Annotated in this window: 99 protein-coding genes, 4 tRNA genes and 1 pseudogene (1 of these 104 cut by a window edge); 29 read left to right on the top strand and 75 right to left on the bottom strand. The window is 71.9% G+C overall.

The genetic code is table 11. From position 1 onward, the window contains the following. Positions 1–1,271, bottom strand: the 5' portion of a protein-coding gene (gene lepA / locus AC4F3Q_RS11730) for a translation elongation factor 4 (RefSeq protein ID WP_168447145.1). Its footprint begins 625 nt before the window's first position; 1,271 of the gene's 1,896 nt are visible here — the first part of the coding sequence; the start codon lies at positions 1,269–1,271; its stop codon lies beyond the left edge, outside the window. 90 nt (positions 1,272–1,361) lie between these two features. Here lepA and AC4F3Q_RS11725 point away from each other — a divergent pair, with 90 nt between their 5' ends. Beyond that, complete coding sequence (locus tag AC4F3Q_RS11725) at positions 1,362–1,949, top strand: type II toxin-antitoxin system PemK/MazF family toxin (protein WP_491040120.1); 588 nt, start codon at positions 1,362–1,364, stop codon at positions 1,947–1,949. A 227-nt stretch (positions 1,950–2,176) separates the two neighbouring features. Next, the gene (gene rpsT / locus AC4F3Q_RS11720) at positions 2,177–2,437 is read left to right on the top strand and encodes a 30S ribosomal protein S20 (RefSeq protein ID WP_168447143.1); all 261 of its coding nucleotides are present in this window, start codon (positions 2,177–2,179) and stop codon (positions 2,435–2,437) included. 87 nt (positions 2,438–2,524) lie between these two features. Here the strand turns inward: rpsT and holA are convergent, their stop codons facing one another. The 4 genes from holA to AC4F3Q_RS11700 form a co-directional block, all read right to left on the bottom strand. Continuing rightward, positions 2,525–3,535: a DNA polymerase III subunit delta gene (gene holA / locus AC4F3Q_RS11715; RefSeq protein WP_491040119.1), complete on the bottom strand. Its 1,011-nt coding sequence runs from the start codon at positions 3,533–3,535 to the stop codon at positions 2,525–2,527. 19 nt (positions 3,536–3,554) lie between these two features. After that, entirely contained in the window at positions 3,555–5,144 is a 1,590-nt protein-coding gene (locus tag AC4F3Q_RS11710; RefSeq protein ID WP_491040118.1) for a ComEC/Rec2 family competence protein, read from the bottom strand. After that, positions 5,141–5,971, bottom strand: coding sequence for a ComEA family DNA-binding protein (locus tag AC4F3Q_RS11705; RefSeq protein ID WP_491040117.1), 831 nt, complete (start codon positions 5,969–5,971; stop codon positions 5,141–5,143). The genes AC4F3Q_RS11710 and AC4F3Q_RS11705 overlap by 4 nt, the downstream gene beginning before the upstream one ends. Positions 5,972–6,081: 110 nt before the next feature. Then, positions 6,082–6,945: a DegV family protein gene (locus AC4F3Q_RS11700; RefSeq protein WP_491040116.1), complete on the bottom strand. Its 864-nt coding sequence runs from the start codon at positions 6,943–6,945 to the stop codon at positions 6,082–6,084. Positions 6,946–6,999: 54 nt separating this feature from the next. Between AC4F3Q_RS11700 and AC4F3Q_RS11695 the strand changes: the two genes are divergently transcribed. Next, complete coding sequence (locus tag AC4F3Q_RS11695; RefSeq protein WP_491040115.1) at positions 7,000–8,835, top strand: helicase HerA-like domain-containing protein; 1,836 nt, start codon at positions 7,000–7,002, stop codon at positions 8,833–8,835. A gap of 6 nt (positions 8,836–8,841) precedes the next feature. Here AC4F3Q_RS11695 and AC4F3Q_RS11690 read toward each other — a convergent pair whose 3' ends face one another. Genes AC4F3Q_RS11690 through leuS form a run of 4 tightly spaced genes read right to left on the bottom strand, consistent with a single transcriptional unit; the run spans position 8,842 to position 17,455 of the window. Next, complete coding sequence (locus tag AC4F3Q_RS11690; protein ID WP_491040246.1) at positions 8,842–12,180, bottom strand: ATP-binding protein; 3,339 nt, start codon at positions 12,178–12,180, stop codon at positions 8,842–8,844. 5 nt (positions 12,181–12,185) lie between these two features. Continuing rightward, a complete protein-coding gene (locus AC4F3Q_RS11685; protein ID WP_491040114.1) occupies positions 12,186–12,959 on the bottom strand; it encodes a DUF4194 domain-containing protein in 774 nt (257 codons plus the stop codon). Beyond that, positions 12,956–14,485 carry a DUF3375 domain-containing protein gene (locus AC4F3Q_RS11680; RefSeq protein ID WP_491040113.1) on the bottom strand — a complete coding sequence of 510 codons (1,530 nt, stop codon included), beginning with the start codon at positions 14,483–14,485 and terminating at the stop codon, positions 12,956–12,958. Before AC4F3Q_RS11680 ends, AC4F3Q_RS11685 begins: the two co-directional genes overlap by 4 nt. Positions 14,486–14,488: 3 nt before the next feature. Further along, the gene (gene leuS / locus AC4F3Q_RS11675) at positions 14,489–17,455 is read right to left on the bottom strand and encodes a leucine--tRNA ligase (RefSeq protein WP_491040112.1); all 2,967 of its coding nucleotides are present in this window, start codon (positions 17,453–17,455) and stop codon (positions 14,489–14,491) included. An 89-nt stretch (positions 17,456–17,544) separates the two neighbouring features. Here leuS and AC4F3Q_RS11670 point away from each other — a divergent pair. Continuing rightward, a pseudogene (locus AC4F3Q_RS11670) lies at positions 17,545–17,691 on the top strand (ISL3 family transposase); the annotation flags it as partial. A gap of 1,623 nt (positions 17,692–19,314) precedes the next feature. Here the strand turns inward: AC4F3Q_RS11670 and AC4F3Q_RS11665 are convergent. The 9 genes from AC4F3Q_RS11665 to AC4F3Q_RS11625 all read right to left on the bottom strand — a co-directional run bounded on the left by AC4F3Q_RS11665 (position 19,315) and on the right by AC4F3Q_RS11625 (position 29,138). Beyond that, entirely contained in the window at positions 19,315–21,075 is a 1,761-nt protein-coding gene (locus AC4F3Q_RS11665; RefSeq protein WP_491040111.1) for an RHS repeat-associated core domain-containing protein, read from the bottom strand. A 153-nt stretch (positions 21,076–21,228) separates the two neighbouring features. Beyond that, entirely contained in the window at positions 21,229–21,891 is a 663-nt protein-coding gene (locus AC4F3Q_RS11660) for a vitamin K epoxide reductase family protein (RefSeq protein ID WP_491040110.1), read from the bottom strand. A 79-nt stretch (positions 21,892–21,970) separates the two neighbouring features. Then, entirely contained in the window at positions 21,971–23,212 is a 1,242-nt protein-coding gene (locus AC4F3Q_RS11655) for an MFS transporter (protein WP_491040109.1), read from the bottom strand. After that, positions 23,209–23,916, bottom strand: coding sequence for a metal-dependent transcriptional regulator (locus AC4F3Q_RS11650; protein WP_491040108.1), 708 nt, complete (start codon positions 23,914–23,916; stop codon positions 23,209–23,211). The genes AC4F3Q_RS11655 and AC4F3Q_RS11650 overlap by 4 nt, the downstream gene beginning before the upstream one ends. 4 nt (positions 23,917–23,920) lie before the next feature. Then, positions 23,921–24,754 carry a metal ABC transporter permease gene (locus AC4F3Q_RS11645; RefSeq protein WP_491040107.1) on the bottom strand — a complete coding sequence of 278 codons (834 nt, stop codon included), beginning with the start codon at positions 24,752–24,754 and terminating at the stop codon, positions 23,921–23,923. Continuing rightward, a complete protein-coding gene (locus AC4F3Q_RS11640; protein WP_491040106.1) occupies positions 24,751–25,560 on the bottom strand; it encodes a metal ABC transporter ATP-binding protein in 810 nt (269 codons plus the stop codon). The genes AC4F3Q_RS11645 and AC4F3Q_RS11640 overlap by 4 nt, the downstream gene beginning before the upstream one ends. Then, the gene (locus AC4F3Q_RS11635) at positions 25,557–26,495 is read right to left on the bottom strand and encodes a metal ABC transporter substrate-binding protein (protein WP_491040105.1); all 939 of its coding nucleotides are present in this window, start codon (positions 26,493–26,495) and stop codon (positions 25,557–25,559) included. Before AC4F3Q_RS11635 ends, AC4F3Q_RS11640 begins: the two co-directional genes overlap by 4 nt. 69 nt (positions 26,496–26,564) lie before the next feature. Continuing rightward, positions 26,565–27,239: a YceI family protein gene (locus tag AC4F3Q_RS11630; RefSeq protein ID WP_491040104.1), complete on the bottom strand. Its 675-nt coding sequence runs from the start codon at positions 27,237–27,239 to the stop codon at positions 26,565–26,567. A 72-nt stretch (positions 27,240–27,311) separates the two neighbouring features. Beyond that, a complete protein-coding gene (locus tag AC4F3Q_RS11625; RefSeq protein WP_491040103.1) occupies positions 27,312–29,138 on the bottom strand; it encodes a metallophosphoesterase family protein in 1,827 nt (608 codons plus the stop codon). 84 nt (positions 29,139–29,222) lie between these two features. Between AC4F3Q_RS11625 and AC4F3Q_RS11620 the strand changes: the two genes are divergently transcribed. Beyond that, entirely contained in the window at positions 29,223–30,212 is a 990-nt protein-coding gene (locus AC4F3Q_RS11620) for a glutathione S-transferase family protein (RefSeq protein ID WP_491040102.1), read from the top strand. A gap of 59 nt (positions 30,213–30,271) precedes the next feature. Here AC4F3Q_RS11620 and AC4F3Q_RS11615 read toward each other — a convergent pair whose 3' ends face one another. Continuing rightward, positions 30,272–32,734 carry an ATP-dependent DNA ligase gene (locus AC4F3Q_RS11615; RefSeq protein ID WP_491040101.1) on the bottom strand — a complete coding sequence of 821 codons (2,463 nt, stop codon included), beginning with the start codon at positions 32,732–32,734 and terminating at the stop codon, positions 30,272–30,274. 44 nt (positions 32,735–32,778) lie between these two features. Here AC4F3Q_RS11615 and ku point away from each other — a divergent pair, with 44 nt between their 5' ends. After that, on the top strand, positions 32,779–33,582 hold the full coding sequence (gene ku / locus AC4F3Q_RS11610; RefSeq protein ID WP_491040100.1) for a non-homologous end joining protein Ku: 804 nt from the start codon (positions 32,779–32,781) through the stop codon (positions 33,580–33,582). A gap of 39 nt (positions 33,583–33,621) precedes the next feature. Here ku and pip read toward each other — a convergent pair whose 3' ends face one another. Then, the gene (pip, locus tag AC4F3Q_RS11605; RefSeq protein WP_491040099.1) at positions 33,622–34,602 is read right to left on the bottom strand and encodes a prolyl aminopeptidase; all 981 of its coding nucleotides are present in this window, start codon (positions 34,600–34,602) and stop codon (positions 33,622–33,624) included. Positions 34,603–34,737: 135 nt separating this feature from the next. Here pip and AC4F3Q_RS11600 point away from each other — a divergent pair, with 135 nt between their 5' ends. Both AC4F3Q_RS11600 and mqo read left to right on the top strand, forming a co-directional pair. Continuing rightward, complete coding sequence (locus AC4F3Q_RS11600; RefSeq protein WP_491040098.1) at positions 34,738–36,360, top strand: methyl-accepting chemotaxis protein; 1,623 nt, start codon at positions 34,738–34,740, stop codon at positions 36,358–36,360. Between the two features lie 126 nt (positions 36,361–36,486). Continuing rightward, positions 36,487–37,974: a malate dehydrogenase (quinone) gene (mqo, locus tag AC4F3Q_RS11595; RefSeq protein ID WP_491040097.1), complete on the top strand. Its 1,488-nt coding sequence runs from the start codon at positions 36,487–36,489 to the stop codon at positions 37,972–37,974. A gap of 9 nt (positions 37,975–37,983) precedes the next feature. Here mqo and AC4F3Q_RS11590 read toward each other — a convergent pair whose 3' ends face one another. Next, positions 37,984–38,472, bottom strand: coding sequence for a flavodoxin domain-containing protein (locus AC4F3Q_RS11590; protein ID WP_491040096.1), 489 nt, complete (start codon positions 38,470–38,472; stop codon positions 37,984–37,986). A 162-nt stretch (positions 38,473–38,634) separates the two neighbouring features. Further along, positions 38,635–39,123, bottom strand: a complete 489-nt coding sequence (rnhA, locus tag AC4F3Q_RS11585; RefSeq protein ID WP_491040095.1) for a ribonuclease HI — start codon at positions 39,121–39,123, stop codon at positions 38,635–38,637. A gap of 97 nt (positions 39,124–39,220) precedes the next feature. On the opposite strand from rnhA, the gene AC4F3Q_RS11580 reads away from it, so the two are divergent. After that, positions 39,221–39,883: a hypothetical protein gene (locus AC4F3Q_RS11580; RefSeq protein WP_491040094.1), complete on the top strand. Its 663-nt coding sequence runs from the start codon at positions 39,221–39,223 to the stop codon at positions 39,881–39,883. A gap of 60 nt (positions 39,884–39,943) precedes the next feature. Here the strand turns inward: AC4F3Q_RS11580 and AC4F3Q_RS11575 are convergent, their stop codons facing one another. From AC4F3Q_RS11575 to AC4F3Q_RS11565, 3 genes are all read right to left on the bottom strand, one after another. Further along, entirely contained in the window at positions 39,944–42,703 is a 2,760-nt protein-coding gene (locus tag AC4F3Q_RS11575; RefSeq protein WP_491040093.1) for an alpha/beta hydrolase, read from the bottom strand. Positions 42,704–42,902: 199 nt separating this feature from the next. Further along, complete coding sequence (locus AC4F3Q_RS11570) at positions 42,903–44,981, bottom strand: Ig-like domain-containing protein (protein WP_491040092.1); 2,079 nt, start codon at positions 44,979–44,981, stop codon at positions 42,903–42,905. Between the two features lie 187 nt (positions 44,982–45,168). Beyond that, entirely contained in the window at positions 45,169–46,221 is a 1,053-nt protein-coding gene (locus tag AC4F3Q_RS11565; RefSeq protein WP_491040091.1) for a DUF2804 domain-containing protein, read from the bottom strand. Between the two features lie 114 nt (positions 46,222–46,335). On the opposite strand from AC4F3Q_RS11565, the gene AC4F3Q_RS11560 reads away from it, so the two are divergent. Continuing rightward, on the top strand, positions 46,336–46,473 hold the full coding sequence (locus AC4F3Q_RS11560) for a hypothetical protein (RefSeq protein WP_168447114.1): 138 nt from the start codon (positions 46,336–46,338) through the stop codon (positions 46,471–46,473). Between the two features lie 67 nt (positions 46,474–46,540). Here AC4F3Q_RS11560 and AC4F3Q_RS11555 read toward each other — a convergent pair whose 3' ends face one another. Continuing rightward, positions 46,541–47,404 (bottom strand): SDR family oxidoreductase, encoded by an 864-nt coding sequence (locus tag AC4F3Q_RS11555; RefSeq protein WP_491040090.1) that lies wholly within the window; start codon positions 47,402–47,404, stop codon positions 46,541–46,543. A gap of 121 nt (positions 47,405–47,525) precedes the next feature. Here AC4F3Q_RS11555 and AC4F3Q_RS11550 point away from each other — a divergent pair, with 121 nt between their 5' ends. After that, positions 47,526–48,518, top strand: coding sequence for a Gfo/Idh/MocA family protein (locus AC4F3Q_RS11550; protein ID WP_491040089.1), 993 nt, complete (start codon positions 47,526–47,528; stop codon positions 48,516–48,518). Between the two features lie 57 nt (positions 48,519–48,575). On the opposite strand, the gene AC4F3Q_RS11545 is transcribed toward AC4F3Q_RS11550, so the two are convergent. Beyond that, the gene (locus tag AC4F3Q_RS11545) at positions 48,576–49,868 is read right to left on the bottom strand and encodes a multidrug effflux MFS transporter (RefSeq protein ID WP_491040088.1); all 1,293 of its coding nucleotides are present in this window, start codon (positions 49,866–49,868) and stop codon (positions 48,576–48,578) included. A gap of 85 nt (positions 49,869–49,953) precedes the next feature. Here AC4F3Q_RS11545 and AC4F3Q_RS11540 point away from each other — a divergent pair, with 85 nt between their 5' ends. Beyond that, positions 49,954–50,430, top strand: a complete 477-nt coding sequence (locus tag AC4F3Q_RS11540; RefSeq protein WP_491040087.1) for a MarR family winged helix-turn-helix transcriptional regulator — start codon at positions 49,954–49,956, stop codon at positions 50,428–50,430. A gap of 21 nt (positions 50,431–50,451) precedes the next feature. On the opposite strand, the gene AC4F3Q_RS11535 is transcribed toward AC4F3Q_RS11540, so the two are convergent. Genes AC4F3Q_RS11535 through AC4F3Q_RS11525 form a run of 3 tightly spaced genes read right to left on the bottom strand, consistent with a single transcriptional unit; the run spans position 50,452 to position 53,599 of the window. Next, complete coding sequence (locus tag AC4F3Q_RS11535; protein WP_491040086.1) at positions 50,452–51,168, bottom strand: glycosyltransferase family 2 protein; 717 nt, start codon at positions 51,166–51,168, stop codon at positions 50,452–50,454. Next, the gene (locus AC4F3Q_RS11530; protein WP_491040085.1) at positions 51,165–52,538 is read right to left on the bottom strand and encodes a PIG-L family deacetylase; all 1,374 of its coding nucleotides are present in this window, start codon (positions 52,536–52,538) and stop codon (positions 51,165–51,167) included. The genes AC4F3Q_RS11535 and AC4F3Q_RS11530 overlap by 4 nt, the downstream gene beginning before the upstream one ends. Further along, complete coding sequence (locus tag AC4F3Q_RS11525; protein WP_491040084.1) at positions 52,535–53,599, bottom strand: acyl-CoA dehydrogenase; 1,065 nt, start codon at positions 53,597–53,599, stop codon at positions 52,535–52,537. The genes AC4F3Q_RS11530 and AC4F3Q_RS11525 overlap by 4 nt, the downstream gene beginning before the upstream one ends. A 180-nt stretch (positions 53,600–53,779) precedes the next feature. Here AC4F3Q_RS11525 and AC4F3Q_RS11520 point away from each other — a divergent pair, with 180 nt between their 5' ends. Next, the gene (locus AC4F3Q_RS11520; protein ID WP_491040083.1) at positions 53,780–54,103 is read left to right on the top strand and encodes a YtxH domain-containing protein; all 324 of its coding nucleotides are present in this window, start codon (positions 53,780–53,782) and stop codon (positions 54,101–54,103) included. A 39-nt stretch (positions 54,104–54,142) separates the two neighbouring features. Here the strand turns inward: AC4F3Q_RS11520 and AC4F3Q_RS11515 are convergent, their stop codons facing one another. From AC4F3Q_RS11515 to AC4F3Q_RS11505, 3 genes are all read right to left on the bottom strand, one after another. Continuing rightward, a complete protein-coding gene (locus AC4F3Q_RS11515; protein WP_491040082.1) occupies positions 54,143–56,296 on the bottom strand; it encodes an acyltransferase family protein in 2,154 nt (717 codons plus the stop codon). A 102-nt stretch (positions 56,297–56,398) separates the two neighbouring features. Continuing rightward, positions 56,399–58,192, bottom strand: a complete 1,794-nt coding sequence (locus tag AC4F3Q_RS11510) for a lipase family protein (RefSeq protein WP_491040081.1) — start codon at positions 58,190–58,192, stop codon at positions 56,399–56,401. Positions 58,193–58,299: 107 nt separating this feature from the next. Further along, positions 58,300–58,725, bottom strand: a complete 426-nt coding sequence (locus AC4F3Q_RS11505; protein WP_491040080.1) for a DUF4260 domain-containing protein — start codon at positions 58,723–58,725, stop codon at positions 58,300–58,302. Between the two features lie 124 nt (positions 58,726–58,849). On the opposite strand from AC4F3Q_RS11505, the gene AC4F3Q_RS11500 reads away from it, so the two are divergent. Further along, entirely contained in the window at positions 58,850–59,677 is an 828-nt protein-coding gene (locus tag AC4F3Q_RS11500) for a MerR family transcriptional regulator (RefSeq protein WP_491040079.1), read from the top strand. A 53-nt stretch (positions 59,678–59,730) separates the two neighbouring features. Here AC4F3Q_RS11500 and AC4F3Q_RS11495 read toward each other — a convergent pair whose 3' ends face one another. From AC4F3Q_RS11495 to AC4F3Q_RS11485, 3 genes are read right to left on the bottom strand one after another with little or no spacing between them, the layout of a single operon-like run. Then, complete coding sequence (locus AC4F3Q_RS11495; RefSeq protein WP_491040078.1) at positions 59,731–60,345, bottom strand: M23 family metallopeptidase; 615 nt, start codon at positions 60,343–60,345, stop codon at positions 59,731–59,733. Between the two features lie 10 nt (positions 60,346–60,355). Next, on the bottom strand, positions 60,356–60,790 hold the full coding sequence (arr, locus tag AC4F3Q_RS11490) for an NAD(+)--rifampin ADP-ribosyltransferase (RefSeq protein ID WP_491040077.1): 435 nt from the start codon (positions 60,788–60,790) through the stop codon (positions 60,356–60,358). Positions 60,791–60,839: 49 nt separating this feature from the next. Then, positions 60,840–61,427, bottom strand: coding sequence for a transglutaminase-like domain-containing protein (locus AC4F3Q_RS11485; RefSeq protein ID WP_491040076.1), 588 nt, complete (start codon positions 61,425–61,427; stop codon positions 60,840–60,842). Positions 61,428–61,470: 43 nt separating this feature from the next. Between AC4F3Q_RS11485 and AC4F3Q_RS11480 the strand changes: the two genes are divergently transcribed. Continuing rightward, positions 61,471–61,893 (top strand): OsmC family protein, encoded by a 423-nt coding sequence (locus AC4F3Q_RS11480; protein ID WP_491040075.1) that lies wholly within the window; start codon positions 61,471–61,473, stop codon positions 61,891–61,893. 2 nt (positions 61,894–61,895) lie between these two features. Here AC4F3Q_RS11480 and AC4F3Q_RS11475 read toward each other — a convergent pair whose 3' ends face one another. The 14 genes from AC4F3Q_RS11475 to AC4F3Q_RS11410 form a co-directional block, all read right to left on the bottom strand. Beyond that, positions 61,896–62,519 carry a CueP family metal-binding protein gene (locus AC4F3Q_RS11475; RefSeq protein WP_491040074.1) on the bottom strand — a complete coding sequence of 208 codons (624 nt, stop codon included), beginning with the start codon at positions 62,517–62,519 and terminating at the stop codon, positions 61,896–61,898. 135 nt (positions 62,520–62,654) lie between these two features. Further along, positions 62,655–63,110, bottom strand: a complete 456-nt coding sequence (locus tag AC4F3Q_RS11470; protein ID WP_491040073.1) for a DUF6153 family protein — start codon at positions 63,108–63,110, stop codon at positions 62,655–62,657. 127 nt (positions 63,111–63,237) lie between these two features. Continuing rightward, positions 63,238–63,310: transfer RNA gene (locus AC4F3Q_RS11465), tRNA-Ala, on the bottom strand. 65 nt (positions 63,311–63,375) lie between these two features. After that, positions 63,376–64,056, bottom strand: coding sequence for a histidine phosphatase family protein (locus AC4F3Q_RS11460; RefSeq protein WP_491040072.1), 681 nt, complete (start codon positions 64,054–64,056; stop codon positions 63,376–63,378). Further along, positions 64,053–64,469, bottom strand: a complete 417-nt coding sequence (gene rsfS, locus AC4F3Q_RS11455) for a ribosome silencing factor (protein WP_491040071.1) — start codon at positions 64,467–64,469, stop codon at positions 64,053–64,055. The genes AC4F3Q_RS11460 and rsfS overlap by 4 nt, the downstream gene beginning before the upstream one ends. A 59-nt stretch (positions 64,470–64,528) precedes the next feature. Further along, complete coding sequence (locus AC4F3Q_RS11450; RefSeq protein ID WP_491040070.1) at positions 64,529–66,016, bottom strand: hypothetical protein; 1,488 nt, start codon at positions 66,014–66,016, stop codon at positions 64,529–64,531. Next, positions 66,003–66,635 (bottom strand): nicotinate-nucleotide adenylyltransferase, encoded by a 633-nt coding sequence (gene nadD, locus AC4F3Q_RS11445; protein ID WP_350308769.1) that lies wholly within the window; start codon positions 66,633–66,635, stop codon positions 66,003–66,005. The genes AC4F3Q_RS11450 and nadD overlap by 14 nt, the downstream gene beginning before the upstream one ends. Before the next feature lie 30 nt (positions 66,636–66,665). Continuing rightward, positions 66,666–66,815 carry a hypothetical protein gene (locus AC4F3Q_RS11440; RefSeq protein WP_168447096.1) on the bottom strand — a complete coding sequence of 50 codons (150 nt, stop codon included), beginning with the start codon at positions 66,813–66,815 and terminating at the stop codon, positions 66,666–66,668. A gap of 120 nt (positions 66,816–66,935) precedes the next feature. Next, positions 66,936–68,249, bottom strand: coding sequence for a glutamate-5-semialdehyde dehydrogenase (locus AC4F3Q_RS11435; protein WP_491040069.1), 1,314 nt, complete (start codon positions 68,247–68,249; stop codon positions 66,936–66,938). 76 nt (positions 68,250–68,325) lie between these two features. Then, positions 68,326–69,459 carry a glutamate 5-kinase gene (gene proB / locus AC4F3Q_RS11430; protein WP_491040245.1) on the bottom strand — a complete coding sequence of 378 codons (1,134 nt, stop codon included), beginning with the start codon at positions 69,457–69,459 and terminating at the stop codon, positions 68,326–68,328. Positions 69,460–69,670: 211 nt separating this feature from the next. After that, positions 69,671–71,191: a GTPase ObgE gene (gene obgE / locus AC4F3Q_RS11425; protein ID WP_491040068.1), complete on the bottom strand. Its 1,521-nt coding sequence runs from the start codon at positions 71,189–71,191 to the stop codon at positions 69,671–69,673. 81 nt (positions 71,192–71,272) lie between these two features. Then, positions 71,273–71,527 (bottom strand): 50S ribosomal protein L27, encoded by a 255-nt coding sequence (gene rpmA, locus AC4F3Q_RS11420; RefSeq protein WP_098458801.1) that lies wholly within the window; start codon positions 71,525–71,527, stop codon positions 71,273–71,275. 71 nt (positions 71,528–71,598) lie between these two features. Next, a complete protein-coding gene (rplU, locus tag AC4F3Q_RS11415; RefSeq protein WP_219810427.1) occupies positions 71,599–71,907 on the bottom strand; it encodes a 50S ribosomal protein L21 in 309 nt (102 codons plus the stop codon). 272 nt (positions 71,908–72,179) lie between these two features. Beyond that, positions 72,180–75,608 carry an Rne/Rng family ribonuclease gene (locus tag AC4F3Q_RS11410; RefSeq protein WP_491040067.1) on the bottom strand — a complete coding sequence of 1,143 codons (3,429 nt, stop codon included), beginning with the start codon at positions 75,606–75,608 and terminating at the stop codon, positions 72,180–72,182. A 453-nt stretch (positions 75,609–76,061) separates the two neighbouring features. Between AC4F3Q_RS11410 and AC4F3Q_RS11405 the strand changes: the two genes are divergently transcribed. Genes AC4F3Q_RS11405 through AC4F3Q_RS11385 form a run of 5 tightly spaced genes read left to right on the top strand, consistent with a single transcriptional unit; the run spans position 76,062 to position 83,908 of the window. Continuing rightward, the gene (locus tag AC4F3Q_RS11405; protein ID WP_491040066.1) at positions 76,062–77,603 is read left to right on the top strand and encodes a cytochrome ubiquinol oxidase subunit I; all 1,542 of its coding nucleotides are present in this window, start codon (positions 76,062–76,064) and stop codon (positions 77,601–77,603) included. A gap of 30 nt (positions 77,604–77,633) precedes the next feature. Continuing rightward, positions 77,634–78,671, top strand: a complete 1,038-nt coding sequence (gene cydB, locus AC4F3Q_RS11400; RefSeq protein WP_491040065.1) for a cytochrome d ubiquinol oxidase subunit II — start codon at positions 77,634–77,636, stop codon at positions 78,669–78,671. A 13-nt stretch (positions 78,672–78,684) separates the two neighbouring features. Next, entirely contained in the window at positions 78,685–80,421 is a 1,737-nt protein-coding gene (gene cydD, locus AC4F3Q_RS11395; RefSeq protein ID WP_491040064.1) for a thiol reductant ABC exporter subunit CydD, read from the top strand. After that, positions 80,418–82,205 (top strand): thiol reductant ABC exporter subunit CydC, encoded by a 1,788-nt coding sequence (gene cydC, locus AC4F3Q_RS11390; protein WP_491040063.1) that lies wholly within the window; start codon positions 80,418–80,420, stop codon positions 82,203–82,205. The genes cydD and cydC overlap by 4 nt, the downstream gene beginning before the upstream one ends. Further along, positions 82,202–83,908, top strand: a complete 1,707-nt coding sequence (locus AC4F3Q_RS11385; RefSeq protein WP_491040062.1) for a sensor histidine kinase — start codon at positions 82,202–82,204, stop codon at positions 83,906–83,908. The genes cydC and AC4F3Q_RS11385 overlap by 4 nt, the downstream gene beginning before the upstream one ends. Before the next feature lie 12 nt (positions 83,909–83,920). Here AC4F3Q_RS11385 and AC4F3Q_RS11380 read toward each other — a convergent pair whose 3' ends face one another. The 11 genes from AC4F3Q_RS11380 to AC4F3Q_RS11330 form a co-directional block, all read right to left on the bottom strand. Continuing rightward, complete coding sequence (locus AC4F3Q_RS11380; RefSeq protein ID WP_491040061.1) at positions 83,921–84,295, bottom strand: hypothetical protein; 375 nt, start codon at positions 84,293–84,295, stop codon at positions 83,921–83,923. A 140-nt stretch (positions 84,296–84,435) separates the two neighbouring features. Continuing rightward, positions 84,436–85,857, bottom strand: coding sequence for a dipeptidase (locus AC4F3Q_RS11375; RefSeq protein ID WP_491040060.1), 1,422 nt, complete (start codon positions 85,855–85,857; stop codon positions 84,436–84,438). A gap of 29 nt (positions 85,858–85,886) precedes the next feature. Next, the gene (locus AC4F3Q_RS11370) at positions 85,887–86,558 is read right to left on the bottom strand and encodes a response regulator (protein ID WP_491040059.1); all 672 of its coding nucleotides are present in this window, start codon (positions 86,556–86,558) and stop codon (positions 85,887–85,889) included. A 63-nt stretch (positions 86,559–86,621) separates the two neighbouring features. After that, a complete protein-coding gene (gene mutM / locus AC4F3Q_RS11365) occupies positions 86,622–87,560 on the bottom strand; it encodes a bifunctional DNA-formamidopyrimidine glycosylase/DNA-(apurinic or apyrimidinic site) lyase (RefSeq protein ID WP_491040058.1) in 939 nt (312 codons plus the stop codon). Continuing rightward, entirely contained in the window at positions 87,553–88,254 is a 702-nt protein-coding gene (gene rnc, locus AC4F3Q_RS11360) for a ribonuclease III (protein WP_491040057.1), read from the bottom strand. The genes mutM and rnc overlap by 8 nt, the downstream gene beginning before the upstream one ends. Beyond that, complete coding sequence (locus tag AC4F3Q_RS11355) at positions 88,251–88,784, bottom strand: YceD family protein (protein WP_491040056.1); 534 nt, start codon at positions 88,782–88,784, stop codon at positions 88,251–88,253. Before AC4F3Q_RS11355 ends, rnc begins: the two co-directional genes overlap by 4 nt. Positions 88,785–88,972: 188 nt before the next feature. Continuing rightward, complete coding sequence (locus AC4F3Q_RS11350) at positions 88,973–89,458, bottom strand: hypothetical protein (protein ID WP_491040055.1); 486 nt, start codon at positions 89,456–89,458, stop codon at positions 88,973–88,975. Continuing rightward, positions 89,455–89,952: a pantetheine-phosphate adenylyltransferase gene (gene coaD, locus AC4F3Q_RS11345; RefSeq protein ID WP_491040054.1), complete on the bottom strand. Its 498-nt coding sequence runs from the start codon at positions 89,950–89,952 to the stop codon at positions 89,455–89,457. The genes AC4F3Q_RS11350 and coaD overlap by 4 nt, the downstream gene beginning before the upstream one ends. Before the next feature lie 63 nt (positions 89,953–90,015). Next, positions 90,016–90,588 (bottom strand): 16S rRNA (guanine(966)-N(2))-methyltransferase RsmD, encoded by a 573-nt coding sequence (gene rsmD / locus AC4F3Q_RS11340; protein ID WP_491040053.1) that lies wholly within the window; start codon positions 90,586–90,588, stop codon positions 90,016–90,018. 31 nt (positions 90,589–90,619) lie between these two features. Further along, complete coding sequence (locus tag AC4F3Q_RS11335) at positions 90,620–92,836, bottom strand: ATP-dependent DNA helicase RecG (RefSeq protein ID WP_491040052.1); 2,217 nt, start codon at positions 92,834–92,836, stop codon at positions 90,620–90,622. Then, positions 92,833–94,404, bottom strand: a complete 1,572-nt coding sequence (locus tag AC4F3Q_RS11330; protein WP_491040051.1) for a DAK2 domain-containing protein — start codon at positions 94,402–94,404, stop codon at positions 92,833–92,835. Before AC4F3Q_RS11330 ends, AC4F3Q_RS11335 begins: the two co-directional genes overlap by 4 nt. 298 nt (positions 94,405–94,702) lie before the next feature. On the opposite strand from AC4F3Q_RS11330, the gene rpmB reads away from it, so the two are divergent. After that, the gene (rpmB, locus tag AC4F3Q_RS11325) at positions 94,703–94,894 is read left to right on the top strand and encodes a 50S ribosomal protein L28 (RefSeq protein WP_098458786.1); all 192 of its coding nucleotides are present in this window, start codon (positions 94,703–94,705) and stop codon (positions 94,892–94,894) included. A gap of 153 nt (positions 94,895–95,047) precedes the next feature. After that, positions 95,048–95,569, top strand: a complete 522-nt coding sequence (locus AC4F3Q_RS11320; RefSeq protein ID WP_168447079.1) for a GNAT family N-acetyltransferase — start codon at positions 95,048–95,050, stop codon at positions 95,567–95,569. Between the two features lie 19 nt (positions 95,570–95,588). Here the strand turns inward: AC4F3Q_RS11320 and AC4F3Q_RS11315 are convergent, their stop codons facing one another. Beyond that, the gene (locus AC4F3Q_RS11315) at positions 95,589–96,608 is read right to left on the bottom strand and encodes a thiamine-phosphate kinase (RefSeq protein ID WP_491040050.1); all 1,020 of its coding nucleotides are present in this window, start codon (positions 96,606–96,608) and stop codon (positions 95,589–95,591) included. Between the two features lie 40 nt (positions 96,609–96,648). Here AC4F3Q_RS11315 and AC4F3Q_RS11310 point away from each other — a divergent pair, with 40 nt between their 5' ends. Then, a complete protein-coding gene (locus AC4F3Q_RS11310) occupies positions 96,649–97,146 on the top strand; it encodes a DUF3515 domain-containing protein (protein ID WP_491040049.1) in 498 nt (165 codons plus the stop codon). 36 nt (positions 97,147–97,182) lie between these two features. Here AC4F3Q_RS11310 and AC4F3Q_RS11305 read toward each other — a convergent pair whose 3' ends face one another. After that, positions 97,183–98,361 (bottom strand): D-alanine--D-alanine ligase family protein, encoded by a 1,179-nt coding sequence (locus AC4F3Q_RS11305; protein ID WP_491040048.1) that lies wholly within the window; start codon positions 98,359–98,361, stop codon positions 97,183–97,185. Between the two features lie 76 nt (positions 98,362–98,437). On the opposite strand from AC4F3Q_RS11305, the gene AC4F3Q_RS11300 reads away from it, so the two are divergent. Then, positions 98,438–99,598, top strand: a complete 1,161-nt coding sequence (locus AC4F3Q_RS11300; RefSeq protein WP_491040047.1) for a trans-sulfuration enzyme family protein — start codon at positions 98,438–98,440, stop codon at positions 99,596–99,598. Positions 99,599–99,661: 63 nt separating this feature from the next. On the opposite strand, the gene AC4F3Q_RS11295 is transcribed toward AC4F3Q_RS11300, so the two are convergent. The 5 genes from AC4F3Q_RS11295 to leuC form a co-directional block, all read right to left on the bottom strand. Then, positions 99,662–100,708: an NAD(P)H-dependent glycerol-3-phosphate dehydrogenase gene (locus tag AC4F3Q_RS11295; protein WP_168447074.1), complete on the bottom strand. Its 1,047-nt coding sequence runs from the start codon at positions 100,706–100,708 to the stop codon at positions 99,662–99,664. Then, positions 100,701–101,510: a lysophospholipid acyltransferase family protein gene (locus AC4F3Q_RS11290; protein WP_491040046.1), complete on the bottom strand. Its 810-nt coding sequence runs from the start codon at positions 101,508–101,510 to the stop codon at positions 100,701–100,703. Before AC4F3Q_RS11290 ends, AC4F3Q_RS11295 begins: the two co-directional genes overlap by 8 nt. A 42-nt stretch (positions 101,511–101,552) precedes the next feature. Then, on the bottom strand, positions 101,553–102,869 hold the full coding sequence (gene murA, locus AC4F3Q_RS11285; RefSeq protein ID WP_168447072.1) for a UDP-N-acetylglucosamine 1-carboxyvinyltransferase: 1,317 nt from the start codon (positions 102,867–102,869) through the stop codon (positions 101,553–101,555). Positions 102,870–103,041: 172 nt separating this feature from the next. Continuing rightward, on the bottom strand, positions 103,042–103,683 hold the full coding sequence (leuD, locus tag AC4F3Q_RS11280) for a 3-isopropylmalate dehydratase small subunit (RefSeq protein ID WP_491040045.1): 642 nt from the start codon (positions 103,681–103,683) through the stop codon (positions 103,042–103,044). Positions 103,684–103,717: 34 nt separating this feature from the next. Continuing rightward, positions 103,718–105,199 (bottom strand): 3-isopropylmalate dehydratase large subunit, encoded by a 1,482-nt coding sequence (gene leuC / locus AC4F3Q_RS11275; protein ID WP_491040044.1) that lies wholly within the window; start codon positions 105,197–105,199, stop codon positions 103,718–103,720. Between the two features lie 116 nt (positions 105,200–105,315). Here leuC and AC4F3Q_RS11270 point away from each other — a divergent pair, with 116 nt between their 5' ends. Continuing rightward, positions 105,316–106,035: an IclR family transcriptional regulator gene (locus AC4F3Q_RS11270; RefSeq protein ID WP_098458778.1), complete on the top strand. Its 720-nt coding sequence runs from the start codon at positions 105,316–105,318 to the stop codon at positions 106,033–106,035. A gap of 69 nt (positions 106,036–106,104) precedes the next feature. Here the strand turns inward: AC4F3Q_RS11270 and AC4F3Q_RS11265 are convergent. From AC4F3Q_RS11265 to AC4F3Q_RS11255, 3 genes are all read right to left on the bottom strand, one after another. Next, positions 106,105–106,177 (bottom strand) — tRNA-Glu (locus tag AC4F3Q_RS11265). 171 nt (positions 106,178–106,348) lie between these two features. Further along, positions 106,349–106,421, bottom strand: a tRNA-Glu gene (locus AC4F3Q_RS11260). A gap of 76 nt (positions 106,422–106,497) precedes the next feature. Further along, positions 106,498–106,569, bottom strand: a tRNA-Gln gene (locus AC4F3Q_RS11255). 267 nt (positions 106,570–106,836) lie between these two features. On the opposite strand from AC4F3Q_RS11255, the gene AC4F3Q_RS11250 reads away from it, so the two are divergent. Then, positions 106,837–107,496: a hypothetical protein gene (locus AC4F3Q_RS11250; protein ID WP_491040043.1), complete on the top strand. Its 660-nt coding sequence runs from the start codon at positions 106,837–106,839 to the stop codon at positions 107,494–107,496. Positions 107,497–107,499: 3 nt separating this feature from the next. Here AC4F3Q_RS11250 and AC4F3Q_RS11245 read toward each other — a convergent pair whose 3' ends face one another. Genes AC4F3Q_RS11245 through AC4F3Q_RS11230 form a run of 4 tightly spaced genes read right to left on the bottom strand, consistent with a single transcriptional unit; the run spans position 107,500 to position 111,598 of the window. Then, a complete protein-coding gene (locus AC4F3Q_RS11245) occupies positions 107,500–108,270 on the bottom strand; it encodes an HAD family hydrolase (RefSeq protein ID WP_491040042.1) in 771 nt (256 codons plus the stop codon). Further along, positions 108,267–109,901 (bottom strand): glutamate--tRNA ligase, encoded by a 1,635-nt coding sequence (gene gltX, locus AC4F3Q_RS11240; protein WP_491040041.1) that lies wholly within the window; start codon positions 109,899–109,901, stop codon positions 108,267–108,269. Before gltX ends, AC4F3Q_RS11245 begins: the two co-directional genes overlap by 4 nt. 58 nt (positions 109,902–109,959) lie before the next feature. Next, positions 109,960–110,742 carry a fumarylacetoacetate hydrolase family protein gene (locus AC4F3Q_RS11235; protein WP_491040040.1) on the bottom strand — a complete coding sequence of 261 codons (783 nt, stop codon included), beginning with the start codon at positions 110,740–110,742 and terminating at the stop codon, positions 109,960–109,962. 10 nt (positions 110,743–110,752) lie between these two features. After that, positions 110,753–111,598: a class I SAM-dependent methyltransferase gene (locus AC4F3Q_RS11230; protein ID WP_168447065.1), complete on the bottom strand. Its 846-nt coding sequence runs from the start codon at positions 111,596–111,598 to the stop codon at positions 110,753–110,755. Between the two features lie 80 nt (positions 111,599–111,678). On the opposite strand from AC4F3Q_RS11230, the gene AC4F3Q_RS11225 reads away from it, so the two are divergent. From AC4F3Q_RS11225 to AC4F3Q_RS11215, 3 genes are all read left to right on the top strand, one after another. Beyond that, positions 111,679–112,278 (top strand): sugar O-acetyltransferase, encoded by a 600-nt coding sequence (locus tag AC4F3Q_RS11225; RefSeq protein WP_286189376.1) that lies wholly within the window; start codon positions 111,679–111,681, stop codon positions 112,276–112,278. A gap of 24 nt (positions 112,279–112,302) precedes the next feature. Continuing rightward, complete coding sequence (locus tag AC4F3Q_RS11220) at positions 112,303–113,337, top strand: aldo/keto reductase (protein WP_491040039.1); 1,035 nt, start codon at positions 112,303–112,305, stop codon at positions 113,335–113,337. 221 nt (positions 113,338–113,558) lie between these two features. Beyond that, positions 113,559–114,577, top strand: a 1,019-nt coding sequence (locus AC4F3Q_RS11215) for a HAMP domain-containing protein (protein WP_491040038.1), incomplete at its 3' end; no start/stop codon positions are given.

Genomic DNA, 114,577 nt, shown 5'->3' with positions numbered 1-114,577 from the left:
ACCTCGCCGATCTTGCCGCCCGGGAACTCGCTCGGGTTCGTCACCGTGACGACGGACTTGTCCTCCATCGTCACCTCGTAGATGACGTTGGGGGCGGTCGAGATGAGGTCGAGGTCGAACTCGCGCTCGAGGCGCTCGCGCACGATCTCGAGGTGCAGCAGACCCAGGTAGCCGACGCGGAAGCCGAAACCGAGCGCGACCGACGTCTCCGGTTCGTAGACGAGCGCAGCGTCGTTGAGCTTGAGCTTGTCGAGCGCGTCCCGCAGCACCGGGTAGTCGGAACCGTCGATCGGGTACAGCCCCGAGAAGACCATCGGCTTCGGGTCGCTGTAGCCGCCGAGCGCCTCGGACGCGGGCTTGCCCGCGTTCGTGACCGTGTCGCCGACCTTCGACTGCCGCACGTCCTTGACGCCCGTGATGAGGTAGCCGACCTCGCCGACCCCCAGCCCCTGTGTGGGGTGCGGCTCGGGCGCCGAGACGCCGATCTCGAGCAGGTCGTGCGTCGCCTTCGTCGACATCATGACGATGCGCTCGCGCGGGTTGAGCTTGCCGTCGACGACGCGGACGTAGGTCACGACACCGCGGTACGTGTCGTACACGGAGTCGAAGATCATCGCGCGCGCCGGGGCGTCCGGGTCGCCGACAGGCGCGGGGACGGTCTCGACGATGCGGTCGAGGAGCTCGGTGACACCCACGCCCGTCTTGCCGGACACCTTGAGGACCGTCTCCGGGTCGACACCGACGAGGCCGGCGATCTCCTCCGCGTACTTCTCCGGCTGCGCGGCCGGGAGGTCGATCTTGTTGAGCACGGGGATGATCGCGAGCTCGTTCTCCATCGCGAGATAGAGGTTGGCGAGCGTCTGCGCCTCGATGCCCTGCGCGGCGTCGACGAGGAGCACCGCGCCCTCGCACGCGGCGAGCGAGCGCGACACCTCGTAGGTGAAGTCGACGTGGCCCGGGGTGTCGATCATGTTGAGCGCGTACGGTGTCGAGACGCCGTCCGCGTCGCTGTGCGCCCACGGCATGCGCACCGCCTGCGACTTGATCGTGATGCCACGCTCGCGCTCGATGTCCATACGGTCGAGGTACTGCGCACGCATCGCGCGCTGCTCGACGACGCCGGTGAGCTGGAGCATGCGGTCGGCGAGGGTCGACTTGCCGTGGTCGATGTGGGCGATGATGCAGAAGTTGCGCAGCAGCTCGGGCGCGGTGGCGGCGGGCTTGATGCGGGCCGTCTGGGCTGCTGTGGGAATCGGGGTCACGGGTCCCATTGTCCCATGACCGCCACGGCCGTCGAACTCGCCGTCCACACCCTCTCGCCCGCCCGTCGAGGGAGCGCCGACCGCCGTATCCTGGCGCGCATGCCGACTCGTCCCTGGTCCGACCTCCTCGCCGGAGCCGCCCGCGCCGCCGCTGCCCTGCTCACGCCGTCGCGCAGCAGCGGGCGCACGACGACAGGGACCACCACCCGGTCTCCTCGTCCAGCACGCAAGGACCGTGCGATACCGCGTCCCGCGCCCTCGCGCTCGACGTCGACGCCGCCGGCCGGCCGTGACGTCTACCCCGGCGACTTCACAGGGCCGATCGAACCGGTCTACGCACCCGCGATCGACGGCGACGCCGACCCCGGCGAGATCGTGTGGACCTGGGTGCCCTACGAGGAGGACCACACGCAGGGCAAGGACCGTCCCGTGCTCGTCGTCGGGCACGACGGACCGTGGCTCCTCGCGCTCATGCTCACGAGCAAGGACCACACGCGCGACGCCGCGTCCGAGGCGCAGCGGGGACGCCGCTGGCTCGACATCGGCTCAGGCCCCTGGGACACGCGCGGACGCGACTCGGAAGTGCGGCTCGACCGTGTGCTGCGGATCGACCCCGAGCGGGTACGACGCGAGGGCGCGATCATGGACCGGGCGACGTTCTCCCTGGTCACCGCGCAGATCGGCTGACACAGAGGGCAACGCACCGACGCGGCCGGCGGCGTGACGCCCGTCGCGTCGCGGAGGGTCGACCCGGTCCGGGGCGGCTGGTAGCATTGATCCCTGCGTGTCCGCCCAGGTCGGCGGGCACAGGTCCAGCGCCTCTCCACGGGTTCCCCACCCCAAGTCCCGGCGTTGGAGCAGTCCTCTACGACCTGTCAGCTCGCCTTCGGGCGAACACACCAGAAAGTCCACACGTGGCGAACATCAAGTCTCAGATCAAGCGCATCCGCACCAACGAGAAGGCGCGCCTGCGTAACAAGGCCGTGAAGACGGAGCTCAAGAGCAACGTCCGCAAGGTCCGCGAGGCCGTGGCCACCGGCGACAAGGACGCGGCGACCGCTGCGCTCCTGGTTGCGTCCAGGAAGCTGGACAAGGCCGTGTCGAAGGGCGTCATCCACGCCAACCAGGCTGCGAACCGCAAGTCCGCGCTGGCGAAGGCCGTCAACGGCCTGTGATGTGCCTCCCGGCCTCCACGCCGGGAACGTGAGTTGCTGAAGGCGCCGCCCCTCGGGGGTCGGCGCCTTCGGCATGTCCGGGACGGGTCAGTCCTGGGTCGCGGCACAGATGCGGAGCACGGCACGCTCGACTGCATAGACGGGGTCCCGGCCCGCGCCCTTGACCTCGGCGTCCGCCTCGGCGACGGCCGTGATCGCTTGCGCCAGCCCCTCGGGCGTCCAGCGCTGAAGGTCCTTGCGCGCCTTGTCGATCTGCCACGGAGCCATACCGAGCTGACCGGCGGTCGCTCCCCCGCGGCCGCGCATCGCAGCAACCTTCGCGAGGGCGCGGAGCTTCATCGCCAGGACGGCAACGATCGGCACGGGGTCGACGCCGGTCGAGAGCGCGTGCCGGAGGAGCGCTACCGCCTCGGCGCGGTTCCCCGCGACGGCGGCATCAGCGACGCGGAAGCCGGTCGCCTCGACGCGCCCGCCGTAGTAGCGGCCGACCACACCTTCGGAGATCGTGCCGGTCGTGTCGGAGCAGAGCTGCGAGCATGCGGACGCGAGCTCCCGCAGGTCGGAGCCGAGAGCCTCGACGAGAGCACGGACCGCGCCGGCATCAGCACGGCGCCCGGCCGCACGGAACTCGGCAGCGGCGAACGCGACCTTGTCGGCATCCTTCTTGATCGGTTCGCACACAGCGACGGGAGCTCCAGACGCCTTGACCGCGTCGAGCAGCTTCTTGCCGCGCTGACCGCCGCGGTGCTCGACGACGAGGAAGACGTCCGGCGCAGGAGCGGCGAGATAGTCGAGCACGTCCTGCGTGAGGTCGTCGCTCATCGCCTCGGCGCCGCGCACGATCACGAGGCGCTCCTCCGCGAACAACGACGGGCTCGTCTCGACTGCGAGCATCCCGCTCTGGTACGTGCTCGCCTCGACGTCGACCACCTCGACCTCGGGCATCGTCTCGCGGGCGAGGGCCGTGAGGCGCTGGACCGCGCGCTCGACGAGCAGCCCTTCGGCGCCGTGGACCAGCACGACGGGAGCGAGGCTCACGGTGTCCCAGGTCGCAGATCCAGCGGCAGGGCGGGAGGACGGACGAGCGCGCGAGACCATGCTCCAAGAATCCCACGGATCACCGACACCGACGCACGGCCGAGCCGTCGCGACGGCTCCTGGCGACCGCGCGATGACGCCGACGTCGCACCCGCGCGTCCTGCCAGACCCACCGGGCGGCTGGCATCGCTCCGACCGCCGCCCACGCTGTGAGGGTCGCGGCCGCGAGCAGCACCGCACCAGGCGCACCTTCAGGCCACGGCAGCGCGGCACCCGGCCAGCCTGCGAGCGTCGTGGACACCCACGCGATCCATCGAGCCGCCCAGCACGCGGGCAGCACGACGACGCCCGCGCCCGCGGGCCACACCGTGCTCAGCAGCGCGGCGAGCACGCCGCTCACCGTCGCCGGCGCGACGACCGGCGCGACGACGACGTTCGCGAGGATCGCGTAGGTGGGCAGCGCGGGCGACAGGAGCACGACGACGGGTCCGCACGCGAGCTGCGCGACGGTCGGCACCGCGACGGCGAGCGCGAGCCAGGACGGCACACGACGTCGCTCGAGCACAGCGGCGAGCGGCGACGCGCCCAGCACGAGCGCCCCCGTCGCCACGACCGACAGCACGAAGCCGAACGATCGCGCGAGCCACGGATCCACGACGAGCAGCACGACCACCGCACCGGCGAGCGCTGGGAGCGCGCTCGCCGGACGCCCGGCCGCGATGCCGAGGAGCGCGACGCCTCCCATCGTGGCAGCACGGAGCACTGAGGCGTCCGGCCGCACGAGGATCACGAACGCGACGAGCGCGACGACGAGGACCGCGACCCTCGCGCGCGGCGGCACCTTGAGCGCGGCCAGCAGGACGAGGAGCGTCCCGATGACGATCACGACGTGCGCGCCCGAGACAGCCGTCAGGTGTGTCAGCCCCGTGGTGCGCATCGCAGCGTCGAGCTCGGGGGCGAGGGCGGCCCGGTCGCCGACGGTCATGCCCCGCACGAGCCCGGCGACGTCGCCGTCCTGGTGTGCGACGGTCGCGGCGAGCCCGGCACGGACGTGCGCGGCAGCCCGGAACAGGGCGCCCGCAGGCGCGACGACGACGGGCTGCGCGGGCCGGGCGAGCTCGAAGCGCTCGGGACGAGAGCCGTCGGTGGGCCGCAACGTGCCCGACGTCGTGACTGTCGACCCGTAGGCCACGTCCGCCCACGCACCGTTCCCGACGACCGACACCGGGAGCCGCACGTCCTGCGCGGTGCGGTGCGAGAGATCGGGGCCCGACTCGAGGCGCATGACGCGCAACGTCACTGCACTGCGCTTCGGCGGGCCGTCCTCCCACGGAGCAGCCATCGGTCGCGGGTCCGACGTGACGACGGCGGTGAGCCAGACGGGAGCGCCGGCCCGGGCGGCGTCGTCCGCGAGGGACGAGGACGCGGTCGCGGTCGCGATCGCGGCTGAGGCCGCGACCGCCGCGACGACGGCGAGCGTCACCGCGGCGAGGGCGCCGAGCCCGCCGTGCTCAGCCCGCACGAGGACAGCCGCCAGGATCGTGCCGAGGACGAGAGCGCCGACTGCGACGACGACCGCAGCTCGCACACCCGCGGGGGCGAGCACCGCCGCGCAGCCCCACGCGGCGAGCGCGGCGGGCACGAGACGGACGTCGAGCCGCTTGTTCACCCCACCCGCACCAGGTCGCGCAGCCGGTCGAACGTCGCCGGCCCGATGCCGCTCACGTCCTGCAGCGCGTCGACCGAGGCGAAGGGCCCGTGCTGGTCGCGGTGGCTCACGATCCGTTCGGCGAGCACAGGACCCACCCCGGGGAGGGTCTCGAGCGTCGCGGCATCGGCGGTGTTGAGATCGAGCGCGCCACCGCCAGCACCACCCGTGCTGCCGGTGGGGTCGCCACCCGACGTCTGCGGGTTCGTGAGCGCCACCTCCCCCGGCTTCGGGACCCGCACCTGCTCCCCGTCCGTGACGGGCGCGGCGAGGTTGAGGGCCGCGAGGTCTGCGGTGCGCTTCGCGCCGCCGGCAGCCTCGATCGCGTCGCCGACGCGCGAGCCGGGCGGCAGCCGGACGACGCCCGGCTCCCGCACCTGCCCGACGACGTGGACGAGGAAGGTGGACGTGCCAGGCGCCTGCGTCGCCTCGCCTGCCTCGCCGCCGGGCGTCGCCTCCTCGGACGACGCGCCGGGCGCTGCGCCGGCAGGCGCGCTCGCGCCGGGTGCTCCCGTCGTGAGACCCGCCGTGTCTGGGAGGACGACGACGTCGCCGGGGCCTCCCCGCCACAGCAGCACGCCGAGCACGGCCACGGCGAGCACCAGGACCACGGCGACGGCGGTCGCGGCGCGTCCCGAGACCTCCCACCGGACGGGACCTGCCTCCCACGGCTCGTCCTCGCCCTCCGGGGCGTCCGCGGTCCGGCGCACGTTCGGAGGCTCGACGTGCCCCCGCAGGCGAGCGCGCAGTGCGGTGACGTCGTCGGTCTCGGGCAGCGGCAGGGACATGACGCCACCGTCCTTCGCGGACGGCCGTCTCGTCAGGGCTCACGCGCGCAGCGTGCGACCGGCGTCGAGAACGCAACCCTGTGGGCAGCCGCGCGCCTGCCCGGGAACCGTCAGCCCCGCGGGTCGGCGTCGGCCACGACGACCGCGAGGAGCCCGGGACCCACGTGCGCACCGAGGACCGCCCCGACAGGCGTCACCCGAGCCGCGACCCCGGTCGCTCCCGTGAGCTCGACGGCCAGCTCGCCGGCGTCGTGCGGGGAGTCGAGGTGGTGCACCGTGACGACGGGCGACGAGCAGCCGCGCACCTGGCCACGTGCGATCTCCGCGAGCCGCTCGATCGCGGCGGCCCGCGTACGCACCTTCGCGAGCACCTCGACGCGACCGTCCACGACCGTCAGGAGCGGCTTCATCGCGAGCATCCCGCCGATCGCGCTCGCCGTCCGGCTCAGGCGTCCGCCGCGGCGCAGGTAGTCGAGGGAGTCGACGAGAAAGGTCGCGTCAGAGGCCTCGGCCGTCCGCCGCGCGCGCTCTGCGACGTCCTCCCCCGTCGCGCCGCCCGCCGCGGCGCGCGCCGCGACCTCCGCGGCCGTGCCGAGCGCACCGGCCACCGTGCGCGAGTCGACGACGTGCACCGGGACGCCGACCTCGCGCGCACCGAGCGCGGCGGCACCGACCGTCCCGGACAGCTCGCCCGACAGGTGCACCGACACGATCTCCTGAGCCCCCTCGCTCGCGAGCCGCGCGTACGCCTCGGCGAACATCGCGGGGGTGGGCTGCGACGTCGTCACACGCTCCGGGCCGGCGACGAGCGTCGCGACCTGATCCGGCGCGAGGTCGACACCTTCCAGGTAGACCGTGTCGCCCACGTGGACGTGCAAGGGCACGACCGTCATCCGCAGGCGCTCGAGCGTCGCGGCAGGCAGGGACGCCGTCGAGTCGGTGACGACGCGCACGGCGCGGGAGAGGTGTGGCATCGCTCGCAGACTACGCCAACCCGCCGCCGCAGCACGTGGTCATAGGATGCCCGCATGAGCGACGACGCCCACGGTCCTGCCGACCTCGCGGCTCTGCGCGCCGCAGCCGCCCACGCTGCCGCGGAGGCCGCGGAGGCCCGCGCGGTCGCCGCGCAGGCCGCGCTTGAGGCGGCCGAGGCTGCTGCCGCTGCTCCCGCCGCCGGGGCTGCCGCCGCGCCTCCCACCTCCCCCGCGCGTCCCGCTCCCCCTGCGCGCGACGAGCACGCCCAGCGTGTCGCGGACGGCTACACGTTCGCCGGCCCCATGCTCCGCCTCGGCGCGCTCCTCTCCACCGACGGCGGCGCCGAGGCAGTCCCGCTCCCCGACGTCCAGGTCGGCCTCCCGCTCGCGATGCTCAACCGGCACGGCCTCGTCGCAGGCGCGACCGGCACCGGCAAGACACGCACGCTCCAGCTCATGGCCGAGGAGCTCTCGACGCACGGCGTCCCCGTGTTCGTCGCGGACATCAAGGGCGACCTGTCTGGCATGGCCGTCCCGGGCGCGGGCGGCGAGAAGCTGCTCGCACGCACGGCGAGCCTCGGCCAGGACTGGACAGCGGCAAGCTTCCCGGTCGAGCCGTTCTCGCTCGGAGGCATGGGCGTCGGCACGCCGGTCCGCACGACCGTCACGGACTTCGGGCCGCTCCTGCTCGCCAAGGTCCTCGGGCTCAACGACACGCAGGAGTCGTGCCTCGGGCTGATCTTCCACTGGGCCGACGCGCAAGGGCTCGCGCTGCTCGACCTCAAGGACCTGAAGGCGGCGATCTCCTACCTCACCTCACCCGAGGGCAAGGCCGAGCTCACGACGCTCGGCGGCGTCTCGGCTGCGACGGCGGGCGTGATCCTGCGCGAGATCGTCGCGCTCCAGGCGCAGGGCGCGGACGCGTTCTTCGGCGAGCCCGCCTTCGACACGGCCGACCTGCTGCGCACCGCGCCGGACGGGCGCGGGGTCGTCTCCGCGCTCCAGCTGCCCGCGGTGCAGGACCGTCCGCAGCTGTTCTCGACGTTCCTCATGTGGCTGCTCGCCGACCTGTTCGGCGAACTTCCCGAGGTGGGCGACGTCGACAAGCCGCGCCTCGTGTTCTTCTTCGACGAGGCGCACCTGCTGTTCACGGGCGCCTCGAAGGACTTCCTCACGCAGGTCGTGCAGACAGTCCGGCTCATCCGGTCCAAGGGCGTGGGCGTGTTCTTCGTGACGCAGAGCCCGAAGGACGTGCCAGCGGACGTGCTGGCGCAGCTCGGCAACCGGGTCCAGCACGCCCTGCGCGCGTTCACGCCCGACGACGCCGCGGCCCTGCGTGCAGCCGCGCGCACCTACCCGACGAGCGACTACGACCTCGAGCGCCTCCTGCAGGAGCTGGGCACGGGCGAGGCCGTCGTGACGGTGCTGAGCGAGAAGGGCGCACCGACGCCCGTCGCATGGACGCGGCTGCGCGCGCCCCAGGGATCGATGAACCCGGCACCGGCCGCGACCCTCGACAGCCTCGTCGCGGCGTCGCCCCTCGCGCCGCGCTACGCGACCGCCGTCGACAACGAGTCCGCGTACGAGCTGCTCGCGCAGCGCGTCGCCGCGCAGGCGGCCGCTGCGGAGGCGCAGCGGCTGGCCGGGGAGCAGGCGAAGGCGGACGAGGCCGCCCGCGCTGCCGCCGAGAAGGAGGCGAAGAAGCAGGCCGCCGAGCTCGAGCGCATGCGCGCGAAGCTCGAGCGCGACGCCGCCCGCCCCGCCCCCCGGTCGCAGAGCAGGTCCCGCAGCGGAGGCGTGAGCGGCGGGCTCGACTCGCTGCTGCGCTCAGCCGGGACACAGCTCGGTCGCGAGATCACGCGCACGATCTTCGGCACGCGCAAGCGCTGAGGCGGGTCAGGACGCCGCGACCCACTGCACGCGCGAGCGCCCGACCTCGTCCTTGACCGCCTGCAGCACCAGGTCCACATGCGGCTCGAGCGCCGACACCTTGTCGAGCGGCGCACCGATGATCAGCTGGAACCCGAGCCCCCGCCACGCACCGACCGCCCGCCCGGCGAACCGCGAGTCCGCCTTGATGAACGCCTCGTCGAGGAACACAGGCGCGTACCGCGGCCGCTCGGCGTCCGCGTCGCCGAGCTGGTAGCGCAGCGCCGCGCCGACGATGAACGCGATGAGCTCCTGCGACTCGCCGCCAGACTTCCCCGCGATGTGGTCGTAGACGCTCACGTGGTTGCCCTCGAGATCGACGCACTCCGCGCTGATCCGCACGTGCTCACGGACGTCGACGAGCCGGCGTCGCTCGGGGCTGTCCGGCCGGATGCGGGCGAGGAGCTTCGCCATCCGGGCGTAGCGCCGCTCGCGCTCGGCGGGCGTCGCGTCGTCGGGCACGTCCTTCGCGAGGGCCCGCAGCTCGCGACGGAACGTCGTGATGTCGTGCGCCTCCGTGACGGTCGCGGTGATGCGCAGGCGGTGCGCGTCGTCGTGGAAGGGCAGGACCGAAAGGATCTCGTTGACGGGCTCCATGCGCGCACGGATGTCCGCGACCGCCTGCTCGATCGCCGTGTCGAGCATGGTCAGGTCGCGGCCTGAGAGGCGTGAGATCGCCCGGCTCCACCGCTCGCGCAGCGAGTACATGCGCTGATGCTCGATCTCGCCGAGGATCCGCCTGAAGTCGTCGTAGGAGTCGTCGGGGTCCGTGCCGAGGTTCGGGTTGGGCCACATCTCGACGAAGCGCTCGAACGTCCGCGCGAGCGTGTCCTGCGCGGACTGCAGGTCGTGCGCGGCGAGCTCGTGCGCGTGCACGAGATCGGCCCGCATGGCCGCGACCGCGGTCGTGAACGCCCGGAGGTCGCCCCTGTCCCAGCCCGACGCCGCGAGGCGGTCGTCGAGCAGCGTCACCTGGACGTCGGTCGCCGCGACGCCCGCGTCCTCGAGCTCGGCGAGACCGTCGGAGAGCTCGTCGACCTCGTCGGTGAGCGTCCCCCACGCAGCCTCGAGGCGCTCCATCTCGACCGCGGCGCGCGACGACTGCGTGCGCAGGTCCTTGAGCTTCGCGGCGAGGCGCTGCTCGTCCTCGCGCAGAGCGCGCAGCACGTCGCTGCCCGCGGCGAGCTCGTCGAACCGTTCGCGACGCTCGGCGACGCGGCGCGTCGCGCCGCGCACGTCAATCTCGTCCCACCCGAACCCGCCGATGGCCTGGTATGCGGCGAACTGGTCGGTGAACGCGCGGGCTGCTGCCTCGGCGTCCTCGACGTCCCGGCGACGCTCGGCGACCGCGACGGTCGCCTCGCGGCGCTCCTCGTCGATCTGCGCGAGGCGCCGCTCGTTGGAGAACCCGAGGACGCTCGGCCGGCCGCGCCCACCGTGCGCTCCCCTGCTGCCGTCGTTCGTCTGGCCGGTGCGCGTGAGCGCCTTCGCGTGCTTGCCGAGGTCGGCGGGGTCGTCGACGCACACGTACGCGAACTGCCGGGCGAGGCGGTCGGTGAGCCAGCCCGTGAACGGGCCGTGCTTGACGTCGAGGCGCCCGTCGAGCCGGGAACGGTCGGTCTGCTCGACGACGGGCAGGCCCGTGCGCACGCCCTCGAACCGGAGGCGACGGCGCAGGTCCACGTCGTTGATCGCGCGGCGGAACGCGGTGAGGTGGTCGGCGTCGACGAGGAGCGTCGTCGCGAAGCCCCCCAGCGCGAGGCCGATCGCCTCGCGCCACGGCTCGTGCTCGGCACGGACGTCGAGCAGCTCCGCGACGAACGGGAGCTCGTCGGGCGTGAGCCCGGCCGCCTGAGCGAGCAGGCACCGGGCCTGGTGGTCCTCGGCGGCGACGTTGCCGCGGCGCACCGCAAGGGACGCCTTCTCACGGTCGAGCGTCTCGAGCGCGCGGACGGCATCGGCGTGCGCGGCACGCGCCTCGTAGACCGCGTCGGCGAGCTCACGCTCACGCGCGTCACGCGAGTCGACGAACGCACCCGCGGCGCGGCGCAGCGCCTCGAACTCGCTCTTCGACGTGACGGGCACGCCGACGACGGCGCGGTGCTGCTCGAAGCGCGCGTGGCGGACCTCGGTGTCGCCGAGGGCATCCTCGAGCGCGGCGATCTCGCGTTCGAGGCGCGCGATCTCGTCACCGCCGTTGCGACGCTGGTTGTCCTTGACCTCCTCGTGCTCACGCTCGGTCACGAGGATCTGCGCGTCGAGCCCGACCTTGCGCTCCTCGGCCTGCGCGTGGGCGCGCCGGTTGGCGACCTCCTGGGCTCGGGCGAGCTCGAGGCGCCGCGAGTCGTGCCAGTGCGCGAACGGCGTCGTCCGCTCGGACGCGCGCTCGACGCCGAGCGTCGAGACGACCTCGAGCTGCTCGCGAGCCGCCTCGACGCGCTGGCGCAGCCCCACGATCGGCGAGAGGACCTCGAGCTGCCGCTGCGCGGTCAGCATCTCCTCGCGGACCTCGCTCAGCTCGTCAAAGTGGTCGATCGCCTCCTGCGCCTTCGCGAGCGTCTCCGGCTCTTCGAGGACCATCGACTTGTAGAGCGCGTCGACCGTCGTGATCTGCTGACCGGCCTGGATACGGGCGAGCAGGCCCATGGCCTTCGCGCCGTCACCAGCGGCGCCGATGCCGAGGGTCGCGTGCAGGCGCGTCGTGAACGCGATGTCCGTGTCGTGCAGCACGAGGCCGAGCCGCTCCTGGAGCGGGCCGCGCGGGAAGCGCCCGGTCGCGAACGGCTCGAGCGAACGCAGGTCGAACGCCGAGTCCGTCGTCGCGCGCACGAGCGTGCACTCGTCGTTGCGGGTCGCGGCGGCGGGGACGTAGTAGGCGCGGACCGCGGTGAACGTCTGCCCGACCTGGTCGGCCCACGTCATCGCGATCGCGGACCACGTGTCGGTGCCGTCCCCGCGCAGGACCGCGTCGCGCGACGAGCTCGTGCCCGCGACACGGGCCTCGTCGAGCTTGCCGCGTGCGTAGGAGAGCACGTTGCGCTGCTCACGGCCGCGCGCCCGGCCCGACGCCGCGCCGTTGGACGCACCGTTGAACGGGGTCGTGTGGCTCATCGTCAGCGCGATGTACGCGTCGAGCAGCGTCGACTTGCCGGTGCCCGACCCGCCCGACAGGAGCGTGGCGGTCGAGGCGAACGCGACCTCGTGGAAGCCGTGGTAGCCGCCCCAGTTGATGAGCTGCATCGAGCGCGCGACCCACTGCTGGCCCGTCGACGCGGTCGGGATCAGCCCGAACAGGGACTGGCTCATGGTCGTCACAGCAGCGCCTCCTCGGCGTCGTCGTCCGCGTCGTCTGCGTCGTCCGCATCGCCCTCGTCGAGGGCGCCGTCCCCACCAGCGGCCCCGTCCCGGCCCCCGGCGCCGTCGGCGTCCGCGCCACCGGGGTTCCGCAGCCACCGCGCAAGCTCGTGGAGGCGGTCGACCGGGAGCAGCACCTCGATCACGGGCAGGATGCGGTAGCGCCCTTCGCCGACCTCGTCGAGGACGTGCTCGCGCACGAGCGTCGCGATCGCGTTGTCCGCCTCGCGGCGGCGCGCAGCAAGGTTCGTCTCGTCCCGCGCGAGGTAGCTCAGCGCGTACTCGACCAGCTCCTCGGCATCGATGAACGCGACCCGCTCGCCCGCACCCTGCTGCTGGCGGAACGCGTTGCGCAGGTGCACCATCATGAGCGTCTCGACGCGCTTGTACGGCTCGTCCTTGAGCAGGATCGGCACGGCGAGCCCGTCCTCGCGGACCTGAGTCTTGTACGCCAGCTCGTAGTCACGGTCGACGACGAGCTGCAGGAACAGGTCGTGGCAGCGGCTCTCGAGGACGTCCTGGTGGGCGAGCAGCGCACGCCACTCCCCCGGGTTGTCCGCAGCGGAGAGGTAGCGCGAGCGCAGGAGCAGCGCGAAGGCGCGCCGCGCCTCGTACGGGAGCTGGCCCTTGTCGCCGTCGAACAGGACGGCCGAGTCCTCCTCCAAGGCGACCGTGTCGACGAACGCGCCGGGGCCCGGCGAGAAGGGCACCGTGGTCAGGTCCTCGGTCATGGTCGTCCTCCGGTGTCGGGCGGGGCAGGGGTCAGGTTCTCGTCGCTGGGGGTCGGTCGCAACGGCACGCGCGGCACGACAAACGTGCGCTGCGTGCCGTCCGGCCTGCGGGCCACGACGCTCTCGACTGGTACCTCGGCGGCCGCAGTCGTCGGCGTCGCGTCGGCGAGCTCGAGGTAGCCGAGCAGGTCGACCGGGCGGCGCAGCTCGTCCGTGCCCGCCGCGAACGCCTCGGCGACGGACACGTCCGCGCCGGCGGCGAGCAGCGCGTGCACGTGCGCGTCGATGTCGGCGTGCCGTGGGCCGCCCATCGAGCGGATCTGCGCGAGCTCGGCCTCGTCGAGCCCGGGCTCGTCGTCGGCCCAGTCGTCGAGGACCGGGGGCGGCGACTCGGGCCGCAGGTCGTGCAGCGAGTCGCGCAGCCTTCCGAGGTGGGCGCGGCCGAGCCACGTGAGCGGCTCGACGCGGGCACCGCGCGCCGTCTGCGGGAACCACTCCGACAGCGCGGAGACGACGTCACGGATCGCGTGGTCGAGCTCGCGGTCGCGCAGCGGGTTGTGCGAGCGGATCTGCGCGGTGAGCGTCCGCGACGCGCGCGCCTGCTCGGCGAGCACGACCTCGATCGACGAGACGATCTGGTGCCGGATGCCGCGCAGAGCGGTGCGCTGGCTGCGCGTGAGCCGGTCGGCGAAGCGGTGCTGGAGGATCGCCGCGAGGTCGGCGTCGAGCCGCGCGAGCAGCCCCGGGTCACCGAGCAGCTCGAGCGCACCGAGGAACGCACGCCCCTCGGGCGTGTTCTCCATGAGGTTCTCGGACGCGGTCAGGTACTCCTCGAGGATCTCGCCCGTAGGCCGGTCGTCCTCGCGGAGCTGCTGGATGATGGTTCGCTGCAGCTCCTTGATCGACTCCGCGACGCGCGTGAAGTCGGTCGGCAGCTCGCGCATGAGCAGCAGGAGGTGGTCGTGCTGCTCCTCCATCCGGGCGTCGGGCACGGGCTCGACAGCGCCGCCGCGGGCGAGCCGGTCGCGCTCTGCGCTCAGCCGGGCGATCTGCTCGTCGAGCGACGCGATCCGTGCGTCGCGGTCGGGGTTGGCGTCCTGCGCGAAGTGGTCGACGGCGTCGAGCAGCGCGCGGATGCGCGACTCCGAGACGAGAGAGCGGGCACCGCCGGCGCGTGCGACGAAGTCGAGCGCCTCCTGAGCGTGCGAGGTGAGCTGGTACTCCTCCTCGTCCGCGTCGTTGACGTTCTTGATGAGCCACCGCTCGCGGACCCAGCGCGCGCACAGGACGCGCGCCGGGTCGTCCGGCACGTCAGGGGTGCCGGCGCGCGTGAGCTCGGCGAGCAGGTCGGAGACCTCGAGGTGCAGCTGCTCGACGCCGATCGACTGCCGCCCCTGGAACGCGGACGCGAAGACGGCGACGACGAGCGGCGCGCTCTGCTTGTGCAGGAGCGTGAGCGTCGGGCGCTCGAAGGCGCGCTGCGCACCGGCGAGCGCACCGCCGATCGCGGTGTGCGGGATCTCCACCCGTCAGATGACGACGTTGACGAGCTTCGGCGCCTTGACGATGACCTTCCGCACGGGACGGCCGTCGAGGAAGCGCACGAGCGCGGGCTCGGCGAGGGCGGCGGCCTCGAGGTCGGCGTCGCTGATCGACGGCGACACCTCGAGACGTGCGCGGACCTTGCCCTGGACCTGGACGACGCACGTCACGGTGTCCTCGACGAGGTACGCCTCGTCGGCGACCGGGAAGGGCTCGTAGGCGAGCGACTCGGTGTGGCCGAGGCGCTCCCACAGCTCTTCGGCGATGTGCGGCGCGACGGGCGCGGTCATGAGCACGATCGCCTCGGCGGCGACGCGCGGGACGGCGGGCAGACTCGTGAGGTGGTTGTTGAGCGTGATGAGCTTGGCGATCGCGGTGTTGGGGCGCATCGCCTCCATCTCGGCGCGCACGTCCGCGATCGCGCGGTGCAGCACGCGCAGCGTCGCGGTGTCGGGCTCGTCGTCTGTCACGGTCACGGCGCCGGTCGTCTCGTCGACGACGTTGCGCCACAGCCGCTGCAGGAAGCGCTGCGAGCCGACGACGGCGCGCGTCTCCCACGGGCGCGACAGGTCGAGCGGACCCATCGACATCTCGTAGACGCGGAACGTGTCGGCGCCGTAGGCGTCGTACATCTCGTCGGGTGTGACGACGTTCTTGAGGGACTTGCCCATCTTGCCGTACTCGCGCTGCACGACCTCGCCCTGGTAGCGGTATTCGGTCTCGCCGTCGGCGCCCGTCGTCTCCGTGACCTCCGCTGCGGAGACGTAGGCGCCGCGCGCGTCCGTGTAGGCGTACGCCTGGACGTAGCCCTGGTTGAAGAGCTTGTGGAACGGCTCCGCACCGGAGACGTGCCCGAGGTCGAAGAGGACCTTGTGCCAGAAGCGTGCGTAGAGCAGGTGCAGCACGGCGTGCTCGACGCCGCCGACGTACAGGTCGACGCCGCCCGCGGCGCCGGCGGTCGCGTTGTGGTCGGGGCCGAGCCAGTACTTCTCGAGCTCGGCGGACACCGCCGCGTCGGCGTTGGTCGGGTCGAGGTAGCGCAGGTAGTACCAGCACGAACCGGCCCAGTTGGGCATCGTGTTCGTGTCGCGGCGGTACTCGCGCGGGCCGTCGCCGAGGTCGAGGGTCACGGTGACCCAGTCCTCGTTGCGGCCGAGCGGGGGCTCGGGCGACGACTGGGCATCCTGCGGGTCGTACGTGCGCGGCGAGTAGTCGGGCACGTCGGGCAGGTCGACGGGCAGCGCGGAGTCCGGGATCGCGATGGGCAGGTCGTTCTCGTCGTACACGATCGGGAACGGCTCGCCCCAGTAGCGCTGACGGCTGAACAGCCAGTCGCGCAGGCGGTACGTGATGGTGCCCTCGCCGATGCCGCGCTCCTCGAGCCAGGCGATCATCGCGGCCTTGGCCTCGGGGACGGACAGGCCTTCGAGCGTGATCGAGTCGTTCGACGAGTTGATGATCGCGCCGTCTGCCGTGCGCGCGCCGTCCGGCGTGCCCTCGGGCGCGTCGACGGTGTAGACGACGGGCACGTCGAAGGCCTGGGCGAACGCGTAGTCGCGCTCGTCGCCGCCCGGGACGGCCATGATCGCGCCGGTGCCGTAGCCCATGAGGACGTAGTCGGCGGTGAAGACGGGGAGCAGCTCACCGTTGACGGGGTTGGTCGCGAGGTGGCCGGTGAACACGCCCGTCTTGCGGCCGGCGTCGGCCTGACGCTCGACGGCGGTCTTCGCGGCGGCCTCGGCGCGGTACGCGGCGACGGCCTCGGCGGGGCTGGCGTGCCCGCCGGTCCAGACGTCGCGCGTGCCGTCAGGCCATGCTGCGGGGACCTCGTCGAGCACCGGGTGCTCGGGCGCGACGACCATGAAGGTCGCGCCGAAGAGGGTGTCGGGGCGGGTCGTGAAGACCTCGACCTCGGTGCCGCCCTGCACGGCGAACCGGACCTTGGCGCCCTGGGAGCGGCCGATCCAGTTGCGCTGCATGGCCTTGACCTTGTCGGGCCAGTCGATGTCCTCGAGGTCGTCTGCGAGGCGGTCGGCGTAGGCGGTGATGCGCATGTTCCACTGGCGCAGGCTGCGCTGGAACACGGGGAAGTTGCCGCGCTCGGAGCGGCCGTCGGCCGTGACCTCCTCGTTCGCAAGGACGGTGCCGAGGCCCGGGCACCAGTTCACGGGCGACTCGGAGACGTAGGCGAGCCGGTAGGAGTCGACGAGGCGGCGGCGCGCGACGGCGTCCATGTCGGCCCACGGCGTGCCGTCGGGCGTCGGGCGGCTGGCGTCCGCGAGCTCTGCCTCGAGCTCGGAGATCGGGCGGGCCATGCCCGTGCCGCCGTCGGGCCGGACGGCCGACTCGTCGTACCAGGAGCTGAAGATCTGCAGGAAGATCCACTGCGTCCAGCGCACGTACTCGCTGTCCGTCGTCGCGAACGAGCGACGCTCGTCGTGGGCGAGGCCGAGGCGGCGCAGCTGGCGCTGCATGTTCGCGATGTTCTGGTCGGTCGTGATGCGAGGGTGCTGACCCGTCTGGACCGCGTACTGCTCGGCGGGGAGGCCGAACGCGTCGAAGCCGAGCGCGTGCAGCACGTTGTCGCCGCACATGCGGCGGAAGCGCCCGACGACGTCGGTCGCGATGTAGCCGAGCGGGTGGCCGACGTGCAGGCCCGCACCCGAGGGGTACGGGAACATGTCCATGACGAAGAAGCTCGACGACGACGGGTCCGCGTGGCGCCCCTTGCCGTCCGTGAGCGCCCCGCTCGGGTTCGCGGCCCAGAACGTGCCGCGCTCCGCCCAGCGGTCCTGCCAGCGCAGCTCGATCTCCTCGGCGAGCTGCGGCGTGTAGCGCAGTCGCGGCTCCTCCGACGACGTGGCGCCAGAGCGCGCGGGAGCAGGCTGGTTCGGGACGTGGGGGTTGTCAGTCACTCTCGCGAGTTTACCGGGCCGAGGGGGCCGCGCGGTCATCGCGTCGCCTGCACGACGTCGACGGCACCACGACAACGATCCCTGCGAACCACACCACGAGGCGAGCGGTCAGCCCCGTCGGCCACTTCGCCGACGGCCCCACCGACGTCAGGCACGGCCGCCTGGAACACCTGCGCCGCTCAGCCCAGCGATTCCGCAACCTCACCAAATACATCGCCAGGAGCTTGCTCGAGTCCGGTGGCTTCAGGGCACGAACACCCCTTGGATTGGGATGAGCCGCCTACCGCGCTGACGCCCAAACTCCCCACCACATCTCCGAAGAGCACACACAGCACCTCGGTCGCTACCCGCGCAGAAATGCGTCGAGAACCCTCACCATCTCTTGCAGTTCAGCATCAGGGTCCGCTCGGAGCCGAGAATCGTCGACTCGTTCGATGAAATCAAGGAGCCTACACAGAAGGCCCTCCCGGTCCTCGACCTGCGTTGGCTCAGCGCCAAACCCCCCGGGAATCACAATCAGCCTCAGGACCCGACCAGAAGAATCCCAAGCATCGTACACATTGTCACGGACATCAATGCCTTCTATTCCAAGCAGAAGCTCGGACGGACTCGCAAAAGTGGCGATATCCCCACCATCATCTAGCACTATAGGATACAAGACAGCAATTTGCCTCAAAAGCGATCCCTCCAACCCCGATCGGTAGAGCGTTTGTCCCAAGGACGATGCCTAGCGATTCCCCCCCCCCGGCTTAGTCTTGCCCGATGTCTTGTCTATTGCGCGGCGATGGTAGTGGGGGAACCGTCCGGTCGGGTGGCTCGTCCTGTTCACCAACGGTGCGATTCTGACGTTCTTCCCGATCCGGATCTCACGCCCACTCGCCTTCACGACGGCCCGACCGGCCCGCGCGGCTCCCCGCATCGCGGGTGCCGCGAGCCGAGATCCTGCGCACCGCCCATCCTGTCGCCGCCACCACTGCTGCTGCTGCTGCTGCTGCTGCTGCTGCTGCTGCTGCTGCGACGCTATATCCGCACCGCACACAACGGGTCCCATTCGACGAGTACTGGCGCCAAGGGTAGTGACGAACACGTGGCGAGGCTCAATTGCTAGAGGACGATAAACCAATTGCGCAGGACCTCCTCCCATTGACCTCGCTCCACGCCCCTCATCTCGTCTATCGCACAGGCCACGTACGAAGCGCGCCCAGCGAACGAGACATTGGAACCTCCGCGAAATCCTGGGCCAGACCGCGCTGCGCACCCAACCGGAATGGCGCACCATTCAAAGGCAAGATCGATCTCAATCGACGCCGGTACAAAGCCTCGCGGACGACTCGCCGCCCCCTTACCGCTACGAAACTCAGGTCGGGCGGCGCCCCGCCAGTCAGCATCCCTCTCGAGCTCACCGCAGTCGAAGATCGTTACCCCGACGATCTCGTGGACATGCCCCTCGACGACCCGCTCACCAATCGGCGCCAAGCCGCCAAGAACCGGCTCGCCTCGGAGCGTGGCCGCGACACCTGGGGCCCAGTCGGCAACGAGCGGCCCGCGCTCTGCCAGCGCCTCCACGCCGGACATGTCCGTGATCCACCAGTAGGATTCAAGACCCTCGATCCAGAAGGCGTCATACCCACCTGACGGCGTCTGAAGTACATCGATACTCGGGTTCGCGCATTCTGAGGAGTCGAACGCGGCAATCCACTCAAAACTCATCCACGCCAAAGGCGACTCTTGGCTGGCTGGGTGTCGAATGGACCGCCAACGAGAGACCGGGGCGCGCTCAACCGCAACTCCGGAGACGCGAAACAAGAATTCCCCGCCGTCGCTGTCGCGACCTCCGCCATAGAATCGACGTTGCCCCATTCGCCACAGACCCTGCGGCACAGACACTCTCAGACGCTTCACCATGCGTCCCCTATCGTATTCTCACGTGTATATTTGTTTTGCCCGATTCGAAGTTTCGAGCATTTGCCCTTGTAGCCCGGATTGTTCTTCATCGTTGGCGTGCGGTACTGGTTCCCTGTGTGAAGCGATCTATAGCGAGTAAAGGGCTGCCCCCATGTCGTCCCGCTATGGGCAGTGCGCTCACCCCTAGTCCAAATGCGCCCCGCGAGATTGCTTTGCCGAGCCGTAGCCGAAAGCCCTTGTTTGCCCGCCTTGACACCACGAAGCAACCGTACTGCCCCCGGGAGAGCCCGAGCAGTCCGCACACCGGTGGCGATGGCTCCGATGCATCCGCCGCCTGAGGCAGCGACACACGCCACAGCCACAATCACTACCGCTGCAACGACGACTTTCCCCCAGTTGCGGGACCACCAGCCCTTACGGCCGTCGAGGTCGAGCTTGTTGACGGGGTCGCTTGGGTAGCCGTAGACGGTCTCATTCCCACCTTCGACCGGGTCGACGGAGGTGAACAGGCCGGTGACGGAGTTGTACAACCGTACGCCCATCAAGACGAGGCCGGAACCGTCGGTGGCCCTCTCCTTGCCGCCCAGCCATCCGTAGCTGAGTGCTCCGGCCGACGGGCCGGAGGTGATGGCGTTGCCGTACTCGTCGTAGACGCCCAGGCCTGCCACCGTGCGCTTGGCCCCGTCGAGAGTCAGCGTGGTGGCGATGGACCCGAGCGGGTCGACAACGTCCAACGTGACCCGCGAACCGGTCACCGTGGCGGCAAGGTCCCCGTTGATGCCCGAGACATAACGCGAGACGACCGGCTGACTACCGTCCGTAGTCGTCGTGGCCCAACGCGGGGTATCGGAGGAGTCAGTGTAGTGACGCTGGACAGTGGTCGTCGAGCCGGACGTGACGGTCGTCTGCGCTGCTCGCCGATGCGCAGCGTCAAGGGCGAACGTCGTCGCAGCATCCCCTTGCGTGATCGATCGCGCCAGGTCGTTGTCGAAGTAGCCGAGGGACAGCGCCCCACCGTCGGCGCCGACCACAGTGTCGACGCCCGGCACGCTCGTCTGGCGTCCGAAGGCGTCGTACACGTACGCGCCCTGACCGTTCGCGCCGGTCTGGACCCGCTCCGCGCCGTCGTAGGTCCACGCGCTCGACTCGACTGCAGCCTCGCCGACGCACGTCTCTCCTTCGAAGGTCTTGACCGTCTTCGACAGACGGTTCCCCCCGTGGTCGAACCCGTAGTCCCGCGTTGTGCACATGCCGTCGAGCACGTCCTTGACGGACACCAGGCGATCAGCCCCGTCATACGTGAAGGACTGCGTGCGACCTTCCGTGCCAGCGCTCGGTCCCTCCTGGACCGTGACTCGCCCTTGGATGTCGTATCCCATGGACCACGAGGCAAGCTCGGCGTCACCCGAGGCGTAGGTCAACGCAGTGCGCTCCCCGGCCCGGTCGTACGTGTTGGTCAAGCTCAACTGGCCTGCCAACGAGCTCGACACGGGGCTACCCGCGGCGTCGTACGTCGAGGTGAACTCACCCACGCCGCTGACGTTCAAGGAGGTGACCAGGCCGCGGCGCTCGTCGGCCCCGTCATAGGCGTAGGTGGTCGTGCCCGTCGGGTCCGCCACCGCGGCGACTCGTCCAGCCGCATCGTAGGAGGTGGTGGTCACCGCACCGTCGGTGTCGGTGTAGGTCGTCTGCCGGCCCCACAGGTCAAAGCCGGTGGAGATCGTGCCAGCCGAAGCTGCGATCGTCCCGGTCACCAACCCGGTCGCCGGGTCGTAGAGCGTCGTGGTTCGTGGGAGCGACCGCCCTCGCCGAGAGTCGTCGAGGTGATCAACCAGTCGCCCGCACCATAGGACGCGGTGTTGATCACGTAGCCGCTGTCGTCGGTGGACCGCCGACGTCGCCGAGTATCAGGCGAAGGCGCCCGCGACGCTCGGGCCGAGGCCGACGACGATCCACGCGAGCAGCGCGACGAACATCGCCGCGAGCAGGAGGCCGCGCTGCCGCACGATGCCGGACGACGCGCTCCCCCCGAACAGGCCGTCCTGGACGTTGCGCACGAGCAGGAACCAGAAGATCGGCAGCGTCGCGAACCACACGACCATGCAGTAGGGGCACAGCGCGACGAGGACCTCGAGGCTCGTGTACACGAGGTATCCGATGAGCCCCATGGCGGCGGTCGTCACAGCGAGGAACGTCCGCCAGAACCAGCGCGGGAGCGCGATACCAGGGACGGCGAGGAGCACGACGCCGATCGTGACGACAACGGGGAACGCCCCGAGGCCGATGTACGGGTTCGGGAACCCGAGGAGGCTGCCCGCGTCGGACGCCATCGCCGGGCTGCACGTGAGCAGCGCGTTGATCGAGCAGGTCGGCTGGTGGTCCGGGTCGACGAGCGACAGGTAGCGCTCGATCGCGAGCGCGAGCGAGCCCGCGAAGCCGACGAGGCCGAGGACCACGAGCAGGCGGCCGAGGGTGCGGTCCGCGAGCGGGCGCGGCGCGAGGACTCCGTCGTCGGTCTCGTCGAGCTGCGACGCGCCGTCGGGCACGTGGGCGGCGGTCCTGTCGGTCACTGGGCGCTCCTCGGTTCCAGGCCGCCCGGCTGCGGCCGGGACCATGGTCCCATGCATGTCTGGACGTCGGCTGGGGGCGTCACGCCTCGTCGGCGGGCTCGTCCTCGAGGCTGCGTCGGACCCGCTCGGCGACCGGGAGGCCGACGCGCTGGCGCCCGGCGACGAGCACGATCACGAGCCCGACGGCGGTCAGCGCCGCCCCGACCCACGCGGTCGAGAGGTAGCCCCAGCCCGCGTCGATCACGAGGCCGCCGACGAACGCCCCCTCCGCGTTGCCCGCATTGAGCGCCGAGTGGCACAGGGCTGCCCCGAGCGACGGTGCGAGCGGAGACAGGTCCATCAGCCGAGCCTGCATCGCGAGCCCGAGCACCTGTGACGTCACGCCGAGCGCGACGAGCCCGACGACGAGCATGACGGGCGCGGAGCCCGTCGCCCCGAGGAGGACGAGAGCGAGCAGCGTCGACACGAAGCCGAGCACGACCGTGCGGAGCACGCCACGGTCGACGAGCCGACCGCCGAAGAACACCCCGACCGTCATCGCGAGCCCGAAGAGCCCCATGACGAGCGGCACGCTCGAGTCAGCCATGCCACCCACCTCGGTGACGAGCGGAGCGACGTACGTGTAGACGGCGAACAGGCCGCCAAAGCCGATCGCGCCGGCCGCGAACGCGAGCCAGAGCGGGCCGTTGCGCAGGGCGCGCACCTCGTCCCGGACCGACGACCCCTCGCCGCCAGCGCCGCGCGGCACGAGACGCCAGAGCGCGAGCATCGTGAGCAGCGCCAGGACGGCGACGATCCAGAACGTCGCACGCCAGCCCCACAGCTGCCCGACGCGCGTCGTCAGCGGTACGCCGATCATGTTCGCGATGGTCAGGCCAGCCATCATCATCCCGATGGCCTTGCCGCGGTTCTGCGGCCCCGCGATCGCAGCCCCGACGACCGCGCCCACGCCGAAGAACGCACCGTGCGGCAGCCCTGCGAGGAACCGCGCCACGATCAGCAGGCCCATCGAGCCCGCGAGCGCCGACAGCACGTGCCCGATCACGAACATGCCCATGAGGATCAGGAGCAGACGGGTCCGCTCGACGCGGGCCGCGAGGACCGTGAGCGTCGGCGCGCCCGCGACGACGCCCACGGCGTACGCGGTCACCGCGTGCCCGGCAGTCGGGACCGAGACCGCGAGGTCGTCGGCGATGAGCGGGACGAGGCCCATGGACGCGAACTCGGTCGTGCCGATCGTGAAGCCTCCGACGGCGAGCGCGAGGAGCGCGGGCATCGCTGCCCGCAGGCCGGGCGTCTGGCCGTCCGTCGCGGCGGTCACTCCCCCGCCTCGGCATCCACCACGTCGACCCACACGGCACGTGCGGCGGGGAGGCCGAGGTCGGCCTCCCGCTCGGGTCCGCCGTCGCCGGGCGTCCAGGCGACCGTGACGACGCCGGCGAACTCGCGCCGGGCGCGGACCTCGACGCGTGCGTCGAGACCGAGGCCAAGGTCCGTGAACCAGCGCAGCATGTCGCCGTCGGCGTCGGAGATGCGGGTGACGACTCCGGCCGTGCCCTGCGGCAGCTCGTCGATCGTGCGGGCGGAGCTCGGTTCGAGCTCGCCCTGCGCCGTGGGGATCGGGTCGCCGTGCGGGTCGCGGCGCGGGTGGCCGAGCGCGGCGTCCATGCGGTCGATGAGCAGGTCGGAGACGGCGTGCTCGAGAACCTCGGCCTCCTCGTGGACCTCGTCCCACTGGTAGCCGAGGCGCTCCACGAGGTAGGTCTCGAGCAGGCGGTGCCTGCGGACCATGGCGACGGCGAGGTCGCGGCCCTCCTCGGTGAGCGAGATCGCGCCGTAGCGCTCGTGCTCGAGGAGGCCCATGCCGCACATGCGACGGACGGTCTCCGAGACGGTCGACGCGCCGACCCCGAGCCGCTCGGCGAGCTGCTTGGTCGTCACAGGGGTGTCGGACCACTCCTGGGCCGACCACACGACCTTGAGGTAGTCCTCGACGACGGGGGTGATGTCGATGTCGCGGCGCACAGGCTCACGATAACCGTCGACGCCTGAGCCACGTGCCGAGGTGCACGCACGTGAACACGACGCCCTGCGCGAGGACGACCATCCCGGCGGGCGACGCGTCGAGCGCGTACGACGCGGTGAAGCCGACGACGGCGCACACGGCCGCGACGAGGGGCGCGACGACGAGCATCCGGTCGATCCGGTCGCTCAGCAGGTAGGCGGTCGCGCCGGGGATGATGAGCATCGCGACGACGAGGATCACGCCGACGGCCTGCAGGGCGACGACGACGGTCACGGCGAGCAGGCCGAGGAGCAGCGCGCCGAGGCGCCGCGGCGAGAGGCCGATCGCGTGGGCGTGCGCGGGGTCGAACGCGTAGAGGGTCAGGTCGCGTCGCTTCGCGAGGAGCGCGACGACGACGATCGCGCCGAGGACGGCGACCTGCACGAGGTCGGCGGGGGCGACGCCGAGGACGTTGCCGAGCAAGATGTGGCTGAGGTCGACCTGGCTCGGGGTGACGGAGACGAGCACGAGGCCGAGCGCGAAGAGGCTCGTGAAGACGACGCCGATCGCGGTGTCCTCCTTGAGCTTCGACGTGTCGCGCACGGCGCCGATGAGGGCGACCGACCCGATCCCGAAGACGAGGGCGCCGACGGCGAACGGCACACCGGCGAGGTAGGACAGCACGACGCCGGGCAGGACGGCGTGCGACACGGCGTCGCCCATGAGGGACCAGCCGACGAGGACGAGCCAGCAGGAGAGCAGCGCGCACACGATCGACGCGACGAGCGTGACAGTGAACGCGCGCTGGAGGAACCCGTACTGGAAGGGCTCGACGAGCGTGGCGATGACGTCGTTCATGAGGCGCTCCTCGGCGTCGTCGGGATGGTGGGGATGGAGCCGGAGGGAGCACGCAGGTCCCCGATCCGCCCGAGGTCGAGGCCGGTGAACGCCTCGACGAGGCGTTCGGGCGCGAGCGCCTCGTCGGGCGGGCCTGTGAACAGGACGCGGCGCTGGAGGAGGACGACCTGGTCGACCAGGCCGGGCAGCGTCGGAAGGTCGTGGGTGGACACGAGCACGGAGGTGCCGTCGGCGGCGAGGTCGCGCAGCAGCGCGAGGATCCCGGCCTCCTGGGTCTTGTCGACACCGGAGAACGGCTCGTCGAGCAGCAGGACGTCCGCTTCCTGGGCGATCGCACGGGCGAGGAACACGCGCTGGCGCTGCCCGCCGGACAGCCGGCCGACCTGGCGGTCGGCGAGATCGGTGAGCCCGACGCGCTCGAGCGCCTCCGCGACAGCCGCGCGGTCGTGCGCGCGGAGCCGGCGCATCGGGCCGAGGTGCGGGTAGCGCCCCGTCTCGACGACGTCGCGCACGACGACGGGGAACGTCCAGTCGACGTCCTGGCTCTGCGGGAGGTGGGCGAGCGCGCCCGCGCGCCGCGCCGTGTCGGCGTGACGTCCGAGGATCGTCACGGTCCCGCTCGTGGGCCGGACGGCGCCGACGACGGCGCGCATGAGCGTCGACTTGCCGGAGCCGTTGACGCCGACGAGGCCCGTGACGGAGCCTCGCGGCAGCGTGAGGCTCACGGAGTCGAGGGCGACGACGTCTCCGTAACGGACGCTGAGGTCGTGGACCTCGAGCGCGGGCGATGTGGCTGCGGGGTTCACAGCTCCTCCTGGGTGAGTCCGGCGACGATCGTGGTCGTCGTGTGGCGGAGCAGGTCGAGGTAGGTGGGTACGGGCCCGTCGGGGCCCGAGAGGGAGTCGACGTAGAGCGGGCCTGCGAGGTGCGTGCCTGTCTCGCGGGCGACCTGGCGCTGCGCGACGTCGGGCACGGTCGACTCGCAGAAGACGGCGCGCGGGCGGCCCCGGCGCACCGCGTCGACGACGCCGACGGCCGAGCGCGGGGTCGCCTGGGACTCGGCGTTGACGGGCCAGAGGTACGCCTCGCGCAGGCCCGCGTCACGGGCGAGATAGGAGAAGGCGCCCTCGCACGTCACGAGGAGGCGTGCGGGCTCGGGGACGGTCGCGACGGCGTCGGCGAGCTCGCGAGCGAGGCCTGCGAGCTGCTCACGGTAGGCCGCAGCGTTGGCCCGGTAGACGGGAGCACCGTCGGGATCGGCCACGGCGAGCGCGTCAGCGATGTTCGTGACGTACGTCTGACCTGCGGTCGGCGACATCCAGGCGTGGGGGTTCGGGTGGCCCGCTGCCTCGCCCGACGTGATCGGCTGCGGGACGATGCCGTCGCTCACCGTGACGTGCGGCGCGTCCACGTCGTCGAGGAAGCGTGCGAACCACGCCTCGAGGCCGAGCCCGTTGTCGACGACGAGGTCGGCGCCCTGCGCGCGGACGAGGTCGGCGGGTGTCGGCTCGTACCCGTGGATCTCGGCGCCAGCCTTGGTGATCGACTCGACGCGGACGCGGTCGCCGCCGACCTCGGCGACCATGTCGGCGAGCACGGTGAACGTGGTGACGACGTGGAGGCGGTCGTCGGCGGACGGCGCCGGGGCAGCCGCAGGCTCCCCGCTGCAGGCTGCGACCGCGGCGGTCGCAAGGGCGACGACCAGGAGTCGTTCGTAGTGGCGAAACCGAAAGTTCGGCATACCGAACTTTTGCACGTCGCGCGGACACCTCGCAACGAGCACGAGCCCCGGCCGCGGCGGCGCGGCAGGTCAGGCGCGCGCGAGCACCAGGAGCATCTCGATCGTCCCGGCGTCCTCGACCTGCACGAACCCCAGGTTCGGCGCCTCGATCTCGAAGTCGGTGAACGTCACGGGGATCGAGCCGCTCACACGTACGCCGTCGCCGGACCGCTGCGCCTGCATGCTCACCGTGACCTCGCGCGCGACGTCGCGGATCGTGAGCGTCCCCGTCACCTCGACCGCGACCGGCTCCCCCGTGAGCTCGGGAAGCGCGACAGGCGCTCCGAGCTCGAACGTCGCGTCCGGGAACGTGCTCGTCTCGAGCGTGTCTCGAAGGAAGCTGTCGCGCGGCCCCACGCCCGTCTCGATCGTCGCGGTCGTGACCGCGACCGTCGCCGTGGTGAGCTGGCCGTCCGCGATCGTGACGTCACCCGTCACGTCCTTGCTGCGCCCGACGACGGTCACGTCCTCGCCGCGCAGCACCTCCTCGACCCGGTACCCGGCCTCAGATCCCGCGCCGACGGTCCACGCACCGTCAGGATCGAACAGCCCCGACGCAGGCGGCTCCGCGGGGGCGCTCGTGAGCGTGATCGGGTCAGGGTTGCGGCTCTCCTGCCAGCGCGAGTACAGCGGCGGACCTGCGAGGACCGCGAGCAGCGCGACCACGACGACGGACACGAGGATGACGACCATGCGGCGGCTCATGCCGCCATCGTCGCACCGCGCTCCCCTCCCGGCCCGCGCCCGCTCACGGCGTCTCGACCCGCGAACGCCGCCTCACTGCGGCTCGTCCTGCTCCTGACCAGGCCCGCCCGACGGCGCGCTCTCGGCGCCCGTGCCCTCCGCCTGCTGCGGCGACGGCGACGGGAACGCGACCGCACCACCGACGGTGACGCTGCCGTCCGGTCGCGCGACGACGACGCGCATGTCGAGCATCCGGTGCGTCGTGCGGTCGAACCGCAGGACGGTCATCTGCGACTCGCCGCGCAGCGGACCCACCGTGAGCTGGCCCTCCGCAGCCCCCGCCGTCGTCGAGCTGACGTACCGCACGCCGAGCCCGACGCGCGTCGGGCCGATCCGACGGTGCACGTGCCCGGAGAGCTGCGTCGCGGCACAGCCGCTGCTGAGCGCAGCCGTCCCGGAGCGCGGCGTGTGGACCATGAGCAGGTCGACCCGCTCGTCCTCGTCGCACGCGACCCGCATCATCCGGTCGGCGAACGCCTCGACGTCCTCCTCGCTGGTCAGCTGCGTGCCGATCCCCGGACGCGTCTCGTTCGGGTCCCCGTCGCCGAGGATCCGCACGCCCTCGACGTCGATCACGCCGCCGTCGAGGACCGTCATGCCCGCGGCGCGGGCCTGCCCGGCCGTCTCGGCCGAGTCGTGGTTGCCCGTGATGAGGACGTACGGCGCACCATCGGGCGCAGCGCCCGCGAAGGTCGTCACGCAGAACCGTTCGACGGCCGTGCCGTTCATCGTGAGGTCGCCCGTGTCGAGGATCGCGTCGGCTCCCGAGAGGTCCGCGATGCGCCGGATCACCGGGGCCATCCCGACGTTGCAGTGCAGGTCGGACACGTGCAGGAACGTGACGACGTCGTCAGGGTCAGGCTCCTCGGTCGGTTCCGGGGAGGCCTCGGTCGTCTCGTCGTCCGACGGCGCGGAGCTCGGCGTGCCTGTCGAGCCGTCACCTGTACCGGACGGGTCCGGCGTCTGCTCCCCGTCCGCCGTGTCGTCCGAACCCACGAGGTCCTCGAACCCGGTGCGGTCGGGCGACGTCGCGCGCGGGAGCCGCAGCGACACCGCGGTCGAGTCCGACTCGGCGCGTTCGACCCATGCCGCCTCCGCAGCGGCAGCGAGCTCCGCGTAGTACATCTCGTTGTCCTCGTACACCTTGACGAGCTGCCCGCCATACGTCTCGACGACGCCCGCGAGGCGCCCGGTGATGCGCGCCCCCTCGAGCGCCGTGCCGGCGAACACGGTCGTCTCCCGCTGGCCCGCGGTGTTGCGCTCGACCGTCGAAGGATTCGTCACGACGAGCGTCGCGACGAGCAGCACGACCGCCCACGACACGGTCGCCGAGTGCGGCGCGAACGCGTGCGCAAGCTCGTAGCGTCGCGGCGATCCCGCGAGCAGCAGCGCGAGCCCGAGCACGAGGGCCGCACCCGCCAGGAGAAGGACGAACCTCGTGGCCGCGTCCCGGAGCAGACCGTCGATCGCGTCGTGGATCGTCGCGGACGGGCCCCCGAAGAACTGCAGGTACGCCTGGAGGTCGTTCGTGAGCGCCTCGAGCGTCGGGCTCTGCTCGAGCGCGGAGAGGTCGGACGGGATCTCCTTGACGGTGACGAGCACGCCGAGCCCCGCCGGGGCCGGCGAGTCGAGCTCGATCGTGCCGAGCGGCCCCAGGTCGACCGTGACCTGACCGTCGATCGTCACCTCGTAGCGCGCCTCGTGCGGCCCCAGGCTCAGGTCGGTGCGAGCGGTCACGAGAGCGACGAGCGCGCTGACGACGACGACCGCGAGCGCGACCGACGACCAGCGGAACCACCGGGGCGGGACCCGGTGCCCTGGCCGCCACCGTGCGCTGCGCGCCGGTCCGCTCTCGTCCATCGGTCCCCTCCCTCGTGCCGCAGCCACGAGCGTAACCGCCAGTCCCGGGCGGCGCGGCCCGGGTCCGCCGTCTAGCCTGCAGAGATGACGTACGCCTCCCCCGAGTACACCCGTGACGCCCGGTACATCGCCACCCGGATCACCGCCGACGGCGCGGACGGCTACCCCGTCGAGGCCGGCCGCTACCGTCTCGTCGCGGCGCGCGCCTGCCCGTGGGCCAACCGGGCGCTCATCGTGCGGCGCCTCCTCGGTCTCGAGGACGCGATCTCGCTCGGCCTGTGCGGCCCGACGCACGACGAGCGGTCGTGGACCTTCGACCTCGACCCGGGAGGGGTGGACCCGGTGCTGGGCATCGAACGCCTCCAGGACGCGTACTTCAAGCGCGTGCCCGGCTACGAGCGCGGCATCACGGTGCCGGCGATCGTCGACACGCGCGACGGCGCGGTCGTGACGAACGACTTCGCGCAGATCACCCTCGACCTGAGCACCGAGTGGAGGGCGCTGCACCGCACGGGAGCGCCCGACCTGTATCCCGAGAACCGCCGTGACGAGATCGACGCGCTCGTCGAGGACATCTACCGCGACGTCAACAACGGCGTGTACCGGTGCGGCTTCTCGACGTCGCAGGCCTCGTACGAGCGCGCGTACGAGCGTCTCTTCGCGCAGCTCGACCGGCTGAGCGACCGGCTCGCGGTGCAGCGGTACCTCGTCGGCGACACGATCACCGAGGCGGACGTGCGGCTGTTCCCGACGCTCGTCCGGTTCGACGCCGTCTACCACGGACACTTCAAGTGCAACCGCACCAAGCTCACCGAGATGCCGGTGCTGTGGGCGTACGCGCGTGACCTGTTCCAGACGCCCGGCTTCGGCGACACGATCGACTTCGGCCAGATCAAGGACCACTACTACAAGGTGCACCGCGACGTGAACCCGTCGGGTGTCGTCCCGGCTGGCCCCGACCTGTCGGGGTGGCTCACGGAGCATGGTCGTGACTCGCTCGGCGGGCGCCCGTTCGGCGACGGCACCGCACCGGCGCCCGTGCGCCGCGAGGAGGCTCCGCCGGCGATCGGCTGAGCCGGGACGGAGCTCGCGGGAGCGGCGGTCCTGGGGCCAGCCGCCGGACAGTCCTGCAGTCAGGCGTCGACAGTCCCGTCGGGGGACGCGGTGAGGTCCGGGCGCAGGCCGCGCCACACCGGGTGGCGCAGCCGCCCGCTCCCCGTCCAGCCGCCGTGCTCGACCTCGGCGAGGAGCCCGCGCGCCAGCCAGCGCGCGTCGCGTGACTCGGCCGCCGGGACGTCGTCGACGATCGGCCGGTCCGCCGCGAGCGGTTCGACCTTCTTCTCGAGCCGCGCGAGATCGCGGTCGGAGAGACCCGCACCGACGCGGCCCGAGTACCGCAGGCCGTCGGGCGTCCGCGTCGCGACGAGGAGCGACCCGATGGACCCGGTGCGCTCCCCGCGCCCGGGACGCCACCCCACGACGACGACGTCCGTGTGCTGCGCGTGCTTGATCTTGCGCCAGTCCGTCGACCGGACGCCGGGCCGGTAGACGGAGTCGCGTCGCTTCGCGAGGACCCCTTCGAGCCCGAGCTTCTCGGAGACTGCGAGCGCGTCCTCGAGCGGGAGTGTGACGGCGTCGGGCACCTGGATCGTCCCGCCGGCGTCGACGACCATCTCGAGAGCCTCGCGCCTCTGCGTGTACGGGAGCGAGGTGAGGTCCTGACCGCTCGCGCGCAGAGCGTCGAACAGCACGAGCTCGACGGGGGCGGTGCGCCGGACGCGCTCGACGTCACGCGGCTCCGTGAGGCCGAGGCGCGTCTGCAACCGTGAGAAGTCGGGCGTCCCGTCAGGGCCAGGCGCGATGATCTCGCCGTCGAGGACGGCCGGGACGTGGACGCGGTCGACGAGCTCGGCAAGCTCGGGGTAGCCCGCCGTGACGTCGTGGCCGCCCCGGGTGCGCACGGACCACGTCCTCGCGTCCGGGTCGACGGTGACGATCGCGCGGATGCCGTCCCACTTCATCTCGAGCGCCCACGGGCTGTCGTCGGCCCCCGCACGGGCCAGGTCGCGGCGCACGACGGCGTCTGCGGGCGAGGCGAGCATCGGACGCAGGTCCCGCGCGGGCTCGGGCGGCGCGCCGTCGTCGGGACCCGCTGCCGGCAGCAGGCCGCGGCGGCGCAACGACTCGCGGTGCTTGCGCTTGTCCATGCGGTGGATGAGCCACTGCTTCTTCTCCGCGTCGGTGCGGATGAGGACGAACGTCGGGGGCTGCGGGCCGCCGTCGTTAGCGAGGCCGCCGTCGGGCCGCCCTGCGAGCTCGACGATGATCTCGTCGTCGCGCATCTTCTCGGCCTGGTAGGTGCCTGCGTCCCAGATCGTCACGGTGCCTGCGCCGTACTCGCCCTTCGGGATGGTGCCCTCGAAGGTGCCGTAGTCGAGCGGGTGGTCCTCGGTCTGCACGGCGAGGTTGTTGCGGCCCGTGCTCGACGGCGTCAGTCGCGGCAGCGCCCAGCTCAGCAGCACCCCGTCGTGCTCGAGGCGGAAGTCGTGGTGGTGGCGGCTCGCGTGGTGGTCCTGGATGACGAAGGTCGGCGGGCCGTCGGCGTCCCTGCCGGACGACGTGAACGGCTCGGGCGTGCGCGACTCGTCGCGCTTGGCGCGGTACTGCGCGAGCCGGTCCTCGGCTCCCTCGCCCGTGCCTGCGACCGCCATCGGGTCGCCGATCTGGGCGACGCGGTCGAGCACCTCCTGCGGCCCGAGCTGCGCGAGGTCGTCGTCGAGCTCGTCCCACGTGCGGGGTGAGGCGACGGCGGGGCGTTCGCGTCCGCGCAGCGAGTAGGGCGCGACGGTCGTCTTGTTGCCGCTGTTCTGGCTCCAGTCGACGAGGACCCGGCCCTCGCGCAGGGACTTCTTCATGTCGCTCACGACGAGATCGGGATGGTCGGCCTCGAGGGACCGTGCGAGCTCGTGCGCGACGGCGGACACGTCGTCGCTCGCGAGCGTCCCGTCGAGGCGCGCGTACAGGTGGATGCCCTTCGAGCCGCTCGTGACGGGGACGAGGTCGAGGCCCATCCCGGAGACGATCTCGCGGCACAGGCGCGCGACGGCGACGCACTCGGCCAGTCCTGCGCCGGGGCCGGGGTCGAGGTCGAGGACCATCCGGTCAGGGTGGTGCACGATCGTGCCGCGCGAGGTCGTGTCGTCGACGAAGCGCCACTGGGGCACGTGCACCTCGAGGGCGGCGAGCTGCGCGAACCAGGCGAGCGTCGCGGCACCGTCCTCCTCCTCGACGAGCGGGTAGGTGTTCGTGTGGTCGCGGTGCGCGAGGTCCTGGCGGTGCACCCACGGCGGCGCGGACGCCTCGAGGTTCTTCTGGAAGAACACCTCCCCGGGCGCGTCCGCCGTCCCCACGCCGTGGACCCATCGCTTGCGCGTCACGGGACGCCCCGCGACGTGCGGGATCATCGTCGGGGCGATCGCGAGGTAGTAGTCGAGCACGTCGCCCTTGGTGGTCCCGGTCGCCGGGTAGATGACCTTGTCGAGGTTCGTGACGCGCAGCGAGCGGCCGTCGACCTCGATCGTCGTCGTGCGCACCATCTGTCCATCCTGCGACCCCGGCGGAAACGTCGCACACTGGGACCGTGCGGTCGGTGTGGAAGGGTGCGATCTCGTTCGGGCTGGTCAACGTGCCGGTCCGGCTCTTCAGCGCGCTCGAGGAGCACGACGTCCCGCTGCACCAGGTGCACGACGCCGACGGCGGGCGGATCCGCTACCAGCGCCGTTGCGAGGTGTGCGGCGAGGTCGTCGACTTCCAGCACATCGACAAGGCGTTCGACGACGGCGAGAAGACGGTCGTCGTGACGAAGGAGGACCTCGCGTCGCTCCCGTCGGAGCACAGCCGCGAGATCGAGGTCGTCGAATTCGTGCCGTCGGACCAGATCGACCCGATCCTCCTCGACCGGACGTACTACCTCGAGGCCGACCCGAAGACGCGCAAGCCGTACGCCCTCCTGCTCAAGACGCTCCAGGCGTCCGAGCTGACCGCGATCACGCGGTTCGCGATGCGGCAGAAGACGCGGCTCGCGGCCCTGCGGGCGCGCGGCGACATCCTCACGCTGCAGACGCTCCTGTGGGCGGACGAGGTGCGCAGTCCGGACGAGCTCGAGGGTGGCGCCGGAGCGAAGGTGACTCCTCAGGAGCTGAAGATGTCGGCGTCGCTCGTCGAGTCGTACGCGGGTGACTTCCACCCCGAGCAGTACACGGACGACTACCAGGCTGAGCTGCGCAAGCTCATCGACGCGAAGCTCGAGAAGGGCGAGTCGCTCGACACCGAGGCGACGTTCGGCACGCCGGCCGAGGGTGACGAGGAAGGCGGCGGCACGGTCGTCAGCCTCATGGACGCGCTCAAGCGGAGCGTCGAGGAGGCGCGGCGCCGGTCGGGCTGATCCTGCACCTCCCTGCCCCGCGTCAAGGCTTCGTGTCCGTCAGCGGTCGGCGAACCTGTCCGTCGCGGCCACGAGCGCGGCGAGGATGCCGGGCTCCTCGAGCGAGTGGCCGGCGTCCGGCACCATGACGAGCTCCGAGCCGGGCCACGCCTGGTGGAGTTCCCACGCGGACACGGCCGGGCAGACGACGTCGTAACGTCCCTGGACGATCACGCCCGGGATCCCGGCGAGCGTCGCGGCGTCGGCGATGAGCTGCCCCTCCTCGAGCCAGCCGCCGTGCATGAAGTAGTGGTTCTCGATGCGCGCGAACGCGGTCGCGTGCTTCGGGTCGGCGGCCTTCGCGACCGCCTCCTCGTCGAGCAGGAGCCTGACGGTCGAGGCCTCCCACGTGGTCCAAGCGACACCTGCGGGCACGTGCACGGCGGGGTCGGGGTCGGTCAGCAGGCGGTGGTACGCGGCGATGAGGTCGCCGCGCTCGCTCTCGGGGACGGGGGCGAGGTACTGCTCCCACAGCTCGGGGAACATCATCGACGTGCCGTGCTGGTAGAACCACTCGAGCTCTGCGCGCCGCAGCGTGAAGATGCCCCGCAGGACGAGCTCGGTGACCCTCTCGGGGTACGTCTGCGCGTACGCGAGGGCGAGCGCGCTCCCCCACGAGCCGCCGAACACCTGCCAGCGCTCGATCCCGAGGTGGGTGCGCAGCGTCTCGAGATCACCGACGAGGTGCCACGTCGTGTTCGTCGACAGGTCGGCGTCGGGCGAGCTCGCGTGCGGCAGGCTGCGGCCGCAGCCGCGCTGGTCGAGGACGACGATCCGGTAGCGCGCGGGGTCGAACACACGTCGGTGGCGCGGCGTCGCGCCACCGCCGGGCCCGCCGTGCAGGAAGACCGCAGGCTTGCCGTCCGGGTTGCCGCACTGCTCGTAGTAGATCTGCTGCCCGTCGCCGACGTCGAGGAGCCCCTGGTCGTAGGGCTCGATCTCGGGGTACAGGGGCGTCGCTCGGTTGACCACGAGCGTCATGATGCCACTGCGCCCAGGGCCGGGCGAGCCAGGCCGCACGCTCGGGGGGTCTTCGTCACGTTGCACGAAAGGTCACGGAAGCACGGACCCGTCCGATCGGGATGGAGTTCCCCCAGACGTGAAGAAGGGCCCCTCATGACCAGCACCACCTCCCGCTCCAGCATGAGCTCCGACACCGGCAGGCGGCGGCGCTTCGGCGACCTCCCGGTGGGTGTCCGGATCGGCAGCGCGGTCGGCGCGCTCGCAGTCGTGGCGACCGGCATGGGCGTGCTCGCGGTGACCACCGCCCAGGCGCTCAGCGACGGTCAGGAGCGGATGTACCTCGAGCACGCCGTGCCGCTCGACCAGCTCGACGAGATCCAGCGGATGATGCAGGGAAACCGCGTGCGCGCGAACCTCTTCGCGTTCGAGTCCCCGGCCGACCGCGCCGCGTTGCGCGCCGAGCTCACGGAACGCACAGCGACGCTCGAGGCGCTCGTCGAGGACTACATGCCCCGCGCTGTCGACCCCGACCGGACGGCCGCGGGCCTGGACTCCGCGCGCGCGTTCGCGGCCGCGTTCGAGTCGGAGTTCGTTCCCGCCGTCGAGAGCGGCGCGACGAACCTGGACGTCGTCTACCACGACAAGATCTACCCGGTGGGCGACGCCGCCCTCAACGCCTTCTCCGAGGAGGCCGAGGCCCACGCGACCGCCACCTCCGTGGCATATGACGAAGGAGAGGCACTCATGTCGTCGCGGCGGACGATCCTCGTCGTCGCGCTGGTGCTGGGGCTGGGCGCAGCCCTCGCGCTCGCCTGGACGGTCGTGCGTGGGATCACGCGCACCGTCACCGACGTGCAGCGGACGGCGGACGCGATGGCGACCGGCGACCTGACGCGCGATCCCGCGGTCACGTCGCGCGACGAGCTCGGCGAGATGGCGGGGGCGCTCGTGCGAGCGCAGGCTTCGCTGCGCGAGACGCTCGCGAAGGCGGGGAGCGCGTCGGGAACGATCGCTGCGAGCTCCGAGCAGATGTCGGCGGCTGGGACGCAGGTCGCGGCCGGAGCCGAGGAGACGTCGGCGCAGGCCTCGGTCGTGGCCGTCGCCGCAGAGCAGGTCTCGCGGAACGTCGAGGCGGTGTCAGCCGGGGCGGAGCAGATGGGCGCGTCGATCCGCGAGATCGCGCTGAACGCGCACGAGGCCGCACGCGTCGCGCAGCAGGCGACCTCGGTCGCCGCGACGACCAACGAGACGGTCAGCCGCCTGGGCAGGTCCAGCCACGAGATCGGCAACGTGGTCAAGCTGATCACGTCGATCGCCGAGCAGACGAACCTGCTCGCCCTGAACGCCACGATCGAGGCAGCGCGCGCCGGTGAGGCCGGCAAGGGCTTCGCGGTCGTCGCGTCCGAGGTGAAGGAGCTCGCGCAGGAGACGGCGCGTGCGACGGAGGACATCGTGCGCAAGGTCCAGGTCATCCAGGACGACAGCGGCGACGCCGTCGCGGCGATCGCCCAGATCACGGACATCATCGCGAGCATCAACAGCTTCCAGATGACGATCGCCTCGGCGGTCGAGGAGCAGACCGCGACCACGGCCGAGATCTCTCGCGGCGTGATCGAGGCCGCGACCGGTTCGAGCGAGATCGCCGCCAACATCACCGGGGTCGCGACTGCCGCCTCGACCACGACGGAGGTCGTCACCCAGATGCAGGAAGCGACCCGCGAGCTCGCGCACATGTCGGTCGACCTGAAGGCCCACCTGGACACGTTCAGGTACTGAGCCCGATGCACCCTGTCCGGCTCCGGGGTCAAGCCCCGGAGCCGGATTCGTCGACGTGGCATTTGTCACGCAACCAACCGTGAGACGCAGGCCTTTCGTCCCAGTCGTCCCACCTAACATCGACGAATGGCCAAGGCGAACAACACCGTGGATGTCGTCCTCATCGGCGGCGGGATCATGAGCGCGACGCTGGGCTCCCTGATCTCCCTGCTCGAGCCCACCTGGAACATCGAGATCTTCGAGCGGCTCGACGACGTCGCGCTCGAGAGCTCGAACCCGTGGAACAACGCGGGCACCGGCCACGCGGCGCACTGCGAGCTCAACTACACGATCGAGCGCCCCGACGGGTCGATCGACATCTCGAAGGCCGTGACGATCAACGAGCAGTTCGAGGTCTCGCGAGAGTTCTGGAACCACCTCGTGACCGCCGGGCTGATCGGCGACCAGAGCACGTTCCTCAGCTCGACCCCCCACATGACCTTCGTGCGCGGTGAGAAGAATGTCGACTTCCTCCGCCGCCGGCACGCGACGCTCGCTGCCCACCCGCTCTTCTCCGACCTCGAGTTCTCCGACGATCCCACGGTCATCGCGCAGTGGGCGCCGCTGCTCATGGAGGACCGCCACGGTGACGAGCCCGTCGCTGCCACACGCGCCGCGTCCGGCACCGACGTCGACTTCGGCTCACTGACCCGTTCCCTCTTCGACCTCCTGACCGCGCAGGGCCACCGCCTCCACCTCCAGCACGAGGTCCGCGACCTGCGCAAGCGCCGCGACGGCAGCTGGGACGTCAAGGTGCGCGACCTCTCGTGGAACGCGTCTCCCGCGCGTCGCACGGTCAACGCGCGCTTCGTCTTCGTCGGCGCGGGCGGCGGCGCCCTCCCGCTCCTGCAGAAGTCCGGTATCAAGGAGATCCGCGGATACGGCGGCTTCCCGATCTCCGGCCAGTTCCTGCGCACGACCAACCCGGAGATCGTCGCGAAGCACCACGCGAAGGTCTACGGGAAGGCCGACGTCGGTGCTCCCCCGATGTCCGTCCCGCACCTCGACACCCGCGTCGTCGACGGGCAGGCCTCGGTCATGTTCGGGCCGTACGCCGGGTTCTCGACGAAGTACCTCAAGCGCGGCTCGCTCCTCGACCTGTTCACGTCCATCCGCCCCGGGAACATCGTCACGATGCTCGGCGCCGGCCTCGACAACGTCGACCTCACCGCCTACCTCGTCAAGGAGGTCGCCAAGACCCCCGAGGCGAAGTTCCGTACGCTGCGGGCGTTCATGCCGACCGCGCACCCCAAGGACTGGGAGCTCATCACGGCGGGCCAGCGCGTCCAGGTGATGAAGCGCGACAAGACCAAGGGTGGACGGCTCGAGTTCGGGACCGACGTGGTCGCGTCGGCCGACGGCACGATCGCCGGCCTGCTCGGCGCCTCACCGGGAGCGTCGACCGCGACGAGCGCCATGATCGACCTGCTCCAGCGCTGCTTCCCGGAGGACAGCGTCCGATGGGCACCGACGATCGCCGCGATCGCGCCGTCGAGCCACGCGGGTGCGTGGGACACGCCGGAGGAGCGCGACGCCCTGACCCCCTTCGAGGTCGCCGCGGAGCCAGGCGCCTGAGCGTTCGCCCTACGAGGCCCTGAGCGCCTCGTCGACGTGATCGGCCCAGGCCCGGATCATGTCCCAGTCGCGAGTGTCGGCATCCGGAGCGCGCAGCGCCCGGGCGACCGCACGCTCGACGAACGACAGGACGGTCTTGTCGAGGCGGCCTCCGAACATGACGTGCTCGCGCGCGTCGAGCGCGGTCATGGTCCCGTCGATCGCGATCGTCGACTCCTCGACGCTCGTCGGCTCGCCGTCGGGCGCGACAGGTCCGCTCGAGAACAACCACACCGGCCGTCCGTCGACCCGGTCCGCCAGGTCGTCGACCAGGTCGTTCGCCTCGTTCGGCCATCGACCGAAGTACACGGCCCCGCCGAGGACGAGCGCCTCCGCCTCGTCGAGGTCCTCCGCGCTCGTCGATGCCATGTCGTGCTCGGTCACGTCATGGCCGAGCTCCCGCAGCCGTTCGACGACCGCGTGTCCGATCTCCTTCGTGGCCCCGTGCTTGCTGGCCACAGCAACCGCGATCCTCATGCGCACGCCTCCCCGTCGAGATGTACGTCCACGATGGCCCGGCGGTGCCGGGTCGTGCCAGTGACCTTCGGCCCTGTTTTCCGCGCCGATCACCGTCTGGAGCGCCGGACCTCGCTGGCGAGACGCCGCGAGGGGGCGTGCGGCTCAGCGCGCGCGCACCTCGTCGACCCCACGGTTCGCGAGCTGGTCCGCCCGCTCGTTGCCCGGGTCGCCCGCGTGCCCCTTGACCCAGACCCAGCGGACGTCGTGCCTCGCGACCTCGGCCTCGAGGTCCTGCCAGAGCTCCTGGTTCTTGACGGGCTTCTTGTCCCCGGTGCGCCAGCCGTTGCGCTTCCACCCAGCGAGCCACTTCGTCATGCCGTTCATGACGTAGGACGAGTCGACGTGGAGCGTGACCTGGCACGCCCTGTTGAGAGCGCGCAGACCTTGGATGACGGCCATGAGCTCCATGCGGTTGTTGGTCGTGTGCGCCTCCCCGCCCCAGAGCTCGCGCTCGTGGCCGCCGGCACGCATCCATGCGCCCCAGCCGCCCGGTCCCGGGTTTCCCTTGCACGCGCCGTCGGTCCACATCTCGACGACCGTGGGGCTCGTCGCGGGGGGCGTGGGCGGGGTCGCGGCGGGGTCGTCGAGCATCCGATCATCCTAGTGGGAGGCGCGCGGATGGTCGGCCGCGGATTTTCCCTTACGAGATGGGATTCCGCATCTTGAAAGCACCGACTATGGTGTGGCCATGAGAGCCGATGACGTCTCCCCGGCCATGACGCCGGGACATGCAGCACCCGTGGCGACCTCGCCGTACGCCCGCCCCACCACGGGCCCTCAGCCGGTCGTGCCGTCCAGCGCGCACCCTGAGCAGGTCCGCGCCGACCTGCTCTACGAGTTCGAGCTCGAGCTGCGCCACACCGCCAAGGCGCTCGCGCGTGGCAAGGCCGCTCCGGCGCCCATCCTCGTCGCGGTCCCGGTTCCTGACGCGAAGCCGGGGGTTCCCGACGTCTCGTGGCGGACGACCGAGGTGCGCGGCTGGATGGTCGGGCCGCGGCTCGCCGTCCTCGAGGACGGCTCGTGGGTGCCGCACACGGTCGGGCGCACGCACAAGCTCGACAAGCCCCGCCACCAGAAGTTCTTCGGTGACGCGAACACGAAGGAGTATGCGCAGCGCTGGCAAGACCTCACGGATGCAGGCGTCACGCCCGGTGGCGCGTACATCTACATCGACCTGGAGAACGAGCCGATGCTCGGCGTCGGCCGTCATCCGCGCCGGGCAGAGCTGTTCGAGGTCCAGCAGATCAGCGGGGCACCGCACCTCGTCATGCTCTACGACCGCGGCACCGCAGGCGTGAAGGTCTCGGACGTCCGTGAGGACCTGCAGAAGAGGCTCAAGGACTACCTCTGACGCGAGCGAGCCGGCCATGACGGCGGCGCCGACCCTCGAGGGTCGGCGCCGCCGTCTGCGTCATCCGGTGATCGTGCCCCTGAGCGTCACGGGCGCGGTGAGATAGCCCTCCTGCGGCAGCTCGAGCCGCACCGCACCGCCTGCAGCTGCCGTCCTGCGGACGGGTATCTCGAAGACTGCTGACGTCGCCCCTGCGGGGATGACCGCCTCGATGGCGAGCCCGGCGTCGGCGAGGCTCGTGCGCGGGTCCACGGCGGGCACGCGCAGCGCCGCCCAGGCGGGCACGAGGTCGGAGACCCGGATCGGCGTCCCGTTGAAGGGCGCGGCGACTGCGGTGAGGTAGGTCTCCTGGCTGACCGGTCCTGAGAGCCGCACCTGCCACACGAGAGAGCCGCCGGGGGCTGCCGTCACGTCGGTCTGGACGATGCTCAGCGTCGGCCTGGGCGACCGGGAGCGGGTGTGGACCGCGCCGAGATACGTGTCGACGACGGCGTTTCGCCGAGCCGTCGCCACGATCGTGTAGCCCGCCAGGTCACCGGACGACTCGTCGACGTACACGTCGTCCCCGTAGTACGTGACGGCCACGTCGACGTACCTCTGTCCCGGCTTGATCGTCCGCAGCCCGGAGCCGTTCACCCCCGGACCGCGCTGCGCGTCGATGACGTCGACCCAGACCTTGGCTGTGCCGGCGAACGAGCCACGCACAGGGATGCGGACCGTCGCGGTCTGCTCCCCGTCCGCGACCGCGGTGACGAGTGTCGCGGCGGGCACGTCGAGAAACGCGACGTTGCGCACGTTCGCAGTGGTCACCGCAGGCTTCGCCTTGGCCGCCGTGACGTCGAGCAGCACGACCTTGCCGGCGGCCGAGCGTGACGTGAGCGTCAGGCTCGTGACGCTCGCGAGATCGATCTTGCTCGCTGCAGGGAGTCGGTAACGGACGTTCTGCGCCCAGGCGTGGTTCCAGGCGCCGGACGGAAGGCGCTGTGCGCTCGCCTGCGGACGCAGGGTCACGCGGCGCCCCCTGCCGTCCTTGAGCACGACGGAGAGGTCCGGCTTGCCGCGCCCGGGCATGACGACCAGTCGCAGGTCGAGGTACGACTTCCCGTCGAGCGCCGGGGTGTCAGGAAAGGTCACCCGCGCCCCCGCCTTGCGCCACGACACGAGAACACCACGGACCGGGTCGGCGGTCGTCTCGAAAGCGGGAGCGGGCCAGTGCGGGGACGAGAGGCTCTGCGTCGGGTCGCACGACTGCGGCCCCTCCGACTGGCCGCCCTCGCAGACGAATGCGGTCGCCCCCCGCGCGGCCTTGACGGTGAGCCCCGCCGACGGCCGGACGACCGTGCGGCGGTTGCCGCCCGTCGCGTGGACGAGCGCGACGGCCCTGCCCGCAGACCTTGCGCGGACGGGGGTCCCGTCGAGGAGCGGGGCCGCTGACCGGTTCGACGTGAGATAGGTCCGCGCCGCGGCCGCGATGTAGGTCGCCCCGACGTCGCGCTGCTGCTTGGCCGACAAGCGGGTCGGCGCGGTCTTCCCGCAGAGCGGGTCGTCGCCCCACACGTCGTCGTCGGCCGGGGCCTTGGCGACGCCAGGGGTCCACTGCGTGTTGAAGAAGTTGTGGTTCGTGCCCATGATCAGGACCGACGTCTTGAGCGAGCGGTCGCCCGCCGCGATGCGGGCCCCCTGGTCGACGTACTGCTGTCCCTGAAGATCGGAGACGTCGCCGTCGCAGAAGGGCAGGAGCACGGTCGTCGGGACGCCGACGGCGACCTGACGGCCGAAGTCGGTCGGCGCGACGAGCACCTGACCTTTGATCCTGAACCGGTCCCCCGAGCCTGCCCGGATCGCAGCGCGGACGACACCTTCGCCCCCGCGGGAGTGTCCCACGGTCATCACCCTGCGCAGGTTCATCGCGCCCTTGAGCTTCGTGCGCGCCGCGGGCCCGCGCCCCTTGCCGACCTGCCAGTCGGCGAGGACGTCGAGGTGGCGACGGACGAGATCCGCGCGTGCCTTGGATCCGCCGTCCTGGTCAGCCCAGTCCTGACCGTTGATGCCGTTCGCCGAGATCGACACGGTCACGTAGCCCTGGCTCGCCAGGAGCTTCTGGGCATAGACGTAGCCGAGGTGGCTCGGGATCGGCTTGGCAGGCGCGAGGCACGGCCAGTCGCCGGTGACCTCCCCGCCGACGTAGCACGTGGCGTGGCGTCCGTGGAGGAAGACGACGACGGGTCGCTGGCCCCGGGTGCCGACGGGCATCACGACGTGGCCCTTCATCTCGACCTTCGCGGCGTATCCCTCGACGCGGACGCCCGGAAGCTTGTAGTCGAAGCTCGTGGTCTTGAGCTTCCCGGGCCTGCCCGGGTCCGACGTGACGGTCTTCGAGGGCGCCGTGACCGCTGTCAGGGCGGCCGCGCCGGCCCCGACGTCCCCCGCCGCGCCAGCGGCGACGGAGCCGACCGTGGCGCGCGCACCGGCCGCGGCCGCGCTCGCGGGCCCGTCGAGCAGCCGCCCGGACGCCACGACCGCGATGCTCGAGGCGTTCAGGGCGGTGGCGCCGGCCACGCGCAGGCGAAGCACGGGCCCGAACCTCGTCGGCACACCGAGCGCGGCGCCGTCGGCGAAGAACTCGGGACGCGCATCTCCCAGAGGGAGGTCGCCCTCGTGACGCCAGGTGATCGTCGAGCCGTAGTCGTCGGTCGCCACCGTGACACGACCGGCCTCGCTCGTGCTCGGGCCCGGCGCGGTGACCGGGGCGAGCGGTGCGGCGCTCGCCTGGGGAACGGCACCGGCGACACCACCCGGCGTCATGAGAGCGAGGGCCAAGGCGACAGCAAGCGCTCCGCGCCTGCCTCCCGCCCTCGGCGGCTGCGAGCCGCGAGGGGTCGTTCCGAACGTCGAGCGCATGCGCATGAGTGCCTCAGTCCCTGTGGCGGGGGCGCCCCCTGCGTCCCGTATGGGACGACACTATCCGTGTCGTCCCATACGGGACATCCTCCGCGGGAATGAGTGCCGGGGTGGTTCCCTACCGGGCTCGCTTCGACGTCGTGACCGTCGTCTTCGCGAGGTTCTTCGACGCAGCCTTCGCCGGCGCGTAGACCACCTTGATCTTGCCCTTGGGCAGCTTCTTCGTCGTGACGACGGCGATCCAGCGCCCCTTCGACTTTTTGAGCTTGACGATCTTCGAGACGGTCTTGGAACCCACCTTGACGGCGATCTTGCCCTGGGGCTTGGTCGAAGACGTCCCGGTCACCTGGATGGTGAGGCGAGCGCTCTTGCCTGCCTTGAGGTTCTTGGCCTTGATGATCTTGGCCTTGACCTTCGCCTTCGCGACCTTGATCGTGCGCGTGCTGCTCGATCCGGCCAGCGCGGTCGAGCCGCTGTAGACCGCCTTGAGGGCATGCTTGCCGGCCTTGGTCGACGTGGGGAGGTAAAAGGTTGCGGTCCCGTCGAGCGCGAGCGCCTTGGCGCCGATCTTCTTCGAGCCGTCATACAGCGTCACGCCGCCGAGCGGACGGACGCCACCGGTGACCTTGACCTTGACCTTGGTCTTCTTGCCGTGCGTCGCCTTGGCGACCGAGAGGGAGGTCTTGCTCGCGCTCGCACCCGTGACCCTCACGGTCGCGGTGCCCCCACCGACCGCCTCGGCCGTGATCTTCAGCTTGCCGTCCCGGGTCGTGAGCGACTCGCCCGCCGTGATGGTCGAGTGCCAGCCGTCCCCGCGCCAGGTACCGAGCGTCAGGACGCGCCAGCCAAACTTCTGGTCGAGCTGGTACACGCGCACACCCGGGCCCGCGTCCAACCTCTTCTCGGGCCAGACTACGTTGCGTAGCTGGGAGTAGAAGGTGCCGGCGTCGGTGCCGGCGCCGTCGCGGTACTCGACGAAGTACATCCGCTGGGCACTGTCGTAGAAGGCCAGGCCCTTGGTGCCGGAGGCCGCAGTCACGGGCTTGAGCGTGGTCGCCCCGGTCGCGCTGCCTGTCGTGATCGCACCGGCAGGCACCGAGTCGAAGAGCCACTCGTATGCGACGTCGAGCGATGGCGTCGCGTACGTGGTCGTGTAGGCCATATCCCGGAACATCGCGATGCCCTGGACGCTGTGCACGCCGAGGTAGGACTCCTCCTTGCCGTCGCGCAGGATGTCCGAGTGTCCGAGCCCGAAGTTGTGACCGAGCTCGTGCGCGACCGTGTGGTCGTCGCCCATGGCGAGCATGACCTCTCCACCGGAGGCCAGGCCCGTGTTGATCCGAGCCATGCCAGTCCAGCCGATCAGCCCTTCGTCGAAGCAGCCGCGCGGCACGAAGACCACGAGGTGGCTCGCGTTCGCGCTCGTGAACGCCTGGGTCGGGAAGTAGGTGTCCCCGATCTGCGACCAGACCTGCTCGACCCCGTAGTTCCCGTTGCTCGCGATCGTGGTGCACACGTCCGTGGTCTTGTGCTTGACGACCTTCTTGACGGAGATGCCGTTCACCACGCCGCCGGTCTCCCGCTTCCAGTAGCCGGCACCGGCGGCGATCGAAGCCCGAGCCTGAGCCTCGGTGTAGTCACCCGCTGCTTTGGCGTCGTCGATGATCGCGACGTACGCGTCGTGCGTCTTCGCGGCAGCGGCCGCGGCGACCGCACCGCCCGCCGCGGTGCTGCCAGCCAGCTCGGTGGGCGCTTCCTCGTCCACGACCGTCGCGGTCGCGGCGACGACCGGGGTCTCGACCTCCGCAAGGGCGTCAGCGACCAGGTCTGCCGCGGCCCCGCCCGCGAGAGCAGCGTCGCTCAGGCCGTCGGCGCGCAGCTCGGCTCGCACGTCCTGAGGGACGACGACGGTCACGGCGACCTCGGCGCCCGAGGCCGCCTGTGCGAGCGACTCTGGCGCGGTGTCCGCGTCGATCGGCACGGTCGCACCTTCGTCGGTCCGCACCGACACGAGGGTCTTCTCGACCCCTGGCCCGTGTGCGACGGCGACAAGAAGCTCGCCCTCGATCGTCGCGCGCACCTCGCGAGCGAGGCTCGACGCTGACGCGTCGACCTCCGCTGCGGATGCGGTCGCGGGAAGCGTGACAGCAGCCAGCGCCATGACGCACGCGGCTGCGATCCCCCTGGTCCGAATCACAAAAAGCTCCTCGACGAGCACCGCGACGTCCTCCGACGCCGCTCCACCAGCACGACGTCCTCGCCCCGTCACCGTGCCGTCGGGCCTCCAGGCCCGCGCTCAGGCTAGCGCGACCGACCGACTCCGTGCGGGGTGAACCCGCGCCTCGACCGCCATGGCGCCGGGTGAATCCGGTGCCGCAACCCCGTCACCACCGGTGGTGCACGTCCTCCGCCCAGCCGACGACGTCGGCGACACGCACCCACGTGCCTGCTTCGTCACGCACGCGTCCTGACCACACGCCGAAGCACTGGTGCGTGCGCCCCGACACGACCTTGAGGTCCATCTCGGACTCCTTGACGTGGAACGGGGTGAGGGTCAGGTCGACCGACCCACCCTCGACGCGCCACGGGCGCATCCAGTCCTCGACGTCGTACGTCCACACGAGCTCGTCGCTGATCTTCGTGAGGCGGCCGTCGACGAGGAGGGAGTTCTCGACGGCACCGGTCCCGTCGGTCCAGCGTCCGCCGACCTGGATACCGACGACCCGCCCGTCGGTCCGGCCGGAACCTGCGCCCCAGTTCCACGAGATCGAATAGGGCCAGCGTCCCCGGCCGTGGTCGAGCGTCGCCCACGAGTCCCCGTCGGGAAGGCGGTGCGCCACGCCGTCGACCCAGATCCTGCCGGTGGCCGGGCGGGCGACGTCCTTGACCGTGTACTGGAACAGGCGTTCGTCCCACGGCACGACGACGCCGAGGCACTCGTGCCCGTCGGGTCGGTGCGCGACGACGTCGAACCGCACGCGCGGCGACTCGCCGCGCAGGCGCGTGCCGCCCTCGACCTCGTCGACCGCGAGACGGAACGTCCTCGTCGTCGCGCGGGCCGGGCCGCGGCCCAGCGTCCCGGGCAGGGACGTGCCGCGCCCGAACGGCCGCACGGCTTCGAGGTCGATCTCCTCGCCCGTCGCACGGCCGAGCAGGAACAGGCTCGGGACGGCCGCGTACCCGATGTCGGAGACGACGAGGGCGAGGACGTGCGTCGGCGTCGTGACGGCCCAGTACTCCCAGCGCTTGTTGCGCCCCCAGCCCAAGCGTCCGTGGCCGATGCCGTCCGTGTCGTGGAGCGGGGTGCGGGTCCAGCCGACCGCGTCGGGGTCGAGGCGGCCGTCGGGGCGGGTGAGGGAGACGGGCGCGGTGATCTCCCGCTCGTCCGACCGGTGCGGGGCGTGCGGGGGCTGACCAGCCTCGTTGCTGTCGCGCATGGCGGCACTCTACGCGGCGTCCGCACACCGCACGAGCCACGTTCCGGATGCGGGAGGCGCCGCCACGGCACAAGGTGGAGGCACGACATCCCCCAGGACCAGGAGGAGCGCAGCATGAGCGACGAGCACGAGACCCCGACGGCGGGGACGGACGGCGCCACGACTCCCGAGACGACGCCCGGCCCACCCGAGACGGACCTGCACAACGAGAAGGTCGACGAGACGCCCGACGAGCGTTTCGACGCCGGGTGAGCCCGGCACGAACGCACGAGGGCCGGGGCCCCGACGCAGCAGCGTCGGGGCCCCGGCCTGTTGACCGTCAGAAGACGGGCTTGCCACCCGTGACGCCGAGGACGGTCGCGGAGACGTAGCTCGAGTCCGCGTCGTTGGCGAGGAACACGAACGCCGGGGCGCACTCGGCGGGCTGGCCTGCGCGGCCGAGCGGCGTGTCCTGGCCGAACTTCTCGACCTTCTCCTCCGACTGCGTCGCGGGCTGCAGCGGCGTCCAGATCGGGCCGGGTGCGACGGCGTTGACGCGGATGCCGCGCTCCCCCACCTCGGCCGCGAGGTTGACGGTGAAGTTGTTGATCGCGGCCTTGGTCGACGCGTAGTCGAGCAGCGTGGTCGACGGCTGGTACGCCTGGATCGACGAGACGTTGATGATGCTCGCGCCGTCGGGCAGGTGCTCGAGCGCCTCCTGAGTGACCCAGAACAGGGCGTACAGGTTGGTCTTGAGCACGCGGTCGAGGTCGTCCGTCGTGACGTCGGCGATCGAGTCGCGGCGCGCCATCTGGAAGCCCGCGTTGTTGACGAGGACGTCGAGCCCACCGAGCGCCGCGACCGCGTCGCGCACGACCTTGCGGGAGGTCTCCTCGTCGCGCAGGTCGCCGGGCAGCAACGTGACCTTGCGGCCCGCCTCGCGCACCCACCGCGCGGTCTCCTCGGCATCCTCCTGCTCCTCGGCGAGGTACGACAGCGCGACGTCGGCCCCCTCGCGGGCGTAGGCGATCGCGACCGCGCGTCCGATGCCGGAGTCGCCCCCGGTGATCAGGGCGCGCTTGCCCTCGAGCCGGCCGTGGCCCACATAGCTCGCCTCACCGTGGTCGGGCTGCGGCTGCATCGGTGCCGTGAGGCCGGGGGGCTCCTGCTGCTGGGCAGGGAACGAGGTCGGGTAGTCGGTCATGGCGTTCTCCTCGTCATGCGGGGAAGGCCGGGCTTCCGCTGCGCTCCGACCCGCCTTCCACGCTCTGGCACACCTCGCCAGCCCGCAACCTGAGACGGCGGAAGGCCGTTACCGTGACGGCATGACGACACGACTGGACCATGTCCGCTGGGGGATCATCGGCGTCGGCGACGTCACGGAGCGCAAGTCGGGACCAGGTCTGCAGCGCGCCGAGCGGTCGTCGCTCGTCGCTGTCATGCGGCGCGACGGCGCCAAGGCGGCGGACTTCGCGCGCCGGCACGGCGTGCCACGCTCGTACGACGACGCGGACGCGCTGATCGGCGACCCTGAGGTGGATGCGGTGTACGTCGCGACACCCCCCGACTCGCATGCGCACTACGCCCTGCGCGCCGCGGCGGCCGGTAAGCCGGTCTACGTCGAGAAGCCGATGGCGCGCACAGCGGACGAGGCGCGCACGATGATCGAGGCGTGCGACGCGGCGTCGGTCCCGCTGTTCGTCGCCTACTACCGCCGCGCGATGCCGCGGTACGCGACGATCGTCGATCTCGTGCGCGACGGTGCGATCGGCGACGTGCGTACGGTCACCGTGCAGAACCTCTCGCCACGCGAGATGTGGGAGCCGGGGCACGCGCCGTGGCGGCTGCAGCCGGAGGTCTCGGGCGGCGGGCTCTTCGTCGACCTCGGGTCGCACGCGCTCGACTTCCTCGACCTCCTGCTCGGCCCTGTCGAGGAGGTCCACGGGCTCGCTTCGAACCTCGCGGGCGCGTACGACGCCGAGGACCACGTGGTCGGCGCGTTCCGCTGGGCGAGCGGCGCCGTCGGGACGGGCACGTGGGGCTATGACGCGGACGAGCGCACCGACCGCGTCGAGCTTGTCGGGACGCGTGGCCGGCTGACGTTCTCGATGTTCGGCGAGGACCCGCTCGTCCTGCGCAGCGGCGGCACGGAGCGGCGCATCGAGGCGCCCTACCCCGAGGTGGTGCAGCAGCCGCTCATCCAGACGGTCGTGGACGAGCTCACCGGGCACGGGACGTGCCCGAGCACCGGCCGCACGGCGCTCCGCACGGCCGAGGTCGTCGATGCGCTGCTCGCGGGGTATCGCGCCCGGGACTGACGGGCACGACGGACGCGCACGACCCAGGCGCTGTGCTGCCTGGGCCGTGCGCGGCGCTCAGGTGAGGGTGAGAGCGGGGCTCGACTCCGGTTCCGGAGCCGTCCGTGCCACCGCCTCGCCGTCCGCGGCACGGACGGCGCCGGGGACGTCGGCCGTGCGCGTGCTGGCGAAGGCGATGACGGCGACCGCGCCGAACACGACCGTCGCGACGGCCATCGGCAGCGCGTCATGGTCCCCGCGGGCCCCGACGACCGGGGCGATGGCAGCCGCGAGAAGGAACTGGACGGCGCCCAGGAGCGCGGAGCCCGTACCCGCGTGCCGGCCGGACGCGGCGAGCGCGAGAGCGGTCGCGTTACCGAAGACGAGCCCGAGCGACCCCTGCAGCAGGAAGAACGCGGCGAGCGTCGGGTAGGTGGGCAGGCCCGCGAGGACGAGCACGAGGAGAGCGACGGCGCACGCCGACATGACGGCCAGACCGACGCGGATCATCCCTCGTGGGCTGAACTTCCCGGCCAGGGCGGCTGCTGCGGCGCTCGTCACGGTGATCGCGAGGGCATTGAGCGCGAACAGGACCGCATACGTCCCCGCGGAGAAGCCCAGGATGTTCTGCAGCACGAACGGCGACGCGGCGATGTAGGCGAACAGCGTCGCGAACCCGAAGCAGAACGTGAGCATGTAGCCGACATAGGCGCGATTCACCAGGACTGCGCCCATCGCACCGAACGCGGCGCCGAGCCCGCCGCCCGAGCGCTCCTCGGCGGGGAGCGTCTCCGTGCCCCACACGAGCGCACCCATGAACATCAGCAGGACGAGTCCTGCGATGACCCAGAACACTGCGCGCCAGCTCGCACCCGTGATGATGGCGCCACCGAGGAGGGGCGCAGCCACGGGGGCGATCGCGACGATGATCGTGAGCACCCCGAGCAGCCTGGCGGCCCTCGTACCCTCCGACGTGTCCGAGACGACGGCACGCGCAAGGACGATGCCGGCGGCCCCACCGAGGCCCTGGAGGAAACGAGCGACCGCGAGCAGCTCGGCAGCGGGGGCGAGCGCACAACCGACGCTCGCCACGAAGCACAGGAGCGTGCCGACGAGCAGCGGGCGTCGGCGTCCCGTCCCGTCGGACATCGGGCCGATGACGAGCTGGCCGACGGCGAGGCCGAGGAGGAAGGTGGTCATGGTGAGCTGGACCCCGCTCGCCGTCGTGCCGAGCTCGACGGCCATGGCGGGGAAGGCGGGCAGGTACATGTCGATCGAGAGCGGCGCGACAGCCGTGAGGAGGCACAGGACCGCGAAGAGCATAGTCGGGAGCGGCGCGCCAGCAGGGCGCGTGGTGGTGGGAGCGGACATGGTGACCTCAGGTCGGAGATGGGGAACCCGGTGAGATTACATATGCCACGATATGTATGTCAACATATGTTGTACGATCGTGGCCATGGACACCGACGGCGCCCCCGACAACGTCGCGGACGTGCTGCGCGACCTCGCCTGGACCGTCCACCGGACGGTCCCGCACGTCGCCGGGCTCGAACCGCTGCCGACGACAGAGCTCGCCGTCCTCAAGCACGTCCTCGACTCGCCGGGCATCACCGTCACCGAGCTCGCCAGGTCCGTCGGCCTGCGTCAGAGCAACGCCAGCGCCGCCGTCCGCGTCCTCGTCGAGCGCGGCCTCGTCCACCGCGAGCCCTCGCCGACCGACCGCCGCCAGACTCTCCTCGTCACCACAGACCGCGCACGGTCCGACGATGCCGTGATCCGCGAGGCGTGGTCCGGGGAGGTGCGTTCCGCGCTCTCCCGGCTCGACCACGCAGACGTCGCCGCGATCGAGGCTGCGTCGGGGGCCCTCGACCGGCTCGACGCCCTGCTCCGTGGCACCACACCGCCGGGGCCCGACGCCGCCGTCAGCACCTAGTCAGACCGTCGGCCGCGCACCTCAGGCCCGGGCAAGATCCTCGCGCAGGTAACGGGCATACCCACCGGGTGCCCGGCCCACCGTGCGGCCGGACGTGAGCACGTCGACGACGTCGGACGCCACGACCACGACGCCCGGCGCGGAGCGAAGCCGCTCGGCGAGGTGCACGTCCTCGTGGAGCGGCTCGGGCGCGAATCCCCCGGCCGCGAGGTAGGCGCTCGCACGCACACCGAGGTTCGCGCCGTGCACGTGCCCGTTCGGGCGACCCGGGACGCGCGTGCGCGCCCAGGCGAGGAGCTGCCGCTCGGAGAGGTCGGCCGGGTCGGGGCGGACGGTGCCGACGACGACGTCCGCTCCCCTGTCCGCGAGCGCCACCTGGTCGAGGACCCAGCCGGGCGGGACGCACGAGTCGGCGTCGGTGTGGGCGAGCCAGACGGCGTCGAGCGGCGCGTCGACGCCCGCGAGGGCTGCGGACGTGCCGAGCGCGCGGGCGACGCCCACCGAGCGGGCGTCGGTCTCGACGACGTCGAGCGGGACGGGCAGGTCGGTGGCCGCGACGACGTCTGCGGTGCGGTCGTGGCAGTCGTCGAGCACGACCGTGACGCGCACGTCGATCCTCGCCGCGGCCGCGCGGCCCGCTGCGGAGGCGAGGCCTGCGAGACACCGGCCGACGAGCGCTTCCTCGTCGTGCGCCGGCACGACGACGCACACCGTGCGGATCGCGGGTCGGCTGGTCATACGAGCCCCTCTCGCCGCGCGACCGATCGCGCGTCACGGGCGTGGACGGTGAGCGTGAAGTCCTCTTCGACGTGCCGGACGAGCTCGGGCAGACCGAGGTGCCGGTCGACGACATCCTGCACGGCGTCCCCGCTCAGGGGGTAGTCCTGCACGGGGTGGCGCCAGTGGCACGCGAGGACCGTGCCCCCGTCGGCGAGCAGGGCGGGCAGGCTCGAGACGAGGTCGACGAGCTCCGCGTGCCCGAGGTAGTACCCGACCTCGGACAGCACGATCGTGTCGAACGGACCATCGCGCACGGCGCCGTCGCTCGTGTCGACGGCCGTGAGGCGGTCGGCGAGACCCGCGTCCTCGAGGCGCGCTCGGCAGCGCTCGAGCGCTGTCGCCGAGACGTCGGTCGCGACGACCGCCGTCGCGCGCGCAGCGAGCTGCTCGGTGAGGACCCCGACCGAGCACCCGATCTCGAGGACCCGGCCGAGGTCGCGCTCAGGCAGGGCGCTGAGGGTGACGGCGCGCTTGCGCTCTTCGTACCAGCGGGTCGCGAACCCCCACGGGTCGGCCTTGCGGCCGTGCAGCTCCTCGAAGTATCCCGAGGGCATCGTGCCGTCCTCGGGCTCGGGGCGGTCGCCCGCGGCGGGCGTGCGCCTCGGCGTCTCGATGAACACCTCGACGTCACGGTCGAACGCCGTGAGGAAGCGCCCGTGCAGCACGGGCGGCCCGTCCGGGTCGAAGACCTGGCTCGCGTGCGTCCGGATGGCGCGCGTCTTGAGCACGACCTCGCGGTCACGCAGCGGGTAGGCGCGCATCGCTGCGGTCGGCAGGTCGGGGTGGTCAGGGCGGTCGGGCGTGGCCCAGTGCCACATCCACACGGGGTACTCCCACAGCCGCACGCCCGAGCGTGCGGCGACGTCGGCACACACCTCGCCGACGACGCGGTGGTCGCGGTGCCCGTCGCCACGCCAGGGCGCGACAAGGAGCGTGCGTGCACCGTCGCCGACGGCGTCGAGCACACCGCGAGCGACGTCGTCGCGGCGGTCGACCGTGCCGCCGTCCGGCACGCCGAGGAGCGTGACGGTCGCGTGCGGGCACAGCAGCGCGACCGCGTCGCGCACCTCACGGGCTCGCACGTCCGCCAGGTCGCCCGGCGCGTCGGGGTGGGACGCGGCACCGTCCGTGACGACGACGACGTCGACCCGCACGGACCGTCCTGCGAGCGAGGCGAGCAGGCCGCCGGCACCGAGGCTCTCGTCGTCCGGGTGGGGCGCGACGACGACGACGTGGGTCGCGTCGCCGACGTCCGTCGCGGGCAGCAATGCGACGAGCGCGTCCCACGCGCGCGGGTCGGTCCCCGGGTCGCGTGCGTCGAACTTCACCACGGCTCCTCCTGCGCGTTCTCACGCTGCGCGAGGACCTTGCGGCCCAGCGAGACGAGGTCGCGCTCGGCGTGGTGCTGGCGCACGTACAGCTCGAGGTCGGCGACGCGCTTGACGTGCTCGGCGTCGAGGGCGAGCGGCGCGGGACCGAGCGCGTGCGCCGACGCACGCAGGACCCTCTCGACCGTGCGTGCGACGGTGGCGCGGACCCGCGCGGCACCGAGCTTCGTCGGGCGCCCCTCGGCGACCTCGCCGGCCACCTCCGTGAGAGCGGCGCGCGCGGCGACGAGGTGCTCGTCCACGTCCCCGAGGTGCATGAGGAGGAGCTCCGCCTCGGGACGCGCGGCGACGGCCGCGACGAGGGTCCGGGCGAGGCCGACGGCGCCGCCGTACCAGCATGCCGCGACGCCTGCGCCGCCCCACGCGAAGCCAGGGCGACGCAGGTACCAGCCGGGCCCACCGACCGGGACGGCTGGGACGTCGTGGAGGTGCAGGGACGTGCTCGGGATCTCCGTGAGCCCGCGTGCTGCCCACGGCTCGTCGCCCTGACGGACACCGGGGTGGCGCAGGTCGATCGCGAACAGCGCACGCTCGCCGTCGGGCAGGTGCGCGGTGACGAGCGCGGCCGAGAGGCTGCTCGCGAGCGAGCACCACGGCTTGGTGCCGTCGAGCCGGACGGTACCGCCGACGCCGTCGGTCGCGTCGACGCGGACCCCCGGGCCCTCGGCGGCGAACACACCCCACGTCCGCCCCTCGGCCGGCCCGGCGACGGTCGTCAGCGCGGCGTCGTCGACCTGCGCCTGCTCGAGGATCGCGAGCGCGTCCAGGTGCGGCTCGATCGCCCGGGCGACCGCGAGGTCGCGCGCCGCGACCGTGGCGAGGACCTCCCAGAGCGCGGCCGTCCCGGGGCCACCCGGGCGCAGGCCGGACGGGAGGTCGCGGGCTGCCGCGAGCGCGTCGTCGACCGTCTGCACGCCCTCCAGACGAGTGAGCGCGGCGTCCCGCAGCGCCCCTCCCTCGAGAGTCTCCGTCAGCCGTACCGCTGCGTACTTCTGCGTCATGAGCGTCCTCCCAGGTCAGCGGTCTGGAATCGATGATCACCCCGCGGTTCGCGGCGCGCGAGCCGGGCGGGCTGTGACCCGCACCCTATGCGCACCCGGCCGCTGCGGCCCGACATGCAGGCGCGCGCGCGTGCCCGCAGGATGGGAAGGACCGACCACAGGCCGACGGAAGGATGAACGATGGGTTCCAAGGCAGCATTTCTGCTCGGCGCGGGCGTGGGATACGTCCTCGGGACGAAGGCGGGCCGTGCCCGCTACGAGCAGATCAAGATCAAGGCCGACCACTTCATGCAGGACGAGCGCGTACAGAGCGCGGTCGCGACCGCGAAAGACAAGCTCGGTGACGTCGCAGGCGCAGCGGGTACGGCCGTGAAGGACAAGGTGGCCGACACGGCCGCGGAGGCGGGCGAGGCGCTCAAGGCGAAGGTCTCGTCGATCAGGCACCACGACGACGACAAGGACACCACCGAGGCGCCAGCGCCCCCGCCTGCCGCGCACATCTGACCGGATCGCTCGCACCCGCTCCGCCCCAGGCCCCAGCGCTCACGCCCCTCGACGGCCGAGCGCCGCACTCACCTCGGGGGCGAGCGCGGGTGCGAGCGTCCGCGCGTACGACGCGGACATGTGCCCGCCGTCGAAGTAGACGATCAGCCCACCGACCGTCGAGTAGCACGTCTCGTCGCGGCAGAACCGGTCCGTGAGGTCGAGCACCCGCACGAGCGGGCTCGGGTGCGCCTCGGCGGCGTCGGCGAGCGGGTCGACCTGCTCGCGGTCGCGTCCGCCGTCGCACGCCGCAAGATCGCTCGCGTGCGCGGCGACGCAGTCGGGCACGCTCGGCAGGCCGGTGTGCGGCGTGTCCCGGAGCACGATCGTGGGCACGCCGCCGCCGACCCACCGGTCGAGCGAGCGGCCGTAGGCCGTGCGCGCGGCAGACTCCTGCTCGCCCGCGGGCACGCCTGCGAGCGGCATCCCGAACAGGTTCGAGACCACGACGAGGTCGTACCGGCCGTCGGACGTCTCGAAGAGCACGCGCTCGTTCCAGCGTTGGCACGCCTGCGTGCGCGGGTCCCCGAAGTCGAGCGGCTCCGTCACGGTGTAGCACCGTGACGCGAGGTAGGTGTGGATCCGGAGGTTCTGCTCCTCGGCGATCACCTGCAGCGCGGGCAGCCAGTGGCCGCCGTGCGAGTTGCCGACGAGCGCGACCTCTCGGGCGTCGGGCGCCGTCGACCCGTAGGTGCAGACCTTCTGGTCGGTGAGGGTTCCGAGCACCCAGCAGTCGTCGTCGTACGGGTCGGGCATGTCGTTCATCGCGACGACCGGGGCGTGCACGATCTCGGGGCCGTGCGGGTCGCATCCCGCCGTGACGAGGGCCGCGGCGCCGAAGCACGGCCCGGGCAGTGCAGCCGCTGCGGCCAGGCTCAGCTCGGCGTCCCTGACGACGCGCCGAAGGTCGGCGCGCACGACCAGGGCGAGCGTGACGAGCACGATCATGCCGAGCGCCATGAAGACGTATGTCCGCCGCAGCGGGACGCCGAGCGGGTGGCGTCCGCGCAGCGGGTCCTCGACCCCTACCTTCGTCGCTGCCGCCAGCGCGAGGGTCAGCGCGCCGATCGCGACGGCGTCGAGCAGCGTCCGGTCGCGGCCCAGCGCGAGCGGGACCAGGACGATGAGCGGCCAGTGCCACAGGTAGATCGCGTACGAGACAGAACCGACGTACTGGACCGGGCCGGGGGTCAGCAGACGTTCGGGCGAGCCGCGTCCCTCGCTCGACGCCGCGATGACGGCGACCGTGCCGAGCACGGGCGCGAGCGCGACGGCCCCCGGGAACGGCGTCGACGCGTCGAGCACGAGCGCGGTGGCGACGATGGCGGCGAGACCAGCCCACGCGAGGACCGCACGAGCGACCCGCCGGCCCCCGAGCGCCCGCGCGACGACGGGTGCCGCACCTGCCAGCAGCGCCCCGGCGCCGAGCTCCCACACGCGGACGTGCGTCGCGAAGTAGGCCTGCGCAGGGTCCTTCGCGGTGACGAGCACGGACGCGGAGAACGACAGGGCGACGACGCCGGCGAGCCCGCCCGTGACCCAGAGCCGCACCTGCTCCGTTCTGCGTGTGCGGCGGGCGACCAGCCGCGCGAGCACTGCCAGGACGAGGACGAGCACGGGCCAGCCGAGGTAGAACTGCTCCTCGACGCCGAGCGACCAGAAGTGCTGGACAGGTGTGGGCGTCGAGTCGGCGGCGAGGTAGTCCACCGCACGCTTCGCGAGCGCCCAGTTCTCGAGGTAGAACGTCGACGCGATGATCTGGCGCGTCGTCTCGGCCCACTGGGACGGCGGCGCCACCCACCACGTGGCGAGCAGCGTCACCGCGAGCACGAGGAAGGACGCCGGCAAGAGGCGGCGGATGCGTCGCCCCCAGAACTCCGCGAGGTCGCGTGGCGTCCGGGGCGGGTGCTGCAGCAGGTGGGACGTGATGAGGAATCCCGAGACGACGAGGAACACGTCGACGCCGATGAACCCGCCGGTCAGGACGTCGGGCCAGAGGTGGTAGACGACGACGAGGGTGACCGCGAGCGCGCGCAGGCCTTCGATGTCCTTGCGGACGTGACGCTCTCGCCCGCTGCGCGCGAGTGCGGGCCCCACCTGCGCGGCCGTGTCGACCGTCGCGGTCCCCGTCACCCTTGCCGTCTCGGATGTCATCGATGTCCCCCCGGACCAGATGCCGCAATTCCGACAGACTAGACGGATCGCTGCTGGAGGGGACGGGCGGTTTAGCCCGGGTGAGCCGTCAGGGCGTAGCCGTCACGAGCCGCCGCACGTGTCGGTGCCGTCCTCCCCCGCAAACCTCTCGCGGGTCCAGCTCTCGAGCCGTTCGCTGAGCTGCGACCCGTCCTCCAGGACGTCGAGGTGCCCGCCTCCGGGGATGCGCACGAGCTCGATCGGTTGCCCTGCTGTGCACAGGCGCGCAGCGAGGTCGTCGCTGAGCTGCACGGGCACGACCGTGTCGGCATCCCCGTGGACGACGAGGAGCGGCGCGGGCCACGGGCCTGCGGGGACGTTCTCGGCGAGGCGCGCCTCGAAGGGCCCGTCGAGGGCGCCGGCGTCGACGATCGGCTGGTCCTTGCCGATCGCGAGGCCTGCGAGGATCGTCACGAGCGTGCCGCCCTGGTCGGTGCACCTGCTCGCGGCCTCACGGACGATGGTCCGGGCGGACGGCGCGGCGACGTCGTCGACCTCGAGCTCAGGGTAGTAGCGGGTGTACGCGTCGACGACGAAGGACATCGCGAGGCTCGCTCCCGGGCTGCCGGGATGGGCGAGCACACCGTCGGCGAGCGCGAGCGGGTCGCTCGCGGGCGACAGTGCGGCGGTCCCGGCGACGGCGAGGTCGGGGGCGTACGTGTCGGCGAGCTGGCCCGCCCACAGCGCGGCGTGGCCGCCCTGGGAATGACCCCAGACGACCGTGCGGTCGCCCAGGCCTGCACCGGGGACCTGGCGGGCGGCCCGGGCGGCGTCGAGCACGGCGCGGCCCTGCCCCTCGCCGATGAGGTACGGGAACGGGCCATCGGTCCCCATGCCCGGGTAGTCGGTCGCGACGACCGCCCACCCGTTGCGGACGAACGCGTCCGAGGCGGGCAGCGTCGTCGTGGCGACGGCGTCACGGCCGAGCGAGGGCGCGCACGAGCGCGCGACGCCGACCGTCCCGTGCGCCCACGTGACGAGCGGCGCCCCGGTCACCCCGTCGGGCACCGCGAGGACGGCGCTCGCGAGGACCGGGGTGCCCGACGCGTCCGTGGTGACGTAGAGCAGACGGGAAGCGGTCATCCCGGCGATGACGTCGCCGTCGTACGAGTCCCACCGCACGAGCGTGCCCGAGGTCGTGGGGAGCGTGTCGGGCGCGTCGTAGAAGGCGTCGACGACAGGTGTGCCGTCACGGAACGCGTGGCTGATGAGCGCCGTCCCGGCGGCGAGGGCGAGGACGAGGCACGCGCCGACCCAGCGCGCGGCGGTCACGGGCCTGCGCGCCCGCGCGGACGGATCTGGTGCCCGGCCCCGCACGCGGGCGGCGATGCCGCCCGCCGCGAGGGAGAGCCCGACGAGTGCGGTGCGTCCGCCGAAGAGGATCGCGACGACGACGAGCGTCGCGTCGGGCCACAGCAGTGCGAGCAGGCCGAAGACGACCTCCGCGACGCCGACGGCTGCGCGCCACCAGCGCTCGGTGCTGCGCTCGCGCACGAGACGTACGAGCGCGAGAGTGCCGGAGAGGGCGAGCGCGGCTGCGACCAGCGGCACGAGCACCGCGACGGAGCGCCCCGCCCACACGACGATGACGACTCCGAGCACGACCCAGCCTGCCGCGGTCGCCCGCGCCGTGCGACGTCCGGAGGATCCGTCGCTGCGGCGGACGGACAGCTCCGCGACGCCTGACAGCACACAGCTCAGGCCGAGGTACCACCCCAGGACGGCGAGCGCGGCGAGCGGCCGGGCGACGAGCAGCGTCCCCACGACGACGAGCGCGACTCCCCCGACGACCGCTGCCCACCAGGGAGCGCGTCCCTGGAGCGTGCGGCGCGTGATCGCCAGCGGAGGCAGGGTCATGTCGTCCTCCGGATGCTCGGCTGCTGCTTCACGTGCAGCCTAGCGACGGCCCGCGAGCGCTCGGGTCAGTCGTCGAGCATGTCGTCCGTGGCGCGGCTGCCGGGCTGCTACGGCCGAGCCTTCTGCGCTGCCTGGAGGCTGCCGAGGTGCGTGTGCCCGAACCCGTGGAGCTTGAGCCCGAACCCGAGCGCCCGGTCGACCGCGACGTGGAACGCCCAGCAGGCGGCGAGAACGACGAGCCAGCCGGGTCGCGCGTCCCCGGCGAGGAAGTAGACGGCGAGAGCGACAGCGGGGCCCGTGTAGTTGTGCACGACGTTGTAGGTGAGCGCGCCGAGGCGCGGGCTGCGCGCGTATCCGACCATCGAGAGGTCGAAGAGCAGGAACGACGCGGCGAGCCACCACGCGGGCAGGTCGAGCGCGACGAGCGCGACGACGATCATGGCGGCGATCGCGCCGTTCTCAAGGCGCTGCAGGACGACGACGTCGCGCGCGTCCGTCGGCGCGCCGTCGTCCACGGTCTCCGGTGTGCTCATGCTGGGTCTCCGTCCTCGGTGGTGGTCGGTCCAGCACCAGTCTGGTGCACCGGGCGGCGGCGTCGCGTGCGCGGTGCCGCGCCGGGCTTGCTTCTGCCATGGTGTCAGGGTGTGCAGTGAGGGCATGGATCACGACAGGTTGCTGCGGATCGGCACGTTCTCGACGTTGTCGAGGATCAGCGTGCGGATGCTGCGCCACTACCAGGAGCACGGGGTGATCGCCCCGGACTGGGTCGACCCTCTCTCGGGTCATCGGTTCTACCGACCGGAACAGCTCGCCACCGCTCAGCTGGCAGTTCAGCTGCGCGACGCGGGCTTCCCGGTCGCGACGATCGCTCAGCTCCTCGGGTCGACCGATCCTTCCAGGATCGACGCTGCGCTCAGCGCGCAGCGGGTCGTCCTCTCGCAGCAGCGTGAGGACCTCCGCGGCAAGCTCGCCGCCCTGGATCGTGTCAGCACCGCACTGAGAGGACAGACCATCATGAGCACGATCGACGTGACCGTCGCGCACCTTCCCGAGATGACGTTCGCCAGCCTCCGCAGGACGCTGCCCGGCTACGGCGACGAGGGCCTGCTCTGGCAGGACCTCGTGCCGCTCGCGGCAAGGTCAGGCGCAGAGCTCGCGCCGGACGGGATCTCGGGCGCCACGTTCCACGACCCGGAGTACCGCGAGACGGACGTCGACGTCGAGGTCTGGATGCAGGTCACAGCGCCGTTCGCACCCGTGGCGCCGCTCTCCTGCCGCCACCAGCCCGCCCAGGAGATCGTCACGGCCACGCTCGTCGGCGACTACTCGCAGATGCCTGTGGTCACCGGCGCCATCGGTGCGTATCTCGCCGAGCACCAGCTCCGGACGGGACCGATGTTCAACATCTACCGCGTGAGCCCGTCGCAGGATCCTGACCCGAGCGCGTGGGTCACGGACGTCTGCTTCCCGATCCTCGGGAGCTAGGGCGACTCCTGGGACCGTCCGGGCGGACGGTCCCAGGGGCGCAGTCCAGAGCGTCAGCCTGCGTCGACGATCTCCCCGTTGCGGGGAACCACCCCTCGGAAGGTGAGCGGCACGGCGGAGGCGCGTGCGACGTCGACCCGGTCGACTGCCTGCACGTGGAGGTGCGGCTCGGTGGAGTTTCCCGTGCTCCCGCACCTCCCGAGGACGTCGCCTGCCCGCACCTGTTGCCCCACCTGCACGCGCAGGCTGCCGTGCGCGAGGTGGCACAGCGCGACGACGACGCCCTCGCCTGCGACGAGCACGTGGTTCCCCGCGAGCGCGCGCCAGCCTCGGCGCACCCGACGTCGCTGCGTCAGGGCAAACCCGATCGACGGCAGCCCGCGGTATGCGGGGTGGTCTCGCTCGTCGCGCTCGGCTGCGACGACCTCCCCGTCGAGCGGAGCCAGCACCTCACGTCCGAACCCGGGGAATGCGTCAGGCGGCTCGGGCAGCACGGCCGACCGGAGGGTGAACGGTGCCGTGCGATCACGTGCGCCGACGGGCACGAAGTCGATCGCCCACGACGACGCGAAGAGCGTCGTGCCGTGGCTGGGCACGCGATCGGCGGGACTGTTCTGCACGAGCCACCGCCCGGTGAACGGGTAGGCGAGGTCGACGGTGCGGGACACGCTCGCCTCCTCAGTCGATGATCTGTGCCGCGCCGGCCTCGCGCAGGCGTCGAAGGTTCGCGAGCATCGTCTCGACCTGCTCGGGCGGGTGACCCTGCCAGTCGTCGATCTCCGCGACCACTCGGACGGGGTCGGTGCTGCGGTAGGAGCGAGTCGGGTTGCCGGGGAACCGCTTGTCGGTGACGTTCGGGTCGTCCTCGAACTCTCCTGTCGGTTCGACGACGTAGATCCGCCCTCTGCCCTCACCGCGCGCGAGCTCTGCTCCCCATGTCGCGGCGTCGAGGGTCGCGGTGAAGTACACGTGCCGCATCTCGAGCCCGTCCTCGAAGTTCGACGCACGGCCCGGTCCGAGCAGGTCGCCGGGCGCGAGATCTGCTCTGGTCCCGTGAAGGTAGACGCCCTCGGCGTAGAGCTCGAAGGGGACGGGTGCTCGTCGGCTCGCCATGCGTCCGACGATATCGACGATCCGGGGCCTTCCGCCCGGTTGCGTCGCCCTACTGCTGCGCCAGCTCAGCGGGGAGCTGGCACACGAGGACGTCGGAGGCGCTGCTGAGCGCCGCGACGACCTCGGGCGCGGGCTCGTCGTAGAGCGTCCGGTAGTCCCGCTCCCCCACGCTCTCGTCGACGCGGTAGACGAGGTTCTCGGTGCCGATCGAGAACTGCGCGTCGACGCCCGGCTTGTTCCCTCGCGGGTCCTGGCGGTGCCATGCGCCGTCGAGGTGCACCGACACGAGCCCGTGAAGCACGAACCCGCCGCTCGACGACCTGAGGCGCTGGTAGCCGAGAGCCGCCGGGACGCCCTGGCTGCGCAGCACGGCGGCGTACAGGACCGACTTCGCGTAGCAGAGCCCTACCCGCTCGCGCAGGACGTCGGTGGCGGAGAGCGTGACCCGCGGGTCCTGCACGTCGTACGAGTGCGCGACCTCGTCACGCACCCACTCGAACGACGCGCGCGCGAAGTCGACGTCGTCCGGGTGCGCGGCGCGCAGCTCTGTGCCGAGCCTGACCACGTCGGGGTGGTCGGACTCGACCCAGGCGTTGGCACGGAGGTAGTCGGTCGGTGTCGGAGCCTCGGTCGTCACGTCGCCATTGTGCCGAAGATCCGGTCGGCCGCACGATGTCACCATGGTCGATTTCGAGGTCGTGGTCGGCGCCGGGACGCTGCGCAGCCCGTCCGCGGCAGCCGTGCGCTTCCCGCACCGCTGGACGAGCGAGGGCGTCACGGTCGAGGCTCAGTTCACGGGTGGGCATCTCTGGGTGCTCGCCCCGGCGGGGTGCGTCCTCAACGACGTGTACCGGGAGGCCGCCGCGCTCGACGTCCCCGTCGAGGGGGTGCAGGTCAGGGCTGTCGGCCGCCTCTCCGAGGGGACGTGGCGGTCGGAAGGGATCCGTTACACGGTCGACGTCGACAGCACAGCACCCGCGTCGGCGGTCGACGCCCTGCTCGCCAGGGTCGACGTGGTCGCGGAGATCCCGAAGGCGCTGCGCGCGCCCAGCGCCGTGGAGCGCGTCCCCGCAGGACGCGCTCCCGGCGCAGGACCATCCTGAGATCAGGTGAGCTGCATGGTCGTGACGCAGGTCGGGTCCTCCAGGCTCGTCGCGGAGATCTTCGCAGACCCGCTGACGCCGTCCTGGCTCACGACGAGCTCGCCCGAGAAGTCCCGCGGAACCCAGAAGCCCATGAACCCGTTGTCGTAGGTCGTGCGCGTCTCGTCGAGGACGACGGTGCCGTCCGCGCTCGTGAGCACGACCTGAACGTCCTCGTTGGCCATCTCGCCGCGGCACGTCGTGAGGCTGTGGAAGTAGCAGTCGTGGGTGTCGTTGCGGTACGGCGCGACCGAGACGTACACCTGGGCGTCGGGCAACGGCAGGCGAGTCTCGCGGTCCTGGTCGTCGGTGAGGATCAGGACGTCCGGTCGCACCGACGCCATGAGGTCACCGGGACGGTCGGCAACGGGCATGGCATCGAGCCGGTCGATGACGGCGCGGGCGTCGAGCCCCTCGAGGCCGTGCTCGGACAGGACGCTCGTCGCGGGAGACGAGGTGGACGACGGCGCTGGCGAAGGGGTGGGCGAGGCGCAGCCTGCGAGAGCGAGCCCGGACGCGAGGAGTGCAGCAGTGGCGAGGATCCGCCGCCGAGGCGTGGCGAAGAGAGGCATGGTGAGGTCAGGCATGGTGAGCTCCAACGGTGATGGGTGTGGCGGCTCGGGCGTGCGCACCGAGCGCCGAGGTGTCGAGGGGCGACGGGGGTACGTCGAGCTTGCGGCTCGCGGGACGCGGGCGGCGAGGCACGGGCACCCCTGGCGGCGTCAGGTCCGGCTGATGCAGAGGACGTGGAGCGACGGCGGTCGCGGGAGCACGTGCGACGTCGGGCCTGTGCGCCGGGCGACACGTGCGGCCAGAGGCAGCCATCTGGTCGGAGCGCGAGGGACGACGAGAACGACGAGCGCGAGCAGCAGTCCGAGCGCGCAAGCCATCGCAACGGTCACGTGACCGGCCGCTCCGCACCCGCCGCACAGGTCGTTGAGATCGCCCGGGATGGCGCCGCTGCTGACGGCCGCGTCGAGGCTCTGCTGGGCGTGGTGCGTGATCGCGGTCGCCACCGAACCGTCTGGTGCTGCGGCCGCGGGAGGCGCGAGCGCGCTCGGGCCGTGCATCGACAGCAGCCCGGCGACGATCGCGGCTGCGAGGAGGGCGCGCAGGGCAGCGACCCGGACCAGGCGTGCCGCCTTGGTGCCTGTCGGTGCGAGTGCCGCTGCTCCCATGGGACGACCCTAGCCAGCCGAGGCCGGCACGTCCCGGGCCCGACGTCCCTGTCCCCCGCCTGCGGCGTCGCCGCCGGCTGGGAACGACAAACGAGGCCCGACCCCGCTGGGGTCGGACCTCGAATTGTGGAGCTGAGGGGACTCGAACCCCTGACCCCCTGCATGCCATGCAGGTGCGCTACCAGCTGCGCCACAGCCCCGGGACCAGCGGCTTCCTCGGGAGGACGTCGCAGTTCCGGCCCCGCCTCAGCGGGACTCCGTAATCTTAGACCGATCCTCGCTCGATCGCGAAATCGGGTCCGGCGACCCAGTGCTCGACCGGATAGTCGGGCCCGACGTTGTGCGCGGTGAGCCGCCACGCCGGTGTGGCACCGGCTCCGGAGGCGCGCAGCACGGACCAGTGGGCGTTGTGCATGCCCTGGATACCCTTCCAGCCGTCAGGGTCGATCCCGAGCAGCGCGGTGATCGCGATCGAGATCGCAGCACCGTGCGAGACGACCGCCAGCACGTCCTTCGGCCCGAGCGCCTCCCCGTGCTCGGCGACCGCAGCAGCGAACCGCTCACCCACAACTGTGCGACGCTCCGCACCGATCGTGGTCGGCTCGCTACCGCTCTTCCATCCCGCGTACTCGTCGGGCCAGCCCGTGACCATCTCGTCGGCTGTGAGACCTTCCCACGCCCCAAAGCTGCGCTCGCGCAGGCGGGCGTCGTAGGCGACCTCGAGGCCGACGGCGTCGCCCAGGTACTGCGCGGTCGCCGCGGCGCGCTGCAGGTCCGACGACACGATCGCCGTCGGCGAGAAACGCGCGAGGAGCGCCTGCGCACCGACCTCGGCCTGCCAGCGGCCGACGTCGTCGAGCGGGATGTCGACCTGCCCCTGCAGGCGCTGTGCCGCGTTGTACTCGGTGCGCCCGTGGCGCACGAGCACGAGCGTCCCGGCGGTCACTCCTGGCCGCCAGCCTCGCCGTCGGCCAGGTCAGCGTCGGCAGGCGTGCCGTGCACGTCGGCAGGCAGCTCGACGACGGGGCAGTCCTTCCAGAGGCGCTCGAGCGCGTAGTAGACGCGGTCCTCGGAGTGCTGGACGTGCACGACGACGTCACCGAAGTCGATGAGCACCCACCGGGCCTCCGACTTGCCCTCGCGGCGCAGCGCCTTGGCGCCGGCCTTGTGCATGGCCTCCTCGACGGCGTCGACGATCGCGACGACCTGACGCTCGTTGTTCGCGGACGCGATCAGGAAGACGTCGGTCAGGACGAGCTGCTCGCTGACGTCGAGGGCGATGATCTCCTCGGCCTTCAGGTCGCTGGCCGCGCGGGCGGCGACGATGGCAAGCTCGGTGGCGCGCTGGGTGGCGGGCACGGTTCTCCTCGGGTACGTGGGTGTGTACCCCCAGTATGCCTGCCGCAGCGCGGCAGACGTCAGGCGGAGCCGGGAGACGCCCCCTGCACGACCGCGACCATGGCCTGTGCGGCCTTCGCGGCCGAGTCAGAGGTCGCGGAGAGCAGCTGCCAGCACACGAACCCGAGCACGAGGCCGATGACGACGAGGATCACGTAGTGGAAAGGCGTGTAGCCGAGCCACGAGTCGTTCGTCGCAGGCTCCTCGTCGATCTCCTCGCCAGGCTGCTCTGGCGCGGCGACCGGGGAGAACGGCGACGCGTGGGCGACGGGCTGCGAACCTCCTCCGCCCAGGACGGCATCCCAGCTGGGCACGCCTGGCTCGTCAGCGGAGCCTGCGGCCGGCTGGAAGGACGCGGGTCGCGGCGCTGCGGCTGAGTACCCGACGGCCGACGGCTGTGCCGGAGCGGCTGGCTGGGCAGGGGCGGGCTGATGACCGGGCGTCCCGGCCTGGACCGGCGCGAACCGCTGACCAGGCGCGACCTGCTGCCCCGCTCCGGCTGCAGGCTGCCCGGCTGAGGTCGGAGCCCACCCCTGCTGGCCGCGTGCCTGAGCAGGCGCCTGCTGGACGGGTGCCTGCCGGGCGGGGACCTGAGCGGCGGGCGCGACAGCCCCGTACGGCGCTGGCGTCGGCGGCCCTGCGGGCCGCGCGGTCTGCGAGCTGAGACGGGACGGCTGGTTGGGCTCCGCCGGGTAGGGAGTGGTCCCGGCCGGGTAGACGCGCGGCGCCGTGTTCTGCTGCGCCTTCGCGACGGCGTCGCGCACCCCGACGCGGCTGGGCTGTCCCGACGCGGCGCGCGGGTCCGGCTCGACGACCGGGACGCCGTCCGAGCTGACGGCGACCGCAGGCGTGAGCCGTCCGGTCCCGTCGATACGCCGCACCGCACCTGTCACGGGCGGAGGCGCGACCACGGGCGCCTGCTGAGGACGTGCCTGCGCGGCAGCACGCTCGGCCTGGGTGCGCGCGGCCGCCTGCGCGGTGCGTGACGGCGGCTCGACCGGGCGCTGCGGGAGCGGCCTCTGCTGCTGGGGCTGCGGTGCGGCCACGGGAGCCTGATGCTGCTGGACGGGCGCACGCACTCCCCGCGGGGCCGGCGCCTCCGCGGCAGCGGGACGCTGCACAGGCTGACGCACGGGCGCACCCGCCGCTGGCATGACGCTCGGTCGCGCCTGACGAGCCGGGGCGGCCTGGGGCTCCTGCTGAGGGCGTCCGGCTGCGGGCCGCTGAGCGGGAGCAGCCGGTGCAGCCGGGCGCTGGGGTGCCGGAGCAGCCGCGGCCTGCGTGCCCTGCGCCGGACGCGGCGCGGCGGCAGCGGGACGCTGCGCGACGCTCTCGCGAGCGTCCTGGTCGAGGGAGTGCTCGCGCATCGCACGGCGCGAGAGCGGCGCCTGCTGCTGGCCAGGGTTCGTCGGGCCTGCGACCTGCGCCGTCTCCTGGCTCACCGCACGCTCGCGCATCTGCCGGCGCGTCAGAGGCGCCCCAGCGCGGTCGTTCTCAGAACTGGCCATCGATCGATTCCCGGTAGAGACGATGCTTGCTGATGTACTGCACGACGCCGTCCGGAACGAGATACCAGACCGGCAGCCCCGAAGCGGCGCGCTCACGGCACTCAGTCGACGAGATCGCCAGTGCAGGCACCTCGACGGCCGTGACCGACTCCGGGGCCAGACCCTCGAGCGACATGGTGTGCCCTGGACGCGTCACCGCGACGAAGTGTGCCAGATCGAAGAGCTCCGGGGCATCCTTCCACGACAGTATCTGCGCGATCGCGTCGGCCCCGGTGATGAAGAAGAGGTCCGAATGTGGACGTTCCCGGCGAAGGTCCCGCAGGGTGTCGATCGTGTAGGTCAGACCGACACGGTCGATGTCGACCCGGCTGACCGTGAACCGCGGGTTGGACGCCGTCGCGACGACAGTCATGAGGTAGCGGTGCTCCGCTGGCGTGACGACCGAGTCCTGCTTGAAGGACGGACGCCCTGTGGGGACGAACACGACCTCGTCGAGGTCGAAGCGTGCAGCCACCTCGCTCGCAGCCACGAGGTGACCGTGGTGGATCGGGTCGAACGTGCCGCCCATGACCCCGAGACGGGTGCGCCTGGGCGCGCTGCGCTCCCCCGAGGTGCTCACTCGAAAACCAGGTCGGACCGTCGCGCTACGTCAGTGGCGCTTGCCGACGCTCCGGAAGGCGAAGGTCACCAGGAGCAGAGAGATCAGCCCCACGAACGCGATGATCCCGTAGGCGCTCGGCTCGATCGGGAGCTCGGTGACGACAGCGCTCTCGGAAGCCAGCAGGGTGGCCGCGACCATGGGATCCTCCAAGGTGGTTCGGGGGTACGTCCGCAGCGGCAGTGGCCCGCGGCGGGCAAGTCACCAGTCTCTCACGGCAGGCGCTGCGCTTGAAGACGCGCCACGCTCACCGTCAGCGGGTCAGCCGCGCACCTGGCCGTCACCGTTGACGATCCACTTCGTGGTCGTCAGCTCGGCGAGGCCCATGGGGCCGCGCGCGTGCAGCTTCTGCGTCGAGATGCCGATCTCGGCGCCGAGGCCGAACTGTCCACCGTCCGTGAACCGCGTCGACGCGTTGACGTTGACGACCGCCGAGTCGAGCTCGGCGACGAACCGCTCGGAGGAGGCGAGGTCCTTCGTGACGATCGCCTCGGTGTGCCCCGAGCTCCACGTGCGGACGTGCTCGATCGCAGCGTCGAGGTCGTCGACGACCTTGACCGCGATCTCCGCGGCCAGGTACTCGGTCCCCCAGTCGACGTCGGTCGCCGGGACGACGTCGACCCCGCTGGGCGCGAGGGCGGCGGTCTGGTCGTCACCGTGCACGACGGCACCCGCCGAGGCGAGCGCGCTGAGCGCGACCGGCAGGAAGTCCTCCGCGGCGTCGCGGTGCACGAGCAGCGTCTCGACGGCGTTGCACACGCCCACGCGCTGCAGCTTCGAGTTGAGCAGGATCTGCAGGGCCATGTCGCGGTCCGCGCTCGCATCGACGAAGAGGTGGCAGTTGCCCACGCCCGTCTCGATCACGGGCACGACCGACTCACGCACGACCGTCTGGATCAGGTCCGCGCCGCCGCGCGGCACCAGCACGTCGACGAGGCCGCGGGCGCGCATGAGCGCGACGCCGCCGGGCCGGCCGAAGCGGTCGATCGACTGCACCAGGTCAGCGGGCAGCCCCTGGGTCTCGAGCGCCTCGCCGAGGACGCGCACGATCACCTCGTTCGAGCTCGCAGCAGCCGAGCCACCGCGCAGCACGACCGCGTTGCCGCTCTTGAGCGCAAGGCCCGCAGCGTCGACCGTGACGTTGGGGCGCGCCTCGTAGATCATCCCGACGACACCCATCGGCACGCGCAGCTGGCGCAGGCGCAAGCCGTTGGGGAGGGTCGAGCCGCGTACGACCTCACCGACCGGGTCGGGCAGCGACGCGAGCTCGCGCAGCGCGTCGGCGATCGCGCCGACCCGCTCAGGCGTCAGCGTGAGCCGGTCGAGCAGACCGTCGGTCATGCCGTGAGCACGTCCGCGCGCGACGTCGTCCGCGTTGGCCTCGACGATCACGCCGGCCTGCGCGACGAGCGCGTCCGCGAGAGCGTGCAGCGCAGCGTCCTTGACGCCGCGCGGCGCGTTCGCGAGGGCGCGCGACGCGACCTTCGCGCGCCGGGCGACGTCGAAGACCTGCTCGGTGACGTCGTCCGACGTCGTCGCGGCCTTCGCGGACAGGGTGGGAGACTCGACGCTCATGCGGGCGAGCCTAGTCCGCGCCCGTGTGTCCCGGCAGAGGGGGTCCACCGCGCGGACGCGGCGGGATCCCGGCGGGTCAGGCCTTGCTCGGACGGCGTCGCACGACGACGAGGTCGTCACGGTGCACGACCGTGCGGTCGTATCCCTCGCCGAACTTCTCCCGTAGCTCGGCGGTCGTCCGCCCGAGCAGCGCAGGCAGCTCGCTCGAACCGAACGACACGACGCCGCGAGCGACCACGCGCCCGTCGCCGTCGTGCAGCTCGACGACGTCCCCCGGGGCGAACTCGCCGTCCACCGCCGTGACGCCCGCAGCGAGCAGCGATGCCTTGCCGCCCTCGACCGCCCGCACCGCGCCGTCGTCGAGCGTCAGCACACCGTGCGCGCGAGCCGCGTGCGCGAGCCACATCGCACGCGCAGAGCCGCGCTTGCCGAACGGCGAGAACCACGTACCCGTGTCCTCCCCGGCGAGCGCCTCGCGGACGCGCGGTGCGGCCGTGAGGACCACGGGGATGCCCGAGCTCGTCGCCATCCGCACCGAGTCGAGCTTCGTGAGCATGCCGCCGGTTCCGACGGCCGAGCCGCGCCCCGTGACCTCGATACCTGCGAGGTCTGCTGCGGAGCGCACCTCGGCGATGCGCCGCGCCCCCGGGCGGGACGGCGGAGCGTCGTAGAGCCCGTCGACGTCGGTCAGCAGCACCATCGCGTCGGCGCGCACGAGGTGCGACACGAGCGCCGCGAGGCGGTCGTTGTCCCCGAACCGCAGCTCGTCGGTCGTGACCGCGTCGTTCTCGTTGATGATCGGGACCACCCCGAGCGCGAGCAGGCGCTCGAGCGCGCGCTGCGCGTTGCGGTAGCGCGACCGGCGGATCGTGTCCTCGGCGGTCAGGAGGATCTGGCCCACCCGGATGCCGTGGTACGCGAACGCCTCCGTGTACCGAGCGATGAGCTGTCCCTGCCCGACGGACGCAGCGGCCTGCTGCGTCGCGACGTCGCGCGGGCGCGTGGTCAGGCCGAGCGGGAGCAGCGCGGCCGCGACAGCGCCAGACGTCACGAGGACGACCTCGACACCGGCACGCCGCCGCTCCGCGATGACACCGACGAGCGCCCCGAGCGCGTCGAGCGAGAGGTGGCCGTCCGGTCGCGTGAGCGAGGACGAACCGATCTTCACGACGACGCGGCGCGCGTCAGCGATCTGGGCGCGCGTCTGCACGGCGCTCTGCTGGTCGGTGCCGTGCCGGACGTCGCTGAGCCCGCAGGCGTCGTCGTCCTGCACGTCGGGGCTGTCGTGCTCCACCTGGTCGTTCACCACGCCCACATTGTCCACCACACGCGGGCGTGGTCGGACGGCGTCCCACGACCGCGCCGTGCGGGGGAACGAGGACGGCGCCGTTGGGCTCAACGGCGCCGCCCTCGAGGCAGGGTCACTCGTCAGCGGCGTCCGTCCACTTGCCCGCCTCGCGCTCGGTCCACAGCTCGCTGCGGGCCTCCGCCTTCGCGTCCATGCGGTCGTGGTACCGCTCGCGCTTCTCGTTGCGGCTCGGACGCGAGTGGTCCTCGAGGCGCAGGTCGGTGCCTCGCGGGCCCGTGAGGAGCTCGGCGCCCGTCATGAGGGTGGGCTCCCAGTCGAACACGACCGCGTTGTCGCCTGCGCCGATGAGGACCTCGGCACCGGCGCGGGCGCCTGCCTTGAGGAGCGCCTCCTCGACGCCGAGGCGTGCGAGCCGGTCTGCAAGGTAGCCGACGGCCTCGTCGTTGTTGAAGTCGGTCTGGCGCACCCAGCGCACGGGCTTGGTGCCCGTGACGCGGAAGTACTCCTGACCGTCCTCCTCGACGCGCGTCACGCTGAAGCCGGAGTCGTCGACGGCCTTCGGGCGCAGCACGATGCGGGCGGGCTCAGGAGCCGGCGCCTCGCGGCGCGCCTTCTCGACGAGCTCGGCGAGCGCGAACGTGAGCTGCTTGAGTCCCTCGTGGCTCACCGCGGAGATCTCGAAGACGCGCAGGCCGCGCCCTTCGAGCTCGGCGGTGACGAAGTCGGCGAGCTCGCGCGCCTCGGGGACGTCGATCTTGTTGAGCACGACGAGGCGAGGGCGCTCGGCGAGCGGCACACGCGAGCCGTCGATGTCGAGGTCCGCCGAGTAGGCGGCCAGCTCGGCCTCGATGACGTCGAGGTCCGAGATCGGGTCACGACCGGGCTCGAGGGTCGCGCAGTCGAGGACGTGCACGAGGACGGCGCACCGCTCGATGTGGCGCAGGAACTCGAGGCCGAGGCCCTTGCCCTCGCTCGCGCCGGGGATGAGGCCGGGCACGTCGGCGACCGTGTAGCGGGAGTCGCCCGCCTGGACGACGCCGAGGTTCGGCACGAGCGTCGTGAACGGGTAGTCCGCGATCTTGGGGCGTGCTGCTGAGATCGCCGCGATGAGCGAGGACTTGCCAGCGCTCGGGTATCCGACGAGGGCGACGTCGGCGATCGTCTTGAGCTCGAGGACGACGTCTGCCTCGTCGCCCGGCTCACCGAGGAGCGCGAAGCCGGGTGCCTTGCGCTTCGCCGACGCGAGCGACATGTTGCCGAGGCCGCCGCGGCCGCCGGCGGCGACGACGTACTCCGCGCCCTCACCGACGAGGTCCGCGAGGATGTTGCCGTCCAGATCCTTCACGACGGTCCCGTCGGGGACGCGCAGCACCAGGTCCTGGCCGTGGGCGCCCTGGCGGTAGTCCCCCATGCCCATCGCACCCTTGTCGGCGCGGCGGTGCGGCGAGTGGTGGTACTCGAGCAGGGTCGTCACCTGGGCGTCGACGACCAGGCGGACGGACCCGCCGTCGCCACCGTTGGCGCCGTCCGGTCCCGCGAGGGGCTTGAACTTCTCTCGACGGATCGACGCACAGCCGTTGCCGCCGTCACCGCCGAAGGCGTGAAGGACGACGCGGTCGACAAAGCTGGCCATGGGGGTTCCTCAATGCTTGCGGTGAAAATTGCGAGAGGGGCGCACCGTACCGGTACGCCCCTCTCGAAGATGATCTGACGATCAGGCAGCAGCCTCGATGTCGACGACCTTGCGGCCACGACGGGTGCCGAACTTGACGGCGCCGGCCTCGAGGGCGAACAGCGTGTCGTCCTTGCCACGGCCGACGTTGACGCCGGGGTGGAAGTGCGTGCCGCGCTGGCGGACGATGATCTCGCCGGCCTTGACGACCTGGCCACCGAAGCGCTTGACGCCAAGACGCTGAGCGTTGGAGTCACGACCGTTGCGAGAGGAGCTCGCACCCTTCTTGTGTGCCATGACGGCAACCTACCTTCTTGCTGAACGAATAGGACATGCTCCGGGCTGCTCAGACGCGGCCCGGAGGAAGATCACTTGATGCCGGTGACCTTGAGGCGCGTGAGGGCCTGGCGGTGGCCGATGCGCTTGCGGTAGCCGGTCTTGTTCTTGTACTTGAGGATGTCGATCTTCGGGCCCTTCTCGTCCCGAACGATCTCGGCGGTCACCGTCACCTTGGCCAGAGCCGCAGCGTCGGAGGTCACCTTCTCACCGTCCACAAGGAGGAGTGCGGGCAACTGAACGGACTCACCGGACTTGCCGGAGAGACGGTCGACGACGACGACGTCACCAACAGAGACCTTCTCCTGGCGGCCACCAGCCTTGACGATCGCGTACACCACGTTGCTGCTCATCTCTCTAGGTCTTCTCGGCGTGCTCATCACCGGAAGGATCCGGGAGCACACGGGAACAGGCGCGAACCAATACGCGCCGACGTTCAAGGTTACGGAACTTGGAGCGGGGGGTCAAATTGCTCGACTCCCCCACGACGTTCGGGGCGTCGCTCGCCCCCACATCATCTCGCGAGGTCAGCGCCCGCACCAGGTGCGACGCGCCGATCTGTCCGTGTGAGGCGTCACACCGGGGTCCTGAGGACCCCGGTGCTCCGTCTCGTTCAGCCCTCGTTGGGGCTGCTGCTCGGTGCGCCAGCGGCGCGCGTCGACCGCCCGCGCGACGAGGCCCGGCGCCGCTTGGGCGCCGTCGTCGCAGGCTCTGACGACGGGCCCGCGGGGACCGCGATGTCGTCGACCGACGTGATCGTGTCGCCGCTGGGCGCGGCGGACGTCTCGGAGCCGGCGTCCCGGCGCACCGAGGCGAGCTCGGCGAGGACGTCGAGGACCGGCGCCTCGGACGGGGCGTCCGTGGTAGCGGGCTCCGCCCCGCCCTCCTCGGCCTGTACTGCAGGAGCAGCCGGACGGGTCGCCGCACGACGACGGCGCTTCGGCTCGGCGGCGACGGGCTCAGCCGCAACGGGCTCAGTGGCGACCGGCTCGGCCACGACGGGCTCCGAGACGGCTGCTGCGACCGGCGCAGCCTCGACGTCAGACGTCACCGCGGGCTCAGCCTCGACTGCCGGCTTCTCCGCGTGGTCGTGCTCGTGGGCGTGCGCCGCGGCGGCAGCGATCGTCGCGAGGGTCTCCTTGACGGCCTTGCGCGCCTCCTCCTTCGGGAGGACGGGGACCGCGGGGGCCGCCGACGAGGACTCGTCCTTGTCTCCACCACCGCGCTTGCGGCGTGACCGCTTGGACTCGCCCTCGGGACGGTCCTGGCCGGCGCCGTTCTGGCCGCCGTTGCCCTTCTCGATGGGCTCGGCGTGCACGAGGAAGCCGCGGCCGTTGCAGTGCTCGCACGTCGTGCTGAAGGCCTCGACGAGGCCCTGCCCGACGCGCTTGCGCGTCATCTGTACGAGGCCGAGCGACGTGACCTCCGCGACCTGGTGCTTCGTCCGGTCCCGGCCGAGGCACTCGACGAGACGACGCAGCACGAGGTCACGGTTGGACTCGAGGACCATGTCGATGAAGTCGATGACGATGATCCCGCCGATGTCCCGAAGACGGAGCTGACGGACGATCTCCTCAGCGGCCTCGAGGTTGTTGCGGGTCACCGTCTCCTCGAGCGTGCCGCCAGAGCCGGTGAACTTGCCCGTGTTGACGTCGACGACGGTCATCGCCTCGGTGCGGTCGATCACGAGCGAGCCGCCCGACGGGAGCCAGACCTTGCGGTCCATGCCCTTGGCGAGCTGCTCGTCGACGCGGTGCGACGCGAAGACGTCCTTCTCTCCCGTCCAGCGTGTGACACGCTCGGCGAGGTCGGGAGCGAGCTCGCCGACATAGCTCGAGATCTCGTCCCACGCGGACTCGCCCTGGACGACGAGCGACGAGAAGTCGTCGTTGAAGATGTCGCGGACGACACGGATCGCGAGGTCGGGCTCACCCTGCAGCAGGGCGGGCGCCGAGGCGGTCTTCGCCTTCTTCTCGATCTTCGCCCACTGGTCCTGCAGGCGGGTCACGTCGGCGCGCAGCTCGTCCTCGCTCGCCCCCTCGGCGGCGGTACGGACGATGACGCCGGCGTGGTCGGGGACGATCTCCTTGAGGATCTTCTTCAGGCGCGCGCGCTCAGTGTCGGGGAGCTTGCGGGAGATGCCCGTCATGCCGCCACCGGGGACGTACACGAGGTAGCGGCCCGCGAGCGTGACCTGCGACGTGAGGCGTGCGCCCTTGTGGCCGATCGGGTCCTTCGTCACCTGGACGAGGACCGAGTCGCCCGACTTGAGCGCCTGCTCGATGCGGCGCGGCTGACCTTCGAGGCCCGCAGCGTCCCAGTTGACCTCACCGGCGTACAGGACAGCGTTGCGGCCCTTGCCGACGTCGATGAACGCGGCCTCCATGCTCGGCAGCACGTTCTGCACGCGACCGAGGTACACGTTGCCAGCCATCGAGGCCTGCTCCTGCTGGGAGACGTAGTGCTCGACGAGCACGCCGTCCTCGAGCACGGCGATCTGCGTCCGGCCGTCGCGCTCACGCACGACCATCGAACGCTCGACGGACTCGCGGCGGGCGAGGAACTCGGCCTCGGTGATGATCTGACGACGACGGCCCGCGTCACGGCCCTCGCGGCGGCGCTGGCGCTTCGCCTCGAGACGCGTCGAGCCCTTGAGCGCGGTGACCTCGTCGGCCCCCGTGCCGCGACGTGCGCGGGTCGAGGACGTCGCGCTGGTCGACTCCGTGTCACGAGCACCGGGGGTGCGGCGGCGACGGCGACGGCGACGGCTCGACGAGCTGCCGCCCTCTGCGTCCTCGCCTGCCTCGTCCTCGTCCTGGTCCTCGTCGTCCGTGTCGCTCTCGGCCTCGGTCGTCTCGGCGGCACGGCCCGAGCCGCGGCGCGAACGGCTGCGCGAGCGGCCCGAAGGCTTCTCGGCGTCGGTCTCATCGCCCTGCTCGGCGTCAGGCTCGTCGTTCTCGTCGGAGGCTTCGGTGTCAGTCTCGTCGCCCTGCTCGCCCTGGGCGGAGCTGCGGCGGCGGCCACGGCCACCACGACGGCGGCGACGGCGCTGGCCGCCCGCTGAGCCGGACTCCTGGTCCTCGCCCTGCTCGGCGTCGTCAGACTCGTCGTCCGTCTCGGCGTCGTCGTCCACCTCGGGCGCGTCCGCGTTGTCCTGGTCGGTCTCGACCTCGGCGACGACCGCGTCGACGATCTCCTCGGACTCCTCGTCGGACTCCTCGTCGGGGACGGGGACGATCGCTTCCGGCGGGCCCGCCGGAGCAGACACGCGACGACGACGGGCTCGGCCCTTGGTCGGGTCCGGCGCCTGGAACAGGAGGGCGGTCATCGGGAGCCGGGTCTCGACGACCGGCTCTTCCTCGGCCGCGTCGGCAACGGTCTCGGCCTGCGGCGCCACGGTCGGCGCCTCCTCGACGCGAGGCGTGGTCGCGCGGCGGGACCGGCGCGCAGGCTTCTCGGGAGCCTCGTCCGTGGTCGCGTCGACCGCCGGGGCCTCGGCGGGCACAGCCTTCGCCCGGCTCGAGCGCCGAGCACGGGGCGCGGTCTTCTCGACAGCGGTCTCCTCGACGGCGGGCATCTCGGTCGTCTTCTCAGCAGGAGCGTCGACGACATCGGCCGCGGCGGCCGGCTTCGTCGCGCGGCGGCTGCGCGTCGTCTTCTTCGGCGCGGGCGCCTCGGTACCTGCGTCCCCGGCGAGGGGCTCGGGAGCGACACCTTCCGTCGCCGCGGCGGGCGCAGTCGCACGGGTCGCACGGGTGCGCCGCTTCGGCGCAGCAGCCTCGGCCTCAGCCGCGGGAGCCTCGGCGACTGTCGCTTGATCGGCGGGCGACTCGGTCACGGGCCGGGCCTTGCGGGTGCGGGGAGTCTTCGTCTGCGGCGCGGTCGTCGACTCCGTCGCCGCGGCGGCCGGCGCGGCTACGCTCGTCGCCGTCTCGCTCTGCACGGGGGCGGGGGTGCCCGCCGAACGCACCACGCGGCGACGCGTCTTCTTCACGGGCTCGGTCGAGCCCTCGGCGTTCGCGGTGCTGTTGTCGAGGTTCACTCGTGGTACTCCTGCCCCAGGCTGCGCCACACACCGGGCGGGCCCGAGAAGCTCGGTCGTCGCTCACCCGCAGGCGGCGACGGAAGTCGTCGAGACGGCCCGGCAGCGCAGTCGGGGCGGTCGCGCGTCGATGTCGACGGCTGCGTTCCGCGACGACGGGTCCAGGGGCGTCGAGGACGGCGTCTCACGCCGATCCCGCGCCTCGCGGACCGATCGGTGGACCGGTGCCTGCTGCGAGCTCGTCGCAGAGGTCCGTGGTGTGACGGGCCCCCGCTGCCGCAAGTATCTCACAACGCCCCCTCCGCGCCCGGGAAGCGACGCGACTCACAACGGCAGCTCTTTCGGGACCTAGGTCCTGGCCCGTCTAGTACCGAGGTCCTAGGTTCGACTTGTCACGACAGTGCGTCACCTCGTGACTACTTGTGCACCTCGGAACCGGACCAAGGAAGACCAGTGGACGTACTCGATCTCGGCAGGTGGCAGTTCGGCATCACGACCGTCTACCACTTCATCTTCGTCCCGCTCACGATCGGCCTCTCGCCGCTCGTGGCCGGCCTGCAGACCGCCTGGGTCCGGACCGGGGACGAGAAGTGGCTCAAGCTCACCAAGTTCTTCGGCAAGCTCCTGCTGATCAACTTCGCGATCGGAGTCGTGACCGGCATCGTCCAGGAGTTCCAGTTCGGCATGAACTGGAGCGAGTACTCGCGGTTCGTCGGTGACGTCTTCGGTGCCCCGCTCGCCATGGAAGCCCTCGCCGCGTTCTTCGTCGAGTCGACGTTCCTCGGCCTGTGGATCTTCGGGTGGGGCCGCCTCCCCAAGAAGATCCACCTCGCGTGCATCTGGGCCGTCGCCCTCGCGACCAACCTCTCCGCCTACTTCATCCTCGCCGCCAACTCGTGGATGCAGCACCCCGTCGGCTCGATCTTCAACGAGGAGACCGGCCGCGCCGAGCTCGTCGACATCTGGGCGGTGCTGACCAACAACACCGTGCTCGCAGCGTTCCCGCACACGATCACTGCCGCCTTCGTCACCGCCGGAACGTTCGTGGCCGGGATCAGTGCCTGGTGGATGGTCCGCCTCGTCCGTTCGAAGAAGGCCGAGAACATCACCCTCGCGAAGACCGTCTACCGCTCCGGCCTGCGCCTGGGCATGTGGGTCATGCTCGTCGCCGGCGTCGGTGTCGCCTTCACCGGCCACTGGCAGGCACAGCTCATGTTCGACCAGCAGCCCGCCAAGATGGCTGCCGCCGAGGGCCTCTGCCACAGCGAGAAGGGCGCCGACTTCTCGATCCTGACGGTCGGCAACCTCAACGGCGACTGCGCGAGCGTCAAGCACATCATCGCGCTGCCGAACCTCACGTCCTTCCTCGCGACGAACACGTTCGACGCCGAGATCAAGGGAACGATCCAGATCCAGGACGAGATGGCGCAGAAGTTCGGCGCCACCCGCGGCGAGCACTCCGAGATCGTCGGCGTCGACGCCCCCACGGACGGCACGGCCGACCAGGAGCTCAGCTACATCCCCAACCTCGCCGTCACCTACTGGTCCTTCCGCCTCATGATCGGATTCGGCGTGTTCTCCGCAGCGCTCGCGCTCGCCGGCCTGTGGGTCACCCGCAAGGGCGGCGTCACCGACTCGAAGTGGATCAAGCGCCTCGCGCTCGTCGCCATCCCGGCCCCGTTCCTCGCCTCCGCGTTCGGCTGGATCTTCACCGAGATGGGCCGCCAGCCCTGGGTCGTCTACCCCAACCCGAACCCGAGCGGTGTCGACGGCGTCTGGATGATGACGTGGCGCGGCGTCTCGAACGGCGTCGGGCCCGGGACGGTCATCACGTCCCTCGTCGCCTTCACCCTCGTCTACGGCGCGCTCGCGGTCGTCTGGGGCAAGCTCATGCACCGCTACGCGATCGAGGGCGTCCCGACCGAGGTCCACGACGAGTCGCCCGAGGCGAACCCCGACAAGGACGAGGACGCTCCGCTGTCCTTCGCCTACTGAGCCGACAGAGAAACGAGAGAAGAAGCGATCATGGGCCTCCCCGACCTCTGGTTCATCCTCATCGCCGTCCTGTGGACGGGCTACCTCGTCCTCGAGGGATTCGACTTCGGCGTGGGCATGCTGCTGCCCGTCCTGGGCCGCAAGGACAAGGACCGGCGCGCGATCATCAACACCATCGGTCCCGTCTGGGACGGCAACGAGGTGTGGCTGCTCACGGCAGGCGGCGCGACGTTCGCCGCCTTCCCCGAGTGGTACGCGACCCTGTTCTCCGGGTTCTACCTCCCGCTGCTGCTGATCCTGCTCGCGCTCATCATCCGCGGCGTCTCGTTCGAGTACCGCGGCAAGATCGCGGACACCCGCTGGGCCGCCTGGTGCGACCGCGGGATCATCGTCGGCTCGTGGGTCCCGTCGATCCTCTGGGGCGTCGCGTTCGCGAACCTCGTGCGCGGCGTCGAGCTGGACGCGTCGCACACGTTCACGGGCGGCTTCTTCTCGCTCCTGAACCCGTTCGCGCTCCTCGGTGGCGTCGTCACGCTCGGCCTGTTCCTCACGCACGGCGCCGTGTTCCTCGCGCTGAAGACCGACGGCGACATCCGCGTGCGTGCCCGCGCCCTCGGCCTGCGCTTCTCGATCGGCACGACCGTGGCCGCCGGCACGTGGGCCGTGTGGGCGCAGCTCGCCTACTCCGTCGCGTGGACCTGGGCCGCTGTGGCCGTCGCCGCCGTGAGCCTCGTCCTCGTCGTCGTCATGGTCGCCAAGGACCGCGAGGGCTTGGCATTCCTGTTCTCCGCGCTCGGCATCGTCGCGGCCGTCGTGCTGATCTTCGGGTCGATGTACCCGGACGTCATGCCCGCGATCGACCCGGCGAACTCGCTCAACGTCGACAACGCAAGCTCGACGAACTACACGCTGACGGTCATGACCTGGGTCGCCGCCGCGCTCGTACCCGTCGTCCTGCTCTACCAGGGCTGGACGTACTGGGTCTTCAAGAAGCGGATCACGGTCGCCCACATCCCGGAGCCGATCGGCCTCTCCCTCAAGAAGACCGACGACGTCACCTCCGCGTGATTCCATCGACCCTGTGAAGCCGCTCGACCCCCGACTCCTCAGGCACGCCCGTCCCGCCCGTCGCTACGTCCTGCTGACGGCGGCGACGGGCGTCGCCACGACCGGGCTCGTCGTGGCCCAGGCGATCCTCATCGCTGCGATCCTCGCGCCGGCGGTCTCGACCGCGCGGCCGCTCGGTGAGGCGTGGGACCTCGTCGGATGGCTCGCCGCGGTCGTCGCAGCCCGGGCTGGCGTGGTCCACCTCCAGGAGCGGTTCGCGCACCGCGCTGCTACGCGCACGATCATCGACCTGCGCCGCCAGGTCGTCAGGGCAGCCGTCGCCCGCGGGCCACGCTGGCTCGCGGGCGGCGACGGCCCCGCGACCGTCACCCTCGCGACGCGCGGGCTCGAGGACCTCGAACCGTACTTCGTGCGCTACCTTCCCCAGCTGCTCCTCGCGGCGACGCTCACCCCGGCGACGCTCGTCGTCGTCTGGTGGCACGACTGGGTGGCCGGCGTGATCATCCTCGGCACGATCCCGCTCGTGCCGATCTTCATGATCCTCGTCGGCCAGCTCACCCAGGGCGTCTCGGACCGTCGGCTCGCCACGATGCAGCGACTCGGCTCGCAGGTCCTCGACCTCGTCGCAGGCCTGCCCACGCTGCGCGCCCTCGGTCGCGAGAAGGGCCCGGCCGCCCGCGTGCGGGCCCTCGGCGACGCGCACCGCCGCGCGACGATGGGCACGCTGCGCGTCGCGTTCCTCTCCGGGATGGTGCTCGAGCTGCTGACGACGCTGTGCGTCGCGGTCGTCGCGGTCTCGGTCGGTCTGCGCCTCGTCGACGGCGGCTTCGACCTGCAGACGGGCCTCGTCGTCATCGTGCTCGCCCCCGAGGTGTTCCTCCCGCTGCGCCAGGTCGGCCTGCACTTCCACGCGTCGACCGACGGCCTGGCCGCAGCCGATGCTGCGTTTGCCGTCATCGAGTCCCCCGACGCCCGGCCCGACCACCGTGGCACAGCTGACCCGTTCGACGGCGGCACGTTCGCCGGCGTCCGGCTCGACGGCGTGAGCGTGCGAGCGCCAGGCCGCGACGTCGTCGCGCCGGACCATCTCGACCTCGACGTCGTCCCCGGCCGGGTCGTCGCCCTCGTCGGCCCCAACGGGGCCGGGAAGTCGACCGCCGTGCTCGCCCTGCTGGGGCTCGAGCCGGTCGACGCCGGGACCGTGACGGTCCGCACGTCCGACGGCGACGGCCGGCGCACCGAGACCTCGCTCGACGACCTCGACCTCGCCGCCTGGCACCGCCAGGTCGCATGGGTGCCGCAGCGCGCCCTCCTCACCCCCGGCACGATCATCGACGCCGTCCGTGGCACCACGCCCCTCGCGGCCCACGAAGCCAAGGACGGCGACCCGTCCCCCGGAGAGCTCGCCGCCGCCCGGCTCACCGGCCTCGACGACGTCGTCGCCACCCTGCCCGCAGGCTGGCGCACGCGCGTCGGCACCGGCGGGATCGGCCTGAGCCTCGGCCAGCGTCAACGCGTGATCCTCACGCGCGCCCTCGTCGACGACAGACCGGTCGTCGTCCTCGACGAGCCGACCGCACACCTCGACGCGCTCTCCGAGCAGCAGGTCCTCGACGCGGTCGCCACGATGCGCGACGCCGGGCGTGCCGTCCTCGTCGTCGCGCACCGCGCCGCGCTCGTCGACCTTGCCGACGACGTCGTCGAGGTCAGCGCACGATCGCTCGACGCTCGCACGGAGGTGACCCCGTGAGCGCCCCCGCCAGCGCTCCCGTGCGCCCCGACGTGCTGCGCCGCGCGATCGCCCTGCTCGACGTCGACCGGCGCAGGGTCGTCAGCGCCGTCCTGCTCGGCAGCCTCGCCCTCGGCTCCGCCGTGGCGCTCGCCGCCGTCTCCGCGTGGCTCATCGCGCGCGCGTCGCAGATGCCGCCCGTGCTCACCCTGTCCGTCGCGACCGTGTCCGTGCGCGCGTTCGGCATCTCCCGCGGCGTGTTCCGCTACCTCGAGCGCCTCGCGTCGCACGAGGTGGCACTGCGCGGCATGGCAAACCTCCGCACGACCGTCTACGAGCGGCTCGCCGCCGGCAGGCTCGACGCGGTCGCAGCACTGAGGCGCGGCGACCTGCTGGCGCGCGTCGGTGCGGACGTCGACTCGGTCGGCGACGTCGTCGTGCGGGCCCTCGTCCCCGCAGGCGTCGCCACCGTCCTCGACATCGGGTCGGTCGCGCTCGTCGCGGCCTTCCTCCCGTCGGCCGCCGTCGTGCTGCTCGTGTGCCTGCTCGTCGCGGGCGTCCTGTCCCCATGGCTCACCGCGCGCGCGACGCGCGCGACCGAGGTCGCGTCTGCGGCCGCGCGCGCTGAGATGTCTGACGCCGCGCTCACCGTCCTCGAGGACTCCGCAGCCCTGCGCGTCTCGGGACAGCTCCCCGCGCAGCTCGCGCGTCTCCAGGCGGCCGAGGACGACCTCGCCGCGGCGGTCGACCGCGGGGCACGCCCGCTCGCGACGAGCGCCGCGCTCGCGAACGCCGCGCTCGGCGTCGCGGTCCTCGGCGCGATCCTGCTCGGTGTCCCCGCCGTCGGGGCGGGCACGCTCGCCCCGGTCGAGCTCGCCGTCGTCGTCCTCGCCCCGCTCGCCATGTTCGAGGCGACGAGCGTCCTGCCCGCCGCGGCGGTCCAGGTGCTCCGCTCGCGCGAGGCCGCGGCGCGCATCCTCGAGCTGCTCGACGGCGCGGCTGACGCGCCAGCCGCCGACGCACCCGTGGCATCGGCCGCTCCCCTCACCGGAGGCCCCGTCCGGATCAGCGCGCGCGGCGTCACCGTCGGCTGGCCCGGGCACGGCCCGGTCCTCGCGGCCCTCGACGTCGACCTCGCCCCCGGCCGCCTCGTCGCGCTCGTCGGGCCGAGCGGCGTCGGCAAGACCACGACCCTCCTGACCCTCGCCGGCCACGTACCGCCCCAGGGCGGCGACCTCGTGACCCGCCGCAGCGACGTCGCCGTGACGCCCGAGGACGCCCACATCTTCCGCACGACCCTCCTCGAGAACCTGCGTGTCGCCCGCGGCGACGTCACCCCGGACGAGGCACGCGCGGCACTCGGGGCTGTCGGCCTCGACGCGTGGCTCGCAGGCCTGCCCGGCGGGCTCGACACCGACCTCGGCCCCGGCGGCGCTACCGTCTCGGGCGGCGAACGACGCCGCCTCCTCCTCGCCCGCGCACTGCTCACCGAGGCGCCGCTCGTCGCGGTCGACGAGCCCGCCGAGCACATGGACGACGCCGCGGCACGGTCCCTCTTCGCCGAGGTGCTCCCCCGGCTCGTCGCCGACGGCCGCGGGGTCATCCTCGCGACCCACCGCCTCTCCGGGCTCGAGGCGGCCGACGAGGTGCTCGTCCTCGAGCGCCGACCTGACGGTGTCGCGCACGTCGCCCGGCGCGGCACCCACGAGTACCTCCTCCACCACGATCCTGCGTACCGTGGGGCCTACGACCACGAGCAGGCCGCCAACCGGCCCGCCCAGGAGCACGGGAGCCCCACCGCATGAGCGTCACCGAACCACGCCGCACCGAGCAGGAGGTGCTCGACGCCGTCCTGGCCCTCGCAGCCAACCTCGAGCTGCCCGACGTGCTCCAGACCTTCGTCGAGACGTGCTCACGCCTGACCGGAGCGCCGTACGCGGCGATCAACGTCACGGACAAGAACGACCAGTCGACGACGTTCGTCCAGGTCGGCATCGACGAGCGCACCGCCGCGCAGCTCGAGCACCCGCCGGGTCACCACGGCGTCCTGTCGACGATCCCCGCACAGGGGACGCTCGTCCTGTTCGACCTCATGAAGGACCCCGCGTTCAAGGGCTTCCCTCCCGGCCACCCTCCTATGCACCAGTTCCTCGGTGCGGCGATCCGCGTCGGCGACTCCGTCTACGGGCACCTCTACCTCGCGGAGAAGCCGGGCGGCTTCACCGAGGACGACTCGCGGATCGTCATGGCGCTCGCCGCTGCCGCGAGCGTCGCGGTCGAGAACGCTCAGCTCTACGACCTCGCGGCGCGCCGGGAGCGCTGGCTGCGTGCCGGTCAGGAGCTGACGACCCTGCTGCTGTCGGGCGAGAAGGACGAGGAAGAGGTCCTCCAGGAGATCGTCTCGACGTCGCGCTACATCTCGGGTGCGGACACGGCCGCGCTGATCCTCCCTGGCGTGCGGGGGCGGCTGTTCATCGAGTTCGCCGAGGGATGGTCCGCACAGGACATCATCGGCACGGAGGTGCCGCCCGACGGCGTCGCGGGGACTGCCCTCGCGTCCGGGTGGGGCACCCTGCTCGACCTGTCGACCGCACCCGGCATCCGCGTGCCTGTCATGCGTCGCTTCGGTCCTGCTCTCTACGCGCCGATGGGCACCGTCGAGGACCCGGTCGGTGTGCTCGTGCTGCTGCGCCAGATCGGCGCGGAACCGTTCGACGAGACGGACCTCGCGACCGCGGAGACCTTCGCGGGCCAGGCAGCGATCGCGATGATCCTCGCGTCGGCGCGACAGTCGCAGGCGGAGGCCGAGCTCGCGGGCGAGCGTGACCGCATCGCGCGCGACCTCCACGACCTCGCGATCCAGCAGCTCTTCGCGACGGGGATGCAGCTCGAGACGGTGCGCCGTCGTGCCGCACGGGGCGTGGACGCGACCGAGCTCGTGAGCATCGTCGAGGAGTCGCTCGACAACGTCGACTCGACCGTGCGACAGATCCGCGCGATCGTCCACGCGCTGCGCGACCCGGACGCTGCGACGAGCGTCGTCGAGCGGCTGCGGCGCGAGGCGTCGCTCGCGCGCACGGGCCTGAGCTTTGCTCCGTCGATGGTCATCACGCTCGACGGGCACGTCATCGGGTCGGAGCACACGGAAGGGCTCCAGGTCGACGAGTCGGTCATCGACGACCTCGTGACGGACGGTCTCGCGGACGACGTCGTCGCGGTCGTGCGCGAGGGTCTCGCGAACGCGGCGAGGCATGCGCACGCGTCGTCGGTCCAGGTCACCGTCGACGTCACGAGCACCCACCCGGACGTGCTGCCGGGCGTCATCCTGCCCGGCGAGGTCGTCGTGACGGTCACCGACGACGGCGTCGGCCTCGCGTCGGTGTCCGGGCGCCGATCGGGCACGGGGAACCTCGCGGCGCGCGCTCGTCAGCACGGCGGGACGTTCGAGATCACGCCCAACCCTGAGGGCGCCGGCACCGTCATCCGATGGCAGGCGCCGCTCGGCTGACGCGTCGGCAGGTCAGCTCGACACGATCCACATCTGCTCGGTGCGGCAGCTTTCGGGCACGTCCCAGTCCACGTCAGGGTTCGTGCCGGAGAACTGACCACCGCCGAGCTCGGCGACCTGCCCGATCGGGACGGTCCGGTTGGCGTAGGTGAGCTCGCCGTCGCGCACGCGGGCCTCGCCCCGAGGGAAGACCGGGACCCAGCTCGCGCCGAACTCGTCGACGACGTAGAGGCATCCGTCAGTGAGGGTCAGCGTGCCCGAGAGCAGTGCAGCGTGACCGCCGCTACCGGTCCTCTCGTACGTCGCGAGGCCCTCGTCGGCGCCGTCGAGCCCGCACGACGCCACCAGGAGCACCGCTGCCGCTGCAACGATGGCACCTGCACGCATGACTCCCCCTGGAGCTGTTCCTCGACCGGTTGCGCGACGAGGTCGGTCGGTTGCGCGGTCGTCGTCGTGCCCCCGAGGCTAGCAGGGCGCGGGTGGACGTCCGTGGCTGCGCGAGCTGCTCAGCGGCAGACGGTCACCGTTCAGGCGGTCGCGGCCCCCAGTCGCGTGAGGAACAGCGCCTCACCGAGGGCGAGGTGCTCGATCTCGCGCGGGGACACGCTCTCGTTGGGCGCGTGGATCAGGGCTGCGGGCTCCTCGCATCCCATGAGCACGATCTCCGCGTCGGGGTTGACCTCCTGGAACACGGAGCACAGCGGGATAGACCCGCCCTCGCCGGCGGTCACGGTCGAGTCGACGCCGAACGCGTCGGCGAGCGCCTGCCCGAGCACCGCGAACGCGGGGCCGTCGGTGCGGGCGCTGAACGGCTTGCCGGGGGCGTCGCGGTCGATCGTCAGGTGTGCGCCCCACGGCACGCGCCGCTCGAGGTGCGCGACGAGGAGGTCTTGCGCCAAGGCCGGGTCGGTGCCCGGCGGGACGCGGAGGTTGAGGTGCGCGCGAGCGCTCGCCTGGACGGCGTTGACGGCGCCGACGACGCGCGGGCCGTCGATGCCGGTGACCGTGAGCGCGGGACGCGCCCACAGGGTGTCGCTCACGCTGCCGCGGCCCGTGATCGCGACCCCCTCGAGGATGCTCGCGTCCGTGCGGAACACCTCAGGGTCATACTGCGCGCCGTCCCACGTACCGCTCGCGTCGAGGCCGTCGACCGTGACGACACCGTCGACGTCGCGCAGGCTCGCGAGCATCGCGATGAGCGCGGCGAGCGGGTCGGGTGCGGCGCCGCCGTACTGTCCCGAGTGCAGCGGGCCTGCGAGCGTGCGAACCTCGACGTCGATGTCGGCGGAGCCGCGCAGCGACGTCGTGAGCGTCGGGACGCCCTCGGCGACGTTGCCTGCGTCAGCGACGAGCACGACGTCGGCCGGGAGGTCGTCGGGGTGCGCGAGCAGGTACTGCTCGAGGCCGCCGGTGCCCTGCTCCTCCGAGCCCTCGACGACGACGCGCAGCGTCACAGGATAGCCTTCCGTGCCCGCGGCCTCGGCCTCGTCGCGCAGGGCGCGCAGCGCGGTGAGATGGGCGACGATGTTGCCCTTGCAGTCCGCGGCGCCGCGCCCGTAGAGACGGCCGTCGCGCTCGGTCAGCTCGAACGGCGGCGTGGTCCACGCGGCCTCGTCGAGAGGCGGCTGGACGTCGTAGTGCGCATACAGCAGGACCGTCGGAGCGCCGGCCGGTCCCTCGCGGTAGCCGATGACCGCGTCAGTGCCGTCCGGCGTCGGGACGAGCTCGGAATCGATGCCGAGGTCGCGCAGCGCGTCACGCACCCACAGCGCGGCCTCCGTGCAGCGCTCGGGCGGGACCACCTGCGGGTCGGCGATCGACGGGATCGCGACGAGCTCCGCCAGCTCCGCGAGACCGCGCGGCATGTGCCGCTCGACGGCGGTGCGCAGCCGGGCGACGTCCCCGCCCGCCGACGTGGTGCTGGTCAGGTCGGGCGTGGAGTCGCTCACGGTCGTGCCTCTCGTCGTGGTGCTGCAGGTCAGTGGGGGTCGGTCGACCACTCGCGGTTCTTGCGACCGGCGGCCCACGCGGCGACCTGCGTGCGTCGCTGCAGCCCCATCTTCGCGAGGAGCGAGGTGATGTGGTTCTTCACGGTCTTCTCAGCGACGGAGAGCCTCTCCGCGATCTCGCGGTTCGACAGGCCCTCGCCGATGAGGTCGACGACGCGCAGCTCGCTCGGCGTGAGGTCCGCGGTCGGGTCCTCGTGCTCGGCGCGGCGGCGCGTGACGGTGCGCTCGTCGAGCAGGACGCGGCCCGCGGCGACAGCGTGGATGACGTCGGAGATCTCAGCACCGCGCACGCTCTTGAGGAGGTACGCAGCGGCGCCCGCGTCGAGCGCCTCGGCGAGCGCGCGGTCGTCGTCGAACGACGTGAGCACGATCGCGCGGGCCGACGACCCGGACGCGGCCAGGCGGCGGATCAGGTCGATGCCCGTCCCGTCGGGGAGCTGCAGGTCGACGAGGATCACTTGGGGCTGGACGAGCGCCGCGCGGCGCTGACCCTCCGCGACCGACCCGGCCTCAGCGACGACGCTGAGACCTTCAGACCGGTCGACCACCTCGGCGATCCCACGACGGACCACCTCGTGGTCGTCGACGATCATGACGGTGATCGGTCCGGCGCTCGGCTCAGGGGCGTTGGTCGCTCGCATAGGACTATGGTACCGATCCTTCGCCGCGGCTCATGCCGCGGCGCACGGCACACGCCGAGCAGATCAGGCGGGGTGCACGCCCCGCGGACGAGGCTGGCAGCGCGGGCACACGTGCGAGGAACGGTTCATGAAGCTCATCCGCTCGATCGGCGTACCGCAGCGCGAGCAGGGCTGGCCCGCACGGCCGTACGCCTCGAGGCTGCGGGAGAAGTACCCGGACTCGCCGTTGACGTTCACGTAGAGCGAGTCGAAGCTCGTCCCGCCGGCCCGGAGCGCCGCGGACATGACAGCGTGAGCCGAGTCGAGGACGTCCCGCACCTGCCCGGGCCGCAGCGCGTCGCCGCGCCGCTCGGGGTGCACGCGGGCACGCCACAGCGCCTCGTCCGCGTAGATGTTCCCGACGCCGGACGTCACGGTCTGGTCGAGCAAGATGCGCTTGATCCCGCTCGTCCGACGCCGCACCTGCGCCACGAGAGCCGCCAGGTCGCTCTCGTCGAGGCTCGGGTCCAGCAGGTCGCGCCCGACGTGCGCGACCGAGCGTGGCAGCGCTGCGACGTCCGTCCCGAGCCCGCCGGGACGCCCGTCGCTCGTCGGGACGAGCTCCTCGACCGCGAGGTGGCCGAACGTGCGCTGGTCGACGAAGTCGAGGTGCCGCACGTCGCCGTCAGGCATCTCGACCCGCATGCGGACCCGCAGGTGCCGATGCGCAGGCGCACCGTCGTCCGCGTGAGCCACGAGGAGCTGGCCGCTCATGCCGAGGTGGACCAGCAGCGCCTCCCCCGTCGGCTCCGTCCCGGCGGACAGCGGCACCCAGAGGTACTTGCCCCGGCGCACCGCGCCGTCGAGCCGCGTGCCGTCGAGGCGGGCCGCGAGATCCACCGGGCCACCGACGTGCCGGCGCACGGAGTAGTCCCGGAACACCTGCACGTCGCTGACGCGACCGCCGACGACGTGCCGCGCGACCCCGTCCCGGACCGTCTCGACCTCGGGAAGCTCAGGCATCCTGCCCGGTGAGCCAGCGGTAGGCCGCCTCGGCAGCCTGCTGCTCGGCGTGCTTCTTCGCCGACCCGGTGCCGATCCCCCGCACCTCGCCGCTCAGCCGGACGCGCGACGTGAACACGCGCGCATGGTCGGGCCCCTCGGCGACGGACTCGTAGTGCGGGACGCCGAGCGCCTGCTCCGCGGCCGCCTCCTGCAGGCTCGTCTTCCAGTCGAGTCCCGCGCCGAGACCAGCAGCGGTCGCGAGCAGCGGGTCGACGAGCGAGTGCACGAACGTCCGCGCGGTCTCGAGGCCGTGGCTCAGGTACACCGCGCCGATGATCGCCTCGACCGTGTCCGAGAGGATCGAGTCCTTGTCGGCGCCGCCCGTCCGCGTCTCCCCCTTGCCCAGGAGGATGTACGAGCCCAGGTCGAGCGTCCGCGCCACCTCGGCGAGCGCGCGCTGCGACACGACCGCCGACCGCATCTTCGCGAGCTCACCCTCGGGCAGGTCCGGGAAGCGGCGGTAGAGCGCCTCGGTCGCCACGACGCCGAGGACCGAGTCCCCGAGGAACTCGAGTCGCTCGTTCGTCGGGATGCCGCCCGCCTCGTGAGCAAAGCTGCGGTGCGTCAGCGCGAGCACCAGGATGTCCGGGTCGAGCTCGACCCCGAGGGTCTCCGCGAGCTGGGCAGGAGTGGGGCGGGCGGTGACGCTCACCGGTCCGTCTCCTCGGCGTCGCTCCCCTCGCCCTCCTCGCCGAGCGCGGGCAGGCCCTGGAGCGCCTTCCAGCGCGGGTCGATCGACTCGTGGTGGTGATCCTCGTTGCCCGGGTCGCTCAAGCGCACGCCGCACTCGGAGCACAGTCCGCGGCAGTCAGGCTGGCACAACGGGCGGAACGGCAGCGACATGACGACGGCGTCGCGCACGACAGGCTCGAGGTCGAGCAGCTCGTCGCGGACCTCGAAGACCTCGTCGGCCTCCTCGTCGTCCCCCTCCGCTGCGGCCGCCGCCGCGCGCTCCGGGTAGACGAACAGCTCGGTGAGCTCCGTGTCGAGGTCCTGGCGGACCTCGTCGAGGCAACGCACGCACTCGCCGACAGCCTCGCCGATCACCGTGCCCGTCACGAGGACGCCCTCCATGACCGACTCGAGACGCAGGTCGAGCTCAAGCTCGTCGCCCTCCGGCACCCCGATGACACCGCTGCCGAGCTCGGCAGGAGCAGGGACGGTCCGTGTCAGGGTGCGCATCGACCCGGGACGGTGCGACAGGTCGTGAACGTCGACGACCCAGGGGGATCGACGGTCAGGCGTTCTGGTGTCCACGGTTCTCACTCCTGCTCGGTTGCCTCGTCCTCCGGGTCCACCGGAGAACACCCCATCCTAGTGGTCTGACGCCGTCGCACCTGGTGGACCGTGTGCCAGGTCCCGCGGTGCTGCTATCTGCCGGCGCCCTCGTCGAGGCGTTCGGCGAGGCGTGCACGGCCGGCCTGCACCTGCGTGAGGACCTTGCCGAGGTCGATCTCGAACTCGGCGAGCCTGCGGTCGCAGTAGTCGTCAGCCTCGAGGCGCATCTGCGTCGTCTCCTCCTGCGCCCGCGTGACGAGCTCGTGGGCGTGCGCCTGCGCCTGGACGGCGACCTGCTCCTGCGTGACGAGCTGGGTGGCTCGAGCCCGGGCGGCCGCGATGATGCGCTCGGCCTGCTCCTCGGCGTCGGCGAGCCGCTGGTCCGCCTCCGAGAGCACCTCGTCGGCGCGCGAGAGCTGCTCGGGCAGCGCGGCGCGGACCTGGTCGAGGAGGTCGAGCAGCTCAGCACGGTTGACGAGCACGGACGCCGACATCGGCATGGCGCGGGCGCTGTGCACGATGTCGGTGAGGGCGTCGAGCAGCGCGAGCGGGTCCTGCTGCTGGGTGTCGTCGGTCATCGGCCGGCCTCCTGGGTACGAGCGGCGAGTGCGGCACGGACGGCGTCCGCGACGCCGGGCGGAACGAGGTCGTCGATCGGGCCGCCGTAGCGGGCGACGTCCTTGACCATCGACGAGGCGACGTGCGCGAGGGACTGGTCGCCGATGACGAAGACGGTCTCGACGCCGACGAGATGCCGGTTCATGAGGGCCATCGGCGTCTCGGCGTCGAGGTCTGCGCCTCCACGCAGGCCCTTGACGATCGCCCGTGCCCCGACCTCGCGGCAGAAGTCGACGAGCAGCCCCGGGACCACGTCGACACGCACGTTGGGGAGGTCCGCGACGGCCTCGCTCGCGAGCCGGACCCGAGTCTCAGGGTCGAGGAGCGCGTTCTTCGCGGAGTTCCGGGCGACGCCCACGACGACGACGTCGAAGAGGGACGCAGCGCGGCGGACCACGTCGAGGTGGCCGAGCGTGAAGGGGTCGAACGACCCGGGGCAGACGGCGACAGTCACGTTGTCACGGTAGTACAGGTGCTCGCGGTCGCACGGGGTGCGAGCGTGCGGCGACGCGGCCGCTCAGGCCGGGGCGTCGTCCTCCGCAGGCCCCGCGAGCCAGACGCTCGTCTCCCCGTAGTCCTTGTGGGTGAGCGCCTCCCAGCCGGTCGGCCACGTCGGCGGAGCCGAGCGCTTCGAGCGCTCGACGACGACGATCGCGCCGGGCGTGAGCATCTCCGGAACGGCGAGCGCCTCGAGCACTGCGTCGACGACACCCTCCGGGACGTCGTACGGCGGGTCGAGCAGGACGAGGTCCCACGGCGCCGTGGGCACGTCGAGGACGAACCGCTCCGCACGGTCGAGGACGACCGAGACCGCCGTCAGCCCGAGCTCGCGGACGTTGCGGCGACACACCTCGACGGCCTGGCGCGAGGAGTCGACGAGCGTCACGTGCGCCGCACCCCGGCTTGCCGCCTCGAGGCCGAGGGCACCCGATCCTGCGTACAGGTCGAGCACGCGCGCGTCGTCGACGACGTCGAGGTGCTCGAGACGGGAGAAGAGCGCCTCGCGCACCTTCTCGCTCGTGGGTCGGGTGCCCTTCGGCGGCACCCGCAGGCTGCGTCCTCCGGCGGAGCCGGCCACGATTCTCGTCACCCTCCCAGGGTAGAGGCACGCGGGGCGCGCGTCAGGCTCGCTCGAGGAACTCCGGGTCTACCTCGGCGAGACGCGCCCGCACGGCCGCCGCGAGCCCCGGCCAGGTCTCGAGCGTCGGGTCCTCGCCCACGAGCTCCTCGGCGTCGGCACGCGCGCGCGCGATGACGTCCGCGTCGCGGACGACCCGCAGCAGCCGCAGCGACGTCCCGCGGCCCGACTGCGACGCCCCCAGGACGTCGCCCTCGCTGCGCGTCTCGAGGTCGAGCTGCGCGAGCTCGAAGCCGTCGGTCGTCGCGGCGAGCCGCGTCAGACGCTCGAACGACGCCGTCCCCTCCTCGGCGGACGTCACGAGGAAGCACGTCCCCGGGCGGTCGCCACGGCCGACGCGGCCGCGGAGCTGGTGGAGCTGGGAGATGCCGAACCGGTCCGCGTCGAAGATGACCATGACGGTCGCGGCAGGGACGTCGACACCGACCTCGATCACGGTCGTCGAGACGAGCACCGGCGAGCGGCCCTGTGTGAAGTCCGTCATCACGCGGTCCTTGTCGGACGGCGCGAGGCGCCCGTGCATGACGCCGATCGACGCACCGCGCAGCGCTGGCTCAGCGGCCAGCTGCTCCGCGACCTCGAGGACCGCCCGCAGGGGCGGCCGGGCGCCTGCGCTCTCGTCCGTCACCATCGGCTCGCCGCCGTCGTCGTCCGCGGGGTTCGTGTCGTCGGGGTCGATGCGCGGGCAGACGACGTACGCGAGCTCGCCCGCGTCGAGGCGCTCGCGGACGATCTGCCACACGCGCGCCATCCAGCGCGGCCGGTCCGCGAGCGCGACGTGCGTCGTCACGGGGGTGCGCCCGGCCGGGACCTCGGTGAGCGTCGACACCTCGAGGTCGCCGAAGACGGTCATCGCGACGGTGCGCGGGATCGGGGTCGCGGTCATGACGAGCATGTGGGGCGCGACCTCGGCGCGGTTGCGCAGCGCGTCGCGCTGCTCGACACCGAAGCGGTGCTGCTCGTCGACGACGACCAGACCGAGGTCGGCGAACTGGACCTTCTCGCCGAGGAGCGCGTGCGTGCCGACGACGATCCCGGCGCGGCCGGACGCCGCGTCGAGGAGCGCCTCCTTGCGGGCCGCGGCACCGAGCGAGCCCGTGAGCAGGGTGACGCGCGTCGCGTGGTCCGCGCCGCCGAGCATCCCCTCGTGCGCGAGCGGCCCGAGCATCGCGGTGATCGTCCGAGCGTGCTGCGCCGCGAGCACCTCGGTCGGTGCGAGCAGCGCTGCCTGGCCTCCCGCGTCGACGACCTGGAGCATCGCACGCAGCGCGACGATCGTCTTGCCTGACCCGACGTCGCCCTGCAGGAGCCGCTGCATGGGGTGGGGCCGTTCGAGGTCGGCGGCGATCTCCTCGCCGACCGCGCGCTGGCCGGCGGTCAGCGCGAAGGGCAGCGCGGAGTCGAAGTCGGCGAGGAGCGTGCCACCGCCGGAGCGCGGGCGGGCTCTCGCCGGCAGGTCGACGGTGAGCGCACGACGCCGCACGAGCTCGGCCTGCAGCACGAGCGCCTCCTCGTACCGCAGCCGGGCCCGGGCCTTGTGGGCGTCTGCGACCGTCGCGGGCGTGTGGATGCTCGTGAGCGAGTCGAAGAGCGACGGGTACCCGTGCCGTGCGAGGAGGGCGGCTGGCACCGGGTCGGGAAGGTCGGCGGCCGTGAGCGGGCCGAGCACGACGCCGACGGCGTTCGCGACCTTCCACGACGCGATGCGCGTCGAGGCCGGGTAGATGGGGCTCGGCCGGGCGGTCCGCTCGAACGCCTCCTCGGCGGACTCCTCGTCCTCGTCGAGGAACCAGTAGTCGGGGTGCGTGAGCTGCGGCGCGCCGCGGTAGAGCTGGACGGTCCCGGAGAACAGGCCGGTGCGCCCCGGGACGAGCCTGCTCTCGTGGCTGCGCAGGAACCCTGAGGACTTCCCGAAGAACGTGAGGCTCAGCTCGCGGGACCCGTCCGTGACGCGCGTCTCGAGGAGGGCTCCGTGACGTGCGCGCATCTGCCGCACGGTCGTCGAGACGATGCGCGCCATGACGGTCACGTGCGCGCCGTTCTCGAGCGATCCGAGGTCGGTGAGCTCGCCCGGCTCGGCGTAGCGGCGCGGGTAATGGCGCAGGAGGCTCCCCGCGGTCGTCAGGCCGAGCGTCGCCAGGCCGTCGGCGGTGCGCTTGCCGACGAGCCGCTCGAGCGGCGCGTCAGGATCGAACGTCACAGCGTCCCCGCCCGGACGACAGCGTCCGCATGCCCAGAGGGGAGGGTCACGACCTCGGCACCGAGCCCGGACGCGAGACGGTCGCTCGCGGCGGTCACGGTCGCCGGGGGCACGTGCGCCCCGACGAGCAGCATCGCGAGACCGACCTCCCGCTGGGGCGCGCGTGCGACCAGGTCGTCGACGAGGACGTCCGCGTCGGCGGCGTCAGCCCGTCCCCACGTGAGCGCCCCGACCGCGCCGCGCATCGCGACGAGCGCCTCGTCGTCGTCGGCGCCCCTGCCGAGAGCCTCCTCGCGGGCGGCGAGCGCCGCGACGACGTGCAGGTCGTCCGGCACGACGATCGTGTCGACCGCGAGACCGGGCAGACGGTGCAGCGTGCGCCGCAAGGTCGAGGTCGAGTCCTGGCGCAGGATCGCGACCACACGGTCGCTCGCCGCGTCCTCGAGGACGCGGCGGAGCTCGTCGGGAGCCCAGGACCGGTCGGTGCGCGCGAGGACGACGGCCCCGCTCCGAGCCGTCTCCGCGAGGAGAGCAGGGCTGCGGACGCCCGCGACGACGCCAGACCGCAGGGCGCCCTCGGCCTCGGCCGGCCGCGCCACGAGGCTCCGTATCCGGACCTGTCTCAGCGCGGCGACGCCAGCCGCGGCGAGAGCCGCGGCCGGGTCGTCGGTGTGGACGTGCACCTGCCACAGCCCGTTGCCGCCCACGACGACGACGGACTCACCGGTCTCCTCGAGGCCGGCACGCAGTCCGCGCGCGACGTCGGAGCCGCACTCGGGGGCCGCCTCGACGACGTACATGACCTCGAACTCGCCGTCCGGGTCGTCGCACCTCCCGTGGCCGTGCACCGGCGGCGCGGACGGCTCGGGGTCGCGTCCGCCGGAGATCACGAGCCGGGACGGGAGCCCGACGGACTCCCCCGGGCTGTCCTCGGCCAGGTCCGTCCGGGTGACTGCAGCGCACAGGGCGCCGAACACGAGCGTGAGGCCGTACGCGCCTGCGTCGAGCACGCCGTGCCGCGCGAGCACCTCGAGCTGGTCGGGTGAACCGAGCACGGCGGCACGTGCGCCCGCGAGCGCGCCCTCGGCGACGCGGACGACGTCGTCCGGCGCGTCCGTGGCCACGTGCTCCGCGGCCGTCGCCGCGCCGGCCGCGGCGGTGAGCATCGTCCCGGGGGCTGGCCTCGCGACCGCGGCGTGCGCCGCGTCGGCTCCTGCGCGCAGGGCGCGCGCCACCCGGGCGCCCGCAGCCGACGACGAACCTTCGGCGAGCAGGGAGACGGCCATCCCGCGCAGCAGCTCGCTCGCGATGATCCCGGAGTTGCCGCGCGCGGCGAGGAGCGCTCCCTGCGCGAAGTCCTCGAGAGCGCCCGCGGCGTCCTGCTCAGCAAGGTCGATAGCCGCGGCGCCCGCACTGATCGTCAGCCAGAGGTTGGTGCCCGTGTCCGAGTCCGCGACCGGGAAGACGTTCGCCGCGTCGATACGGTCCCTCGCGCCAGCGAGCGCCTCGGACGCGAGCGTGGCCCAGGCCCGCACGGCTCCGGCGTCGAACGCCACGTCCTGGGTCACCGCTCTCCTCCCGCTCGTCCGGCCCGCCGTCTGTGTGCGAACCTCGACCACGATGCCACGAACCACCGACGCGGCCGTGCTGGCGACACCCTGTGACGAGGGTGACACGTGACGCGCGGGCATCTGTGCGCCCGAGGTTTGAGGTCCCGGCACGTCTTCAGGTACTCTATCCAGGTTGCCCGGGTTGAACTCGGCACCTGCGTGCGCTCCGGACGGCCTTGTGGTCGCCCAGGGCCGCGCCACCCACCGACCAGGTTTTCGCCGCAGATGCGGCGTTGCACGACTTTCAGGAGAGACAGTGGCCGCCAACTGCGACGTCTGCGCCAAGGGCCCGAGCTTCGGGCACTCCATCTCGCACTCGCACGTGCGCACCAAGCGCCGCTGGAACCCGAACATCCAGCGTGTGCGCGCGATCGTGAACGGCGCCCCCAAGCGCCTCAACGTGTGCACCTCGTGCCTCAAGGCCGGCAAGGTCCAGCGCCCCGCCTGAGCCGCACAGCTTCGACGAGAGCCCGCGAACCACAAGGTTCGCGGGCTCTCGTGCGTGATGACGCCGCCGTCCGCACGCGCACACGACCCGCCTTTCCCTGCGCTTTGCCATCGACCGGTTGGCGCATGACCGATTCGATGGCAGTCTGACTCTATGACGGACAGCGACGACCTCATCATCAGACCGGCGACCCTCGACGACGCACGGCAGATCGCCGAGGTCAACGTCGCCTCCTGGCGCGAGGCCTACACGGGCATCGTCTCAGCCGAGTACCTCGCCTCTCTCGACCCTGCGGACCGCTACGACCGCGTCGCAGCCCTCCTCGGCGACCCGGACGTCACGACGTGGATCGCGACGAGCGACGGCACCGACGTCCTCGGGTTCGCGACGCTCGGCCCCGCACGCGACGAGGACGCCGAGCGGGGTGATCTCGAGCTGTACTCGATCTACCTCGACCCCGACGCATGGGGCCAGGGCATCGCGCGCACGCTCCTGCGCACCGTGCTCGCGGCGGCGCCTCAGCAGGTCCGGCTCTCGCTCTGGGTCATCGAGGAGAACGAGCGCGCCCGCCACTTCTACCGGCGCAACGGCCTCGTGCCCGACGGCGTCGAACGTCGTGAACCCTTCGGCGGGATCGCCCTGACCGAGGTCAGGTACGTCCGGCCCACCACCTGACGCACGGCAGCTCTCGCAGTCAGGTGCGCGCGGTCCCTCCGAAGTGGTCCCAGCCCCCGCCCCGTGACGCAGGCTGGCCAGCGACGAGCACCTCGTCCTCAGCCCGGTCGAGGACCGCACCGATCGCACGGAACCCCGGCGGCAGTTCGACGTCGGGCGGCAGCACCGCGAGCATCCCGTGATCCTCACCCCCCGTGAGGATCCAGGCCCGCACGAGCGCGGGATCGCCGAGCGACGCGGCAGCCGGAGCGAGGAGCGCCGCCTCGTCCGCGAACACGTCGAGCGGCTCGTCGAGCGCGAGCGTCACGCCCGACGCCGCCGCGAGACGACGCGCGTCGCGCACGAGGCCGTCCGACACGTCGATCATCGCTCGCGCACCCCCTCGCGAGGCCGCGAGCCCGGCGTCGACCGCCGCGACCGGGCGAAGGTAGCCTGCACGCACCGCGTCGAGATCCCGGCTCCCGGCTGCGTCCAGTCCGGCCGACAGGAGCGCGAGCCCAGCCGCGGAGCGGCCGCGCACCCCCGCGTGCACGACGACGTCCCCCGGTCGTGCGCCTGAGCGGAGCACGGGCTCACGTCCCTCGAGCGATCCGTGCACCGTGACGGCGACGACGGCGGCAGGTCCGCCGCTCAGGTCGCCCCCGACCACGCCGGCACCCCACGGGGCTGCGGCGTCCGACAACCCGCGCGCGAGGTCCTCGACCCAGCTCACCTCCACGTCACCGGGCAGAGCGAGCGCGACCACGAGCGCCGTCGGCACGGCCCCCATCGCGGCGACGTCGGCGAGGTTCTGCATCGCTGCGCGCCACCCGACGTCGTAGCCAGAAGACCACTCGCGCCGGAAGTGGCGGTCCTCCACGAGGACGTCCGTCGACACGACCGTCCGGCCGTCGGGCGACGTCACGACCGCCGCATCGTCCCCTGGTCCCACGATCGTCGCGCTCGCCGGGGCGAGCAGCGGGAAGATCCGCGCGAGCAGCTCGGTCTCGGACAGGTCTGCGACGGTGGCGACGGGCGGGTCGGAGGGGTTCGGATGCACCCGGTCACGCTAGCGCAGCGCAGCCCGGTACCGTGGTGGCGTGCCGTCGCTCGCCCCCCGCTCCCCTGCCCGGTCTCCCCGCGCCCGACGCTGGTCGGGCGCCGCCGCCGCCGTCGGCCTCGTCGCCCTCGGCGCCTGCACGCCGACGATCACGGTCGAGGTAGCCCCGGACGCGACGGACCCGCTGTGCGCGTCGATCGTGCTCGCGCTGCCCGAGGAGCTCGGCGGCGCCGAGCGCCTGCGCACCACGAGCCAGGCGACGACCGCGTGGGGCACGCAGAGCAGCGCGATCACGCTGCGGTGCGGCGTCGAGCCGCCCGGCCCGACGACCGAGGCCTGCCAGGCGATCGAGGACGTGTCCGGCACGAGCGTCGACTGGCTCGTCGTCGAGGACGAGGACGAGGGCTCGTGGGTCTTCACGACGTACGGCCGGGTCCCGGCCGTCGAGGTGACCGTGCCCGACGGCGTCGCGACAGCCCCCGTCGTCGACCTCAACCGTGCGGTGAGCCTCGCGCCGCAGTCGCGGCACTGCTACTGAGCAGGCTCCGACCGGCTCAGCCCGCGACCGGCCGACTCAGCGCAGACCCGTCGGACGCTCGAGCGCGAGCTCGATCAGCTCGTCGATCAGCTCGCCGTAGGGCAGGCCGGTGCGCTCCCACATGCGCGGGTACATCGAGAACGGCGTGAAGCCGGGCATCGTGTTGATCTCGTTGACGATCACGTCGCCCTCGGGGGTCACGAACACGTCGACGCGGGCAAGCCCCTCACAACCGACGGCCTCGAACGTGCGCACCGCGAGCTCGCGCACACGCTCGACCAGCTCGGGTGCCAGGTCGGCGGGGCACGTCAGCTCGACGGACGACTCGTCGAGGTACTTCGCCTCGAAGTCGTAGAACGCGTGCTTGTCCCCGTGGACCACGATCTCGCCCGGGAGGGAGGCACGAGCGCGCTCCCCCGCGCGGCCGCCCAGCACGGCGCACTCGATCTCACGACCGACGACGCCCTGCTCGACGATGACCTTCGGGTCGTGGCGCCTGGCTTCCGCGATCGCTGCGGGCAGGTCGGCGAGGTCGGCGACCCGAGTGATCCCGAGGCTCGAACCGGCGCGTGCAGGCTTGACGAACACGGGCAGCCCGAGCTTGTCGATCTCAGCGCGGCAGCCCGCCTCGTCCCGCTCCCACTGACCGGGGAGGATGACTGTCCACGGCGCGACCGGCAGCCCGCGTCCCGCGAGCACGATCTTCATGAAGTCCTTGTCCATGCCGACCGCCGACGCGAGCACGCCCGCACCGACGTAGCGCACGTCGGACATCTCGAGGAGACCCTGGAGCGTGCCGTCCTCGCCGAACGGACCGTGCAGGAGCGGCAGCACCACGTCGACGTCGCCGATCGCCGACGGGACCTGGCCCGGTTCGATCACCTGGAGCGTGCGCTCGCCCGACGCCATGGGCAGGACGACGTCGCCGTCGGAGCCCGGGACGAACGGCAGCGTGCCGTCGGTGATGGCCCAGCGGTCCGGGTCGTCGACCGCGAGCACCCACTGGCCCGCCGTCGTGATGCCGACCGGGACGACGTCCCAGCGGTCCCGGTCGATCGCGCGCAGGACGGCGCCCGCCGTCGCGCAGGAGATCGCGTGCTCGCCCGAGCGCCCGCCGAACAGGACCATGACGCGACGACGCGGCTCCTGCGGGGTGGGGACGGGCGAGACAGCAGTGGTCGGGGCGGCGCCTGGCGCCGGTGCGTTCGTGTCCATCACGCACGAGCGTACCCGCCGGACCGGCCACGGACACCGGCGACGGGCGGGAGCGCTGCGGCGTACGCTCTGGCGCATGACCGAGCCGCACGCAGCCGCCCATCCTCAGGACTCGCTCGCCGCATCGACACGCGCCGTCGTCGTCGGGCGCCCCGGCCGCGCGCAGGGCGACCCGGTGAACCCGCCCGTCGTGCTGTCCTCGACGTACGTCTCCCGCGGCGTCCAGGGACCGGGCGAGAAGCTCTATGCGCGGATCGGCACCGAGACGTGGGAGCCGTTCGAGGAGGCCGTCGCGTCGCTCGAGTCCACGGACCTGCCGGGCGTGGTGATGTCGTCGGGCATGGCCGCGATCGCGGCGGTCGCGTCGCTCGTCCCGGCAGGTGGCCGCATCGTCGTCGCGCGGCACGCTTACCAGGTCACGCTCGGCCTGTTCGACGACCTCGCGGCGCGCTACGGCACGACCATCGTCCGCGTCGACATCGACGACACGGACGCCGTCGTCGCGGAGCTCGAGGGCGCCGACCTGCTGTGGGTCGAGTCCCCCACGAACCCGATGCTCGAGGTCGCGGACATCCCTGCGCTCGCCGCTGCGGGTCGCGCCGCGGGCGCGATCGTCGCGGTCGACAGCACGTTCGCGACGCCGCTCGTCCAGCGACCGCTCGAGATGGGTGCTGACGTCGTCGTGCACTCCGCGACGAAGTACCTCGCAGGGCACTCGGACGTCGTCCTCGGTGTCGTCGTCTCGCGCGACGCCGCGATCGTCGACGCCGTGCGCGCCTACCGGACGCTGCACGGCGCGATCGCCGGACCGTTCGAGGTGTGGCTCGCCCTGCGCGGGCTGCGCACGCTCGCGCTGAGGGTCGAGCGCTCGCAGGCGAACGCCGCCGAGATCGCCGCACGCCTGCACGGCCACCCAGCGGTCGTCGACGTGCGGCACCCGAGCCTGCCCGACGACCCCGGCCACGAGCGCGCCACGCGGCTCATGGAGGGCTACGGCTCGATCATCGGCCTCCGGCCGGTCGGCGGGGCCGACGGCGCGGACCGGGTCGTCGAGGCCCTCCGCCTGTGGGTGCCGGCGACGAGCCTCGGAGGTGTCGAGTCGAGCCTCGAGCGGCGTCGGCGGTTCGCGACCGAGTCGCTCACCGTGCCGGAGGACCTGCTGCGCATGAGCGTGGGCGTCGAGGACGTCGAGGACCTGTGGGCAGACCTGGACGCAGCGCTGCGCACCCTGCTCTGACGCAGGCGTCGCCCGGCGGACCGAGGCCGCTGGCCGCGCCCGCCGGCGGGTGCGGCCTGGGCGTCAGAGCCCTTCAGCGCGCTTCGGCCGTGCGAGCAACGACGACGCCATCTCCTCGACAGGCAGCCCCTCGTGCAGGACGCCCGCGACCGCCGCGGTGATGGGCATCTCGACGCCGTGGGCGCGAGCGAGCTCGAGCACCGAGCGTGACGACTTCACCCCCTCGGCGGTCCCGCCCGTCGCGGTGATCGCCTCGTCGAGCGTGAGACCCGCACCGATGTGCTTGCCGAGCGTGTGGTTGCGCGAGAGGGGCGACGCGCACGTCGCCATGAGGTCGCCCATGCCCGCGAGGCCGGGGAACGTCTCGACGTTCGCACCGAGCGCGAGGCCGAGCCGGGTGATCTCGACGAGACCGCGCGTGATGACCGTCGCGGTCGTGTTGAGGCCGTAGCCGCAGCCCTGCGCGATGCCGACTGCGACCGCGATGACGTTCTTGACCGCGCCGCACAGCTCGACGCCGACGACGTCGGCGTTCGTGTACGGACGGAAGTACGGTGTCGAGCATGCCCGCGCGACGAGCGAGGTCGCTGCGGCGTCCGTGCCGGCGACGACCGTCGCCGTCGGCTGACGCTCCGCGATCTCACGAGCGAGGTTCGGACCCGACACGACGACGACGCGGGCGTCGTCGATGCCGAGCGCCTCGGCGACGACCTCGCTCATGCGGCGGTCGGTCTCGAGCTCGACGCCCTTCATGAGGGAGACGACGACTGCCCCGTCCGGGACGTCGGCGCGGAGCGCCGTGAGCGTCTCGCGGGCGCTCTGCGACGGGATGGCGATGACCACGAGCTCCGCGCCGTCGAGCGCAGCGGCCGCGTCGGTCGTCGCCCGGATCGACTCCGGCAGCCGGATGCCCGGGAGGTTCCGCGAGTTGCGGTGCTCGCTCATGATCTGGTCGCACACCTGCTGGCTGCGGCCCCAGATCGTCACGTCGCAACCGGCGTCGGCGAGCACCATCGCGAAGGTCGTGCCCCAGGCCCCCGAGCCGAGGACGGCAGCCCGGAGGCGGGGCTCGGTGGTCGCCGTCGGCTCGGTCGTCAGGGGCTCAGTCATGCGGGTTCTCCTCGTCGCCCGACGGACGGGTGCTGTCGGGCTCGTTCTCGGTCGTGGTCGGCTCTGGTGCGTCGGCTGCGCGCCGCGGGACACGATCACCCGTCCGCGGGTCCACGCGACCTTCCGGCGCCTTCTCCTGACGGATCTCCTCGAGGAGGGCCGTGATGGCGTCCATGACCCTGTTCGTCGCGTCGTGCAGCGTCGCCGCGTCACGAGGCCGGTCGTAGAGGTCATCGAGGTCGACCGGCGGTCCTGCCCACACGCTCACGAGCTTGCGGGGGAACGGCCGGAACCTCTTCGAGTACTGCGGGAGGATGTTCTGCATCCCCCACTGCGCGATCGGGACGACCGGCACGCGCGCCTCGAGGGCGAGCCGGGCGACCCCCGTCTTCGCGACCATCGGCCACAGGTCCGGGTCGCGCGTGAGCGTCCCCTCGGGGAACACCGCGACGCACGACCCCTCACGCAGCGCCTCGACGCCGGTCGTCAGCGAGTGCGCGGCTGCCGACGAGTTGCGCAGCACGGGGATCTGTCCGGTGCGCAGGAGCAGCGTGCCCAAGACCGGGATCGTGAACAACGACGCCTTCGCGAGGACGCGCGGAGCGTGTCCGTGGTCGTATAGGAAGTGCGCGAACGTCAGGGGGTCGATGTTCGACATGTGGTTGCCCGCCGCGATGAAGCCGCCGGAGGACGGCAGGTGCTCCCCGCCTCTCCAGTCACGCTTCGTGATCGAGAACAGGAACGGCCTGACGACGGCCGCGATGGCGCGGTACGTCCTGCTGGCGGGATGAGCGATCGTCACGAGGAGCGATCCTACCGTCGGTGGTGCCGGGCGGGGCGGGTGTCAGTCGCGGCTGAAGTCCGCGCCGAGCGCTGCGAGCTTGTCCGTGAACGACTCGTAGCCGCGGTCGATGAGCCCGATGCCGCGGACCTTCGACGTGCCCTTCGCGGCGAGCGCAGCGATCAGGTGGGAGAACCCGCCACGAAGGTCCGGCACCTCGATCTCGGCGGCCTCGAGGGGCGTCGCGCCGGAGATCACGGCCGAGTGGTAGAAGTTCCGCTGGCCGAAGCGGCAGGGCCGCCCGCCGAGGCACTCCTTGTAGACCTGGATGTTCGCGCCCATGCCGCGCAACGCGTCGGTGAACCCGAAGCGGTTCTCGTAGACGGTCTCGTGGACGATCGACAGTCCTGACGCCTGGGTCAGCGCGACGACCAGCGGCTGCTGCCAGTCGGTCATGAAGCCGGGGTGCACGTCGGTCTCCAGCACGATCGAGCGCAGCTCGCCGCCCGGGTGGTAGAAGCGGATGCCGTCGTCCTCGACCTCGAACTCGCCGCCGACCTTGCGGAAGGTGTTGAGGAACGCGGTCATCTCGGGCTGGGTCGCACCCTTGACGACGATGTCTCCACCTGTCGCGAGAGCCGCCGAGGCCCACGAGGCAGCCTCGATACGGTCCCCGAGGGCCGTGTGCCGGAAGCCACGGAGCTTCTCGACGCCCTCGATCCGGATGACGCGGTCGGTGTCGACCGAGATGATCGCGCCCATCTTCTGCAGGACGTTGATGAGGTCCATGATCTCGGGCTCGATCGCCGCGTTCGACAGCTCGGTGATGCCCTCGGCACGGACCGCGGTCAGCAGGAGCTGCTCGGTCGCGCCGACGCTCGGGTACGGCAGCGAGATCTTGGTGCCGCGCAGGCCGTTCGGGGCGGTGAGGTGGATGCCCTGGGCGCGCTTGTCGACGACGGCACCGAACTGGCGCAGGATATCGAGGTGGTAGTTGATCGGCCGGTCGCCGATGCGGCAGCCACCCAGGTCGGGGATGAACGCCTCACCGAGGCGGTGCAGGAGCGGGCCGCAGAACAGGATCGGGATGCGGCTCGACCCGGCGTGCGCGTCGATGTCCGCCACGTGAGCAGACTCGACGTTCGACGGGTCGAGACGGAGCACGCCTGCAGCCGCGTCGTAGTCGACGTGGACCCCGTGGAGCTCGAGCAGGCCGGAAACGATCTCGACGTCGCGGATGAGCGGCACGTTGCGCAGCTCGCTCGGCCCCTCCCCCAAGAGCGAGGCGACCATCGCCTTGGACACGAAGTTCTTGGCGCCGCGGACGGTGATCGTGCCGTTGAGCGGCGTGCCGCCGTTGACCGTGAGGAGATCGTTCATTGTCCTATCGTCGCCTATCGCTCGGTTCGGGTTCGCCTGTTGGTGGGAACGAGTCGTGTGGAGTTCGTGCACGGGCCCGTGCGTCGCCCGAGGAAGGGCGCGTGCCGACATGACGAACGCCGGGTGCGCCCTCCGATGTTCCTGGAGGACGCACCCGGCGTCGTCGATGGTGTCAGGCGTCGACCGGTCGCGCAGCCTCGATGTCGACCTTCGGCAAGTGCTTCGCCGGCAGGGTCTTGGGACGCCACGCCTCGCGGCTCGCCTCGAACGCCTTGATCTCGTCCTCGTGCTGGAGCGTGAGCCCGATGTCGTCGAGGCCCTCCATGAGGCGCCAGCGCGTGTAGTCGTCCAGGTGGATCTGCACGGTCACGTCGCCGGCGGACGCGGTGCGCTCGACGATGTCGACGGTGACCTCGGTGCCCGGCTCGTTCTCGAGGACCTTCCACAGCAGCTCGATGTCCTCCTGCGCGGCGATCGCCGCGACGAGGCCCTGCTTGCCCGAGTTGCCGCGGAAGATGTCGGCGAAGCGCGAGGACAGGACGGCCTTGAAGCCGTAGTCCTTGAGGGCCCACACGGCGTGCTCGCGCGACGAGCCCGTGCCGAAGTCGGGGCCCGCCACGAGGACGCTGCCGTTCGCGTAAGCAGGCTGGTTGAGGACGAACGACTCGTCGCCGCGCCAGGCGGCGAACAGCGCGTCCTCGAAGCCCGTGCGCGTGACCCGCTTGAGGTACACGGCGGGGATGATCTGGTCCGTGTCGACGTTGCCGCGACGCAGCGGCACTCCGACACCGGTGTGGGTGGTGAACTTCTCCATGGAACTGGTCCCTTCGGTTCTCGGCGTGCGGCGGTCAGACCTGAACGAGGACGTTCGGGTCGAGCGGCGCCAGCGGCGTCCCGTCGAAGGACGTCAGGTCGACGTCGGCCGGCAGGTCGAGGTCGGACAGCGAGGACAGCGTGCCGCGGATCGCGGTCGCTGCGGCGACGAGCGGAGACACGAGGTGCGTGCGCCCGCCCTTGCCCTGGCGGCCCTCGAAGTTGCGGTTCGACGTCGACGCAGCGCGCTCGCCCGGGGCGAGCTGGTCGGGGTTCATGCCGAGGCACATCGAGCAGCCGGCGTTGCGCCACTCCGCACCGAAGTCGAGGAAGATCTTGTCGAGGCCCTCGGCCTCGGCCTGGAGGCGGACGCGGGCGGAGGCGGGCACCACGAGGACGCGCACGTCGTCGGCCTTCGTGCGGCCCCGGAGGACCTTGGCGACGGACCGCAGGTCCTCGATACGGCCGTTCGTGCACGAGCCGATGAAGACCGTGTCGACCTTGATGTCGCGCAGCGGGGTGCCCGGGACGAGACCCATGTACTCGATCGCACGCTCGGCGGTGACGCGCTCGTTCTCGTCGGCGATGAGCTCGGGGACCGGGACGTTCGCGGAGAGCGGGAGGCCCTGGCCGGGGTTAGTGCCCCACGTGATGAACGGCTCGAGGTCGGAGGCGTGCAGCACGACCTCCGCGTCGAACGTCGCGTCGTCGTCGGTGCGCAGCGTCTTCCAGTACTCGACGGCGGACTCCCAGTCGGCGCCCTCGGGCGCGTGCGGGCGGCCCTTGAGGTACTCGAACGTCGTCTCGTCCGGCGCGATCATGCCGGCGCGGGCGCCGGCTTCGATCGACATGTTGCAGATGGTCATCCGCGCTTCCATCGAGAGCTTGCGGATGGCCTCGCCGCGGTACTCGAGCACGTAGCCCTGGCCGCCACCGGTGCCGATCTTCGCGATGATCGCAAGGATGATGTCCTTCGACGTGGCGCCGGGGGGCAGCTCGCCGTCGACCGTGATCGCCATCGTCTTGAACGGAGCGAGCGGGAGGGTCTGTGTCGCGAGGACGTGCTCGACCTCGCTCGTGCCGATGCCGAACGCGAGGGCACCGAAAGCGCCGTGCGTCGAGGTGTGCGAGTCGCCGCAGACGACGGTGAGGCCCGGCATCGTCAGGCCGAGCTGCGGCCCGACCTGGTGCACGATCCCCTGGTCGGCGTCGCCGAGCGAGTGGATGCGGACGCCGAACTCCTGGGCGTTGTTGCGCAGCGTCTGGATCTGCGTACGGCTCGTGAGGTCCGCGATCGGCAGGTCGATGTCGAGCGTCGGGGTGTTGTGGTCCTCGGTCGCGATCGTCAGGTCGGTGCGGCGGACCTGACGGCCTGCGAGGCGGAGCCCTTCGAACGCCTGGGGGCTCGTCACCTCGTGCAGGAGGTGGAGGTCGATGTAGAGGAGGTCCGGCGCGCCGTCGCTCCCACGACGCACGAGGTGTGCGTCCCAAACCTTCTCTGCCAGCGTCCCCGCCATGGTGCGTCCTCTCGATCACTGCAGCGCTCCCTCGCGCGAGGGAGCGGCTCAAGAATTGCGACGACTCGCCGTGCTCTGCACTTGCGTCTCAGCCTTCGAGACTGCAATATCGTCCTATGGACAATTCTAGCGGAGTTGGCGTGCTGGACAAGGCCGCCTCGGTTCTCGGTGCTCTCGAGGCCGGCCCGGCGACGCTCGCACAGCTCGTGGCAGCGACTCATCTGGCCAGGCCCACGGCCCACCGCCTCGCCGTCGCCCTCGAGCACCACCGCCTCGTGGCACGCGACATGCAGGGACGGTTCGTCCTGGGGCCGCGTCTCAACGAGCTCGCGACCGCCGCAGGTGAGGATCGGCTGCTCGCCGCAGCCAACCCTGTCCTGACGGCTTTGCGCGATCATACCGGTGAAAGCGCGCAGCTGTACCGCCGCCAGGGCGACCAGCGCATCTGCGTCGCTGCGGCAGAGCGCCCGATCGGTCTGCGCGACTCGATCCCCGTCGGCGCGACGCTCACGATGCAGGCCGGCTCCGCCGCCCAGATCCTCCTTGCATGGGAGGAGCCCGACCGCCTGCACCGCGGGCTGCAGGGCGCCAAGTTCACCGCGACGATCCTCTCGGGCGTGCGCCGTCGCGGCTGGGCCCAGTCCGTCGGCGAGCGTGAGCCGGGCGTCGCGTCCGTCTCCGCCCCGGTCCGCGGCCCCTCGGGCCGCATCGTCGCAGCCGTGTCGATCTCCGGGCCCGTCGAGCGCCTCAGCCGTCAGCCTGGGCGCCTGCACGCCGGTTCGGTGGTCGCGGCCGCCAACCGCCTCACCGAGGTCCTGCGCCGCGCGGCGAGCTGAGCCCGCCCGTCCCGATCCACCACGCAGAAGAGGCCCGGCCATCGTGAGATGACCGGGCCTCTTGCGCTGTACCCCCGACGGGATTTGAACCCGTGTTACCGCCGTGAGAGGGCGGCGTCCTAGGCCGCTAGACGACGGGGGCCGGACCGACGTTCGCGCTGACCATTCGGCCTGCGCTGTGCGCCGGGTAGGAACATTACACAGACGCCGGGCCTGAATGCCAATCGTCGACCTGTGATGCGCGCCACGGCACTCCCGCGGCGCGTTGGCGCACGAAAAAGCCCGACCGCCAGAGGACGGTCGGGCTCAGACGTACCCCCGACGGGATTTGAACCCGTGTTACCGCCGTGAGAGGGCGGCGTCCTAGGCCGCTAGACGACGGGGGCTAGAACTGCGATCGAACCGAAGTTGTCACGCTTCACGACAGCGCTCACGATCCGCAAGATCGTGCCGCTCTCGCAGCTGGGGTACCAGGACTCGAACCTAGAATGACGGTACCAGAAACCGTTGTGTTGCCAATTACACCATACCCCAAGGGGGTAACCCACCAGTCCGTCGCCAGCCCTCGCGACGCTTGCGCACCACGCGACTGACCCGTTTTCCAGGGGTTGTCCCGAGGAAGAACACTACCTGAGGATCGCCACGGGTCAAAACCAGCGCCGTCCGTGCGGCCTCTCCCTCGCCGACCCGCACGGACGACTCGGGGCGAAACGTCTCGGAACGGTCTCGGCCTGATAACACCTCGGCGCGAACTCCCGTCCCGACCCGGGTCATCCCATCACTTTGACCTACTGTCGAGAGGTGATCACGCCTCCACCGTCCCGTGCGCCCGGCGCAGCCCTCGCCGACCGCATCTCGGGGGAGGACGTCGTGGCGGCCGCCGCATGGTTCGGTTCCCGGCTCGAGAACGCGCCCGAGAAGGACCTCTCGCGCTACGCAGGCACCCTCGCCTGGACGTGCTGGCGCGCCGTCGAGCACGTGATCGACGACCTGATCGCCTACTCGCTCCAGCTCGCCGCCCAGGCGCCGCTCGCCTATGTCCCGCTCGTCGGACCACGCGGCGAGGACGAGATCGCGCACGTCGACCCCGAGAGCGGTCCGCTCGGCCTGTCCGAGGCGCTGCGGGCTTCGGCGGCGCTCCTCGCGACGCAGGTCGCGTCAGCAGGTCCGGAGGCGCGCGCCTTCCACCCCTTCGGGCTGTCCGACGCGGAGGGCTTCGCCGCGATGGGCGTCCTCGAGATCCTCGTGCACGCGCACGACGTCCAGATCGGCCTCACGGGCCAGAGCGTCGACCTCCCCGAAGACATGTCGGCCGCAGTCCTCGCGCGACTCTTCCCGGACGTCCCGGAGTCCCTCGCCTCCGAACCCGCCGGGCAGCGGCTCCTGTGGTGCACGGGGCGGATCGCTCTCGGCGACCAGCCGCGTCGCACACGGTGGCGCTGGGACTCGTCGGTCCGCTGACCCTCAGGTGCGCAGCACGCCGTCGGGACGCGCAGCGACGAGGCCCGGGAGCGCATCGAGCGTCGTGACGACGTCGACCCCCGCCTCGGCAGCCGCAGCAGGGTCCTCGAGGTGCACGCCACCCCTGCGGGTCCCAGGCCGGTCCAGCCACACCCCGCGCAGACCAGCCCGACGCGCCGCGGTCGCATCGATGTCGAGCTCGTCACCGACGTACAGCGTGCGTCCCGGGTCCGTGCCCAGCCGCCGGCACGCCTCCACGAAGACCTCCGGCGCAGGCTTGCCCACGCCGAGCGTGTCGACGCCGACGAGCATCGGCACCCGGTCGCCCAGACCGACCGTGGAGAGCTTGCGCACCTGGTACTCGACGGCGGCGTTGGACAGCGCGCCCACGCGGACGCCGTCCGCCAGGAGCGCGTCGACCGCGCGGGGTGCGTCGTCGAACGCGCGCCACGCGGCGGCGAACGCCGACTCGAAGACGCCGTCCCACGCGTCGAACGCCGCGTCGTCGAGCACGGGACCAGCGAACTGCGCGTGCAGCTCGTTCGCGCGCGTCATGCGCTGCGTCCGAAAGTCCACCTCACCGCGCGTGTAGGCGCGGTAGTGCCCACCGACGTCGCGCCGCCAGACAGCGAGCACCTCCCCGTGCCGCTCGGGCGGCAGGTGCGGCAGGTAGACGCCGGCCAGCACCGACATCGCCGACGCGAACGCTCCGCGCGTGTCGACGAGCGTGTCGTCGACGTCGAACAGGGCCCCCTCGATGCTGCGACCCGTCACAGCGCAGCCCGCAGCGCGCGCAGACGCGCGAGCGACGACTCCTTGCCGAGGATCTCCATCGACTCGAAGAGCGGCGGCGAGACGCGCCGACCCGTGATCGCGACGCGCAGCGGCGCGAACGCGAACTTCGGCTTGACCCCCATGCCCTCGATGAGGGCGGCCTTCAGCGCGTCCTGCGTCGTCTCCGGGTCGAACGCCGTGAGGCCCTCGATCGTCGCGACCGACACGTCGAGCATCTCGCGCAGACGCTCGCGCACCTGCGCCTTCGACCCCTCGGAGAGCGTGAGGGGGGTGCCCTTCGGCGCGTCCGCCGGCAGCTCGTCGAGCACCGCGTCGACGCCCGTCAGCACGCCCTTGAACGTGTTCTTGTCGACGAGCGCCGCGAGCGAGTCCGGGTCGAGCGCGACAGCGTCGTCGGCCACGAAGAGGAATCCGAGCATCCCGACGACCTCGCCGAGCAGCGTCATGCGCTCCTGCACGAGCGGCGCGCCTGCGTCGAGGAGCCGAACCTGGTCGGCAGGGAGCGCGTCGTACGAGTCAGCCGCGACGAGACCAGCCGCGTGCAGGTACGGCACGAGCCGCCCGCGGAAGTCCTCGGGCGCGAGCATGCGCAGGTGCGTCGCGTTGATCGCCTCGGCCTTCTTGAGGTCGAAACGCGCCGGGTTCGGGTTGACGTCGGCGATGTCGAACGACGCGACGAGCTCCTCGACGGAGAAGATGTCGCGGTCGGCGGCGATGGACCATCCGAGCAGCGCGAGATAGTTGAGGAGGCCCTCGGGCGTGAATCCACGCTCGCGGTGCAGGAAGAGGTTCGACTCCGGGTCACGCTTCGAGAGCTTCTTGTTGCCCTCACCCATGACGTACGGCAGGTGTCCGAACTGCGGCGTCACCTTCGCGACGCCGATCTCTCGCAGCGCGCGGTACAGGACCACCTGGCGCGGGGTCGAGGACAGCAGGTCCTCGCCGCGCAGCACGTGCGTGATCTCCATGAGGGCGTCGTCGACCGGGTTGACGAGCGTGTAGAGCGGCTGGCCGTTGCCCCGCACGATCACGTAGTCCGGGACCGAGCCCGCCTTGAACGTGACCTCGCCACGCACGAGGTCCGTGAACGAGACGTCCTCGTCCGGCATGCGCAGGCGCAGCACCGGCTCGCGGCCCTCCGCGCGGTACGCGGCCTTCTGCTCCTCGGTCAGGTCGCGGTCGAAGCCGTCGTATCCCATCGCCTCGGGGCGCCCGGCAGCGAGGTTGCGCTCCTTGATCTCCTCGGGCGTCGAGAACGACTCGTACGCGTAGCCGCCCTCGAGCAGCCGGCGCGCGACGTCGCGGTACAGCTCACCGCGCTGCGACTGCCGGTACGGCTCGTGCGGCCCGCCCACCTCGACGCCCTCGTCCCAGTCGAGCCCGAGCCAGTGCAACGCCTCGAGGACCTGCTGGTAGCTCTCCTCGGAGTCGCGTGCGGCGTCGGTGTCCTCGATGCGGAACACGAACGTGCCGCCGACGTGACGGGCGTACGCCCAGTTGAACAGCGCCGTCCGGATCAGGCCCACGTGCGGCGTCCCTGTCGGGGACGGGCAGAAGCGGACGCGGACGTCCGAGCCGGACGGGATCGGAGAGACGGTGTCAGTGGTCAAGACGCACCTGGGTTTCGGGTCGTTCGGGTGGGGGGTGACAGGGAGGCAGAGAGGTGGGTCAGTCGCGGCGGATGACGGGGTTGCGCAGCACGCCAACCCCTTCGACCTCGCACTCGACGACGTCGGCGTGCACGATCTCGCCGACCCCGGCGGGCGTGCCCGTGAGGATGACGTCGCCCGGGAGGAGCGTGAACGCCTCCGAGATGTAGGAGATGAGGTAGGCCGTGTCGAAGACCATCTGCGACGTGCGGCCGTCCTGGCGGGTCTCACCGTTGACGCGGGAGCGCACGGCCAGGTCCTCGACGTCGAGACCCGTCGTGATCCACGGACCGATGGGGCACGACGAGTCGAACCCCTTGGCGCGCGCCCACTGGTCCTCGGCGCGCTGCACGTCGCGCGCCGTGACGTCGTTGGCGACCGTGTAGCCGAAGACCTTGCCGAGCGCCTGCTCGGGGCTCACGTTGCGGGTCACCTTGCCGATGACGACGGCGAGCTCGGCCTCGTAGGAGACCTCGTGCGAGAAGGACGGGAGGACGATCGGGTCGTCCGGGCCGATGACGGCCGTGTTCGGCTTGAAGAACAGCAGCGGGGTCGTGGGGACCTCGTTGCCCATCTCCTTGACGTGGTCTGCGTAGTTCCGGCCGACGCCCACGATCTTCGAACGCGGGATCACCGGGGCGAGCAGTCGGACGTCGTCCGTGATCGGGACGACCTCGCCCGTCTCCTGGACCGGCGTGTAGATCGGGTCGCCCGTGATGACACGGAGCACCTCGTGGCCCGGCTCGCCGTCGACGACGGCATAGCGTGGATCGTTGCCCTGGGAGAATCTCGCGATACGCACGAGTCCCAGCCTACTTCCGCGCGAGGACCTCACCGTGCGTGATGGCGAACCACCCGTCGGGCTCGCGGGCCCAGTCGCGCCAGCCAGCCGCGATCTCCTCGAGCGCGACGTCGTCGGCGAGGCCCGTCGAGCGAGCCTGGATGCCGAACTGCGACGACAAGCAGCGGTCGGCCCAGAGGTTGCCCCACCACGTCCGGTCGGCCTCGGTCGCGTAGCACCACACGCCCGCCGAGGGGGTGATGCCCTCCGGCGGGAAACCTGCCTCGCGGACCCAGGACAGCAACCGGCGCCCAGCGTCAGCCTGCGCGCGGTTGGCGGCCGTCACCTCGTGGTAGAGCTCGTTCCACTCCGTGAGCGCCTCGCTCTGCGGGTACCAGGCCATCGCCGCGTAGTCGGCGTCACGGACCGCGACGAGGCCGCCCTCCTTCGTGACGCGCTTGATCTCGCGCAGCGCCGCGACCGGGTCGGACAGGTGCTGGAGCACCTGGTGGGCGTGCACGATGTCGAACGCGCCGTCCTCGAACGGGAGCTCGTAGACGTCCGCCTCGACGAACGTCACGTTCCGCACGCCCTGGTCGGCGGCGAACGACGTCGCCTGCTCGAGCACCTTGGCGGACGTGTCGATCCCCGTCACGACGCCGGGCGCGACGGTGCGCGCCAGGTCGACGGTGATTGTGCCCGGCCCGCAGCCCACGTCGAGGACGCTCAGGCCGCTCGCGAGGTGCGGCAGGAGGTAGGCGGCGGAGTTCTCGGCGGTGCGCCAGCGGTGAGAGCGCAGGACCGAGTCGTGGTGCCCGTGGGTGTAGGCGTCACGCGGGTGCGTCGCCCCTGCGACGTCGTCGGTGCTCGAGGTCATGGGCCAGGATGCTAGTCGCGGGGCCGCTCGCCCACCCCGCCCGACCACATGGTGGGCCCGCGCGCCCGTACGCTCGGACCATGACTCTCAGCGCTCCCCCGGCCGACGCGGCCGACGATCCCCGCAGCGAGCACGACAAGATGGTCGCCGGCGACTGGTACCGCTACCGCCTCGACCCGGCGCTCGCGGAGATGACGACGTCGACCCAGCGCACGTGCCGCAGCATCACCGAGCTGTACGACACGGACCGGCCTGCCGCTGAGCAGATGTTCCGCGACATGCTCGGCTCGGTGGGCGAGGGCGTCGACTTCCGCCCGCCGCTGTACCTCGACTACGGGACGCGCCTGCACGTCGGCGACGGCACCTTCATCAACGCGGACTTCCTGGCGCTCGGCGGCGGTCTCGTGACGATCGGGCGCAACGTGCTCATCGGGCCGTCGGCCCGCATCTACACCCCGCAGCACGCGATGGACGTCGAGAGCCGGCGAGCCGGGTGGGAGCGGGTGGAGCCCGTGACGATCGAGGACGACGTGTGGCTCGGCGGGAACGTCGTCGTGCTGCCGGGAGTGACGATCGGTGCGCGCAGCGTCGTCGGAGCGGGCTCGGTCGTCGTGCGCGACGTGCCGAGCGACGTCGTCGTGGTGGGCAACCCGGCACGGGTCGTGCGCTCGCTCGCCTGACCGGGCGCGGGCTACGTTGGCCCCATGACGACGCCGCAGACCGTTCCCGCGACCGCTTCGGACCTCGACGCCTCGCCCGGCGCGGGCCCCGGTCTGCGCCGGCTCGGCCGCTCCGGCCTCGTCGTGTCGGTCGTCGGGCTGGGCTGCAACAACCTCGGCAGGACGGGGACCGCGACGCGCGACGCGGAGGGCGCGACCGCCGTCGTGCGGGCGGCGCTCGACGCCGGGATCACCTTCTTCGACACCGCCGACAACTACGGTGCCGAGCCCGGTCTGAGCGAGACGCTGCTGGGGGCCGCGCTGGGGAGCGACCGTGACGACGTCGTGGTCGCGACGAAGTTCGGCATGGACGTGCGCGGGCTGAACGGTCGGGACCGCGGGGCTCGCGGGTCGCGTCGTTACATCGTGCGCGCGGTCGAGGGGTCGCTGCGCAGGCTCGGGACCGACCGGATCGACCTGCTGCAGCTGCACACCCCCGACGTCGGCACGCCGATCGAGGAGACGCTGCGCGCGCTCGACGACCTCGTGCACGCGGGGAAGGTCCTCTACGTCGGGCACTCGAACCGCGCGGGCTGGCAGATCGCCGACGCCGAGCACGTGGCTCGTGCGATCGGCACCGAGCGGTTCGTGTCGGCGCAGAACCACCTGAACCTGCTCGACAGGCGGGCGGAGCTCGAGGTCCTCCCGGCCGCCGAGGCGTACGGCCTGGGGGTCCTGCCGTACTTCCCGCTCGCGAACGGCCTGCTCAGCGGAAAGTACCGCAGGGGCGAGGCCCCTGCGGGCTCGCGCCTGACCCACTCGCGGCGCTACCTGCTCGAGACGGCCGACTGGGAACAGCTCGAGAGGTTCTCCGCGTTCGCGTCGGAGCGCGGGATGACCGAGATCGAGGTGGCGTTCTCGTGGCTGGCGTCCCGCCCCCAGGTCGCCTCGGTGATCGCGGGCGCGACGCGTCCGGAGCAGGTCGTGCAGAACGCGCGCGCTGTGCGCCGTCTGACGGCGCAGGATCTTGCGGCGCTCGACGAGATCTTCCCCCCGGCGCCGAAGGTGGCGCTCTTCTAGCCCTGCACGTGACGCCCGTCACAGGCCACCTATCCGATCCGCACCAACGCGCGGCACAGGTGGAAGCACCCTTGACGTGGGGACTTTCGTCCTTCCGGGTTCCTACCACCGTGCATGGTCCGACCGATCGGGCACAACGCAGCGCCGAACGGCGCCCGCGCCCCGCGCCCTGACCACCAGCGGCCTCCGGGGCACACCCCCCACGTCTCGGGAGCATGCCCATGTCCGACCCTGCCCTCCCCACACCGAAGCACCGTGGCCTCATGGCCCGGTTCTACGACGCACCTATCCGCACCAAGATCCTCCAGCTCGTCGCCACCGGCATCGTCGGCTGCGTGCTGATCGGTCTTCTCGGCACCTGGGGCCTCCTCCAGGCGCGGGCGAGCATGGCAGAGGTGGGCAGCACGGCCGGAGAGCTCAACGCTGACGCCATGGCGCTCAACGACGAGGTCTGGGCCACCCGCGCAGCCGCGCTCTCGCTCATGGCCGCCGAGCCGGACCAGGTCGACGAGGAGATCGCGAAGATCGAGACCGTGCAGACCAGCGCCGACGCTGCCGCAGCCGCACTCTTCGAGGACTACACCCGCTTCATCGGCGCGGACCTTCCGAACCGGGAGACCCTCGTGACGGGCTGGGAGAAGTACGTGTCCGTCGTGACCGAAGGGCTCGCACCCGCGATCCTGACCGGAGACCGGACCACCGCCCAGCGGCTGCGCACCGGAGACGCCGCGCTCGCAGGCGACGCCCTCATCACCGAGCTGACGACCACGATGGAGCACGTCGACGCCGCGGTCAACGAGATCCGCGAGAGCGCCAACGCCCAGGCCACGGCGACCATCGCGATCGTCGCCGGGGTCATCGTCGGCGTCATCGTCCTGTGCCTCGCCTTCGGCCTCTTCGTCGCCGGCCGCATCCGCCGCCCGATCGAGACCGTCCGCGACGCCCTCCAGTCCCTCGCGACCGGTGACCTCACCTCGACCGTCGAGATCACCTCGAAGGACGAGATCGGTCAGATGGCAGCCGCGCTCACGACCGCGCAGCGCAACCTGACCGCGACCCTCTCGGGCGTCGTCGAGACCGCGCACACCGTGGCCGCGTCCTCCGAGGAGCTGGCCGCGTCCAACACCCAGGTCGCCGCAGGCGCCGAGGAGACCTCGGTCCAGGCGGGCGTCGTCGCTGCCGCTGCCGAGCAGGTCTCCCGCAACGTCCAGACCGTCGCCGCCGGCGCCGAGCAGATGGG

It is taken from the genome of Flavimobilis sp. BM9 (genome assembly GCF_058313055.1).
Note: the sequence above shows the minus strand (reverse complement) of the source record. Positions and strands in the feature narration are given on the sequence as shown.

Bases quoted from the DNA above. Each gene is read 5' to 3' on its own strand.
- AC4F3Q_RS11690 (WP_491040246.1), bottom strand. From the start codon at position 12,180: ATGAGCCAGTCCCTGTTCGGGCTGATCCCGACCGCGTCGACGGGCCAG.
- AC4F3Q_RS11225 (WP_286189376.1), top strand. From the start codon at position 111,679: ATGACTCTCAGCGCTCCCCCGGCCGACGCGGCCGACGATCCCCGCAGC.
- AC4F3Q_RS11725 (WP_491040120.1), top strand. From the start codon at position 1,362: ATGCCGACTCGTCCCTGGTCCGACCTCCTCGCCGGAGCCGCCCGCGCC.
- murA (WP_168447072.1), bottom strand. From the start codon at position 102,869: ATGAACGATCTCCTCACGGTCAACGGCGGCACGCCGCTCAACGGCACG.
- AC4F3Q_RS11480 (WP_491040075.1), top strand. From the start codon at position 61,471: ATGGTCGATTTCGAGGTCGTGGTCGGCGCCGGGACGCTGCGCAGCCCG.
- AC4F3Q_RS11615 (WP_491040101.1), bottom strand. From the start codon at position 32,734: ATGGTGCGCACGACGACGATCGAGGTCGACGGCCGCTCGCTGCGCGTC.
- pip (WP_491040099.1), bottom strand. From the start codon at position 34,602: ATGACGCTCGTGGTCAACCGAGCGACGCCCCTGTACCCCGAGATCGAG.
- AC4F3Q_RS11355 (WP_491040056.1), bottom strand. From the start codon at position 88,784: ATGCGCACCCTGACACGGACCGTCCCTGCTCCTGCCGAGCTCGGCAGC.
- AC4F3Q_RS11305 (WP_491040048.1), bottom strand. From the start codon at position 98,361: ATGGACACGAACGCACCGGCGCCAGGCGCCGCCCCGACCACTGCTGTC.
- AC4F3Q_RS11370 (WP_491040059.1), bottom strand. From the start codon at position 86,558: ATGCGAGCGACCAACGCCCCTGAGCCGAGCGCCGGACCGATCACCGTC.
- AC4F3Q_RS11560 (WP_168447114.1), top strand. From the start codon at position 46,336: ATGAGCGACGAGCACGAGACCCCGACGGCGGGGACGGACGGCGCCACG.
- AC4F3Q_RS11545 (WP_491040088.1), bottom strand. From the start codon at position 49,868: ATGTCCGCTCCCACCACCACGCGCCCTGCTGGCGCGCCGCTCCCGACT.
- AC4F3Q_RS11520 (WP_491040083.1), top strand. From the start codon at position 53,780: ATGGGTTCCAAGGCAGCATTTCTGCTCGGCGCGGGCGTGGGATACGTC.
- AC4F3Q_RS11635 (WP_491040105.1), bottom strand. From the start codon at position 26,495: ATGCCGAACTTTCGGTTTCGCCACTACGAACGACTCCTGGTCGTCGCC.
- AC4F3Q_RS11645 (WP_491040107.1), bottom strand. From the start codon at position 24,754: ATGAACGACGTCATCGCCACGCTCGTCGAGCCCTTCCAGTACGGGTTC.
- AC4F3Q_RS11565 (WP_491040091.1), bottom strand. From the start codon at position 46,221: ATGCGCGACAGCAACGAGGCTGGTCAGCCCCCGCACGCCCCGCACCGG.
- AC4F3Q_RS11705 (WP_491040117.1), bottom strand. From the start codon at position 5,971: ATGTCCCTGCCGCTGCCCGAGACCGACGACGTCACCGCACTGCGCGCT.
- rnhA (WP_491040095.1), bottom strand. From the start codon at position 39,123: ATGCTCGACGACCCCGCCGCGACCCCGCCCACGCCCCCCGCGACGAGC.
- rpmA (WP_098458801.1), bottom strand. From the start codon at position 71,527: ATGGCACACAAGAAGGGTGCGAGCTCCTCTCGCAACGGTCGTGACTCC.
- AC4F3Q_RS11525 (WP_491040084.1), bottom strand. From the start codon at position 53,599: ATGACGCAGAAGTACGCAGCGGTACGGCTGACGGAGACTCTCGAGGGA.
- holA (WP_491040119.1), bottom strand. From the start codon at position 3,535: ATGGTCTCGCGCGCTCGTCCGTCCTCCCGCCCTGCCGCTGGATCTGCG.
- AC4F3Q_RS11580 (WP_491040094.1), top strand. From the start codon at position 39,221: ATGAGAGCCGATGACGTCTCCCCGGCCATGACGCCGGGACATGCAGCA.
- AC4F3Q_RS11220 (WP_491040039.1), top strand. From the start codon at position 112,303: ATGACGACGCCGCAGACCGTTCCCGCGACCGCTTCGGACCTCGACGCC.
- AC4F3Q_RS11500 (WP_491040079.1), top strand. From the start codon at position 58,850: ATGGATCACGACAGGTTGCTGCGGATCGGCACGTTCTCGACGTTGTCG.
- AC4F3Q_RS11320 (WP_168447079.1), top strand. From the start codon at position 95,048: ATGACGGACAGCGACGACCTCATCATCAGACCGGCGACCCTCGACGAC.
- obgE (WP_491040068.1), bottom strand. From the start codon at position 71,191: ATGGCCAGCTTTGTCGACCGCGTCGTCCTTCACGCCTTCGGCGGTGAC.
- AC4F3Q_RS11630 (WP_491040104.1), bottom strand. From the start codon at position 27,239: ATGAGCCGCCGCATGGTCGTCATCCTCGTGTCCGTCGTCGTGGTCGCG.
- AC4F3Q_RS11700 (WP_491040116.1), bottom strand. From the start codon at position 6,945: ATGCCACACCTCTCCCGCGCCGTGCGCGTCGTCACCGACTCGACGGCG.
- AC4F3Q_RS11435 (WP_491040069.1), bottom strand. From the start codon at position 68,249: ATGAGCGTCGAGTCTCCCACCCTGTCCGCGAAGGCCGCGACGACGTCG.
- AC4F3Q_RS11540 (WP_491040087.1), top strand. From the start codon at position 49,954: ATGGACACCGACGGCGCCCCCGACAACGTCGCGGACGTGCTGCGCGAC.
- AC4F3Q_RS11230 (WP_168447065.1), bottom strand. From the start codon at position 111,598: ATGACCTCGAGCACCGACGACGTCGCAGGGGCGACGCACCCGCGTGAC.
- AC4F3Q_RS11505 (WP_491040080.1), bottom strand. From the start codon at position 58,725: ATGAGCACACCGGAGACCGTGGACGACGGCGCGCCGACGGACGCGCGC.
- leuS (WP_491040112.1), bottom strand. From the start codon at position 17,455: ATGACCGCGCGGCCCCCTCGGCCCGGTAAACTCGCGAGAGTGACTGAC.
- AC4F3Q_RS11510 (WP_491040081.1), bottom strand. From the start codon at position 58,192: ATGACCCTGCCTCCGCTGGCGATCACGCGCCGCACGCTCCAGGGACGC.
- cydB (WP_491040065.1), top strand. From the start codon at position 77,634: ATGGGCCTCCCCGACCTCTGGTTCATCCTCATCGCCGTCCTGTGGACG.
- mutM (WP_491040058.1), bottom strand. From the start codon at position 87,560: ATGCCTGAGCTTCCCGAGGTCGAGACGGTCCGGGACGGGGTCGCGCGG.
- AC4F3Q_RS11450 (WP_491040070.1), bottom strand. From the start codon at position 66,016: ATGGCCAGTTCTGAGAACGACCGCGCTGGGGCGCCTCTGACGCGCCGG.
- arr (WP_491040077.1), bottom strand. From the start codon at position 60,790: ATGGCGAGCCGACGAGCACCCGTCCCCTTCGAGCTCTACGCCGAGGGC.
- AC4F3Q_RS11270 (WP_098458778.1), top strand. From the start codon at position 105,316: ATGGACAATTCTAGCGGAGTTGGCGTGCTGGACAAGGCCGCCTCGGTT.
- leuC (WP_491040044.1), bottom strand. From the start codon at position 105,199: ATGGCGGGGACGCTGGCAGAGAAGGTTTGGGACGCACACCTCGTGCGT.
- AC4F3Q_RS11385 (WP_491040062.1), top strand. From the start codon at position 82,202: ATGAGCGTCACCGAACCACGCCGCACCGAGCAGGAGGTGCTCGACGCC.
- AC4F3Q_RS11470 (WP_491040073.1), bottom strand. From the start codon at position 63,110: ATGGGAGCAGCGGCACTCGCACCGACAGGCACCAAGGCGGCACGCCTG.
- AC4F3Q_RS11555 (WP_491040090.1), bottom strand. From the start codon at position 47,404: ATGACCGACTACCCGACCTCGTTCCCTGCCCAGCAGCAGGAGCCCCCC.
- AC4F3Q_RS11600 (WP_491040098.1), top strand. From the start codon at position 34,738: ATGACCAGCACCACCTCCCGCTCCAGCATGAGCTCCGACACCGGCAGG.
- AC4F3Q_RS11695 (WP_491040115.1), top strand. From the start codon at position 7,000: ATGAGCGACGACGCCCACGGTCCTGCCGACCTCGCGGCTCTGCGCGCC.
- AC4F3Q_RS11350 (WP_491040055.1), bottom strand. From the start codon at position 89,458: ATGACCGACGACACCCAGCAGCAGGACCCGCTCGCGCTGCTCGACGCC.
- AC4F3Q_RS11300 (WP_491040047.1), top strand. From the start codon at position 98,438: ATGACCGAGCCGCACGCAGCCGCCCATCCTCAGGACTCGCTCGCCGCA.
- AC4F3Q_RS11620 (WP_491040102.1), top strand. From the start codon at position 29,223: ATGACGTACGCCTCCCCCGAGTACACCCGTGACGCCCGGTACATCGCC.
- mqo (WP_491040097.1), top strand. From the start codon at position 36,487: ATGGCCAAGGCGAACAACACCGTGGATGTCGTCCTCATCGGCGGCGGG.
- AC4F3Q_RS11515 (WP_491040082.1), bottom strand. From the start codon at position 56,296: ATGACATCCGAGACGGCAAGGGTGACGGGGACCGCGACGGTCGACACG.
- AC4F3Q_RS11295 (WP_168447074.1), bottom strand. From the start codon at position 100,708: ATGACTGAGCCCCTGACGACCGAGCCGACGGCGACCACCGAGCCCCGC.
- AC4F3Q_RS11685 (WP_491040114.1), bottom strand. From the start codon at position 12,959: ATGACCGAGGACCTGACCACGGTGCCCTTCTCGCCGGGCCCCGGCGCG.
- leuD (WP_491040045.1), bottom strand. From the start codon at position 103,683: ATGGAGAAGTTCACCACCCACACCGGTGTCGGAGTGCCGCTGCGTCGC.
- AC4F3Q_RS11440 (WP_168447096.1), bottom strand. From the start codon at position 66,815: ATGGTCGCGGCCACCCTGCTGGCTTCCGAGAGCGCTGTCGTCACCGAG.
- AC4F3Q_RS11550 (WP_491040089.1), top strand. From the start codon at position 47,526: ATGACGACACGACTGGACCATGTCCGCTGGGGGATCATCGGCGTCGGC.
- AC4F3Q_RS11380 (WP_491040061.1), bottom strand. From the start codon at position 84,295: ATGCGTGCAGGTGCCATCGTTGCAGCGGCAGCGGTGCTCCTGGTGGCG.
- AC4F3Q_RS11535 (WP_491040086.1), bottom strand. From the start codon at position 51,168: ATGACCAGCCGACCCGCGATCCGCACGGTGTGCGTCGTCGTGCCGGCG.
- AC4F3Q_RS11475 (WP_491040074.1), bottom strand. From the start codon at position 62,519: ATGCCTGACCTCACCATGCCTCTCTTCGCCACGCCTCGGCGGCGGATC.
- AC4F3Q_RS11625 (WP_491040103.1), bottom strand. From the start codon at position 29,138: ATGGACGAGAGCGGACCGGCGCGCAGCGCACGGTGGCGGCCAGGGCAC.